This is a genomic window from Curtobacterium sp. MCLR17_055 (genome assembly GCF_003234305.1).
GTDB classification, from domain to species: Bacteria; Actinomycetota; Actinomycetes; order Actinomycetales; family Microbacteriaceae; genus Curtobacterium; species Curtobacterium flaccumfaciens.
Window position 1 is genome coordinate 1 of record NZ_QKSX01000012.1, and the last position, 115,343, is coordinate 115,343.

Here is a 115,343-nt window from a genome sequence, read left to right on the forward strand (position 1 = left end):
GACGGTGACTGCGCCGCCGCACACCTCCCGCCACGACCGAAGGACAACCCCGCATGAGCATGACCCCGGAGCAGGCCACCTGGTTCGCCGACGTCGCAGGCCGCATCGTGACCAACGTCGAGCAAGTGCTCCTCGGGAAGACGTTCGTGATCCGCCTCGCGGTCACGGCGATGCTCAGCGAGGGGCACCTGCTCCTCGAGGACGTCCCCGGAACGGGCAAGACGAGCCTCGCCCGGGCGATGGCGCAGAGCGTGCAGGGCACCACGAACCGCATCCAGTTCACCCCCGACCTGCTGCCGGGCGACATCACCGGCATCAGCGTCTACGACCAGCGGACGCAGGAGTTCGACTTCCACCGCGGGCCGGTCTTCGCGAACATCGTGCTCGCCGACGAGATCAACCGTGCGAGCCCGAAGACGCAGTCCGCGCTGCTCGAAGCGATGGAGGAGTCCGCGATCACGGTCGACGGCGTCAACCACCGTCTCGCCGCGCCGTTCATGGTCATCGCGACCCAGAACCCGATCGAGCAGGCTGGCACGTACCGTCTGCCCGAGGCGCAGCTCGACCGTTTCCTCATGAAGACGTCCATCGGCTACCCCGACCACGCCGCGACGGTGAAGATCCTCGAGACCTCGTCGGCTCCGTCGGCGTCGGTCCCACTGGCGAGCGTCGTGCCCGCCGCGACCATCACCGAGATGGCCGCCCTGGCGCGCACCGTGCACGTCGACGCGGTGATCGCCGACTACGTCGCGCGCTTGGTGGACGCGACCCGCTCGGCGAGCGAGGTCCGGCTCGGCGTCAGCGTCCGTGGGGCGATGGGCCTGATCCGTGCCTCCCGTGTCCTCGCGGCGCTGAGCGGTCGCCACTACGTCACGCCGGACGACGTGAAGGCACTGGCCGTCCCGGTCCTCGCGCACCGCCTGGTGCTCGACGCCGAGGCCGAGTTCGACGGCGTCAGCGCACCGAGCGTCATCGCGCAGCTCCTGGTGGAGACCCCGCCGCCCGCCGACCGAGTCACGACGTGACGGACCGCCGGCCCGTCTCCACGCGCTCGCGCCGTCCGTCCTCGACGCGGTCGCGTCGTGGCACGACGGCGTACGAGCGCACGGGAACGGTCACCGGCATGACCAACGTCCGGACGCGCATCGTCGGTGACCGCGAGGGCGTCGCAGCGGATGCGGTCATCGGGATCGTCCGGCTCTGGGCAACGGCCTGGAGGCTCGTCCTGCGTCTCTGGGGCGAGGTCTCGTCCGTCGTCACCGGGCTCGGGTGGACGGTCGCCGCCCTGACGCTCGTCGCGTTCGTGACCGGCTACCGGTTCGGCCTGCGGGAGATCGTCGTCGTCGGGTTCGCCGGCGCCGTGCTCGCGGTGGTCGCCGCGGTGGCGTTGATCGGCCGGTCGCGGCTGGCGATCCGGATGCGGCTGCCGCAGCACCGTGTGGCGGTCGGCGACGACGCCGGCGTGATCATCACGGCTGAGAACCCCACACGCCTGCCGTCGGTGCCGACCACCGTCGAGGTGCCGGTCGGATCCGGCCTGGTCGACGTCGCGATCCCGGCCATCGGGCCGCACGGCACCTTCGAGCGGGAGGTCCCCGTCCCGACGCTCCGCCGCGGGGTGCTCGACGTCGGTCCCGTGACGGGCGTCCGCGCCGACCCGGTGGGACTCGTCCGCCGCGAACTCGTCTGGACCGCACGCGAGCAGGTCATCGTGCACCCGCGCACCATCGCGATCCCGTCGACGAGCACCGGCCTGGTGCGCGACCTCGAGGGGCAGGCGACGACGGACCTGTCGCCCGCGGACATCGCCTTCCACGCCATCCGCGAGTACATGCCCGGCGACGATCCGCGCACCATCCACTGGAAGTCGACCGCCAAGTCCGGCGCGCTCATGGTCCGGCAGTTCGAGGACACCCGTCGCTCGCACCTCGTCGTCGCGCTCGGCATCGCCCGCGGTGAGTTCGCCGACGACGAGGAGTTCGAGCTCGCGGTCAGCGCGGCCGCGTCCCTCGGCGCGCGGGCGATCCGCGACGGCCGTGAGGTCTCGGTCGTGGTGTCGCAGCGCACGCCCGAGTTCGCGAAGCGTGCCGTGTACGCCGTGCGGACGCTCCCCACCGTCACGCCGACGCGCCTGCTCGACGACTTCGCCTCGGTCGGCCTCGCCGACGCGTGCCTGCCGATCGCCGAGGTCTCCCGGATCGTCGGGAGCGACACCGAGGGCATCTCGGTCGCGTTCCTCGTGGTGGGGTCGACCGTCGGCCTGCCCGCGCTCCGACTCGCCGCCACGCGGTTCCCCGTCGGGGTGGAGGTCGTCGCGGTGATCTGCGAGCCCGAGGCCCAGCCGCGGTTCCTGCGCGTCGCGGGTCTGACGGTGATGACCATCGGCTACCTGGACGACCTCCGGCACGCCCTGCACCGATCGGCGTCGGCAGCATGAGCGCCGCACCCGTGACCACCCCGGCTCCGGCACAGGACCGGGCGAGGCGCTCGACCCGGCGTTCCGACCGTCGCGACGCACGGCGGCTCGTGCCGTTCCGGCTCGCCGGCGGCACGCTGGCGGTCTGGCTGTTGCTGGCCGTCGCGAGCACGTCCTGGTGGCCGGTGTACCGGGACGGCGCGATGATCACCGCCGCGGTGACCGCGATCGTCATCGGGACGGTCGTCGCGCTCCTCGGCACCCTGTTCCGGCTCCCGACGGCCGTCGTGGCGATCGCGACCGTCGCCGCCTTCACGCTCACGGGCGTCCCCGCCGCCGTGCCGAGTCAGGCCAACGGCCTGCTGCCCACCGGACGCGGCCTCCTCGACCTCTTCGCCGGCGTCGCCCTCGGCTGGAAGCAGCTGGTGACCATCAGCCTGCCGGTGGGCTCCTACGAGGCACTCCTCGTGCCCTACTTCGTGACGCTGCTCGTGGCGGCGGTGACCGCCGTGAGCGTGGCGACCCGCGCCTCCAGGCAGGAACTCGCGAGCATCCCGGCACTGGTGCTCTTCTCGGTGGGGGTCGTCGTCGGGCCGAGCCGGCTCGACACGTCGATCGTGACGGCGGTCGTCCTTGTCGGCCTCGCCCTCGTCTGGGCGTTGACCGTGCGGCACGCGCGTCGCGCCGTCGCGGTGGCGACCACCATCGGTGCACGCGTGCCGGTCGCGCGGTCGATCGTCCGCCCCGCCCTCGTGGGAACCGGCACCATCGTGGCCGCGGCGGTCGTCGCGACCGGACTCGGCCTGGTGGCACCTCCGTCGGGTGAGCGCACCGTCGCACGCACCGACGTCGTGAAGCCGTTCGACCCACGCGACTACGTCAGTCCGCTCAGCGGGTTCCGCGCCTACGAGGAGTCCACCGCCTCGGACGCGACCCAGCTCCGGGTGACCGGCCTGCCCGAGGGCGGGTTCGTGCGCATCGCGACGCTCGACACCTACGACGGCGTCGTCTACCGCGTCGGCGGGGCCGACGGTTCGGCCGGCTCGGGCACCTTCGAACGTGTGCCGACCGCGGTCGACGTCCGTGGCGTCCGGGGCACCACGGTCGACGTCGGTGTGACGGTCGACGGGTACCGCGGGGTGTGGCTGCCGACGGTCGGTGACCTGGAGCGCGTGGAGTTCACCGGGCAGGACGCCGACGACGAGCGCGGCGCCTTCTTCTACAACGGATCGACCGGTACCGGCGCCGTGGTCGGCGGAGTCGGGGACGGCACGTCCTACGACCTGACGGCGGTGCTGCCCGACCAGCCGACGGAACGCCAGCTGGCCACCGCGCGCCCGGGGAGCGCCGTCGTGCCCACCGCACGGGACGTCCCCGACGCCGTGCGCGACACCGTGGAGTCCACGACGAAGGACGTGTCGGCACCCGGTGCGAAGCTCCTCGCCGCGGTGCAGTCCCTGCAACGGAACGGGTACGTCAGCCACGGCGTCGGCGACGACCGGATGAGTCGGTCCGGTCACGGTGCCGACCGTGTCCAGGAGCTCCTCACCGCACCCCTGATGATCGGGGACCAGGAGCAGTACGCCGCGGCGGCTGCACTGATGGCGGACGAGATCGGGTTCCCGGCACGGGTCGTGATGGGCTTCACGGCCGGGGGAGACTCGGGCCGCGACGGCACCGCAGCGCGTGGCGGGACGACGACCTTCCGTGGGTCCGACGTCACGGCCCGCATCGAGGTGGACACCGCGCAGTGGGGATGGGTGATGCTCAACCCCAACCCCGAGGTGCGCGAGATCCCGAACGAGCAGCAGCAGACCCCGCAGCCGGTCACCCGACCGGAGACGGTGGTGCCACCGCCCCCGGCCGACCGACAGGACCAGGACCAGCAGACGCCCCCCGAGAGCGACCGGAACACGCCGCCGGTGCAGCCGCTCTGGCTCCAGATCCTGCTCGCGGTGCTGCCCTGGGCCCTCGGGACCCTCGGCGTGGTCGCGCTCGTCCTGCTGCCGTTCGCCGTGATCGTGCTGCTGAAGCGACTGCGGCGCCGCCGACGGCGGAACGCCACCACGCCCCGCGGCCGCATCGTCGGCGCCTGGGACGAGTACCGCGACGCACTGCTCGACCGCGGGCACGACGTGCGGCAGGCAGCAACCCGACGCGAAGCCGTGGTCGGTGCACCGGGCGACGGTGGCACCGGACTCGCCGCGCTGGCCGACCGTGCGGTGTTCGGTCCGAGTGACGCCGACCAGACCACCGCCGACCGCATGTGGGCGGCGACCGACGATGCGATCGGTTCGCTCCGGACAGGGCGGACCAAGCGGGAGCGGTTCCGCACCGCCGTCTCGCTCCGGTCCCTGCGGGGAACGGGACGCCGTCCGACGGCACGGTCCCGTCGGAGGACCGACCGCCAGGCTGCGTCGGGGCGCGGCGACTACGATGTCCAGAGGCCGGACGAGCGTCGTGGACGGCCGAGTGAGGACAGAGGCACCACGTGATCAGATGCGAACACTGCGGATCGATGCTCCCGGACGGAGCGATCTTCTGCGGTGAGTGCGGTCGCGCGGTCACCGCCGCCGCGAGCCGTCGCCCGGTCGCGCCGACCCCCGTCGAACAGGCACCGCCGCCACCGTTGCAGCAGCCCGACGCCCACGGCCGACGGTCCGACCCGGCTTCCGACGCCTGGTTGCCCGAAGCCACGCTCGATCCCGCCACGCGTGCGTGGCTCACCGGTGCCGACCGTCGCGGCACCGAACCGCTGGCACCCGTGCCGGTGCAGCGTCCTGATGACTTCGCGCCGCGCCAGGCCCCCTCCCATGTGCACGGTGCCGGCTCCGGGCTCGAGGACTGGTCGGGTGCGCCGGGCGAGTCCGAGCCTCCCCTCGACCCCGACGCGTACCCGTCCGAACCCCTCGATGCGGACGACCCCGAGCGCACGCGGATCGCCCCGGCTCCCGGTCGCCCCGAGACGCCCGAGGACCCGATCCGCGATGCTCCGTCGTCGGTGTCGGACCAGGCGGTGCGACAGCCCGTCGAGTCCCAGCCCGTCGAGTCCCAGCCCGTCGAGCCGCCGCCCGCTGCCGAGCCCTCCGTTCCGGTGTGGGCGCCGCCCGCTGCCACCGCACCCCCGGCGGCACCCGCCGGTCCGTCCTGGTGGGTCGGTCGCGGTACCCCGGCTGCCGCGGCGCCGGCCGATCCGGTCGTCCCGCCGATGCCGGGAGCACCCGCCGAACCTGCTGGCGAGCAGGACGCTGCGGCTCCTGCGCCCGACGAACGCGGCGCACAGGAACCCCATAACGCACAGGATGCACAGGAACCCCGGGACGCACAGGGTGCCCGGGACGCCTCCGAGCCGGAGCCCGACGAAACGATCGTGGCGGCGTCGGAGACCAGCGCCACCGACGACCAGCCGCCCGTCGTGTCGCCCCCGCAGCCCGGGGACACCGCCGTGGTCGAGCCGCTGATCGACCGTCGACCGCCCCGTCCGGCCCCGCTCGTCACCCCGGGCATGCACGAGACGACCATCTGCCACGTCTGCGGCAACCGTCTCGAACCGGACGACATCTTCTGCGGCGAGTGCGGAGCCGTCCGTCCGGCGGTCACCGCGGCCTTCACCGGCCCGGTCATGCCGCTGCCGATGACCCGACCCGATTGGGCAGCAGAGGAGTCCGACAGCACGCAGGCCCCCGACGCGGGCAACGCTGCGGACGAGCCGGACGAGCCCGACGCGGGTTCCGCCGAGCCCGCGGCTTCGAACGAGTCCGACGAGCGCGCTGCAGGCGACGAGCCGGACGACGAGATCCCGGTGGACGACCAGTCCCTCCGCGCCGAGGTCGAGCAGTCCGATGCCGGCCGACGTCCCCGCGGGGCGCACGCTGCCCCGGTGACCGAGCCCGATCCGCCGACCGAGGCGTCCGCCGTGCCGCGCACGCCGATCCCGCCGGTGCCCGGTTCCGCCACCGTCCCCTCCTCGGCACCGTCCGCCGACACCGCGGGCGTGCCCTCCGCTGCACCGCTGCCCCCGATCCCGGGAGCGACCGGACCCGCGCTGCCGCTCCCGCCCGTCGACCGGTCGGAGTCGCCCGCAGCGGCCGGCGCGCTCGACGACCTCGACGAGGACGTCGACGAGACCCGCATCGTCGCGAAGACCCCGACCCGGGCACCGTTCGTGCTGCACTTCAGCACGGGTGAGCGGCTCGGCGTCCACGGCACGGGCCTGCTCGGCCGGCTGCCGCGACCGCAGCCGGGGGAGCGCTACGACGACCTGCTGACCGTGCACGACCCGGGCAAGTCCGTGTCGAAGACGCACCTCGAGCTCGGCCGCGACGGCGACGACCTGTGGGTCTCCGACCGGTTCTCCGGCAACGGCACGGTCGTCCGGCACATCGACGGATCGATCCGCCGCTGCGAGCCCGGTCGCCGGTACCGCGTCGAGCGTGGTGCCCGCGTCGACATCGGTGAGCAGTTCTTCCTGGTGCAGTAGGCGACTTCTCCACAGATCGGGTCCCGGGCCAGCGCTGAGCTGTTCGTTCCTGGTGCGATGGGGTCATGTCCCGGTTCACCGCACGTTGCGTGATCGTGGGGGCCGCGGTCGCGCTCGTCGTGGCCGGGGTCCTCGCGCCCATCAGCGGCGCGGGGCAGGGCGTCCTGCTCGGCGCGGGTGCGTGCTGCGCCCTGGTCGACGTGGTGCTGCACCGTTCAGCCTCGCCGGACCCGGACCCGGACCCGGACCCGGACCCGGTCGCGGTCGTCGCGCCGCCCGGGCCCGACCAGCCTGCCGAGTCCGAATCGCTCGGTGCGCCGGAAACACTGACGGGCACCGTTCCCGAGGACGGCGACGGCACACCGGCACTCGTCCTCGGTCACGGTCCGGGCGGCCGCGTGCTCCGGGTCGACGCCGCGTCCCACGTCGTGGTCGTCGGTGCCGGAGCACTCGCCGTCGCGGTGTTCCGCGGGCTCGCCGAGCAGCTCCGAGCCGCTGCCGTCCACACCGAAGAGGACCTGCGCTGGGCCGCTGCTCCCGAGGTCCTCGACACTGTGGCGACCGGCAGCGCCGATCCAGCTTCGAGCGCCCGCTCAGCGAGCACCCGGGCAGCGAGCACCCTGTCAGTGCACGCCCTGCCGTCGGGGACCTCGGTCGCGGTGCGGATGGGTGCCGACGGCCGACCGCACGGCTCCGTGGTGCTCGTGGCCGGACTCGGATCGGCGCCTCGTCAGCAGGACGTCACCGTCGAGGTCTCACGGTACGGCTGCTCCGTCCGTCGACCCGACGACCACGCGGTCGTCCGGGTGTCCCCGGCGCTGCCGGTCCTCGTCCCCGACCCGGTGAGCGCCGATCGATGACCAGCTCCGGTCGATGACCAGCCCCGAGCGATGACCAGCGCCGCCGCTTGATCAGCGCCCACGCTTGACCAGCGCCGAGCAACGATCAGCGCAACCCGGCGCCGACCCGCACCGCGCCGACGGGCACGCCACCGCCGAGCACCCGCTCACCGGTCACCTCGAGCACCTCGGCCACCCCGTCCGACGCCACGAGCCCGTTCCGCTCGAGCAGCGCCAGGGCCGCCAGGGTGCCGGCCCGCTGCGAGCCGTCGAGCACCTTCACGGCCACGGCCGCACCTCCGGGCAACCCCATGACCATGACGCCCTCGGCACCGAGCTTCGCCAGCACCTGCAGTCGCTCGATGGTGACCGTGTTCGCGCGTCCGACGCCGTCGATCGCCCACGCGTGCGCCAGGACCGCGTCGGTCAGCGCAGCGGAGTCGTCGTCGGCCCGTGCCACCACACCGGCGAACCCGCGTGCCAACCCCGTCAGGGTGAGCGGGAACACGGGGGCGCCGCAGCCGTCCGTACCGACCAGGTCGACGGTCTCGTGCGTGTACTCCTCGACGACGGAACGCACCCGCTGCTGCAGCGGGTGCTCGATGTCGAGGTACGTGGCCTCGTCCCACCCGTTCACCCGGCAGGCCGCGAGCATGCCGGCGTGCTTGCCGGAGCAGTTCATCGCCAGGCGGCGGGGGCCGTCCATCGTGCGGGCGGTCCCGCGGTCGAAGGGCATGTCGGGCGGACAGCCGAGGTCGGATTCGACGTGGTCGAAGGACTCGAGCATGTGCAGGGCGAGCGCCTGGTGCGCCGCGGTGCCGGCGTGACTCGCGGTGGTGAGGACGAGTTCCTCGTCGGAGAACAGCGCACCGGAACGTCGGACGGCCAGGGCCTGGAACGGCTTCATGGTGGAACGCGGGTAGATGCTCGCGGTCACGTCGCCCACGGAGTCGATCACCGTGCCGCTCGCGTCGACGACGACGCCGGCGCCGACGTGTCGGCTCTCGTCGAACCCTGAGCGTTCGAGCACCGCCAGCTCGACGGAACCGTCGGCGGTGAGAGGATGGCGATCACTGCGGACTTCGGGGCTCACCGTCATGCCGCCATGCTAGCCAAGGCGAAGGGGCGCACCCGTGCACGACCACTCCTACGAGGTCTCCGTCAGCTGGACCGGCGACCGCGGGACCGGCACCTCGGGGTACCGCGACTACGGACGCGAACACGTGGTCTCCGCGACCGGCAAGCCCGACGTCCCCGGCTCCGCCGACCCGACGTTCCGCGGGGACCGTGACCGCTGGAACCCCGAGGAGATGGTGGTCGCGGCGCTGGCCCAGTGCCACATGCTCAGCTACCTGCACGTCGCGGTGACGAAGGGCTTCACCGTCGTCGACTACCAGGACACCGCGACCGCGTCGCTCCGCCTGAACCGCGACGGTTCGGGTGAACTGACCGAGGCGACCCTGCACCCGGTCGTCACGATCCTCGAGGCCGACCGGGTCGCGGACGCCGAAGCAGCACACGTCACCGCCAACGAGCTCTGCTTCATCGCGCGGTCCGTGGCGTTCCCGGTGCACCACGAGCCGCAGCTGGTCGTCCGACCTGCGTCACTGGCAGCGGACTCTTCGACAGGTGGGGCAGACTAGGTCCTCGTGAAGCGTCTCCGCCTGCTCCCGATCGCCATCGTCCCCGCCGTCGTGCTGGGACTCGCCGCCTGCTCCGGCTCCGGTTCGAACGGGTCCTCGGCCTCGCCGACCCCGTCGGCCAGTGCCACGGCCTCGGCGATCACCTCCTGCCCCGACCCGGGCAAGTCGTCCGATGCCGTCAAGGCGACCGGGTCGTTCGGTGGTCCGAAGGCCCCGACCGTGAAGTTCTCGTCCGGCCTGTCCGCGAAGACTCCGCAGGCCACCCGCCTCGTGAAGGGCAAGGGCGCGGCGCTCGACGAGGGCGACTACGCGCAGGTCTCCTACAGCGTGTACGAGGCATCGGACGCCAAGAAGCTCGGCACCGTCGGATTCGACGAGGGCAACCCGCAGGTGCTCTCCGTCGGCGGATCGGGCTTCGGTGCGCTCCTCGCCTGCTCGAAGGTGGGCGACCGCGTCGCCGCGGTCGGACAGTCCTCCGCACTCGGCTTCAACACCGGCGGTGAGATCGTCGTGGTCGCCGACGTCGTCGCGCAGACCCCGACCAAGGCGACCGGCACCCCGCAGGACCAGGACCCGGGCCTGCCCACGGTCAAGGACAAGGCCTCGGGCGAGCCGGAGATCACGGTCCCGGACGGCGTCAAGGCGCCCACGAAGACCACCGTCGAGGTGCTCAAGCAGGGCGACGGCACCGAGATCGCCGACGGCGACACCGCACTCGTGCAGTACAAGGGCGTCGTCTACGACACCGGCAAGGAGTTCGACTCCTCGTGGTCGAAGGGTGTCCCCACCACCTTCACCGTGTCGGAGAGCGCGCTCATCAAGGGCTTCGTCACCGGACTCGTCGGGCAGAAGGTCGGCTCGCAGGTCCTGATCGTCGCCACCCCGGAGGACGCCTACGGTGCGAACCCGCAGGAAGGCTCGGGCATCCCGAAGAACGCCACGCTCGTCTTCGTGGTCGACATCCTCGCCAAGGGCTGACCGTGACGGACGGTCGCCTCGGCAGCACCGGTCCGGACCGTCGGCGGATCGTCGTCCTCGGCAGCACCGGGTCGATCGGTACCCAGGCGCTCGACGTGGTCGCCCGCAACCCCGACCGGTTCGAGGTCGTCGGGCTCACCGCCGGCAGCAACCGCGACCTCGTCGCCGAACAGGCTGCCCGGTTCGGCGTCCGCGACACGGCGTTCGGCGCGGCCGACTCGGAGCAGCTCGTCCGGAGCGTCGAGGCCGACGTCGTCCTGAACGGCATCACCGGCTCGGTCGGCCTCGGCCCGACGCTCGCGGCGCTCGAGAGCGGTGCCACCCTCGCCCTCGCGAACAAGGAGAGCCTGATCGTCGGCGGCTCCCTCGTGCAGCAGGCCGCGGCGCCCGGGCAGATCGTGCCCGTGGACAGCGAGCACTCCGCCATCGCGCAGGCGCTGCGCTCCGGCGCCGACGCCGAGGTGCAGCGGCTCGTCCTGACGGCGAGTGGCGGTCCGTTCCGTGGGCGCACCCGCGAACAGCTCCGTGACGTCACCCCCGCCCAGGCACTGGCGCACCCGACCTGGGACATGGGTCTCGTCGTCACGACGAACTCCGCGACCCTGGTCAACAAGGGGCTCGAGGTCATCGAGGCCCACCTGCTCTTCGACGTGCCGTACGACCGCATCGACGTCACCGTGCACGCGCAGTCGATCGTGCACTCCATGGTCGAGTTCGTCGACGGCTCCACCATCGCCCAGGCGTCGCCGCCGGACATGCGTCTGCCGATCGCGCTCGGCCTGGCCTGGCCGGACCGGGTGCCCGGCGTCGGCGTGCCGCTCGACTGGACGACCGCGAGCACGTGGACGTTCGAGCCGCTCGACCAGGACGCCTTCGGCGCCGTCGCCCTCGCCAAGCGGGTGGGCGAGCTGGGCGGCACGTTCCCGGCCGTGTTCAACGCCGCGAACGAGCAGGCCGTCGCCGCGTTCCACGCGGGTGCGATCGGTTTCCTCGACATCGTCGACACGGTGGAGCGCGTCGTCGAGGAGCACACCGCGGGGGAGCCGTCACTCGACGGCGTGCTCGCCGCGGAGCAGTGGGCCCGCACCGCTGCGGACCGCGCGCTGACCCGCTGACGCGAGTCGCGCCTCCCGTCCGACGCGGAGGCGGCAGACCGCGGACGTGACGCACAGGCCTGGAGGCCCGGATCACCTCTCAGACGGCGCTCGGCTCCGTCATGGAATCAGTCCCGTACTCTTTCCCGGTGACCGTCGAATCCGTCCTGCTCTTCGTCCTCGGCGTGGTCGTCTTCATCATCGGCCTGCTGGTCTCGATCGGACTCCACGAGCTGGGGCACCTGTCCTTCGCGAAGCTCTTCAACGTCAAGGTGACGCAGTACTCGCTGGGCTTCGGCAAGGCGATGTGGTCGTTCAAGCGGGGTGAGACCGAGTACGGGATCCGCCCGATCCTGCTCGGTGGGTACATCTCGATGGTCGGCATGCTCAAGCCGCGCGCCTCGGGCCGTGCCAACGCGATCACGAACACCGGCATGTACGGCGCGTTCGTGCAGGACGCCCGCCAGGCCAGCGCCGAGCAGATCGCGGACTCCGGCGGGGACGACTCGCGCGCCTTCTACCGCCTGACGCCGTGGAAGCGGATCATCGTGATGGTCGCGGGCCCGGCCATGAACCTGGTGATCGGCATCGTGCTGTTCGGTGTGCTGCTGTGCGGGTTCGGGGCACCGACGACGACCTTCACGTCCAGCGTCGGGTGCGTGCTGCCGAACAGCCAGACGACCGAGTGCTCGCCCGGCGACGCGGTGTCCCCGGCGAAGCAGGCCGGCATCGAGTCCGGCGACGTCGTGCTCTCGGTGAACGGCGAGCAGGACCCCACGATCACCCGCGTCTCCGAGGTCTTCCAGGAGTCCGCCGGTGAGCAGGTCACCGTGGTCGTCGAGCGCGACGGTGCCCGCAAGACCCTCGAGATCACCCCGACGACCGCCACCCGCGACGTCTACGACGCCGAGGGCAAGGTCGTCAAGAACGACGACGGCACCACGAAGACCCAGCGCGTCGGCGTGGTCGGCGTCAGCATCGGGCAGTCCCTGGTGCGGCAGTCCCCGGCCGAGGTGTTGCCCGCGACCGGCGCCCAGATCGCGGCGTCGGCGCACCTGATCATCGACCTGCCGCAGCGCCTGGTCGCCGTGTGGAACGCCGCGTTCGGTGCCCAGGAGCGGTCGCAGGACAGCCCCGTGTCGGTGGTGGGCGTGGGCCGCGCGATCGGCGAGGTCTCGTCGATGAGCGGCGTCCCCGTCGTCGACAAGGCGTACACGATCCTCGGGCTGCTGGCCTCGCTCAACATCGGCCTGTTCGTGCTGAACATGGTGCCGCTGCTGCCGCTCGACGGCGGACACATCGCGGGTGCGCTCTGGGAAGCGATCAAGCGACGGTCGTTCAAGCTCGTCGGCAAGGCGGACCCGGGGCCCATCGACCTGGCGAAGACGATGCCGCTGACGATGGTCGTCGTGGTGCTGTTGGCGGGCATGAGCGCGCTGCTCATCTACGCCGACATCGTGCGGCCGGTGAACCTGTTCGGGTAGTCGCTCCGGCGCTACGCTCAGCGGATGACCACAGCCGCCCCGAACCCTCCCGAGGTTCGCACCGTCGAGCGCCAGGGCCTCGACGTCATCGCCGAGTCCGATCGGAAGGGCACCCCACGGGGACTGTTCTGGCCGTGGTTCGCCGCGAACATCTCCGTCCTCGGCATCGCCTACGGGGCATTCGTCATCGGGTTCGGCATCTCCTTCTGGCAGGCCACCGCCGTCTCGGTCGTCGGGGTGGTGTTCTCGTTCCTGCTGTGCGGCGTCGTCGCGATCGCCGGCAAGCGGGGGTCGGCGCCGACGATGGTGCTGAGTCGTGCGGCCTTCGGCGTGCGGGGCAACCGGGTGCCCTCGTTCCTCAGCTGGATCCTCACCGTCGGGTGGGAGACCTCGCTCGCCGCACTGGCGGTCCTGGCGACCTCCACGGTCTTCACCGAGCTCGGCTGGGACGGCGGGGTGCTGACGAAGGTCGTCGCGCTGGTCGTCGTCGCGGCGCTCGTGGTCGGGGCCGGCGTCGCGGGCTTCGACGTGATCATGCGCCTGCAGACCTGGATCACGGTCATCACGGGGGTGCTCACCGTCGTCTACATCGTGCTCGCGGTGCCCTCCATCGACTTCGCCGCGATCGCCGCGATGCCCTCCGGCAGCGGTCAGCAGGTCATCGGGGCCCTGGTCCTGGTGATGACCGGCTTCGGCCTCGGCTGGGTGAACGCTGCTGCCGACTACTCCCGGTACCTGCCGCGGGCCGCGTCCACCGGTGGGGTCGTCGGGTGGACGACCTTCGGCGGCGCGCTGGCCCCGGCGATCCTCGTGGTCTTCGGCGTCCTGCTCGCCGGCTCGTCGCCGGACCTGAACGCTGCCATCCAGGACGACCCGATCGGCGCGCTCACCACCATCCTGCCGATCTGGTTCCTCATCCCGTTCGCGATCGTGGCGATCCTCGGGCTCGTCGGGGGAGCGGTCCTCGACATCTACTCGTCGGGCCTCGCGCTGCTGAGCGTCGGCGTGAAGATCCCGCGGCCGGTCGCAGCCGGGGTCGACGGAGCGTTCATGGTCGCCGGCGCCGTGTACATCGCCTTCTTCGCGACCAGCTTCGCGAAGCCGTTCCAGGCGTTCCTGATCACCCTCGGCGTGCCGATCGCGGTGTGGGCCGGCATCTTCGTCGCGGACGTCCTGCTGCGCCGACGCGCCTACGCAGAGGCCGAGCTCGACGACCGCCGCGGCCGCTACGGTGACGTCCGGTGGGGCGCGATCGCGCTGGTCCTGGTCGGCACGGCCCTGGGCTGGGGACTCGTGACGCTCTCGTCGCCCGCGTGGTTGACGTGGCAGGGCTACCTGCTCGGCCCGTTCGGCCTCGGTGGCCGCGAGGGGCCGTGGGCCTACGCGAACCTCGGCGTCCTCGTCGCCCTGGTCGTCGGGTTCCTCGGCACGCTGCTGTTCGCTCGCGGCTCGATCCGCCGCCAGGAAGCACTCGCCACGCCGGACGACCTGCGATGAGCGCGGAGATCCCCGACGACGCCTGGCTCGTCGTCATCGACATGCAGCAGGTCTTCACCGGCGAGAACCCGTGGGCCGCCCCGCGGTACGACCACGCCGGCGCCGGCATCGAGCGGCTCCTCCCGCGGTTCACGGGCCGCACGGTCTTCACCCGCTTCGTGGCTCCGGCGGAGCCCGAGGGTGCGTGGGTGCCGTACTACCGCGACTGGCCCTTCGCACTGGTCCCGGACACCGACCCGCTGTACGCGCTCACCGAGCCGTTCGCGTCGGCCGCCGCGGACCGGAACGACCCCGTCGTGACGGAACCGACCTTCGGCAAGTGGGGGACGAGCCTCCAGGCCGTCGTCGGCGACCACCCGCACCTGGTGCTCACGGGGGTCTCGACCGACTGCTGCGTGCTGTCGACCGCGCTGGCGGCGGCCGACGCGGGTGCGACGGTGACCGTCGTGGCGGACGCCTGCGCCGGCGCGACCGACGAGGACCACGACCGCGCGCTCGCGGTGATGCGGCTCTACGCCCCGCTCATCACGGTCGTCGACTCGGTCAGGGAGCTCTGAACAGACGCACGGGGACCGGACCCGGCACGGTCAGACCGAGCGCGTAGAGTGCTCACGTGCCCGCAGTCAACCTCGGTATGCCCAAGTCCCCCGAAACCCTCGCTCCGCGTCGCAAGTCGCGGCAGATCCGGGTCGGCAAGGTGCTCGTGGGCGGCGACGCCCCGGTGTCCGTGCAGTCGATGACCACGACGCAGACCACCAACATCAACGCGACGCTGCAGCAGATCGCCGAACTCACGGCCTCGGGCTGCGACATCGTCCGGGTCGCCGTGCCTACGCAGGACGACGCCGACGCGCTGGCGATCATCGCGAAGAAGTCGCAGATCCCCGTGATCGCCGACATCCACTTCCAGCCGAAGTACGTCTTCCAGGCGATCGACGCCGGCTGCGCCGCCGTCCGCGTCAACCCGGGCAACATCCGCAAGTTCGACGACCAGGTCGGCGCGATCGCCAAGGCCGCCAAGGACGCCGGCGTCTCGCTCCGTATCGGCGTGAACGCGGGGTCGCTCGAGCCGAGCCTGCTGCAGAAGTACGGCAAGGCCACCCCCGAGGCGCTCGTCGAGTCCGCCGTGTGGGAAGCCTCCCTGTTCGAGGAGCACGACTTCCACGACTTCAAGATCTCGGTCAAGCACAACGACCCGATCGTGATGGTCAAGGCCTACCGGCAGCTCGCCGCCGCCGGCGACTGGCCGCTGCACCTCGGCGTGACCGAGGCCGGCCCGGAGTTCCAGGGCACGATCAAGAGCGCCACCGCGTTCGGCATCCTGCTGGCCGAGGGCATCGGCGACACCATCCGCGTGTCGCTCTCCGCCCCGCCCGCGCAAGAGGTCAAGGTCGGCCTGCAGATCCTGCAGTCGCTCAACCTGCGCGAGCGCAAGCTCGAGATCGTCTCCTGCCCGAGCTGCGGTCGCGCGCAGGTCGACGTCTACCAGCTCGCGAACGACGTCACCAAGGGGCTCGAGGGCATGACCGTCCCGCTCCGCGTCGCCGTCATGGGCTGCGTCGTGAACGGCCCGGGCGAGGCGCGCGAGGCCGACCTCGGCGTCGCTTCGGGCAACGGCAAGGGGCAGATCTTCGTCAAGGGCCAGGTCGTCAAGACCGTGCCCGAGGCCGAGATCGTCCAGACCCTCATCAACGAGGCGAACCGCATCGCGGACGAGATGGGTCCGGCCGCCGCCACCGGCACGCCCCAGGTGATCATGGCGCCGTAGGCGCGACCACCCTCCGACCGGAGGCCCGGTGCCAGCTGGCACCGGGCCTCCGGTCCGTCGTCGTGCGGTGCTGGTGCCGGCGCCAGCGCCGGTCGGCACGGTGCGTGCTTCGCGCTTCCGTGCGGGGTTGATCGCCCGGTGCGAGCCTGCAGGCGCGCACGCAGCGGCTGCCGCCGCACCGGCCGATGAACCTCGCACCGTGCGGCTCCGCTCCGCGTCGCCGGCGGCGCCCGCGACGCGCCTCCGACGCACCGCGGACCGGCCCGGAGGCCCGCTGCGGCTGCTCGACGCGCGTCCCCTCCGCACGGTGCGGACTTCGCGAGCGGCCGCCGGATTGACCGCCCCGTGCGAGGCTGCAGGCGCGCACGCAGCGGCTGCCGCCCCACGGGCCAGCGAACCTCGCACGGTGCGGCTCCGCTCCGCGTCGCCGGCGGCGCCCGCGACGCGGGCGACGCACCGCGGACCGGCTCGGAGGCCGGCCGCGGCTGCTCGACGCGCATCCCCTCCGCACGGTGCGGACTTCGTGAGCGGCCGCCGGGTTGATCGCCCGGTGCGAGCCTGCAGGCGCGCACGGAGCGGCTGCCGCCGCACGGGCCGGCGAACCGCGCACCGTGCCGAGCGGCGCCGCTCGCGCCCAGCGGCGGGCACACCGCAGCGAACCCGCACCGTCGGCCCGCCGCCACTAGGCTTGCCCCGTGGTCACACGGCTTTCGCATCTGTTCCTCCGTACGCTCCGCGACGACCCCTCCGACGCCGAGGTGACGAGCCACAAGCTGCTCGTCCGCGCCGGGTACGTCCGTCGCCAGTCCCCGGGGATCTTCGCCTGGCTGCCGCTCGGCCTCCGGGTGCGCGCCAAGATCGAGGCGATCATCCGTGACGAGATGGTCGCAGCCGGTGCGCAGGAGGTCCTGCTGCCCGCGCTCCTGCCCCGTGAGCCGTACGAGGCCACGAACCGCTGGACCGAGTACGGCGACGGCATGTTCCGCCTGCAGGACCGCAAGGGTTCCGACTACCTGCTCGCACCCACGCACGAGGAGATGTTCGCGCTCCTGGTGAAGGACCTGTACTCGTCCTACAAGGACCTGCCGGTCACGCTGTTCCAGATCCAGGACAAGTACCGCGACGAGGCCCGGCCCCGCGCCGGACTCCTGCGCGGCCGCGAGTTCACCATGAAGGACGCGTACTCGTTCGACCTCACCGACGAGGGCCTCGAGCGCAGCTACCAGGTCATGCGCGACGCGTACGAGAAGATCTTCGCCCGCCTCGGCCTCGACTACGTCATCGTCAAGGCCGACGCCGGCGCGATGGGCGGCTCCAAGTCCGAGGAGTTCCTGCACCCGATCGGCGTCGGCGAGGACACCTTCGTCCGCAGCGCCGGCGGCTACGCGGCCAACGTCGAGGCGTACGTCACCCCCGTCCCCGAGTCGCTGCCGATCGAGGGCCAGCCGGAGCCCGTGCTGCTGCCGGCGTCGGACACCCCGACGATCGACACGCTCGTCGCCCACGCCAACCAGGTCGCGCCGCGCGAGGGTGCACCGTGGACCGCGGCGGACACGCTGAAGAACGTCGTCCTGGCGCTCACCCACCTCGACGGCACGCGCGAGGTCGTGGTCGTCGGCCTGCCCGGTGACCGTGACGTCGACCTGAAGCGCGCCGAGGTGTCGTTCGCCCCGGCCGAGGTCGAGGCCGCCGGCGACGACGACTTCAAGAAGCACCGGGGCCTGGTGAAGGGCTACATCGGCCCGCAGGTCCTCGGCGCCGACAGCACCACCGGCCTCCGCTACTTCGTCGACCCGCGTGTGGTCGACGGCACGAGCTGGATCACCGGCGCCAACGAGCGCGGCGTGCACGTCTCGGGCCTCGTCGCCGGCCGTGACTTCGTGGCCGACGGAGTCGTCGAGGTCTCCGACGTCCGCGCGGGTGACCCGTCCCCGGACGGCTCGGGCCCGCTCGAGACCGCGCGCGGCATGGAGATCGGGCACGTCTTCCAGCTCGGTCGCAAGTACGCCGAGGCGCTCGGTCTCAAGGTGCAGGACGAGAACGGCAAGCTCGCGACGGTCACGATGGGCTCGTACGGCATCGGCGTGACCCGCATCCTCGCGATCCTGGCCGAGTCCCACAACGACGAGAAGGGCCTGGTCTGGCCGAAGAACGTCGCGCCGTTCGACGTGCACATCGTCGCCACCGGCCGTGACCAGGTCGCCTACGAGCTGGCGGCGTCCGTCGTCGCCGAGCTCGAGGGCGAGCGGTTCGACGTGCTGTACGACGACCGCCCCAAGGTCTCGCCCGGCGTGAAGCTCCGTGACGCCGAGCTGCTCGGCATGCCGATCGTCGTCGTCGCCGGCCGCGGCGCCGCCGAGGGCGTCGTCGAGCTGTGGGACCGCGCGACCGGCGACCGCCGCGACGTGCCGGTGGCCGACCTGCTCGACGCGGTCCGCGCGATCTAGACGCGACCCTTGATGGACAGGAGGCCCGTGGCGACGCCGCCACGGGCCTCCTGTCCGCCTCCTGGTTCTGGGGTACGCTTGTGGCCGACTTCTGCGCAGTTCCACCCCGCAGGAGCGACTCATCTGAATACGGAGGCACCTCGGTGAAGATCGATCTCGCAGTCCTGCGACTCATGGAGCGCGAGCGGGAGATCCCGTTCGACGAGCTCGTCCAGATCATCGAATCTGCCATCCTGACCGCCTACCAGAAGCACGCCGACGAGAACGGCGAGCCGGCCCACGCGCAGTCGCGTGTGGAGCTCGACCGCAAGTCCGGCGAGGTCAGCGTCTACGTCCCCGAGCTCGACGACGAGGGCACCGTCATCGGTGAAGCCGTCGACCAGCCGAGCGACTTCGGACGCATCGCGGCCTTCGCGGCGAAGCAGGTCATCAACCAGCGCCTGCGCGACATCGGCGACGACAAGATCCTCGGCGAGTTCCGCGGCAAGGAAGGCGACATCGTCGCGGGCGTGGTCCAGCAGGGCCCGAACCCGAAGATGGTGCACGTCGACCTCGGCACGATCGAGGCGATCCTGCCGCCCGAAGAGCAGGTGCCGGGGGAGTCGTACAAGCACGGCTCCCGCATCCGCGTCTACGTGACGAGCGTCGCCCGTGGCAACAAGGGCCCGCAGATCATCGTGTCGCGCACCCACCCGGGCCTCGTCCGGAAGCTCTTCGCACTCGAGGTCCCGGAGATCGCGTCCGGTGTCGTCGAGATCACCTCGCTCGCCCGCGAGGCCGGCCACCGCACGAAGATCGCCGTCAAGGCGAACGAGCCCGGCGTGAACGCGAAGGGTGCCTGCATCGGCGAGCTCGGCGCACGTGTCCGTGCGGTCACGAACGAGCTCGGTGCCGAGAAGATCGACATCGTCGACTACTCGTCCGACCTCGCATCGTTCGTCGCGAGCGCCCTGTCGCCGGCCAAGGTGACGAGCGCGTTCGTGCTCGATGCCTCGACGAAGGCCGTCCGCGCGCTCGTGCCGGACTACCAGCTGTCGCTCGCGATCGGCAAGGAGGGGCAGAACGCCCGCCTCGCCGCGAAGCTCACCGGTGCCCGCATCGACATCCAGCCGGACTCCATCCTGGACGGCGAGGACTAGGACGATTTCGCTCCCGGCGCGCCCTGCGAGGGCGCGCCGGATCGCGCACGTCCGAGGCAAGGAGTAGAGTGGTTCCCGTCAGAACGTGCATCGGCAGTCGTCGTCGCGCTTCCCGATCCTCCCTCCTCCGAGTCATCGCCCTGAGCGATGGCCGTGTCGTGGCGGATCCGAAGGCAGTCATGCCGGGCCGGGGAGCGTGGCTCACACCGACCGTCGATGCCTACGATCTGGCCGTCAAGCGCAGGGCTTTCCGCCGTGCGCTCCGGTTGGATCGCGATCCCGACACGTCCGCGGTGCTCGACCACATCGTCGGTCTCCCACAGGAACCGGCCGAGCGCCCGGACATGACAGAACAGGCTGAACGGCTTATGGACAACTGATGAGCGGCTCGAAATGAGACCCGTCATCCATTGAGTCCTGCCCCTTCACGGGGTGGGACCCGTGAAGGAGAACAGTGGCTAAACCACGCGTACACGAGATCGCAAGCGAACTCGGCGTCGACAGCAAGACCGCACTCGAGAAGCTCAAGGAGCTCGGCGAGTTCGTCCGGGGTGCCAGCTCGAGCATCGAGCCCCCCGTGGCACGGAAGCTCCGTGCCGCCCTCCAGGCAGACGGCGCCCCCGCGGCGAAGCCCGCCGCCTCGGCCTCCGCGCCGAGCGCACCCGCCAAGGCCAGCGCGCCGAAGTCGAGTGCACCCAAGCCCGGCGGTCCCCGTCCGGGTCCGGCTCGTCCGGCACCGGCTCCCGAGCCCGAGGCCCCGGCAGCACCCGCTGCCGACGTCCCCGCACCGGCCGCACCGAAGTCCGTCGCCCAGCGACAGGCCGAGGCCGAGGCCGCGCAGAAGGCCCGTGCCGAGAAGCAGGCCGCTGAGAAGCAGGCCGCCGAGCAGGCAGGCGGGTCGACCGACGCTGCTCCGAAGTCCGACGCCGTGAAGCCGGGCACCAGCCCGAAGGCTCCCGCGGCAGCCGGTCCGAAGCCGGGTGGCCCCAAGCCCGGTGCACGTCCGGGCAACAACCCGTACTCGTCGAACCAGGGCATGGGCTCGCGCCCGCCGCGCCCCGGCAACAACCCGTACTCGTCCAACCAGGGCATGGGCCAGCGCCCGGCCGCCGGCGCAGCCGGTGGCGGTGGCATCCCGCGTCCGCAGCCCCCGCGTCCGGGCACGCCCCGTCCGGGTGCTCCGCGTCCGGGTGGTCCCGGTCAGGGCAACCGTCCCAACGGCTTCGGGCAGCGCCCGGGCCAGGGTGGTGGCCGTGGCGGCCCCGGTGCCCGTCCGGGTGCCGGCGGCGGTGCCGGTGGCGGCTTCCCGCGTCCGGCCTTCAGCGGCCCGCGTCCCGCCGGTGGCGGTGGCCGTGGTCGTGGCCCCGGTGGTGGTACCGCCGGTGCGTTCGGTCGCGGTGGTGGCAAGAGCCGTGCCCGCAAGTCGAAGCGGACGAAGCGCGCCGAGTACGAGATGCGTCAGGCCCCGTCGCTCGGCGGTGTGCAGGTCCCTCGTGGCGACGGCAACACGGTCGTCCGACTCCGTCGTGGTGCGAGCATCTCGGACTTCGCGGACAAGATCGACGCCATGCCCGGCAACCTCGTGACGGTGCTGTTCCACCTCGGTGAGATGGCGACCGCGACCGAGTCCCTGGACGAGGCCACGTTCGAGGTCCTCGGTGACGAGCTGGGCTACAAGATCCAGATCGTCTCGCCCGAGGACGAGGACAAGGAGCTCCTCGAGGGCTTCGACATCGACCTCGACGCAGAACTCGAGGACGAAGACGACGACGTGCTGCAGCAGCGGCCGCCGGTGGTCACCGTCATGGGTCACGTCGACCACGGCAAGACCCGCCTCCTCGACGCGATCCGCAACTCGAAGGTCGTCGAGGGCGAGGCCGGTGGCATCACCCAGCACATCGGTGCGTACCAGATCGTCGCGCAGCACGAGGGCATCGACCGCCCGATCACCTTCATCGACACCCCGGGTCACGAGGCCTTCACGGCCATGCGTGCCCGTGGTGCCCAGGTGACGGACATCGCGATCCTCGTGGTCGCGGCGGACGACGGCATCATGCCCCAGACCATCGAGGCGTTGAACCACGCGCAGTCGGCCGGTGTGCCGATCGTCGTCGCGGTCAACAAGATCGACAAGGAAGGCGCGAACCCCGCCAAGGTCCGCCAGCAGCTCACCGAGTACAACCTGGTGGCCGAGGAGTACGGCGGCGACGTCATGTTCGTCGACGTGTCGGCGCGGCAGAACATCGGTATCCAGGAGCTCCTGGACGCCGTGCTGCTCACCGCGGACGCCGGTCTCGACCTGCGTGCGAACCCCGACAAGGACGCCCGTGGTGTCGCGATCGAGGCCCGGCTCGACAAGGGTCGCGGTGCAGTCGCCACGGTCCTCATCCAGTCCGGCACGCTCCACGTCGGTGACGCCATCGTGGCGGGCACGGCCTACGGTCGAGTCCGTGCGATGACGGACGAGAACGGGGTCGCGGTCAAGGCTGCGACGCCGAGCCGCCCGGTCCAGGTGCAGGGTCTGTCCTCGGTGCCCCGCGCCGGTGACACCTTCCTCGTCACGGAAGAGGACCGCACGGCGCGTCAGATCGCTGAGAAGCGTGAAGCCGCCGAGCGCAACGCCCTGCTGGCGAAGTCGCGCAAGCGCATCTCGCTCGAGGACTTCACCCGTGCGCTCGAAGAGGGCAAGGTCGAGTCGCTCAACCTCATCATCAAGGGTGACGTCTCCGGTGCCGTCGAGGCACTCGAGCAGTCGCTCCTGGACATCGAGGTCGACGACAGCGTCCAGCTCCGCATCCTGCACCGCGGTGTCGGTGCGATCACGGAGTCGGACATCGACCTCGCCACGATCGACAACGCCATCGTCATCGGCTTCAACGTCCGTCCGGACGTCAAGGCCCGTGAGCGTGCGGCGCGCGAAGGCATCGACGTGCGCTTCTACTCGGTCATCTACAACGCACTCGACGACATCGAGCAGTCCCTCAAGGGCATGCTCAAGCCCGAGTACGAAGAGGTCCAGTCGGGCGTCGCCGAGATCCGCGAGGTGTTCCGTTCCTCGAAGTTCGGCAACATCGCGGGTGTCATCGTCCGCTCCGGCACGATCACGCGCAACGCCAAGGCGCGCGTCATCCGCGAGGGTGTGGTGGTCGCCGATGGCCTGGCCATCGAGTCACTGCGTCGCTTCAAGGACGACGTGACCGAGGTCCGCACGGACTTCGAAGCCGGTATCGGTCTGGGCAAGTTCAACGACATCCAGATCGGCGACGAGGTCGAGACGACCGAACTCGTCGAGAAGCCGCGCGACTGATCGCGTGACTCCTCTGGGCCCCGGCCTCCCCACGTGGGAGGCCGGGGCCCGACCCCTTTCCCACGCAGGACCACCGGCGGGAAGCGTCCCGCCACTGCCTCAGGAGGCACCCAATGGCCGATCCGCAGCGCGCACGCAAGATGGCGGACCGCATCAAGGAAGTCGTCGCACGTCGACTCGACAAGGGTCTGCGGGACCCGCGACTCGGGTTCGTCACGATCACCGACGTCCGTGTGACCGGTGACCTGCAGCACGCGTCGATCTTCTACACCGTCTACGGCACCGATGAGGAGCGTGCGGACTCCGCCGCGGCGCTCAAGGCCGCGACCGGCATGCTCCGGTCCGAGGTCGGCAAGAACATCACCGCCCGGCTCACGCCGTCGCTCGAGTTCATCGCCGACGCCCTGCCCGAGACCTCGGCGCACATGGAGGACCTGCTCGTCCAGGCCCAGGTGCGCGACGAGCAGGTCCGCGCAGCCTCGGTCGGTGCGACGTACGCCGGGGACGCCGACCCGTACAAGCGCGACGAGGACGACGACGCCGACGACGACGCGGCCGAGACCGACGGTTCCGCCGAGCCGCGTTCCTAGACCCCGGGCAGCTGGTAGCCGCTCGCGTCGTCCCCGACGGCCAGTCCGTCACGCAGGAGCGACGCGAGCGCCCGGTCCCGCTGGTCGGCGTCCGGCCACACCGGTTCGATCTCGGACCGCGTGACCGGCACGTCGCTGGCGCGCAGCTCGGCCATGATCAGGCCGCGCACCTGGCGGTCACTGCCGGCGAACTTCCCCTGCCGCGGAGCCCTCGGCCCGTCGTGCTCCGGGTACCCGGCCGCACGCCACGCGCAGCGGTCCGCGATCGGGCACGCATCGCACGCGGGGGAGCGGGAAACGCACACGAGCGCGCCGAGCTCCATCACGGCGGCGTTCGTGGCAGCTGCGTCGTCGCGGTCCGCCGGCAGCACGGACTCCATGAGCGGGAGGTCCTGCTTCGCCTTCGCCGGCCCGGGTTCGCCCTGGCCGAGGACCGCACGTGCGAGCACGCGGCGCACGTTGACGTCCACGACCGGGTGCCGGTCGCCGTACGCGAAGACCGCGACGGCGCGGGCGGTGTAGTCGCCGATGCCCGGCAGAGCGAGCAGGGCGTCGACGTCGCGCGGCACGACGTTGCCGTGGTCGTTCGCGATGGCGGTCGCCGCCGCGTGCAGCGCGAGCGCGCGTCTCGGGTAGCCGAGCCGGTCCCAGGCTCGCACCGCCTCGGACGGGGGCGAGTCCGCGAGGTCGCGAGGCGTCGGCCACCGGGTGAGCCACGCCTCCAGTCGGGGGACCACGCGCGCGACCTGCGTCTGCTGCAGCATGATCTCGCTGACGAGCGTCCCCCACGCGGGGAAGCCGGGGCGGCGCCACGGCAGGTCCCGCGCCTGCTGCCGGAACCACGCGATCAGCGGGGTCGCGATGTCGGGCCGTTCCGGCGTGGCCGGCTCCTGTACACCGCGTCGCGCGGTCGGTTTGTCCACATCCGGTCTGGAGGCCCGACTCGCGTTCACCTCGACAGCCTACGGTGGACGCATGGCACGCTGGGCACCCGAAGAGACCGACACGATGGCTGCGATCGCCGCAGAGGCGATCGCGCAGGTCGGCACGAACCGCACCGTCATCGGCATCGACGGGCAGGACGGCACCGACCTCGAGCGGGTCGCGGCCGCGCTCGTCACCGGTTTCGAGCAGCACGGGATCTCCGCGATGGCGGCCGCCGCGCCGTCCGCCGACCAGGACACGCTCCGATCCGACCTGGTGACGCCCTTCCGCACGACCGGAGCCGGTGACGGTGTCCTGATCGTGCACGGGCGGGGCATCCTGGCCCCCGGGGTCCGTACCCTGTGGCGCTGGTCGCTGTGGGTCGAGCAGGAGTCCGGCCGACTCGAGCGTCGTGCCGACGTGAAGATCGCGGCCTCCGCGGTGCTCGACGTCACCGATCCGGAGCACCCCCGCCGCGAGTGGAACGACGCCTGCTGACCGGCGCTGGTAATCTCGCCTGGTGCTCGAAACCGCGCCGGACGGCATCCTCCTCGTCGACAAACCGCAGGGGATCTCCAGCCACCGGGTGGTCTCCATCGCCCGTCGTCGCCTCGGCCTGAAGAAGGTCGGCCACGCCGGCACCCTCGACCCCATGGCGACGGGGCTGCTGCTGCTCGGCATCGGGCCGTCCACCCGGTTGCTCACGCACCTGGTGGGCCTCGACAAGACCTACACGGCGACCATCCGGCTCGGTGTCTCCACGGACTCCGACGACGCCGACGGCACGCCGACCGCTGCTGTCGGTGTGGCCGCTGCCGACGTATCGGACGACGCCGTCGAGACCGCCGTCGCAGCACAGCGGGGCGTGATCGACCAGGTCCCGTCCACGGTCAGCGCGATCAAGGTCGACGGGCGCCGCGCCTACGACCTGGCGCGCAAGGGCGAGGCGGTGGAGCTCAAGTCCCGCACGGTGACCGTCTCGCAGTTCGACGTGACGACGCGGAACGAGCGGACCGTTGCCGTCGACGGCACCGACGTCGCCGTGGTGGACCTGGACGTCGTCGTGACCTGCTCGTCGGGCACCTACGTCCGTGCGCTCGCCCGTGACGTCGGCGCTGCCCTCGGCACCGGGGCGCACCTCGTCGCCCTCCGTCGGACCCGCGTCGGACCGTTCGAAGTGCAGGACGCCATCGACCTCGAGGACGACGCCGTCGACGTCCGCGCCGCGCTCGCGCGTCCGGCGGACATCGCCCGGCGACTCTTCTCGTCGGTGACGCTCGACGCAGCCTCGGCGAAGGACCTCACCGACGGCAAGCGTGTCGCGGCCGAGCACCCCGACTCGGACGGACCGGTGGCAGCGGTCACCGCGTCCGACGACCGGCTGGTCGGCCTCGTCTCCGTCCGCCGGGGGCTGCTCCGGGTCATCACGAACTTCCCGACGCCCGGTGCGTCGTCCTCCTCGCAGACCGGAGCCCGCGCGTGATCGAGTGGTACATGTGGGTGCAGCTGGTGCTCGCCGTCGTGGTGGGGCTCTTCGCGGTCGTCGTGGGGTTCATCGGCTGGAAGCCGAACGACTACACGGTCGGCGCGCTCGTGCTCATCGAGTTGCTGCTCCTTGCGCAGGGCGTCATCTCGATCGTGCTGCCGGCGACGGGCAGTCCGCCCGACGGCAACGCGCTCGAGTTCGGGGTGTACGCCGTTTCTGTGCTGCTCGTCCCGCCGGCCGCGGTCGTGTGGGCACTGATCGACCGCACGAAGTGGAGCACCGTGGTGCTCGGCGCCGGGGCTTTCACCGTCGCGGTGATGGTCTACCGGATGTACCAGATCTGGTTCGCGCTGAACTGACGCCGGAGGTCATGCGCGCAGCCGCGCGTCGGTAGAATCGGTGCAATGGCGACCAGATCCTCACTCGCGACCGGCATCGGCCGCGTCCTCATCGCCGTGTACGGCATCCTCGCGCTGGCGGCGACCGGACGCAGCGTCGTGCAGATCATCGAGAAGTTCTCGTTCGCACCGTTCGCCTACACGCTCAGTGCCATCGCTGCCGTCGTCTACATCGTCGCGATGATCGCCCTCATCGTGCCCGGCCGGTTCTGGTACCGGGTCGCCTGCGTCACGATCGTGTTCGAGATGACCGGCGTGCTCGTCATCGGCACCCTGTCGCTGTTCGACCGCCAGCTGTTCCCCGACGACACCATCTGGTCGTACTACGGCTTGGGCTACGCCTTCGCGCCGCTCGTGCTGCCGATCGCCGGGCTCTGGTGGCTCCGCAAGCACCACCGCACGGTCACCGAGCCGTCGGCACCGGCTGCGTCCTCGTCCACCGCCCCGGCGAGCGAGTAGGAGCCACCGTGCAGTTCTACGAGGACACCGCCGACGTGGCGGACGGGTTCGGCCCGAGCGCCGTCACCATCGGGAAGTTCGACGGCGTGCACGTCGGGCACCGAGCCGTCATCGCACACCTCGAGCGTGCCGCCCGCGAGCACGACCTCGTGGCCACCGTGGTCACGTTCGACCGCCACCCGCTCAACGTCATCGACCCGCCGCACGTCCCGCCGGCCCTGACGAGCACCGCGCAGCGCCGCGAACTGCTCGAGGACGCCGGGGTCGACGCCACCCTGCTGCTCCGGTTCGACCAGGAACTGCAGTCGAAGTCGCCCGAGGCGTTCGTGTCCGAGATCCTCGTCGACACCCTGCACGCCCGGCTCGTCTTCGTCGGCAGCGACTTCCGCTTCGGTGCGAAGGGCGCCGGTGACGTCGCGCTGCTGCGGACCCTGGGGGAGCAGCACGGCTTCACCGTCGAGCTCATCGACGACGTGGACCTCATCGACGACGTCCGACCCGACGGTGAGCGTCGGGTGTCCTCCACCTGGATCCGTGAGCTCCTGGGCCAGGGCCGCGTGGCCGAGGCCGCTCGACTCCTCGGGCGGGAGCACGCCGTGCGGAGCGTCGTCGTGCACGGCAACCAGCGCGGCCGTGCGATGGGCTACCCCACAGCGAACCTCGACCCGGCGTGCGAGGGCTTCGTCCCCGCCGACGGTGTCTACGCCGCCCGGGTGCTGCACGACGGCACCGTCTACCCGGCGGCGGTGTCGGTCGGCAACAACCCGACGTTCGAGGGTGTGCCCGCGAAGCAGATCGAGGCGCACCTGCTCGACGTCGACATCGACCTGTACGGCGATCGGATCTCCGTGCTCTTCGTGTCGTACGTGCGCGGCATGGTCAAGTTCTCGTCGATGGACGAGCTCGCCGCGCAGATGCGGCAGGACGACCTGGACATCCGGCTGCTGCTCGGACTGCCCGCGCCGGTCTGACCTGCCGAGCACGCTGAAGCGGCCACCGCGAACGACGCCCCCGTGACCATCATCGGTCACGGGGGCGTCGTTCGTGCTGCGGAGGCTCAGCCGCCCAGGGCGTCGAGCCAGATCTTGCGGGCGTCGAGGGCTTCCTGCGCGTCCTTGATCTTCCGGGCATCACCGGTGGCCTGCGCCGCGGCGAGCTCGGACTGGAGCTTGCCGATCGCGTCTTCCAGCTGGCTCGCGAGGCCGTTCTGACGGGCCTTGCGCTCCGGGTTCGATTCCTTCCAGTGCGCGTCCTCGAGCCCACGGACGTGGTCCTCGATGGCACGCAGGCGGTCCTCGACCCGACGGACGTCACCGCGGGGGACCTTGCCGATCTCGTCCCAGCGGCGCTGGATGCCGGTGAGGGTCTTGCGCGCGGCGACCCGGTCGGTCGCCTGCAGGAGCGGCTCGGCCTCGGTCAGCAGGGCCTGCTTCGCCTCGAGGTTGGCGGAGAACTCTTCGTTCTCGGCTGCGCTCTCGGCGTGGCGCTGCTCGAACAGGACGTCTCCGGCGGCCTTGAAGCGCGCCCAGAGTGCGTCGTCGTGCCGCTTGCCGGCACGCCCGGCGTTCTTCCAGTCGTCGAGGAGCTGGCGGTAGTCCGGGATCGCATCGGAGCCGCGGGGTGCGAGGGCCTCGGCCTGCGCCACGAGCTCCTGCTTGCGAGTCCGGGCGTCACGGTGCTGTGCGTCCAGCTCGGAGTAGAACGCACGACGGTGCTGGTCGACGGTGGACCGCGCTGCGCGGAACCGCTTCCAGAGGTCGTTGGCCTCGTTCTTGGGGATCCGCGGCCCGTCGTGCTGGTGCTGCTGCCAGCGCGCGAACACGTCGTCGAGCTGCGCCGTGATCTGCTTCCACTGCGCGCGTGCGGGGTCCACCGCGGCGAGTGCCTCGGCTTCCTCGACCAGGGCGGTGCGGTGCGCCAGGGCGTCCTGCAGCGCCTGCTGCGCCTGTTCCGCCTGCTCCTTGGTGAGCGAGCCGAGCTGCTCGGTGAGCGCGCCCACGCGGGTCTCAAGCGACTTGATGTCACCCACCACGCGGGCGTCGGCGACCAAGGCGGTCAGGTGCTCGACCGTCCGGGCGACGTCGTTCGCCGACGCACCGCGCTGGACGCGCTGCTCGGCGATCTTCACCTGCCCCTCGAGGTCGGCGTACTTCCGCGCGAAGTAGGCGAGGGCTTCTTCGGGGGTGGCGTCCGGGTACTCACCGACAGCACGTTCGGTCTCTTCGTACCGGACGTACACGGTCCCGTTCTCGTCGACCCGCCCCCAGGTCGTTGCTTCGTCAGATCCCACAGGTCTCGCCTCGATCGTGGTCGTGCATCGCCGACGTCACCGTCGGCACGGTCAGGTCGTCAGCCTATTGCACGGACGGGCTCCGCCGCCCGACCGGTGCGACGGGTTGTGGACTACTTCTGCTCCGCGATGGTCGCGTCGGTGATCTTCGTCGCCACCTTCGGCTCGCCGGTGCCGTCGCTGCCGGGCGACGCGATGCCCTTCGCGGCGATCTCCGACTCGAGCTCGGACAGCCCGCTCGTGACCTTGCCGACGACCGTGTAGCCGCCCGTCGAGCTGTCGAGCGTGGTGTCCCCGTAGACGATGAAGAACTGCGTCGACTGCGAGTACGGGGAGTCCGACCGTGCGATCGCGATCGTGCCCTTCTCGTAGACGCCGTCATCCGGCACGTTCTCGAGCGGGCCGTACTCGAAGCCGGCGTCGCCGGTGCCGTCGCCGTTCGCGGATCCGCACTGCAGGAACTTCAGGCCGTCGCTGTCGGCGAGCCGGTGGCAGGTCGTGCCGTTGTAGAACTGCTGACGGATCAACGAGATCTCGACGCTCGCGGCCTGCGGTGCCTTCGCACCGTCCAGCTCGATGCCGAGGTCGATGCTCTTGTTGAGCGTGAGGCTGCCGGTCCAGGTCGCACCCTTCGCGATCGACTTGCTCGGCACGTTGCCGGTGTTGCCGGCCGTGGCGCTGGCCGACGGCGTGGCCGTCGACGACGCAGAGGCGCTCGGGGCCGGGGCGTCCGACCCCCGCGATCCGGCGAAGGCGAGCTGCGACCCGGTGGCGAGGGCCGCGACGAGGACGAGGGCACCGGCACCGATCAGGTTGTCCCGCACGCGGCGGCGTCGCTGCCGCTCGTGGAGGCCCTGGCGGGCCTGGTAGAGGCGGAGGCGCTCGCGCGCCTCTCGGTTGTCACGCGCTGGGTTCTTCGGTGCCACGGTGCTGGTCTGCCCTCTCGTCGCAGTGTGCAACGAGCGTAGCCGAACGGTCACCACCACCACCTGGCGGGAGGCGCGGCCTGCGTCGGTGGACCGGCCTACGATTGCAGGATGGCAGCGGATCGTTCGGGAATGCACGCGCCCACCACGGGTGGTCGCGCCGGTCTCGCGCAGGGTTCCGTCCCGCTCGCCGTCCGGATGCGCCCCACCAGCCTCGACGAGGTCGCCGGTCAGCAGCACCTGCTCGGCCGGGGTTCGCCCCTGGTGCAGCTGGCCACCGGCACGCGTGAGAACCCCGGCGGGGTCTCCGTGATCCTGTGGGGCCCACCCGGTACCGGCAAGACCACGCTGGCGCAGGCCATCGCTCGGCAGTCCGGTCGCGAGTTCGTGGAGCTCTCCGCCGTGACCGCCGGCGTGAAGGACGTGCGCGAGGTCATGGAGAAGGCGCTGACCCACCGCGACCTGTACGGGTCGACCACGGTGCTGTTCCTCGACGAGATCCACCGGTTCAGCAAGGCCCAGCAGGACGCCCTGCTGCCCGGCGTCGAGAACGGGTGGGTGATCCTGATCGCGGCCACCACCGAGAACCCGTCGTTCTCGGTCATCTCGCCCCTGCTGTCCCGCTCGCTGCTCCTGACGCTCAAACCGCTCACCGATCCCGACCTCGGCATGCTCGTCGACCGCGCGGTGGAGGACCCCCGCGGGCTCGGCGGTGCCGTCGTCCTCGGTGACGAAGCCCGCAGTGCGATCATCCGCCTCGCGTCCGGCGACGCCCGACGTGCCCTGACCGCGCTCGAGGCCGCGGCGGCGTCGGCCACCGCCGCGCAGGACGAGGACGACGACACCGTGCCCGTCGTCGACGCCGACACCGTCGCGGCCGCGGTCGACCGGGCCCTGCTGCGCTACGACCGACAGGGCGACGAGCACTACGACGTCATCAGCGCCTTCATCAAGTCGGTGCGGGGGAGCGACGTCGACGCGGCCCTGCACTACCTCGCCCGGATGATCGAGGCCGGCGAGGACTCCCGGTTCATCGCGCGCAGGATCATCATCTCCGCGTCCGAGGACATCGGCATGGCCGATCCCCAGGCGCTCCCCATCGCGGTCGCCGCGGCCCAGGCCGTGCAGCTCATCGGGATGCCCGAGGGGCGGATCCCGCTGGCCGAGGCGGTCGTCTACCTGGCGACGGCGCCGAAGTCGAACGCCGCCTACAACGGCATCAACCAGGCGATGGCCGACGTCAAGGCGGGGCGCATGGGCACGGTGCCGATGCACCTGCGCGACGCGCACTACGCCGGGGCGAAGCGCCTCGGGCACGGCAAGGGGTACGTCTACTCCCACGACGCCGAGCACGGGGTCGCCGAGCAGCAGTACCTGCCGGACGCACTCGAGGGCACCGAGTACTACACGCCGACGGCCAACGGTTACGAGCGCGAGGTCGGGCCGCGGCTCGAACGACTCCGGAAGATCACACGCGGCCACTAGCGTCGGTGCTTCTGCGCTCGCCCCGATGCTGCTAGCATTGCCGGGCCTACGTCCTGGTCCTCGAGCACGGCTGCGTCGAGGACAGAGTGCCACTCCGGTGGTACGGGGGCAGAGGTTCGGACTGTAGCCGTCCGATCCCACAGGCTCATCCCTCTGGATCCCGTCGTCGGGGCCACCGGCACTCGCGTGCCCGGCCTCCGGTGAGTATTCAGTTCGAACAGAGAAAAGGACCCTGTGTCTACCAAGTCACGTACCCGCAGCAAGACCCGCCTGTCGCGCGCACTCGGCATCCCGCTGACGCCGAAGGCCGCCCGTTACCTCGAGAAGCGCCCCTACGGGCCCGGTGAGCACGGCCGTACGCGCCGTCGTGCGGACAGCGACTACGCCGTCCGCCTCCGTGAGAAGCAGCGTCTGCGCGCCCAGTACGGCATCCGCGAGAAGCAGCTCCGCATCGTCTTCGAAGAGGCCCGCAAGACGAAGGGCCTGACCGGTGAGAACCTGGTCGAGCTCCTCGAGCAGCGCCTCGACGCCCTCGTGGTCCGTGCCGGCTTCGCCCGCACCACCGCGCAGGCCCGTCAGCTGATCGTGCACCGCCACATCCTGGTCGACGGCAAGCTCGTCGACCGCCCCTCCTTCCGCGTCAAGGAGGGCCAGCTGATCCACGTCAAGGCGAAGTCCGAGTCGATGGAGCCCTTCCAGGTCGCCGCTGCCGGTGGCCACCAGGAAGTCCTCCCGAAGGTCCCGGGCTACCTCGAGGTCGAGATCGAGAAGCTCCAGGCCCGCCTCGTGCGTCGCCCGAAGCGCGCCGAGGTCCCCGTGACCTGTGAAGTGCAGCTCGTCGTCGAGTACTACGCAGCTCGCTGATCCACTGATCACACCCGAACGGCGGGTCGTCCTCTCGAGGGCGACCCGCCGTTCGGCGTTCCGGCACCGCCTCCGCTTCGCAACACGCCGTCGTCTCGGCGATGCGCCTCCGGGTGCGCGAGACGCCTCCGGTTTCGGCGGCGTCCTGCCGACACGACGGCGTCTTGTGTGGGCAGTGGACGTGAGCAGGGGCGGACGGGAGGCGCGGGGTGCGCCGTGCGCACGGCCTCCAGCCCGGCCCCTGGTCGGTCCGCAACACGCCGTCGTCTCATCGACGCGCCTCCGGGTGCGCGAGACGCCCCCGGTTTCGGCGGCGTCCTGCCGACACGACGGCGTCTTGCGGACGGGGACGCGCGGAAGTGCCCGGCGACTAAGCTTGTCCGGGCATGCACCGCCCGGGTGCACAGAGGGAGAGGCACCGTGAAGCAGCTGTTCTTCGTCGCCGTCGGCATCGTCATCGGGTTCGCCGTCGCACACCGGGTCGCCCAGACCTCCGGTGGCGCCCGGCTCTTCGCCGAGGTGAACGCCAAGACGAAGGCCTTCACGGGTGCCGTCGCGGACGGCTACCGGTCGCGCGAGGCCGAGCTCCGTACCGACGTCTGAGCGCTCCGACCGAGCAGCCTCGACCCTCCTCCACCCACGACCTGAACCCAGGAAGCACCATGCAGACCGCAGAGATCCGCCGCCGTTGGCTCCAGTACTTCGGTGACCGCGGCCACACCGTCGTCCCGTCCGCGTCCCTCGTCTCCGACGACCCGTCGCTCCTCTTCACGGTCGCCGGCATGGTGCCGTTCATCCCGTACCTGACCGGTCTCATCCCGGCGCCGTTCCCGCGGGCGACGAGCGTGCAGAAGTGCATCCGCACGAACGACATCGAAGAGGTCGGCAAGACCCCTCGCCACGGCACGTTCTTCCAGATGAACGGGAACTTCTCGTTCGGCGACTACTTCAAGGAGCAGGCGATCCAGTTCGCCTGGGAGTTCCTGACCAAGCCGGAGACCGACGGAGGACTCGGCTTCTCGCCCGACGACCTCTGGGTCACCGTCTATGAAGAGGACGACGAGGCGATCGGCTTCTGGAAGCAGCACTCGTCGCTGCCCGACGAGCGGATCCAGCGCCTCGGCAAGGACACCAACTACTGGTCGACCGGACAGCCCGGACCCGCGGGTCCCTGCTCGGAGATCTTCTTCGACCGTGGCCCCGAGTACGGCATCGACGGCGGCCCGGCGACGGACGACGACCGCTACGTGGAGATCTGGAACCTCGTCTTCATGCAGTACCAGATCGCCGACGTGCGGTCGAAGTACGACTTCGAGATCACCGGCGAGCTGCCGAACAAGAACATCGACACCGGCATGGGGCTCGAGCGCGTCGCCTTCATCAAGCAGGGCGTCGACAACATGTACGAGATCGACCAGGTGCGCCCGGTGCTCGACCGCGCAGCCGAGATCTCCGGCCGACGCTACGGCGCCGTGCACGAGGACGACGTGCGGATGCGCGTCATCGCCGACCACGTCCGTTCCTCGCTGATGCTCATCGCCGACGGCGTGAGCCCGTCGAACGAGGGCCGTGGGTACATCCTCCGTCGTCTGCTCCGTCGCACCGTCCGCGCGATGCGCCTGCTCGGTGTCGAGGCGCCCACGTTCCCCGAGCTCTTCCCGGCGTCCCGCGACGCCATGCGCGACGCCTACCCCGAGGTGGCGTCCGACTACGACCGGATCTCCCGCATCGCCTACGCGGAAGAAGAGACCTTCCTCCGCACCCTGGCGCAGGGCACGACCATCCTCGACGTGGCCGTCGAGCGTGCGAAGCAGGACGGCGCCCCGTCGATCGGCGGCGACACGGCATTCCTGCTGCACGACACCTTCGGGTTCCCCATCGACCTGACGATGGAGATGGCCGAGGAAGCCGGGGTCCACGTCGACCGCACGGCGTTCGAGACCCTGATGTCCGAGCAGCGTGCCCGGGCGAAGGCCGACGCGAAGAGCAAGAAGACCGCGATCGCCGACCTGAGCGTGTACAGCGCGTTCCGGGCCAAGGGCGAGACGACCTTCCTCGGCTACGACGCGCTCGAGGCCGAGACGCGCGTGCTCGGCATCATCGTCGGCGGTGTGAGCGTCGACCGTGCGGTCGCCGGTGACATCGCCGAGGTCATCCTCGGCGAGACCTCGCTGTACGCCGAGTCGGGCGGCCAGGACGCCGACCAGGGCTCGATCGTCGGCAACGGGTTCGACCTCGAGGTCCTCGACGTCCAGCGACCGGTCTCCGGACTGTGGAGCCACACCGTGCAGGTCCGCTCCGGCGAGGTCGGCGTCGGTGACGCCGCGAGCACCGTCGTCGACGCGGAGTACCGCCGCGGCGCGACCCAGGCACACTCCGCGACGCACCTGGTGAACGCGGCGCTCCGCGACATCCTCGGGCCGGAGGCGCTGCAGGCCGGTTCGTACAACAAGTCCGGCTACATGCGCCTCGACTTCTCGTGGTCGCAGCCGGTCTCGCTCGAGACGCGCTCCGAGATCGAGGAGGTCGTGAACACCGCGATCCGCACCGACCTCGAGGTCTCCACGCGCATCCTGCCCATCGACGAGGCGAAGGCCCTCGGGGCGCAGGCCCTGTTCGGTGAGAAGTACGGCGCAGAGGTCCGCATGGTCGACATCGGCGGCCCGTGGTCCCGCGAGCTCTGCGGTGGCACGCACGTCGCCTCGAGCGCGCAGATCGGGCTCGTCAACCTGGTGGGGGAGTCGAGCGTCGGTTCGACGAACCGCCGCGTCGAGGCACTGGTCGGGCTCGAGGGGTTCCGCGACCTCGCCGTCGAGCGCACGATCGTGTCGCAGCTCTCCAGCGCGCTCAAGGCTCCCCGTGCCGACCTGCCGGCCCGCGTGCAGAACCTGATGGAGGACCTCCGGTCCGCCCAGAAGAAGCTCGCCGAGTACGAGTCGGCGAACCTGCAGCAGCGCGTGCCCGCCATCGCCCGGAACGCCACCACCGTCGGTGCCACCACCGTGGTCGCCGAGACGGTCGACGGGCTGCAGTCCGGGGACGACCTGCGCTCGCTCGCCACCGGCGTCCGGGGCCAGCTCGGTGACGGCGCGGTCGTCGTCGTGCTCGGTGCCGTCGTGGGCGGCAAGCCGATCGTGATCGTCGCGACGAACGACGCCGCCCGTGCTGTGGGCGTGCAGGCGGGCCCCCTCGCGAAGGAGGCCGCCGGCGTGCTCGGTGGCGGTGGCGGCGGCAAGCCGGACCTGGCGCAGGGCGGCGGGACCGATGCAGCAGCGCTCCCCGCGGCGCTGCGTGCCGTGACCGCACGGCTCGCGGGCTGACCGTGGGCATCCGGTCCGGGCGGCGGCTCGGCGTGGACGTCGGACGCGCCCGGATCGGGGTCGCCGTGTGCGACCGCGACGGCCTGCTGGCGACGCCGGTCGAGACCGTCCGTCGCGACGACTCGAAGGACCTCCGGCGCATCCTGGAGCTCGCGGACGAGTACGACGTGCTCGAGGTCGTCGTCGGGCTGCCACTGTCGATGTCGGGTGGGGACACGGCCTCCACCGAGGACGCCCGCGTGTTCGCCGCCCGGATCGCGGCGCGTCGACAGGTGCGCCTGGTCGACGAACGACTGTCGACCGTGACCGCCCAGCGAGGGCTGCACCAGGCCGGCAAGAACACGAAGAAGTCCCGGGCCGTGATCGACCAAGCAGCCGCTGTTATCATTCTGCAACACGCGCTCGACCACGAGCGCAGTGCCGGTGCCCCTCCGGGCACCACGCTTCCCTGACAGGGCTGCCCGGTACCGCACATGGGTGCTCTCGTCGTCAGCTGTGAGGACGACGGTGCCCAGGTGGAGTTCCCGACCGAGAGACCGAGGACGTTGGCAGACGATCTGGACTGGAACGCGATCATCGCGCCCGGCAACGACGCCGAGCGGCGGAAGGCGACTTCCGACCGCACGACAGGCACCGATGACCGCGACGACGCTGGTCAGGTGACCCCACCGCCGGCGCCTCCGTTGTCCCGACGCGAAGCCCGCGCCCTCGAGGCCGAACGAGCCCGCGTCGCAGCGACCGACGAGCCCTCTGCCGCCGAACGGACCACCGAGGCTCCGCCAGCCCCACGCGACGAACGCCCTGCGTCCCCCGCCGACGCACCGATCGCCACCCGCCCCGAAGACCTGCACCCCGAGGTCGCCGCACTGCTGACCGGCGAGCTGCCGACCGAGTCCGCGGCGACCGCCGCGGCCGGCGGATCCGGAGCCGACGGGACGGACGACGGTGACGCGACCGGCGGCGGTGGTGCCGCGGGAGGCGGCGGACGCGGGGGACGAGGCGGCGGAGGACGCGTCTCCAGGCCGCCCCGCGAGCCACGGCCGAAGCGCCGGCGCGGACCGCTCGTCGCGGGGCTCGTCATCGTCGCGGTCGTGCTCGCTGCCGGCGTCGGGGCGTACACGTTCGCCGCACCCAAGATCCAGCAGCTCATCGCGGCGATCAGCGGCGCGCAGGAGCCCGACGACTACACGGGCAACGGCACCTCGAAGGTGACCATCACGATCAAGCAGGGCGACATCGGCGAGAACGTCGCCGCGACGCTGCAGCGCAGCGGCGTCGTCAAGGACTCGAAGGTGTTCTACAAGCTCCTGTTGGCATCGCCGGACGTGCAGTTCCAGCCCGGTTCGTACGCGCTGAAGAAGCAGATGAGCTCGAAGTCGGCGCTGGCGGCCCTGCAGGACAAGGACAACCGCGTCCAGGCGTCGATCATCATCCCGGAGGGCACGGCACTCGCCGACATCAAGGCCGGGATGGTCTCGAAGGCCGGCCTGACCGAGAAGCAGGTCGACGCGGCCGCGAAGGACCTGTCGGCCTACGACCTGCCGTCCGGCGTCACGACGCTCGAGGGCTGGCTCTTCCCCGCGACCTACCCGATCAACCCGGGCTGGACCGCCGAGCAGTACTTCAAGTCGATGGTCGACACCATGAAGGAGCACCTGTCCGCCGCCGGCGTCAAGGAGGCCGACCAGGAGCGCACCATCGTCTTCGCGTCGCTGGTGCAGAAGGAAGCCGGTCTCGCAGCCGACTACCCCAAGGTCGCCCGGGTGTTCCAGAACCGCCTCGACCAGGGCATGAAGCTGCAGTCCGACGCCACGGTCGCGTACGGCACGGGCAACACGCACACCGTGACGACCACGGACGCCGAACGTGCGGACGCCTCGAACGAGTACAACACCTACGTGCACGAGGGGCTCCCGCCCGCACCGATCTCGAACCCGGGTGACATCGCGATCAAGGCCGTGACGAACGAGGCCCCGGGCAAGTGGCTGTACTTCGTGACGGTCGACCTGGAGTCGGGCAAGACCGTCTTCTCGGACACCTACGACCAGCACCTGGTGGCGGTCGAGCAGTTCCAGGCGTGGCTCCGGGCGCACCCCGACTACCAGTAGGCGACGACGTCGCACGGACGATCGCTGTGGGAGGATTGCGGCATGCTTCGTTGGTTGACTGCTGGTGAGTCCCACGGACCCGAACTGATCGCCATGCTCGAGGGTCTGCCCGCGGGTGTCCCGGTGTCGTTCGAGTCCATCCGTGCCGATCTCGCGCGCCGCAAGCTCGGCTACGGCCGTGGCTCGCGGATGAAGTTCGAGCAGGACGAGCTGCACGTGTCGGGCGGTGTCCGGCACGGCTACTCGCTCGGCAGCCCGATCGCGATCCGCATCGGCAACACCGAGTGGCCGAAGTGGGTCGAGGTCATGAACCCCGAGCCGATCGAGTCCACCGAGATGTCCCGCGGGCGGAGCGCGCCGCTCACCCGACCGCGTCCGGGCCACGCTGACCTGGTCGGCATGCAGAAGTACGGCTTCGACGAGGCGCGCCCGATCCTGGAGCGTGCGAGTGCCCGCGAGACCGCCGCACGCGTGGCGCTCGGCGCCGTCGCGAAGTCGTTCCTGGCCGAACTCGGCATCCGCTCGGTGGCGCACACGCTGCAGGTCGGGACCGTCCGGGTCCCCGACGGCACGGACCTGCCGCTGCCCGACGACGTGGACCGCCTGGACGAGGACCAGCTGCGCTGCTTCGACGCCGAGACCTCGGCACGCATGGTCACCGAGGTCGAGGCCGCGAAGAAGGACGGCGACACCCTGGGCGGCGTCGTCGAGGTGCTGTTCTACGGCGTCCCGCCGGGCCTCGGCTCGCACGTGCACTGGGACCGCCGGCTCGATGCCCGCCTCGCAGCGGCGATCATGGGGATCCAGGCCATCAAGGGGGTCGAGGTCGGTGACGGCTTCGCGACCGCCGGTCGCCGGGGCTCCGCCGCGCACGACGAGCTGTACCGCGAGGACGGCGAGATCTACCGCACGAGCGACCGCGCCGGTGGGACCGAGGGCGGGATGTCCACGGGCACCGTGCTGCGCGTCCGCGCCGGGATGAAGCCGATCGCGACCATCCCGCACGCCCTGCACACGGTGGACGTCGTCTCCGGTGAGGACGCCTCGGCGCACCACCAGCGCTCGGACGTCTGCGCCGTGCCCGCTGCCGGTGTCGTCGCCGAAGCGATGGTGGCCCTGGTGCTCGCCGACGCGGTGCTCGAGAAGTTCGGCGGCGACAACGTCGTCGAGACGAAGCGCAACCTCGACGCCTACCTCGCGGCGATCCCGGAGACCCTGCGCACACGCCGGACCGAGCCGTCGGCGACGTCGACCGACCTGTGAGCACCGACGTCCGACGCGCCGACGCGCCCGTGGTCGTGATCGGCCCGATGGGCGCCGGCAAGTCGAGCGTCGGCAAGCGGGTGGCGAAGGCCCTCGGCGTCCCGTTCACGGACACCGACCGGGTCATCGTGCGCGAGCACGGGCCGATCCCCGGGATCTTCGCCGACCGCGGCGAGCCGGCGTTCCGCGCGCTCGAGGCCCAGGCGGTCCGGGCGGCGCTGGCCACCGGCGGCGTCATCGCCGTGGGCGGGGGAGCCGTCACCCACGCGGACACGCGGCAGGCCCTGAGCGGCGCACGCATCGTCCTGCTCACCGTGTCGCCCGAGGCCGTCGCCGACCGGATCGCCGGGTCCGACCGGCCCCTGCTGGCGAACGGCGGGATCGACGCCTGGCAGACGATCATGGACGAGCGGGCGGCCACCTACGCCGAACTCGCGCACGTCGTGGTCGACACGTCGCGCCGGCCGATGTCCCGCGTGGTCGACGAGGTCGTCACGTGGCTGCGCAGCGACGCCGGCACCACCGCCGCGCCCGGCAGCACGACCAGCAGCACCACCAGCACCGAAGGAGCACCGTGACCGAGTCGACCCTGCCCGCCGGGACCACCGAGATCCGGGTCGGCGGTGACGACGGCTACACGGTGGCCGTCGGCACGGACCTGCTCGGTGCCCTGCCCGCGATCCTGGGCCCGCGTGTCGCCAAGGTCCTCATCGTGCACTCGCCGACGCTCGGTGCCCGGGCGAACGAGCTCCGGGCGCTGCTGGTCGAGGCCGGGCTCGAAGCCCTGATCGCCGAGGTCCCCGACGCCGAGGGCGCCAAGCGCGTCGAGGTCGCGGCGTTCTGCTGGCAGATCATGGGGCAGGCCGACTTCACCCGCACCGACGCGGTGATCGGCCTCGGGGGCGGCGCCGTCACCGACCTGGCCGGCTTCGTCGCCGCGACCTGGCTGCGCGGTGTGCCGTACGTGGCCGTCCCGACCAGCGTGCTCGGCATGGTGGACGCCAGCGTCGGCGGCAAGACGGGCATCAACACGAACGAGGGCAAGAACCTGGTCGGCGCCTTCTACGCTCCCCGTGCCGTCGTCGTGGACCTCGACCTCGCCCGCACGCTGCCGCGCAACGAGATCCTGACCGGGTTCGCCGAGATCGTGAAGGCCGGGTTCATCGCCGTGCCCGAGATCCTGGACATCATCGAGGCCGATGTCGACCGGGTGACCGACCCGACGACGCCGGAGTTCCGCCGGGTCGTCGAGCTCGCCATCGCGCTCAAGGCCGAGGTCGTCTCGGACGACTTCACGGAGCAGGGCCGACGCGAGATCCTGAACTACGGGCACACCCTCGGGCACGCGATCGAGCACGCCGAGCGGTACCAGTGGCGCCACGGCGCAGCGGTGTCGGTCGGCATGGTGTTCGCCGCCGAGCTCGCCCGACTGACCGGCCACCTGGACGACGCCACGGTCGATCGGCACCGGGCGATCCTCGAGTCGCTCGACCTGCCGACCTCGTACGGCGTCGGGCGCTGGCAGGGGCTGCTCGCCACCATGCGTCGTGACAAGAAGGCCCGTGCCGGCATGCTGCGGTTCATCATCCTGGACGGCGTCGGCAAGCCCGTCGTGCTCGAGGGCCCCGAGGACCACCTGCTCTTCACCGCCTACCAGGAGGTCGGCGTCTAGCCACGCCGGTCAGCGCAGGACCCGTCGCATCCTGCGCCACCACCAGGTGACACGCGTCGAGACGGTGACCACGCCGGTGCGCTGGGATTCCCGCCATTCGTCGACGGTGGCGCCGTGGTCCCAGGCGAAGAGGACGTCGTCGTCCTCGTCGAGGTCGGGCGCGTCGGGGAGCGGTCGCAGGATCGACATCAGTCGGAGGCCCTTCGTTCGTCGTCGTCATGTGCCTGGTCGGCGCTGGCTCGCCTGCGGAGCGCTCGGCTCGCGAGTCGGCGATCGGCCTTCGACCACCACGGTACGGTCTCCAGGTCTCGGAGCACCGTTGTCGAAATGTCGTATGTGTTCATGTCCGGCCGCTGCGTGACGGCCCAGGTGAACCGATGCCAGGCGTGGTCACGATCGGACGTCCGTCGACTCTGGAACGCCCCGAACCAGCTGACGACGGCCGCGACGATCGCCGCTCCGGCGGCGATGCACGCCGCGATCAGTGCTGTCTCCACGGCACGAGTGTCTCGCTCCAGGACCGCGCCCCGCGCCGGGCCCGCGCCGACCTGTGGAAGCCGCACCGGGCCTCCAGGCTGTGGAGGAGGACGGGACGACGCGACGGACCGGGCCACCCGCACGCTGCGGACCCAGCACCGGGGAGCAGACTGGCGGGCGTGCCCACCCCACCCCGACTGAGCGACCTCTCCGGCCCGCGCGATGCCGACACCGGCACCCTGCGCTCCCGCGGTCGACGCTTCACCGAACTCCTCTCGATCGCCCGCCGCCACCACCTGGTGCCGTTCCGTCGTCTCGACTTCTCGCACGACCCGGCAACGTCGGACCTGCGTCGCGACCAGGCCGAGCACCTGCGCCGGGCCCTCGAGGAAGCCGGTGGCGGGTTCGTGAAGATGGGCCAGCTGCTCTCCACCCGCGACGACCTGCTGCCCGAGGAGTGGACCGAGGGACTCGCCCACCTGCAGCGGAACGTCACGGCGGCGCCGGCTGACGAGGTCCGTGCGCTCCTCGAGCAGGAGCTCGGCGCACCGGTCGACCAGGTCTTCGCGACCTTCGACCCGGTGCCCGTCGCAGCGGCGTCCATCGCGCAGGTGCACCGCGCCCGGCTGCCCGACGGCACCGCGGTCGCCGTGAAGGTGCAGCGGCCGGGGATCGACGCCGCGGTGCGCCGCGACGTCGACATCGCGCTGCGGGTCGTCCGGTTCATGGCCCGGTGGTCGACCGAGGCGCGGCAGGTCGGCGTGCAGGACATCGCCGGCCAGTACGCGGACGACCTGATCCGGCAGGTCGACTTCGTCTCCGAGCTCCGGAACCTCACCGCGCTGCGTGCGGCCCAGGCCCGCAGCGCGCGTCCGGACGAGGTCCGGTTCCCGGACCCCTACCCGGACCTGTCCGGCCGGCGTGTGCTCGTGATGGAGTTCCTGGAGGGCGACACGCTCAGCGCGATCCGCGCCGAGCGTTCCGAGCGCGACCTCGACGCGCCGATGCGCGCCATCCTCCGCGCCTTCCTGCGCCAGGTCGTCTTCGACGGCCTGTACCACGCGGACCTGCACCCGGGGAACGTCCTGGTGCTGCCCGACGGGCGGCCCGCGTTGATCGACTTCGGATCGGTCGGGAGGCTTGACCCGGGTCTCCGGGACACGGTCCAGGACCTGTTGGCCGCCTACCTGCAGGACGACACGTCGCGGATCGCCGATGCGGTCCTGCGGATGGCACCCGTGCGCGATGCGCACGACGAGCCCGACTTCCGTCGGGACATCGCCCGCTTCGTGGCGGACGAGCTCGGCCCGGGTGCGCGCATCGGCGTCGACACCGTGGACGACGCGGTCGAGGTCTTCGGGCGCTACCGGCTGAAGCCGCCGCCGGACTTCGTCGCCGCGGCACGCGCCCTGGCCATCTTCGAGGGGACGCTCCGCACGCTCGCACCGTCGTTCGACCTGCTCGAGGAGTCCCATGGACTCGCCCGGGAGCAGATCACCGACCAGCTCCGGCCGGGCAAGCTCCGCGACCTGGCGGCGAAGGAGCTGCTCGGCGTCGTGTCGGCCGCTCGTCGCCTGCCCCGCCGGGTGGACCGCATCGGCGAGGCGATCGAGACCGGCCGGTTCACGGTGAACATCCGGCTCTTCGCGGACAGCCGCGACCGGCAGCTCGTGTCCGGCATGATCCGGCGCATCCTGCTCGTGCTGCTCGGTGCGGGGGCGGGGATCCTGGCGATCGTCTACCTGTCGTTGCCGGCACGACCGACGGCGGCCCTGTCCACGGGGGTCGCGGGCGGGTTGCTCGGGGGAGCGGCGGTGGTGCTGCTCGGCTGGGCGGCGATCGACGCCTGGCTCGCTCGACGGCGACGCTGAGCCCGGGCCCGGGCCCGGCGCCCGGCGCCCGCCCGAGACCGGCGCGTCCGGCACGCACGCGCACCGCTCCGGCCGCCGGGCGGGCGTCCGCTACACTCGTCCGGGGCCGTCCGCGGCCCGAGGACACTTCACAACACGACCGAACGGGACACCGACGACTCATGGCCAGTACCACAGACATCAAGAACGGCGCCGTTCTCATCATCGACGGCCAGCTGTGGTCGGTCGTCGAGTTCCAGCACGTCAAGCCGGGCAAGGGCGGCGCGTTCGTCCGCACGAAGCTCAAGAACGTCGTCTCCGGCAAGGTCGTCGACCGCACGTTCAACGCCGGCGCGAAGATCGACACCGCCGTCGTCGACCGTCGTGACTACCAGTTCCTGTACGAGGACGGCGACTCCTACGTGTTCATGGACACCGACACGTACGACCAGATCCCGGTCTCCGCGACCGTGGTCGGCGACGCCAAGAACTACCTGCTCGAGTCCGCGATGGTCACCATCGCGATGAACGAGGGCAACCCGCTGTACGTCGAGCTCCCGACGTCAATCGTCACCGAGGTCGAGACCGAGCCCGGCCTGCAGGGCGACCGTTCCTCCGGCGGCACCAAGGACGCGACCATCATCGCGACCGGCCACCGCATCCAGGTCCCGCTTTACCTGGAGAGCGGCACCCTGGTGAAGATCGACACGCGCGACGGCAGCTTCCTCGGCCGCGTCAACTCCTAGGCGCTGACCGTATGAGTGCTCGTTCGAAGGCCCGCAAGCGCGCCCTCGACATGCTGTACGTCGCCGAGGTGCGCGAGCTGCCGATCGCGGACGTGCTCGCCACCGAGACGGTCCGGCACCTGGACCAGCCGGAGCGCGCCTCCAGCTGGGACTACGCCCGCCAGATCGTCACCGGTGTCGACGATGCCCGCCACGAGATCGACTCCGTCATCGTCGACCACGCCCAGGGCTGGTCGATCGCCCGGATGCCGGTCCTCGACCGCTGCATCCTGCGGATGGCCGTCTGGGAGCTCCGCTTCAACCCGGAGGTGCCCGACGCCGTCGCCATCGCCGAGGCGGTCGAGCTCGCGCAGTCGCTGTCCACCGAGGACTCCGCCGGCTTCGTCAACGGCGTCCTCGGGGCCGTCGCCGGCGGTCGTGCACCGTCCGGTCGGACGGTCGCAGGAGACCAGGAGTCCCGGTAGGGTTGACCACGTCAGCATCCTTTAATGCCGTCCAGTGAGGCGGGGAAGGGGGTCGACGTGGGAACCAGAACGGTCCTGCAACAGCCCGACATCACGCGTGCCCTGACACGCATCGCGCACGAGATCCTCGAAGCCAACCACGGGGGCTCGGACCTCGTGCTCCTCGGCATCCCGACCCGCGGCGCCGTCCTGGCGGAGCGCCTCGGCCGGATCCTGGCCGGCATCGAGCCGGAGTGGTCCTCGGCCGCCGGCGGCATCGGGACGGAGCGTGTCGGCACGCTCGACGTCACCATGCACCGCGACGACCTCGGTCACGGCATCGGCCGCGCGCCGCACCGGACGGTGATCCCCGCTGGCGGCATCGACGGCAAGGTCGTCGTGCTCGTCGACGACGTGCTGTACTCCGGTCGGACCGTCCGCGCCGCACTCGACGCGCTGCAGGGCATCGGCCGGCCGCGTGCCGTCCGGCTCGCCGTGCTCGTCGACCGTGGCCACCGCGAGCTGCCGATCCGCGCGGACCACGTGGGCAAGAACCTGCCGACCGCGTCCGACGAGCGGGTCACGCTGCACCTGGCCGAGACCGACGGCGACGACACCGTGTTCATCGAGCAGGGGGTGGCGTGATGCGGCACCTGCTCTCGACTGCCGACCTGTCCCGCGACCAGGCCGTCCACATCCTCGACGTCGCCGAGGAGATGGCCGAGGTCAACACGCGCGAGGTCCGGAAGCTCCCGGCGCTGCGCGGCAAGACCGTGGTGAACCTGTTCTTCGAGGACTCCACGCGCACGCGCATCTCGTTCGAGGCCGCCGCGAAGCGCCTGTCCGCCGACGTCCTGAACTTCGCCGCGAAGGGCTCGAGCGTCTCCAAGGGCGAATCCCTGAAGGACACCGTGCAGACCCTCGGCGCGATGGGCATCGACGGCATCGTCATGCGCCACGGGGCATCGGGCGCGCCGCGGGTACTCGCCGACGCCGACTGGATCGACGTGCCGGTGGTCAACGCCGGTGACGGCACCCACGAACACCCGACGCAGGCGCTGCTCGACGCCTTCACCATGCGCCGCCGCCTGCACGGTGCCGGCTCGCGCGGCCAGGGCCTCGACGGCGTGCGCGTCCTGATCATCGGCGACGTGCTGCACAGCCGGGTCGCCCGGTCGAACGCCTGGCTGCTCCGCACCCTCGGCGCGAGCGTGACCTTCGCCGCGCCGCCGACGCTGCTGCCCGCCACCCCGTCGCCGTTCGGCGCCGCGGTGCACCACGACCTCGACACGGCCCTCGCCGAGGACCCGGACGTCGTCATGACGCTCCGCATCCAGCAGGAGCGGATGAACGACGCCTTCTTCCCGAACCCGCGCGAGTACACGCGGCACTGGGGCCTGACGGCGGCGCGCTTCGGTCGGCTGTCCGAGCGCACGCTGATCATGCACCCCGGTCCGATGAACCGCGGGCTCGAGATCGCCGGCGTCGCCGCCGACGACCCCCGTTCGACCGTCGTCGAGCAGGTCGAGAACGGCGTCTCGGTCCGGATGGCCGTCCTCTACCTCGCCCTGACGGGCAGTGCCGGAACCGGCACCGACGCGAAGGAGTCCGCCGCATGACCGCTCACCTGATCCGTGGCGCGCAGCTGGTCGACGGCTCGCGTGCCGACATCCGTCTGGAGGCCGGGCGCATCACCGCGGTCGGGTCCGGTCTCGACACGGCCGGCGCCACCACCGTGGACGCGGACGGCCTCATCGCCCTGCCCGGCCTCGTGGACCTCCACACGCACCTGCGCGAGCCCGGTCACGAGGAGTCCGAGACGGTCCTCACCGGCTCGCGTGCCGCGGCCGCCGGTGGCTTCACCGCCGTGAACGCCATGGCCAACTCGAGCCCCGTTGCCGACACCGCCGGGGTCGTCGAGCAGGTCCAGGCCCTCGGCGACGACGCGGGCTACGTGACGGTCCGCCCGATCGGCGCCGTGTCACAGGGGCTGCAGGGCACGCACCTGTCCGAGATCGGCGCGATGGCGACCTCGCGTGCGAAGGTCCGGGTGTTCTCGGACGACGGCTCCTGCGTGGCCGACCCGCTGCTCATGCGCCGCGCACTCGAGTACATCAAGGGCTTCGGCGGGGTGCTCGCGCAGCACGCCCAGGAGCCCCGGCTGACCATCGGCGCGCAGATGAACGAGGGCCGGCTGTCCTCGGAGCTCGGCCTCGCCGGGTGGCCCGCCGTCGCGGAAGAGGCGATCATCGCCCGCGACGTCCTGCTCGCCGACCACGTCGGGGCACGCCTGCACGTCTGCCACGTCTCGACGGCCGGCAGTGTCGAGGTGATCCGGTGGGCGAAGTCCCGCGGCATCGACGTCACGGCCGAGGTCACCCCGCACCACCTGGTGCTCACCGAGGACCTCGTCGCCGGCCACGACGGTGCGCCCGGCTACGACGCCCGCTACAAGGTGAACCCGCCGCTCCGCGCCCGCGAGGACGTCGAGGCGCTCCGCGCGGCCCTGGCCGACGGCACCATCGACATCGTCGCGACCGACCACGCGCCGCACACCGCCGAGGCGAAGTGCTGCGAGTGGCCCGCTGCCGCGAACGGCATGGTCGGCCTCGAATCGGCGCTGAGCGTGGTGCAGTCCGCCGTGGTCGACGACGGCCGGCTGGACTGGGCCGACGTCGCCCGGGTGCTGTCCGAGGCGCCGGCGCGGATCGCCCAGGTCGAGGGGCACGGGCAGCGCATCGCCGAGGGAGCACCCGCCGAGATCACGCTCTACGACCCGTCGGCCAGCCGTGAGTTCGCGGTCACCGACCTCGCCGGGCAGTCGCAGAACTCGCCGTACCTCGGCATGACGCTGCCCGGCCGGGTCGTCGCGACCTTCCACCAGGGGTACGCGACGGTGCTCGACGGCCGGGTCGTCGACGCGGACACGATCGCGGCGCACGCCGCGGCGCTCCGGACAGGGGCGCGCGCATGAGCGGCGACGCGCAGCGCTGGCTTCTCGGCGCGGTGATCCTGCTCGCGGTCGCCGCCCTGTTCGTCGCGATGGCGCGCACCTGGCGGACGCGGACCAGGAAGCAGGCGGAAGCCGTGCCTCCAGTCCGGGTGCCGGCCGACCTGGCACCGGCGGTCGGGTCGTGGGACGGGTTCACCGTCGCGACGACCCGCGCCGACCAGCCGTTGGAACGCATCACCGCAGGCGGCCTCGGGTTCCGCGGCCGCGGCGGGGTGACGGTCCACGCGACCGGCGTGGTGATGCGCCTCGCCGGTACCGACGACCGCTGGATCGCGCGCGACGCGGTCCGCGGCGCCGACCGCTCCACGTGGGCCATCGACCGAGTGGTCGAACCCGGGGGACTGGTCCGTCTGCGATGGACGGCGACCGGCGCCGCAGGTGCGACGGACCTGGACACCTACTTCCGGTTCCCGGAGGGCGACGCAGCCGCGCTGCACGCCCTGCAGGGACTGACCGAGACCGGGCCGCAGGCGACTGCGGCCGATGCTCCGCGAACCGCGGGCGAAGGGAAGAAAGCATGACACGCGAACGGGCCGTCCTGGTCCTCGAAGACGGCACCCGGTACGACGGCTGGGCCTACGGCGCCCGTGGGCGCACGCTCGGCGAGGTGGTCTTCGCGACCGGCATGACCGGCTACCAGGAGACGCTGACCGACCCCTCCTACGCCGGACAGATCGTGGTGCAGACCGCGCCGCACATCGGCAACACCGGGGTGAACGACGAGGACCCCGAGTCCCGTCGCATCTGGGTGGCCGGGTACGTGGTGCGCGACCCCAGCCGCGTGGTGTCGAACCACCGCGCGAACGCCACGCTCGACGACCACCTGGTGCGCGACGGCATCGTCGGCATCTCCGGCATCGACACCCGCGCACTCACGCGCCGCATCCGTGACGCCGGCGCCATGAAGGGCGGCGTCTTCAGCGGTGCGGACGCGGCGCTGTCGGCCGAGTCGCAGCTGGACGCGGTCGTGTCGCAGGCGACGATGGCCGGCGCGAGCTTCTCGGCGGTCGTGTCCACCCCGGAGACCTACGTCGTCCCCGCCGTCGGCGAGCAGATCGGCACCCTGGCCGTGCTCGACCTCGGCGTGAAGGCCTCGACCACCCGGTACCTCGCGGCCCGCGGCTTCGAGGTGCACGTCGTGCCGCAGGACATCTCCGCCGCGGAGCTGGAAGCCCTCGCACCGGACGCCCTGTTCTACTCGAACGGCCCCGGCGACCCCGCCGCGTCGGACGCACAGGTGGAGCTGCTGCAGGACAGCCTGCGCACCGGCCGCCCGTTCTTCGGCATCTGCTTCGGCAACCAGCTGCTCGGCCGTGCGCTCGGCTTCGGCACCTACAAGCTGCCCTTCGGTCACCGCGGCATCAACCAGCCGGTGCTCGACACGACCACGGGCAAGGTCGAGATCACGAGCCAGAACCACGGCTTCGCGGTCGACGCGCCCCTCGGCGAGGTCCTCGAGTCCCCGGCCGGGTTCGGTCGGGTCGAGGTCTCGCACTACTCGCTGAACGACAACGTGGTCGAGGGCCTCCGCGCGCTCGACGTGCCGGCGTTCAGCGTGCAGTACCACCCCGAGGCCGCCGCCGGACCGCACGACAGCATGTACCTCTTCGACCGGTTCGCGGACATGGTGCGCGAGCGTCGCGACGGGGAGCCGCTCGACGCGGCCACCGCCGACGCCACGACCCCCGCAGCAGACATCACCAAGGAAGCGAACTGATGCCCAAGCGCGCAGACATCAACTCCGTCCTCGTCATCGGCTCCGGCCCGATCGTCATCGGTCAGGCCGCCGAGTTCGACTACTCCGGCACCCAGGCGTGCCGCGTCCTCCGGGCCGAGGGCGTCCGGGTCATCCTGGTCAACCCGAACCCGGCGACGATCATGACCGACCCCGACTTCGCCGACGCGACCTACATCGAGCCGATCACGAACGCGTCGCTCGAGGAGATCATCCGCATCGAGAAGCCGGACGCCGTCCTGCCGACCCTCGGCGGCCAGACGGCCCTGAACGCGGCCATCGCGCTCGACGAGGCCGGCATCCTCGCGAAGCACGGCGTCGAGCTCATCGGCGCCAAGGTCGAGGCGATCCAGCGCGGCGAGGACCGCCAGCTCTTCAAGGAGCTCGTGCTCGAGTCCGGTGCCGACGTCGCCCGCAGCCACATCGCGCACACGCTCGAAGAAGCGAAGGAGTTCGCGAAGGACCTCGGGTACCCGCTGGTCGTCCGCCCGTCCTTCACCATGGGCGGCCTCGGCTCGGGCTTCGCCTACAACGAGGCCGAACTCGTCCGCTTCGTCGGCGACGGGCTGCAGTCCAGCCCGACGACCGAGGTCCTGCTCGAGGAGTCCATCCTCGGCTGGAAGGAGTACGAGCTCGAGCTGATGCGCGACAACTACGACAACACCGTCGTCATCTGCTCCATCGAGAACGTCGACCCGGTCGGTGTCCACACCGGTGACTCGATCACGGTCGCCCCCGCGCTGACCCTGACCGACCGCGAGTACCAGAACATGCGGAACATCGGCATCGACATCATCCGTCGCGTCGGCGTCGACACCGGTGGCTGCAACATCCAGTTCGCCGTCGACCCGTCGAACGGCCGCGTCATCGTCATCGAGATGAACCCCCGCGTGTCCCGCTCGTCCGCCCTCGCGTCGAAGGCCACGGGCTTCCCGATCGCCAAGATCGCCGCGAAGCTCGCCATCGGCTACCGGCTCGACGAGATCGAGAACGACATCACGAAGGTCACCCCGGCGAGCTTCGAGCCGACCCTCGACTACGTGGTCGTGAAGACCCCGCGGTTCGCGTTCGAGAAGTTCCCGGCCGCCGACGCCACCCTCACCACGACGATGAAGAGCGTCGGCGAGGCGATGGCCATCGGCCGGAACTACGCCACGGCACTGCAGAAGTCGCTGCGCTCGCTCGAGAAGCGCGGGTCGAGCTTCCACTGGGACACCCCGGCGGCCGAGCTCGACAAGGACGCCCTGCTGGCGAAGTCGTCGATCCCGACCGACGGCCGCATCGTCACGGTCCAGCAGGCGCTGGTCGCGGGCGCCACCGCGGACGAGGTCTTCGAGGCCACCAAGATCGACCCCTGGTTCATCGACCAGATCGTGCTCATCAACGAGGTCGCGGACGAGGTCCGGGCCGCCGACACCCTCGACGCGGACACGATGCGCTGGGCGAAGGAGCACGGCTTCAGCGACACCCAGATCGCGAGCCTGCGCAGCACGGACGCGGCACCGGTCTCCGAGCAGCAGGTCCGTGACGAGCGGCACGCCCAGGGCATCCGACCGGTCTTCAAGACCGTCGACACCTGCGCCGGCGAGTTCCCCGCCCTGACGCCGTACCACTACTCGTCGTACGACACCGAGACCGAGATCACACCGAGCGACCGCAAGAAGGTCGTCATCCTCGGTTCCGGCCCGAACCGCATCGGGCAGGGCGTCGAGTTCGACTACTCGTGCGTGCACGCGTCCTTCGCGCTGAGCGCCGCCGGGCTCGAGACGATCATGATCAACTGCAACCCCGAGACCGTGTCGACCGACTACGACACCTCGGACCGCCTGTACTTCGAGCCGCTGACCGCCGAGGACGTCCTCGAGGTCATCGAGGCCGAGGCCGCGTCCGGCGAACTCGTCGGCGTCGTCGTGCAGCTCGGTGGTCAGACCGCCCTCGGCCTGGCGAAGCCGCTCGAGGCCGCGGGCATCCCGATCCTCGGTACCAGCCCCACCGCGATCGACTCGGCCGAGGAGCGCGGCCAGTTCTCCGCCATCCTCGACGCCGCCGGCCTGCTCGCACCGCGGAACGGCACCGCCCACGACCTGGCGAGCGCGACCACGGTGGCCGAGGAGATCGGGTACCCCGTCCTCGTCCGCCCGTCGTTCGTGCTGGGCGGCCGCGGCATGGAGATCCTCTACGACTCCCCGTCGCTCGCGGACTACTTCGACCGGATGGCCGACCAGGCGATCATCGGCCCGGAGCTCCCGCTGCTGGTCGACCGGTTCCTGGACGACGCCGTGGAGATCGACGTCGACGCGCTCTTCGACGGCGAGCGGCTCTACATCGGCGGCATCATGGAGCACCTCGAAGAGGCCGGCATCCACTCCGGCGACTCGGCCTGCACCCTGCCCCCGGTCGGCCTTGGCCGCGCGGAGATCCAGGGCGTCGTCGACGCGACCGAGAAGATCGCCCGCGGCATCGGCGTGCAGGGCCTGCTCAACGTCCAGTTCGCCATCGGCGCCGGCGTGCTCTACGTCCTCGAGGCGAACCCGCGCGCCAGCCGCACCGTGCCCTTCGTCTCGAAGGCGCTCGGCATCCCGCTGGCCAAGGCCGCGTCCCGCATCATGACCGGCACCACGGTCGCCGAGCTCGTCGCCGAGGGCATGCTGCCCGAGCGTGACGGGGCGTTCGTCCCCGCACAGTCGCCGGTCGCCGTGAAGGAGGCCGTGCTGCCCTTCCGTCGCTTCCGCACCCGTGAAGGCCAGGTCGTCGACTCGGTGCTCAGCCCCGAGATGCGCTCCACCGGCGAGGTCATGGGCATCGACCGCGACTTCCCGCGGGCGTTCCTCAAGTCGCAGGACGCCGCGTACGGCGGCCTGCCGACCAGCGGCACGGTCTTCGTGAGCGTCGCCGACACCGACAAGCGCGCGATCGTGCTGCCGGTGCACCGCCTGCAGCAGCTCGGCTTCACGATCATCGCGACCGAGGGCACGGCGGAGATCCTCCGCCGCAACGGCATCGAGGTCGGGATCGTCGGCAAGTACAGCCAGGGCGGCGAGAGCGTCGTCGACCTGCTCGCCAGGGGCGAGGTCGACATCGTCATCAACACGCCGTCGGGTGCCGCCGGTCGTGCGGACGGGTACGAGATCCGCGCGGCCACGGTCGCGGCGGACAAGCCGCTGTTCACGACGATCGCGCAGATCGGGGCGGCCGTCGCGGCGATCGAGACGATCGGTTCGCCGCTCAACGTCCGCAGCCTGCAGGACTACGCGCTCGAGCGCGCGACCTGGTGACGGCTGCCAGCATGGCAACGACCCGGTCGGGAGGCCCGGCCTCCTTCGGCGACCGCCTCGCGTCCGCCATGGGGGAGCGTTCACCGCTCTGCGTCGGGATCGACCCCCACGCCGCCACCCTGGCGGCGTGGGGGCTCGCCCGCGACGAGCAGGGCCTGACGGCGTTCGGCGCCACCCTGGTCGACGCGGCCGCCGGCCGCGCGGCGATCGTGAAGCCGCAGGTCGCCTTCTTCGAGGCGGCGGGGGTCGTGGGCTACCGTGCGCTCGACGCGACGATCCGCCGGGCACGCGATGCGGGCCTCCTGGTCGTCGCCGACGTGAAGCGGGGCGACATCGGGACCACCGGTGACGACTACGCGCTGGCGTGGCTGGACCGCGACGGGCCGTTCGCGGCCGACGCGATGACGGTGTCGCCGTACCTCGGGTACGGCTCGCTCCGGGGCACGATCGACGTCGCGCGCCGGAACGGTGCCGGCGTCTTCGTGCTCGCGGCGACGAGCAACCCCGAGGCGCGGGTGCTGCAGACCGCGGTGCTCGCGGAAGGACCGCGTACCGGCCGGACGGTCGCGGCCGGTATCGTCTTGGACGTGGCAGACGACAACCGGTCCGTGGGCGATCAGGCCCTCGGCGACGTCGGGCTCGTGCTCGGCGCGACCCTTCACCTCGACGACTTCGGCATCGACGCGGACGCGATCGGCACCGCGCCGGTCCTCGCACCGGGCTTCGGTGCCCAGGGCGCCCGCATCGAGGACCTCCGTGCGCTGTACGGCGCGCGTGCCGAGCAGGTGCTCGTGAGCGAGTCGCGCGGCCTGCTGACCGACGGTCCGGACGGCGTCGCGGCGCTCGTCACCGACCGCGCCGACCGCATCCGCACGGCACTGGCGGCGGCAGCGTGACCGACGAGCACGAGGGCCTGCCCGCCCACCGCACCCCGCCAGAGGTCGACCGCGTCGCCGCGGCGAAGGCCGCGGTGGCCGCGCGACGCGCCCGGGCCGCGGTGAAGGCCGCGATCGCGTCGGGGGAGCGCTCGGCACTCGACGTCGCCCGTGCCGCGTGGGACGACTCGTTGGTCGAGACGACGTCGGCGGAACGCTCGCTGCGGGTCCGTGACCTGCTCGTCAGCCTGCCGGGCATCGGCCCCGCGCGCGCCGAGGCGATCATGGGGACCCTGCGGATCGCCCCCTCGAAGCGCCTCGGTGGCCTGGGGACCCGGCAGCGGACCGCCCTGGCGGACTGGCTCGCCGCCCGCGGGCGCAAGCGTGGTGCCTCGAAGCTCGTCGTGCTCGCCGGACCCACCGCGGTCGGCAAGGGCACGGTCAGCGCGCACATCCGACAGCACTACCCGGACGTCAACCTCAGCGTCTCCGCCACCACCCGGAAGCCGCGCCCCGGCGAGGTCGACGGCGTGCACTACTACTTCGTGGACGACGACGAGTTCGACCGCATGATCCGCGACCGCGAGCTGCTCGAGTGGGCGACCGTCCACAACTCGTACCGCTACGGCACCCCGCGCCCGCCGATCGACCGCGCGCTCGACGCCGGCGAGAAGGTCATGCTCGAGATCGACCTGCAGGGGGCCCGGCAGGTCCGCGACGCCATGCCCGAGGCGGTGCTCGTGTTCCTGCTGCCCCCGACGTGGGAGGAACTGGTGCGCCGGCTGATCGGCCGCGGGACCGAATCCGCGGAGGAACAGGCGCGTCGTCTCGAGACCGCGAAGGTCGAGCTGGCCGCGCAGGACGAGTTCGACGTGCGGATCGTGAACTCCGATGTCGGCACCGCGGCACGTGAGGTCGTAGACTTGTTCTCTGCGCCCTGACGGGTGCACTGACTTCGAGGAGACACCATGGCCAACCCCCAGGGCATCATCGACCCGCCCATCGACGACCTGCTCAGCAAGGTCGAGTCGAAGTACGCGCTCGTCATCTTCGCGTCGAAGCGCGCCCGCCAGATCAACGACTACTACGCCGACCTGCACGAGGGCTCGCTCTTCGACAACGTCGGACCGCTCGTCGACTCGACGATCGACGACAAGCCGCTGTCCGTCGCGCTCCACGAGATCAACGAGGACAAGCTCACCGTCACCAAGCAGCAGCAGCCCACCGACTGATCCCGGTGACTGCAGCTGCTCTCCGCCTCTTCACGTCCGAGTCGGTGACCGAGGGGCACCCCGACAAGATCTGCGACCAGATCTCGGACAGCATCCTCGACGCACTGCTGACGGTCGACCCGAACGCGCGCGTCGCCGTCGAGACGATGGTGACCACCGGGCTCGTGCACGTCGCCGGCGAGGTCACGACCTCCGGCTACGTCGAGATCCCCAAGCTCGTCCGTGACGTCATCACCGGCATCGGCTACAACTCGTCGGACGTCTCGTTCGACGGTGCCACCTGCGGTGTCGAGGTCTCGATCGGCGCGCAGTCGCCCGACATCGCGCAGGGTGTGGACGAGTCGCTCGACTCCCGCACCGGTGCGGTCGACCCGCTCGACCGTCAGGGCGCCGGCGACCAGGGCATCATGTTCGGCTTCGCGACGAACGAGACCCCCGAGTACATGCCGGTCGCGATCTGGCTGGCGCACCGGCTGGCCGAGCGCCTGGCCGCGGTCCGGAAGTCGGGCGAGCTGTCGTTCCTGCGTCCGGACGGCAAGACCCAGGTCACCATCGGGTACGACGGTGTCGTGCCGAAGACCGTCGAGACCGTCGTGCTCTCCACGCAGCACTCGCCGAGCGTCACGCTCGACGAGCTCACCGCGGCGATCACCGAGCACGTGATCCGTCCGGTCCTCGACCTGGTCGACCTCGACTCGTCGCACGTCGACGTCATCGTGAACCCGACCGGTCGCTTCGAGATCGGTGGCCCCCAGGGTGACGCCGGGCTCACCGGCCGCAAGGTGATCGTCGACACCTACGGCGGGGCCTCCCGTCATGGTGGCGGCGCGTTCAGCGGCAAGGACCCGTCGAAGGTCGACCGTTCGGCGGCGTACGCGCTGCGCTGGGTCGCCAAGAACGCGGTCGCCGCGGGGCTCGCCGACCGGCTCGAGGTGCAGGTCGCGTACGCGATCGGCCGTGCGAAGCCCGTCGGGCTGTACGTCGAGACCTTCGGCACCGGACACGTCGACGACGCCACGATCGAGGCCGCCATCCGCCAGGTCTTCGACCTGCGTCCGGCCGCGATCATCCGCGACCTCGACCTGCTCCGACCGATCTACGCGCAGACCGCGACCTACGGCCACTTCGGCCGCGAGCTCCCCGGGTTCACGTGGGAGCAGCTCGACCGTGTCGAGGAACTCCGCGTCGCCGCAGGACTCGTCGCCGCGACCGTCTGAAGCACCGCGTGACCACCGTCGCGCGCGTCGTCCTCGACTCGCCGCTCCCGCAGTTGGACCGTCTGTTCGACTACCGGGTGCCGGCCGAGCTCGAGGACGACTGCGTCGCGGGGGTCCGCGTCAAGGTGCCGCTGCGCACCGGGGCCCGGATGTCCGACGGCTACGTGGTCGAGATCGTCACCGAGGGCGAGTACCCGGGTGAGTTGAGCCAGATCGAGGCCGTCCTGTCCCCGGTGCCCGTGCTCGCGCCGGAGATCTGGACCCTCGCGCGTGCCGTCGCCGACCGCGCCGCGGGCGTCGCCTCGGACGTGCTACGCCTCGCCGTGCCGCCGCGGCAGGTGCGCGCCGAGAAGGCCTGGCTCGCCCGGGACACCGCCTGGTCGCCGCCGCCGGTGACCGCCCCGCCCGTCACCGGCTACGCCGACGGCGTCCTGGAGGCCGTGGTGACGGAGCACGGGCGCGCCGCGGTCGCCGCCGTGCCCCAGCCCGTGGCGGTGGGTGACGCGGACGCACCGGTCTGGGTCCCGGGATGGGCCGCGACACTCGCCCAGGCCGCCGCACACACGGTGGCGGCCGAGCAGTCTGCGGTGATCGCCGTGCCGGACTTCCGCGACGTCATCGACCTCGAGCGCGCCCTGCTCGCCGTGCTGCCGCCGGAACGGGTGGTGCGGTTCGACGCCAAGCAGACGAACGGGCAGCGCGCGAAGGCCCTGCTGCAGGCCCGCACGCACCCGGTGGTCGCGATCGGCAACCGTACGGCGATGTACGCGCCGGCGACGGAGCTCGGCCTGATCGCGATGTGGGACGACGGCGACGCCTCATTCATCGAGCAGCGGGCCCCCTACGTGCACACGCGTGACGTGGCCCTGGTGCGGGCCGCCCAGTCCGGGGCCGCGCTGCTGTTCGTCTCACACGCGCGCAGCACCGACGTGCAACGGCTGGTGGAGCTGCACTGGCTGCAGGACGTCGTGCCCTACCGCGTCAAGACGCCGAAGGTCATCCCCACCGTGCAGCAGACCGGGGCCGAGGGGTTCGCCGCACAGGCCCGCATCCCGAGCTCCGCCTGGCGTGCAGCGCGCGAGGCCAGCCAGCACGGTGCCGTCCTGGTGCAGGTCGCGAGCCCGGGCTTCGGTACGGGGCTGGTCTGCGCCGAGTGCGGCGAACGCGCGCACTGCCGGGTCTGCGGCGGGCCGCTCGGCAGCCCGCACCGCGGCGCCACGCCCCAGTGCCGGTTCTGCGGTGCCCTGGCCGTCGGGTTCCGCTGCCCGACGTGCGGCAACGGCACCGTGAAGCCGGTCGGCCAGGGGGCCCAGCGCACCGCGGAGGAGCTCGGGCGGGCGTTCCCCGGCACCCGGATCATCGTCGCGGACGGATCCCGTCCGCTCGACGAGGTTCCCGCCAAGCCATCGGTCGTCGTCGCCACCCGTGGGGCCGAGCCGTCGGTGCCGGGCGGGTACGCCTGCGTGCTGCTGCTCGACGGCGAGAAGATGCTCGCCCGCGAAGGGCTGCGGGTGCAGGAGGACGTGCTGCGCTTCTGGACGAACGCCGCCGCGAAGTCGGCCCCCGGTGCCGAGGTGTACCTGGTCGGGATCGGTGGGCGGCTGGCCTCGGCGATGGCCCTGTGGCGACTCGACGGACCCGCGCACGACGAGCTGACGGACCGCCGCGAACTCCACTTCCCGCCGGCGGTGCGGGTGGCGACGATGACCGGTACCGACGAAGCCGTCACCGCGGCGGTCGAAGCGCTCGGCGACGCCGTCGTCGGTCCGGTGCTCGGCCCGGTCCCGGTCGAGGACGACGCCCTGCCGGGCACGGTCCGGGCGATCGTGCGGTTCCCGTACGCGCACGGGGCTGAGGTCGCCGCCACGCTCAAGGCCGAGGTCATCCGGCGCTCGTCGACCCGGCGGGTGCTCAAGGGCGGCAACCGACGACGGGCCGCTCCGACGCTGCGGGTGCGGTTGGACGACGCGGAGCCGTTCTCCGAGGTCTGACCGCGCCCGGGTCCGTGTGGGCCCGGGCGCTCCACGACGCAGAACGACACCGCCGACGTCGTGCGACGTCGGCGGTGTCGTTCGGGGTCTGCCGCCGTGCGGCGACCGGCTGGTTCTGGGCCGGTCAGGCGTTGGCGGGCCGACGACGCTCGCGCGGCAGCACGACGCCGAGGGCGACCATGCCGATGGCGAGCACGAGGTGCAGCCAGTTGTCGGCGTTGTTCAGCGGGACGAAGTTCGCACCCGAGCTGTGGCCGGCGGTGAACAGGCCGTAGATCCACAGCACGAAGTAGACGATCCCGCCGATCACCAGGTACATCCGCGAACCGGAGGCACGGTTGGCGGCGAGCAGTCCGACGACGCCGAACAGCAGGTGCACGATGTTGTGCAGCACGGACACCTGGAAGATGCCGAGCAGCATGCCCATCGACTCGTGTCCGGCCCCGGCCAGGTCGCCGGTCGTGATGCCGGGGACGAACCCGGCGATCCCGACGAGCAGGAACACGATGCCGACCACGAGGGCGGCCTTCTGGACGGACGAACCGGCGTAGCGGTTGGTGGCGGTGGTGACGTCGCTCATGGTGTCTCCTGATCTCAGCGCGGTTGCGCGGGGTTGGTGGGCACGCCGTGGGACGGCGGGTTGATCGTCGGACCGGCGGTGGCCGGCGTGACGTCCGCTGGTGCCGAGGCCCCCGCAGACGTCTCGGGGAGGTGCTCCGGCACGGAACCGGTCGGCTCCGCACCGCCGTCCAGGGCCTCGATCCGGTGACGGATCCGCTCCAGCACCGGCAACCGTGCGCCGTGGGCGTGCTCGTGGTCGAGCAGCACCTCGAGCTGCTCGCGGTCGAGAGCCGTCAGGTGCTCCGTCAGGTTGCCGAGCGGGACGTGGTCGAAGTCCGGGATGGGCAGGTCTCGGTCGGTCATGGTGCTCCTTCCGTCGATACCGCCAGAACCTACGCAGCCCACGCTCTGCTGGTGCACAGGCAGTGCCGAGCACCGCGTGCTCCGGACAGGCGGTCGGGGTCGGGTGGGCCCGTCGGCGTGGGAGGATCGAACCCATGCGTCTCGTCGTCGCCGGCAGCCCCGCTGCGGCCGTCCCCACCCTCCGCCGTCTGGCGGCGTCCGACCACGAGATCGTCGCGGTGCTCACGCGGCCGGCCACCCCGCAGGGCCGCAAGCGTGTCCTCACCCCGACCCCGGTGGCCGTCGTCGCCGCGGAGCTCGGACTGCCGGTCATCGAGGCCTCGCGCGTCGACGACGCCGTCACCGCCCGGATCGCGGACCTCGACGTCGACCTCGGCGTGATCGTGGCCTACGGTGCACTGCTCCGCCGCCCGGCGCTCGACGCCCCGAGGCACGGCTGGATCAACCTGCACTTCTCCGACCTGCCGGCGTACCGCGGTGCGGCTCCCGTGCAGCGTGCGGTGATGGCCGGCGACACCCGGACCGCCGCCACCGTCTTCCAGCTGGTCGAGTCGCTGGACGCCGGCCCGGTCTACGCCGCGCGGCCCTTCGAGATCGACCCCGAGGCGACCTCGGGTGAGGTCCTCGCGGCGATGGCCGAGGTCGGCGCCGACGTGGTGGCGGACGTCGTGGACGCCATCGCCGCCGGCACCGCCGTCGCGACCGAGCAGTCCGGCGAGCCCACGGTCGCCCCGAAGCTCACGATCGACGACGGCCGCACCGACTTCGCCGCGCCCGCCACCGTCGTGCACGCGCGGCTGCGCGGGGTCACGCCCGAGCCCGGCGCGTACGCCCACCTGGGTGAGACCCGCGTGAAGCTGCTCCGCAGCACGATCGAGCCTGGAGGCACGCAGGACCCCGCCCCGTCGCTCGCGCCCGGTGCGCTCGCACTCCACGGCGGCCGGCTGCTGGTCGGGACCGCCGACACCCCGCTGGTGCTGCTCGAGGTGCAGCCGGCGGGCAAGAAGGCGATGGACGCCGCCGCCTGGGCCCGTGGCCTCGGCGAACTGGACGGGAAGGTCCTCGCATGAGCCCCCAGACGAAGCCCCAGGGTGCCCGCCGCGGCCCGCGTCCGGCGAGTGCCCGCCGCGTGGCGTTCGACGTGCTCCGCGCCGTGCAGGTCGACGATGCCTACGCGAACCTGCTGCTGCCGACGCGCATCCGCCGCGCCGGGCTCACCGCCCGCGACGCCGGGTTCGCGACCGAGCTCACCTACGGGTCGATCCGGATGCTCGGCCGCTACGACGTGATCATCGCGCTGGCATCCGGTCGCCGGGCCGAGAACATCGAGGCGGACGTCCTCGACGTGATGCGTCTCGGTGCGCACCAGCTGCTCGCCATGCGCACGCCGACGCACGCCGCCGTCGACGCCACGGTCGAACTCGCCCGCGAGGTCGGTGCCCGCCGCGCCACCGGGTTCGTGAACGCCGTGATGCGCAAGATCGCCGCCCGCACCGACCAGGAGTGGGACGCCCTGATCACCGAGGGCCGCGCCGGGGACTCCCTGCTCGCCACCCGCTGGTCGCACCCGGTCTGGGTCGTCTCGGCGCTCCGCGACGCCCTGGCCGCCGAACGCTCCCGTGACGAGCTCGCCGCCCTGCTCGCCGCCGACAACGCCGCCCCCCGGGTGCAGCTCGCGGCCCTGCCCGGACTCGCCACCGACGAGGACATCGCCACGGCGACCGCCCGCACCGCCCGGGACGACGACACCGACGCCGCGTTCGCCGACGCGACCGGTGCGGACGACGTGCCCGCGGCCCTGGTGCCCGTCGACGACGAACCGGAGGCCGACGGCGCGACGGGCACCGTGCCTCCCGTCCGGGCCGACGAGCCCGTCGTGCAGGCGGATGCCGCACCGGTGTCGCCCGTCGGCATCCGCGGCATCAGCGGCGACCCGGCGCGCGTGCCGGGCGTCGCCGCCGGACGCCTGCGCGTGCAGGACGAGGGTTCGCAGCTCGCCGCGCTGGCGCTGAGCCGCTCGTCGGACGTGCGCGCGGGGGAGCGGTGGCTCGACATGTGTGCCGGGCCCGGCGGCAAGGCCGCACTGCTCGCCGCCGAGGCGCAGCAGGGCGGGGCGACCCTGGTCGCCAACGAACTCGTGCCCGCCCGCGCCGGCCTCGTGCGGAACGCGCTCGGTGTGTTCGGCGACCACGTGCGGGTCGTCGAGGGTGATGCCCGTCGGTACGGACGCGACGGCACCGGGATGACCTTCGACCGCATCCTGCTCGACGCCCCGTGCACCGGGCTCGGCGCGCTGCGTCGCCGACCGGAGGCACGCTGGCGGAAGCTCCCCGAGGACGTCGAGGAGCTCGCTGCCCTGCAGACCGAACTGCTCGACGCCGCCGTCCGGGTGCTCGCACCGGGCGGGACCCTGGCGTACGTGACGTGCTCGCCGCACCTGGCCGAGACCCGCGGGCAGGTCGACGCGCTGATGGGGCGGCACGGGGACCGGCTCGAGCAGCTCGACACCGCCGCGATCGTCCGGGGTGTCGCCGCACGCGACCCCGAGATCGCGGACGGCGCCACGGCGCAGCTGTGGCCGCACCGCATCGGGACGGACGCGATGTTCATCGCGCTGTTCCGTCGCGTCGACTGAGGAGGTTGCCCCACTGGAACGCTTCTGATATGTTGGTTCCACAAGACCGGTTCCGCCTGCGAAAGCAGGTCCAGGGCCGGTCCTCTTCGTGTGGGGGTGCGTTGAGCGAGGTCAAGGCGTTCCGGTCGACCAGACAACAGGTCGCGTTGCTCGAGGCCCGCGGGATGGATGTCGGGGACCACGATGTCGCGGTCGAACTGCTGCGGCGGGTCAGCTACTACCGCCTCAGCGGGTACTGGTACTCGTTCCGTCAGCTGCGGTCCGGGCGCCGGAGCGACGACTTCGCGGCGGGCACGCGCCTGGCTGACGTGGTCTCCCTGTCCGACTTCGACGCCCGCCTCCGGACCACGGTCTTCGACGCGATCGCGCCGATCGAACTCGCCGTCCGAGCCGCACTCGGCCATGAACTGGGGCGGCTCGATCCGTGTGCCCACCTGGAACCGGCGCTGCTCGGCGTGCTCGCCCGGTCGGGTGACCAGTACGCCGACTGGCGCCGTCGCCACGACCGTGAGGTCGGGCGGTCCCGAGAGGACTTCGTGGAGCACCACCGGCTCGCGTACGGCGGGACCCTGCCCGTGTGGGCCGCCGTCGAGCTCATGGACTGGGGGAGTCTGAGCCGGCTCTTCGGGTTCGCACCGCCGATGGTGCAGACCGAGGTCGCCGGAGCGTTCGGGCTGAGGCCGCCGCAGTTCTCCTCGTGGCTCCGTGCGCTGAACGTCGTCCGCAACGCCTGTGCCCACCACGGGCGGTTGTTCAACCGGGTGTACCCGAAACGCCCCCGCCTGCCGCGCGGAGGGACGCACGACGGACTCGACCTCGCCGCCCACGCGATGAACCGGACCTACGGCCAGCTGACGCTGGTGCAGTACCTCCGGCAAGCCAGCGGCATCGGGCCGTCCCGGCTGCTCGCCGGAGCGATGGCTGCCTACCCGCCGATCGCGCTGGTCCCCTTCGAGCAGACGGGGGCGCCAGCGGACTGGAACGCGACGTCGCTGTGGCGATGACCGCGGGCCTCCAGTGGCACGCCGGTAGGCTTGCCCGGTGACGATCCGCATCTCGCCGAGCATCCTGTCCGCCGACTTCGCGAACCTCGAGCGCGAACTCCAGCGCATCGAGACCGCTGACCTGGTGCACGTCGACGTGATGGACAACCACTTCGTCCCGAACCTGACGCTCGGGCTGCCGATCGTGCAGCGCCTGCAGCAGGTGTCGCCGGTGCCGCTCGACGTGCACCTGATGATCACCGACGCCGACCGCAACGCGCCGAAGTACGCCGAGACGGGTGCGTCGAGCGTCACGTTCCACTTCGAGGCAGCCGACGACCCGGTGGCGACCGCCGCGGCGATCCGGTCGAACGGTGCCCGCGCCGCCGTCGCCGTGAAGCCCGGCACCCCGATCACGCAGGTGCTGCACCACCTCGACGCCTACGACATGATCCTGCTCATGACCGTCGAGCCCGGGTTCGGCGGCCAGTCCTTCATGCCGTCCGTGATGCCGAAGCTCGCCGACGCCCGCGCCGCCGTCGATGCCTCCGGGCTCGACGTGTGGCTCGAGGTGGACGGCGGGATCGCCGTCGACACCGTGCCCGAGGCCGTCCGGAGCGGTGCCGACACGCTGGTCGCGGGCTCCGCGGTGTACGGCGGCGAACCCGCCGCGCGCATCGCCGACCTGCGCGAGGCCGCCGCTCGGGCGCGCTCGTGACCGGGGGAGCGCCGGACGGTACCGGCGTCACCGGGGCGACCACTGCCTCCCGTCCGGACGGTGCGTCGGAAGCGTCAGCGGAGACCGGTAGCCTGGACCCCGTGAAGACGTTCGACGACCTGTTCCAGGAGCTCACCGAGAAGGCGCGCACGCGCCCCGAGGGCTCCGGCACCGTCGCCGAACTGGACGCCGGCGTGCACCAGATCGGCAAGAAGATCGTGGAAGAAGCCGCCGAGGTCTGGATGGCGGCCGAGTACGAGGGCGACGAGCGGACCTCGGAGGAGATCTCCCAGCTGATCTACCACCTCCAGGTCCTCATGGTCGCCAAGGGGCTCACCCCGGCGGACGTCTGGCGACATCTGTAGGAAGCGCCGCCCGGCGCACCGACGACCGCCGACGACCCCACAGAAAGCAGACCCACTGATGCTCCGCATCGCCGTGCCCAACAAGGGCTCCCTGTCCGAGACCGCGTCCGACATGCTGCGGGAGGCCGGGTACGCCGGCCGCCGCGACCCGAAGGCGCTGCACCTGCTCGACGAGCGCAACGGCGTCGAGTTCTTCTTCCTCCGCCCGCGGGACATCGCCACGTACGTGGGGTCCGGCGCACTCGACGTCGGCATCACCGGCCGCGACCTGCTGCTCGACTCCGGGTCCGAGGCGCACGAGGTCGACGCGCTCGGCTTCGCCGACTCCACCTTCCGGTTCGCCGGCACGCCCGGTCGGTTCGGCTCGCTGCAGGACCTCGACGGCGTCCGGGTCGCCACGAGCTACCCCGGCCTGGTCGGGGCCTTCCTCGCCGAGCACGGCGTCAGCTCCACGCTCGTGAAGCTCGACGGCGCGGTCGAGAGCGCCGTCCGGCTCGGGGTCGCCGACGCCGTGGCCGACGTCGTATCGACGGGCAGCACGCTCCGGCAGGCGGGCCTCGAGATCTTCGGCCCGGTGATCCTCGAGTCGACCGCGGTGCTCGTCTCCACCGACGAGACCATCCCCGGCATCGACGTGCTCCGCCGACGCCTGCAGGGCGTGCTCGTCGCCCGTGGCTACGTGATGCTCGACTACGACGTCCCCACGGCCCTGCTCGAGCAGGCGACCGCGGTGGCGTCCGGCATCGAGTCGCCCACCGTGTCGCCGCTGCACGACCGCGACTGGGCCGCGGTCCGCGTGATGATCCCGCGCGACGACGCGAACCTCATCATGGACGCGCTCTACGACCTCGGCGCCCGGGCGATCCTCGTCAGCCCGATCCACGCCGCACGCCTGTGACCGCCGGTGGCGTGTCGGTCCGGGTCATCCCGTGCCTCGACGTCAAGGGCGGCCGCGTCGTCAAGGGCGTGAACTTCCTCGACCTGCAGGACGCCGGTGACCCCGTCGAACTCGCGGCTCGGTACTACGAGCAGGGTGCCGACGAGCTGACCTTCCTCGACGTCGGCGCCACGGTCGAGAACCGGGCGACGATGTACGACACCGTGACCCGGACGGCCGAGCAGGTCTTCATCCCGCTCACCGTCGGCGGCGGGGTGCGCAGTGTGGACGACGTCTCGCGGCTGCAGCAGTGCGGCGCGGACAAGATCGGCGTGAACAGCGCAGCGATCGCCCGGCACGAGCTCATCGGCGAGATCGCCGACCGGTTCGGTGCCCAGGCCGTCGTGCTGTCGCTCGACGTCAAGCGCTCCGACCGGATGCCCTCGGGCTTCGTGGTCACCACCCACGGCGGGCGGACCGAGTCCGACCTCGACGCCATCGCGTGGGCACGCGAGGCCGTCGAGCGGGGCGCGGGGGAGCTGCTCGTCAACTCCATCGACGCCGACGGCACGAAGAACGGGTTCGACCTCGAACTCGTGGCCGCGGTGCGCGCCGTCTCGTCGGTCCCGGTGATCGCCTCGGGAGGCGCGGGTCGCGTCGAGCACTTCGCCCCGGCCGTCGACGCGGGTGCGGATGCAGTCCTCGCCGCCAGCGTATTCCACCGTGGCGAGATGACCGTGGGGGACGTCAAGGCCGCGCTCCGCGCGACCGGTCACGCCGTCCGCTGATCCGCCGCCGTAGGCTAGGAGCCTCATGACCGACAGCACCAGCACCGACACCGAGGCGGTCCTCGACCGCGCACACTTCGGTGCGGACGGCCTGCTCCCCGCCATCGTGCAGGAGGAATCGTCGAAGGACGTCCTCATGCTCGGCTACATGGACCGGGAAGCCCTCCGCCGCACCCTCACCGAAGGCCGTGTGACCTTCTGGTCGCGGTCGCGGAACGAGTACTGGCGGAAGGGCGACACGTCGGGACACGCGCAGTACGTCCGCGGTGCTGCGCTGGACTGCGACGACGACACGCTCCTCGTCACGGTGCAGCAGGTCGGGGCGGCGTGCCACACCGGTGCGCACCGGTGCTTCGACGTCGACCCGCTCGCGCCCGTGACCATGTCCGCCCCGGCGGACACGGCCGTGGAGCCGACCCGATGACCACCGCGACGATCTCCGAGGCCCCGCACACGACCTCCCGACCGGAGTTCGACGGCCTGCTCGGCGACCACCGCGTCCTGCCGGTCGTCCGTGCGCTGTACGGCGACAGCGAGACGCCGGTCGGCGTCTACCGCAAGCTCGCCGACGGCCGCCCCGGGTCCTTCCTGCTCGAGTCCGCCGGTCAGGGTGGCCTGTGGTCGCGCTGGTCGTTCGTCGGCGTGCGGAGCTTCGGCGTCCTGACCCAGGAGGGCGACCGCGCGGCCTGGATCGACACCGGCATCGACGCCGAGCGCGCCGTCGGGTCGCTCGACGGTGCCCCGCTCGAGGTCCTCGCACGGTTGCACGAGCGCTGGGCGACGCCCCGCGTGCCCGGCTCGCCGCCGCTCGTCGGCGGGACCGTCGGCTTCATCGGGTGGGAGGCCGTGCGCCAGCTCGAGCACCTGCCGAACGTGCCGCCGGCCGACTTCGACGTGCCCGGACAGGCGCTGTCGTTCGTCTCCGAGCTCGCCGCGCTCGACCACCGCACCGGTCTCGTGCTGCTGGTCGCGAGCGTGCTGAACGACGGCACCGACGACGCGGACACCCTCTGGACGGACGCGCAGCAGCGACTCGACCGCATGCAGGGCGACCTGGTGCAGCCGAGCATCGCGACCGTGGCCGAGGCCTTCGAGATCGCCGAGCCGACCCCCACCCACCGCACGAGCCCGGCCGACTACATGGCGGCCGTCGAGCGCTCGAAGGGCTTCATCCGCGACGGTGACGTGTTCCAGGTCGTCATCTCGCAGCGGTTCGACCACGAGGTCACGGCGGACCCGCTCGACGTCTACCGGGTGCTCCGGACGCTGAACCCGAGTCCGTACATGTACTTCCTCGCCCTCGCGGACACCGCCGACGAGCGGTTCTGGATCGTCGGCGCATCGCCGGAGGCGCTGGTCAAGGTGCAGGGCGACCGCGCCATCACGCACCCGATCGCCGGGTCCCGCCCGCGCGGTGCCACCCCGGAAGCGGACGTCCACCTCGGCGAGGACCTGCTCGGCGACCCGAAGGAGCGCGCCGAGCACCTGATGCTCGTCGACCTCGCACGCAACGACCTGCAGAAGGTGTGCGAGCCCGGCACCGTCAGCGTCACCGAGTTCATGACCGTCGAGCGGTTCAGCCACATCATGCACCTGGTGTCGAGCGTCGAGGGGCGGGTGCGCCCCGACGCCTCGGCGATCGACGTGTTCCGCGCGACGTTCCCGGCCGGCACGCTCTCGGGCGCGCCGAAGCCGCGTGCGCTCGAGATCATCGACGAGCTCGAACCGGCGAAGCGCGGTGCGTACGCCGGTGTCGTCGGGTACTTCGACTTCGCGGGTGACGCCGACCTGGCGATCGCGATCCGCACCGCCCTGATCAAGGACGGCGTGGCCCGCGTGCAGGCCGGGGCCGGACTCGTGGCGGACTCCGACCCGGAGACCGAGCACGTCGAGGCGGTCAACAAGGCCGCGGCTCCGCTGCGTGCCGTCGCCACGGCGAACCGGATGCGCGAGGTCCGCTCGTGAAGCGTTCTCGTCCGATCGTCGTCGTCGCCGGGCTCCTGGTCGCCGGCGTCATCATGCTCGCCTGGACCCAGACCTGGTTCACCGTCCGCCTGCACGCGGGTGCCGCCGTCACCTCGACGGTCTCGGCCGACGGGGCGGCGGTCGTGCCGCAGTACACCGCGTTGGCGATCGCGAGCCTCGCGCTCTTCCTGGCGATGACCATCGCCGGACGGGTGCTGCGCATCGTGCTCGCCGCCGTCGAGATCCTGCTCGGCCTCGGCGTGGTCGTCAGCGGCATCACCGCCCTCGGCGACCCGATCGCCGCCGCACGCGGTGCCGTCGGCGAGGTCGCCGGGGTCAGTGACCTCGGTGCCGTCCGCGGTGTCGTGTCGAGCGTCTCCGTGAGCCCGTGGCCCGCCGTCGGGATCGTGGGTGGCGTGCTCGCCGTGCTGCTCGGCGTGGTCGTCATCGTGGTCCAGCGCGCCTGGCCCGGCCCGAGCCGGAAGTACGGTGCCGCCACCGCCGGAGCCGCCGCAGCAGCACGTGCAGCAGCTCCCGTCCAGCGCGACGCGGTCGTCGACTGGGACGACCTGAGCGCGGGTGTGGACCCGACCACCGCCGACGGCGCGGGCGCGGGGGCGCCGAGTGACGACACGGTAGGATCGACAGGGCGTCGCTCGACCGACGACGCCGGAGCAGAACGAGGAGCACCGTGAGCAACACTGAGCCCGCAGAACTCGGCGAAGGCCACTCGCCGGCCGCCTGGACCGCCGTCGTGATCATGCTGATCGGATTCGCGGCAGGCACGCTGTTCTTCTGGTTCGACCAGCCGTGGGGCGTCTGGGCCTCCGCTGGCGTCGTCCTCATCGGCCTCATCGTCGGTGGCGTGATGAAGAAGGCCGGCTACGGCGTCGACGGTCCGAAGTTCGTCCCCAAGCACCACGGCGAGTAGGGGTCTCCCGATGCCGAACGTGCTCGAGACCCTCGTCGCGGGCGCGCTCGAGGACGCCGCCGCCCGTCGTGTCGACCGTCCGTACTCGGACGTCGAACGCGACCTCGACCGGGTGGCGTCGCCGCTCGACGCCCTCGCGTTCCTCAGCCCGGGTGACCGGGTGAAGATCATCGCCGAGGTCAAGCGCGCCAGCCCGTCCCGCGGGTCGATGGCCGCGATCGCCGACCCGGCCGCCCTCGCCGCCGACTACGAGCGTGGCGGGGCCTCGACGATCAGCGTCCTGACCGAGGGCCGCAAGTTCCTCGGCAGCCTCGCCGACCTCGAAGCCGTGAAGGCCCGCGTCGGGGTGCCCGTGCTGCGCAAGGACTTCATCGCCGACCCGTACCAGGTGATCGAGGCCCGGGCGTCCGGTGCCGACGTCGTGCTGCTCATCGTGGCGGCGCTCGAGCAGGCCCGTCTTGTTGAGCTGCACACCCTGGCCGAAGAACTCGGCATGCGCGTGCTGGTCGAGGCGCACTCCGGTGACGAGGTCACGCGTGGCCTCGACGCCGGTGCCCGCATCCTCGGCGTCAACGCGCGGGACCTCACCGACTTCTCGCTCGACCGCGACCTGTTCGGGTCGCTCGCTGACCGCATCCCCTCCGGGGTCGTGCGGGTCGCCGAGTCCGCGGTCTCCGGTCCGGCCGACGTCGCCCACTACCGGGCGGCCGGCGCCGACGTCGTGCTGGTCGGCGAAGCGCTCGTGACGGGGGACGACCCCGCCGCGACCCTGGCGTCGTTCGTCGACGCCGCCGACCGGGCCTGACCGGCCCACCAGGCCGCCGAGCCGCGGCCTGGTCCGCTCCATGCATCGAGGCCGCCGACCGCGGCCGCACGTTCCACCCGTCCGACGCGGCCGACCAGCCGCGTCGGACTCGTCCCGGGAGACACATCGTGACCTCACTCCGCGACCTGCACGGCCCCTACTTCGGTGACTTCGGCGGACGCTTCGTCCCCGAGTCCCTCGTCCTCGCGCTCGACGAGCTCGAGGCCGCCTTCCGCCAGGCCTGGGCGGACCCGGCGTTCCGTGCGGAGCTCGACGAGCTGCAGCGCGACTACACCGGGCGCCCCTCGATCATCACCGAGGTGCCGCGCTTCGCGAAGCACGCCGGTGGCGCCCGGGTCATCCTGAAGCGCGAGGACCTGAACCACACCGGGTCCCACAAGATCAACAACGTCCTCGGCCAGGCACTCGTCGCCCGTCGGCTCGGCAAGACCCGCCTGATCGCGGAGACCGGTGCCGGCCAGCACGGCGTCGCGACGGCGACCGCCGCAGCCCTGTTCGGCATGGAGTGCGTCGTCTACATGGGCGCCGTGGACACCGAGCGACAGGCCCTCAACGTGGCCCGGATGCGCCTGCTCGGTGCCGAGGTGATCCCGGTCGAGACCGGTTCGCGCACCCTGAAGGACGCCATCAACGACGCCCTGCGCGACTGGGTCGCCAACGTCGAGTCGACGCACTACCTGCTCGGCACGGTCGCCGGTCCGCACCCGTTCCCCGAGATGGTGCGCGAGTTCCACAAGGTCATCGGCGAGGAAGCACGCCAGCAGGTCCTCGACCGCGTCGGTCGCCTGCCGGACGCCGTCGCAGCGTGCGTCGGCGGCGGCTCGAACGCGATGGGCATCTTCGAGGCGTTCCTCGACGACGAGTCCGTCGCACTGCACGGCTTCGAGGCCGGCGGCGACGGCGTCGAGACCGGTCGGCACGCGGCGAGCATCACGCTCGGTCGCGAGGGCGTCCTGCAGGGCGCGAAGTCGTACCTGATGCAGGACGAGGACGGCCAGACGATCGAGAGCCACAGCATCTCCGCCGGACTCGACTACCCGAGCGTCGGACCAGAGCACGCGTACCTGGCGTCGATCGGCCGCGCGAAGTACCAGCCGATCACCGACACCGAAGCCATGGAGGCGTTCCGCCTGCTGAGCCAGACCGAGGGCATCATCCCGGCGATCGAGTCGTCCCACGCCCTCGCCGGTGCGATGAAGCTCGGCAAGGAGCTCGGGCCCGAGGGCGTCGTGCTCGTGAACCTGTCCGGCCGCGGTGACAAGGACGTCGCGTCCGCCAGTCGCTACTTCGGCATCCTCGACGAGAACGCGGTGCAGCTGTGACCACGAACAAGACCGTCGCCCAGACGATCGACGCCGCCAACGCCGAGCGCGCCGGAGCCGTCGTCGGCTACCTGCCCGCCGGGTACCCGAACCTGCAGACCAGCGTCGACGCCGCCGTCGCCCTCGCCGAGAACGGCGTGGACGTCATCGAGTTCGGTCTGCCGTACTCCGACCCCGTGATGGACGGCCCCGTGATCCAGCGGGCAGCCGAGGAGAGCCTGGCGAACGGCTTCCGGGTCGCACAGGTCTTCGACGCCGTGCAGCAGATCACCGAGCGGGCCGACGTGCCGGTCCTCGTCATGACCTACTGGAACCCGGTGCTGCGCTACGGCGTGGACCGCTTCGCCGACGACCTCGTCGCCGCCGGTGCAGCCGGCCTCATCACGCCCGACCTCATCCCCGACGAGGCCTCCGCGTGGACCGAGGCCTCGGAGCGGACCGGGCTCGACCGGGTCTTCCTCGCCGCACCGTCCTCGTCGGACGAGCGCATGCGCCAGGCGGTCGAGGCCAGCCGTGGGTTCGTGTACGCCGTCTCGACGATGGGTGTGACCGGTGCCCGGGTCGGCGTCGACGTCGCCGCCCGCACGGTGGTGTCGCGTCTGCGCGACGCCGGGGTCGAGCGCACCTGCGTCGGTCTCGGGATCTCGACGGCCGAGCAGGTCGGTGAGGTCCTCGAGTACGCCGACGGTGCCATCGTCGGGTCCGCGTTCGTCCGTGCGCTGGCCGACCTCGGTGTGCAGGGTGTGGCCGACCGTGCCGCCGACCTCGCCACCGGCGCCCGCCGCCGCTAGTCCAGTTCCTGTCCGGCCCGCGAGCCGCGCTACAGTGAGCGAGGCCGACGCCACGTCGACCGCGCCCCGTCAGTTCCGAAAGGCGACAGCACCTCCATGCCCCTCCTGAGCATCCCGAGCCCGAGCACCGCCTGGCAGTACTTCGACCTGACCGCCTGGCTGCGCGACGCGTTCGGCTGGTCGCTGCCCCTCGACTTCCGCATCCACGCGTACGCGATCTGCATCCTGATCGGGATCGTGGCCGCGGTCGTCCTGGCGAACCGACGACTCAACGCCCGTGGCGTCGAGCGCTGGATCATCATCGACATCGCGATCTGGGCCGTGCCCGCCGGCATCATCGGCGGTCGTCTCTTCCACGTGTTCACCCACGTGTCCGACTACTTCGGCCCCGGCATCGACCCACTGTCCTTCCTGTACATCTGGGAGGGCGGGCTCGCCATCTTCGGGGCGCTCATCCTCGGGTCGGTCGGTGCGTGGATCGGCTGCCGTCAGGTGGGCCTGCGGTTCACGTCGTTCATCGACGCGGTCGTGCCGGGCGTCCTGCTCGCACAGGCCTTCGGTCGCCTGGGCAACTACTTCAACCAGGAGCTCTTCGGCATGCCGACGAGCCTGCCCTGGGGCCTCGAGATCGACTCGAGCAACGCCGCGTTCCCGAAGGGCCTGCCCGAGGGCACGCTGTTCCACCCGACGTTCCTGTACGAGATCATCTGGAACGTCCTCGGTGTGGTCGTCATCCTCTTCCTGGCGCGCAAGTTCACCCTGCAGTGGGGCAAGGTCCTCGGCCTGTACCTGATCTGGTACGGCGCCGGGCGCTCGGTGCTCGAGTCCATCCGCGTCGACACGAGCGAGACCTTCTTCGGCGTCCGTACCAACGTGTGGGTGGCCCTCGCCGCGGTCGTGATCGGCATCCTGATCTTCGTGGTGCAGAGCCGTCGCCACACCGGCAAGGAGCCGAGCCCGTACCTGCCGGGTCGCGGGCCCCGTCCGACCTCCGTTGTAGACTCCGAGGACACCTTCTCGGAGCACGATGACGACGCAGCAGACGGCGTCACGAGCGACGAACCGGTCACGACCACTCGCTGATCCCGTGGGGGAGCACCCGCTCCCGACGACCACCGGTCACGTGCAGCACCACCAGCAGCAGCAGCAGCACCAGACGGTCTCCGCCACAAGCGGGGCCCAGCAACCTCGCCGGCCGGCAGGGCAACTCACTGACGGCGGGCACGGGCACCAGTCCCGCCCGCTCGGGCGGAACGCACCACCGGGCCACCGCTGTCCCTGTTCCACTTCCTCGTGAGGACGGTTCCCCATGGCGCTCCAGCCAACCCAGCCCTCGGCACCGACGAGCCTCGTGCCGCCGCACCGCCGCTTCTCCGCGATCCCGGACGCCACGGGCATGTACGACCCGGCGAACGAGAAGGACGCCTGCGGTCTCGCGATGGTCGCGACCCTGCGCGGCACGCCCGGGCACGACATCGTCGACGCGGCCCTCGGTGCGCTCCGGAACCTCGAGCACCGCGGTGCCGTGGGGTCCGACGCTGGCACCGGTGACGGCGCGGGCATCCTGTGCCAGGTGCCCGACGAGTTCCTGCGGGCCGTCGTGCCGTTCGAGCTGCCGGCAGCGGGGGAGTACGCCGTCGGCACCGCCTACCTGCCCCTGGACGACGACGCCCGCCACGCGGTGAAGGGCGCCGTCGAGCGACTCGCCCGCGAAGAGGGCCTGAAGGTCCTCGGGTGGCGCGAGGTCCCGGTGCGTCCGGAGGTCCTCGGCACGCTCGCCCGTGCCGCGATGCCGGCGTTCGAGCAGCTCTTCGTCGCCTCCATCCGGCACGACGTGCACGGTGCCTCGTGGAGCGGCATCGCGCTGGACCGTCAGGCCTTCCGCCTCCGCAAGCGCGCCGAGCACGACAACGACCTGTACTTCATGTCGCTGTCGAGCCGCACCATGGTCTACAAGGGCATGGTCACGACGCTCCAGCTCGAGCCGTTCTACCCGGACCTCAGCGACGAGCGCTTCGCGTCGAAGCTCGCGATCGTGCACTCGCGCTACTCCACCAACACGTTCCCGTCATGGCCGCTCGCGCAGCCGTTCCGGACGATCGCCCACAACGGTGAGATCAACACCGTGCGCGGCAACCGGAACTGGATGCGCGCCCGCCAGTCGCAGCTCGAGAGCGAACTGCTCGGCGACATGGCCCCGCTGCTGCCCATCGTGAGCCCGGGGGCGAGCGACTCGGCCTCGTTCGACGAGGTCCTCGAGCTGCTGACCCTGACCGGCCGGACCCTGCCGCACGCCGTGTCGATGATGGTGCCCGAGGCGTGGGAGAACCAGGTCGGCATGGACCCGGACCTCCGCGCGTTCTACGAGTACCACTCGATGCTCATGGAGCCGTGGGACGGCCCCGCCGCGATCACCTTCACCGACGGCTCACTCGTCGGCGCCACCCTCGACCGCAACGGCCTGCGCCCCGGACGCTTCCTGGTCACCGACGACGGCCTCATCGTGATGGGCTCCGAGACCGGGGTCATCGACGTGCCGGCCGCCAAGGTCGTGCGCAAGGGTCGCCTGCGTCCGGGCCGGATGTTCCTGGTGGACACCGAGGCCGGCCGCATCATCGAGGACGACGAGGTCAAGCGCGAGCTCGCCGCCGCCGGTCCCTGGGGCGACTGGCTCGAAGCCGGCCGCATCAACCTCAACGACCTGCCGGAGCGCGAGCACATCGTGCACACCCCGGCCTCGGTCACCCGTCGGCAGCGCGCGTTCGGGTACACCGAGGAAGAAGTCCGCATCCTGCTGCGCCCGATGGCGGCAGCGGGTGCCGAACCCCTCGGGGCGATGGGATCGGACACCCCGATCGCCGTGCTGTCGGAGCGTCCACGCCTGCTCTTCGACTACTTCACGCAGCAGTTCGCGCAGGTGACCAACCCGCCGCTCGACTCGATCCGCGAGCAGGTCATCACGTCGATGGGGATGGGACTCGGTCCGGAGCGCAACCTGCTCTCCGCCGGTCCCGAGCACGCGAAGCAGATCACGCTCGACTTCCCGGTGATCGACAACGACCAGCTCGCCAAGGTCCAGCACTTCGAGACCGAGTCGGGTCGCCACCTGACCGTCACGATCAAGGGCCTGTACCGCGTCGACGCCGGCAAGAAGGCGATGCAGAAGCGCATCGCCGCCGTGTGCGACGAGGTCGACGCCGCGATCGAGTCCGGCAAGCAGTTCATCGTGCTGTCCGACCGCGACGGCAACTCCGAGCAGGCACCGGTGCCGAGCCTCCTGCTCCTCGCCGCGGTCCACCACCACCTGATCCGCACCGAGCAGCGCATGAAGGTCGGGCTGATCGTCGAGGCCGGCGACGTGCGCGAGGTCCACCACGTGGCGACCCTCATCGGGTACGGCGCCTCGGCGATCAACCCGTACCTGGCGATGGAGACCTGCGAGAACCTGGTCCGCGCCGGCATGATCCCCGGGATCACCCCGGAGCAGGCCGTCAAGAACGTCATCAAGGCGCTCGGCAAGGGCGTGCTGAAGATCATGTCGAAGATGGGCATCTCCACGGTGTCCAGCTACGCCGGTGCGCAGGCGTTCGAGGCCGTCGGGCTCAGCCAGGAGTTCGTCGACAAGTACTTCACGGGCACCTCGTCGATCCTGGGTGGCGTCGACATCGACGTCATCGCCAAGGAGAACGCCGAGCGGCACGCCCAGGCGTACCCGCAGGACGGCGCGGTGCTCTCGCACGAGCGACTGCAGATCGGTGGCGAGTACCAGTGGCGCCGTCAGGGCCCGCCGCACCTGTTCAACCCGGACACGGTGTTCCGCCTGCAGCACGCCACCCGTGCCCGCCGCTACGACATCTTCCGCGAGTACTCGAGCGCCGTGGACGACCAGTCCGAACAGCTCATGACGCTCCGCGGGCTGTTCCGGTTCAAGCAGGGCGCTCGGAAGCCCATCGCGCTCGACGAGGTCGAGTCGATCGAGTCGATCGTCAAGCGGTTCAACACCGGTGCGATGTCCTACGGGTCCATCTCGAAGGAGGCCCACGAGACGCTCGCCATCGCGATGAACCGACTCGGTGGCCGGTCGAACACGGGTGAGGGCGGCGAGGACGTCGACCGCCTGCTCGACCCCGAGCGCCGCAGCGCGATCAAGCAGGTCGCCTCCGGCCGGTTCGGCGTGACGAGCATGTACCTCACGCACGCCACCGACATCCAGCTCAAGATGGCGCAGGGCGCGAAGCCCGGCGAGGGCGGTCAGCTGCCCCCGGCCAAGGTCTACCCGTGGGTGGCCCGCACCCGGCACGCCACCGCGGGCGTCGGCCTCATCTCGCCGCCGCCGCACCACGACATCTACTCCATCGAGGACCTCAAGCAGCTGATCTTCGACGTCAAGCGCGCCAACCCGGCCGCCCGCGTCCACGTGAAGCTCGTGAGCCAGTCCGGCATCGGTGCGGTCGCGGCCGGCGTGACGAAGGCCCTGGCCGACGTCGTGCTCGTGTCCGGCCACGACGGCGGCACCGGCGCGAGCCCGCTCAACTCGCTCAAGCACGCCGGCACCCCGTGGGAGATCGGCCTGGCCGAGACCCAGCAGACGCTCATGCTGAACGGCATGCGTGACCGCGTCGTCGTGCAGGTGGACGGGCAGATGAAGACCGGACGCGACGTGGTCGTGGCCGCGTTGCTCGGGGCCGAGGAGTACGGCTTCGCGACCGCCCCGCTCGTGGTCGAGGGCTGCATCCTGATGCGCGTCTGCCACCTGGACACCTGCCCGGTCGGCGTCGCCACGCAGAACCCCGAGCTCCGCAAGCGGTTCTCCGGCAAGCCCGAGTTCGTCGTGAACTTCTTCGAGTTCATCGCGCAAGAGGTCCGCGAGCTCCTCGCCGAGCTCGGCTTCCGCAGCCTCGACGAGGCGATCGGGCAGACCGACGCGCTCGACGTCGACCGTGCCGTCGAGCACTGGAAGGCCTCGGGGCTCGACCTCGCGCCGGTGCTCAAGGGACCGCACTTCGACGACGCCGAACCGCGCCGCCACCACCGCGAGCAGGACCACGAGCTGGACCAGCACTTCGACGTGCAGCTCATCCAGCAGACCGCGGACGTGCTCGATCACGGCGGTTCGATCGCGCTCGACCTGCCCATCCGCAACACCGAGCGCGCCGTCGGCACCATGCTCGGCCACCAGGTGACCCTGCGGCACGGCGAGCACGGCCTGCCGAACGGCTCGATCGACGTGACGCTGCGCGGTTCCGCCGGGCAGTCGCTCGGTGCGTTCCTGCCGGCAGGCATCACGCTGCGGCTCATCGGCGACAGCAACGACTACGTCGGCAAGGGGCTCTCCGGCGGCCAGATCGTCGTCCGTCCCGACGCCGGCTCGGGCTTCGACCCGGCCGAGAACGTCATCGCCGGCAACGTCATCGGGTACGGCGCCACCCAGGGCAGCATGTTCATCCGCGGCATCGTGGGCGAGCGGTTCCTGGTGCGGAACTCCGGTGCCACGGCCGTCGTCGAGGGCGTGGGCGACCACGCGCTCGAGTACATGACGGGCGGGCTCGCGCTCATCCTCGGCGAGACCGGCCGGAACCTCGGTGCCGGCATGTCCGGTGGAACGGCGTACGTCCGAGGCCTGCGCCAGGAACACGTCAACACCGACGCCCTGGCGTCCGGCGAACTCCGGCTCGAGGCGCTCGACAGCGCCGACGTCGAGATCGTCACCGACCTGCTCACCCGGCACGCCGACGAGACGGGGTCGACGCTCGCGTCCGACCTGCTGGCGTCCGGAGACCTGAGCGACTTCGTCAAGGTGCTGCCGCGCGACTACGCGGCGGTGCTCGAGACGCGCAGACAGGCCGTCGACGAGGGGCTCGACCCCGACGGTGACATCGTTTGGAACAGGATCATGGAGGTGACCGGTGGCTGAGCGTCACGCACGTCCGGAACAGGCAGTGCCCGACACGACCTCGGAGGTGACCGGTGGCTGACCCCAAGGGATTCCTGAAGGTCCAGGAACGCGAACTCCCGCCCCGGCGACCCGTGCCCGTGCGGCTCATGGACTGGAAAGAGGTCTACGAGCAGCAGGAGTCCGGTGTCCTGAAGCGCCAGGCCGGCCGCTGCATGGACTGCGGCGTGCCGTTCTGCCACCAGGGCTGCCCGCTCGGCAACCTGATCCCGGAGTGGAACGACCTGACCTGGCGCGGTGAGGGCCGCCAGGCGATCGAGCGCCTGCACGAGACGAACAACTTCCCGGAGTTCACGGGTCGGCTCTGCCCGGCACCGTGCGAGTCGTCGTGCGTGCTCGGCATCAACCAGCCCCCGGTGACGATCAAGCAGGTCGAGGTCTCGATCATCGACCAGGCGTTCCAGAACGGCTGGGTCACCCCGCACCCGCCGGAGCGCCTGACGGGCAAGACCGTCGCCGTCGTGGGCTCCGGCCCCGCCGGGCTCGCCGCCGCGCAGCAGCTCACGCGTGCCGGCCACACGGTCGCCGTCTACGAGCGGGACGACCGCATCGGCGGCCTGCTCCGCTACGGCATCCCGGACTTCAAGATGGAGAAGCGCCAGATCGACGCGCGCCTCGCCCAGATGCAGGCCGAGGGCACCCGGTTCCGTGCCGGGGTCGAGATCGGCAAGGACATCACCTGGGACGACCTGAAGTCGCGCTACGACGCGGTCGTCGTCGCCACCGGTGCGACGGTGCCGCGCGACCTGCCGATCCCGGGGCGCGACCTCGAGGGCGTGCACTTCGCCATGGACTACCTGGTCCAGCAGAACAAGGCGAACGCGGGCACGACGGTCGACAACCAGATCACGGCAGAGGGCAAGCACGTCGTCGTCATCGGCGGCGGCGACACCGGTGCGGACTGCATCGGGACCGCTCACCGCCAGGGTGCGCTGAGCGTGACGAACCTGGCGATCGGCAAGCAGCCGCCGCTCGAGCGTCCGTCCGACCAGCCGTGGCCGATGTTCCCGACCGTGTTCGAGATCACGAGCGCCCACGAAGAGGGCGGCGAGCGGCACTTCCTCGCCTCGACCGTCGAGTTCCTGTCGAACGACGCCGGCGAGGTCCGCGCACTCCGGGTCGCGGAGACCGAGTACCTCGACGGCCGGCGGGTCCCGAAGGCGGGCAGCGAGCGGGAGATCCCGGCCGACCTGGTCCTCATCGCGATGGGCTTCACCGGCCCCGAGTCGGACACGATCGAGCCCCAGCTCGGTCTGCCGACCACGGTCTCCGGGTCGCTCGACCGCCGTGCCGACTACGCGACCAACGAGGCCGGCGTGTTCGTCGCCGGCGACGCGGGTCGCGGGCAGTCGCTCATCGTGTGGGCGATCGCCGAGGGCCGTGCCGCGGCCGCCCAGGTCGACGAGTACCTCGAGGGTTCCACGATCCTGCCGGCACCGGTCAAGGCGACCGACCGGGCGATCTCCGTCTGATGTCGGACGATCACGGAATGTCGGACGCGCACCAGATGTCGGACCGCCGCCAGACGGCGGACCGTCTCCACCAGATGCTCACGCTCCCGTGAGCGTGAGGCCACCAGCACTCGGTAGGGTGCTGGTGGCCTCGCTTCGTTCCGCGCGGCCCCACAGCGCGGAAACCCAAGCTCCATCCACCACCACGAAGGAATCCATTGAGACGCGCAAAGATCGTTTCGACGCTCGGACCGGCAACGTCGGACTACGAGACCGTCAAGGAGATCATCGAAGCGGGCGTCGACGTCGCCCGCCTCAACCTCAGCCACGGTGACTACAGCGTCCACGAGGCCAACTACGTCAACGTCCGTCGTGCCGCCGAAGAACTCGGCAAGCCCGTCGCGATCCTCGTCGACCTGCAGGGTCCGAAGATCCGTCTGGCACGCTTCGCCGACGGCCCGCACGACCTCGCGGTCGGTGACATCTTCACCATCACGACCGAGGACGTCCCCGGCTCGAAGGAGATCTGCGGCACGACGTTCAAGGGCCTGCCGCAGGACGTCAAGCCCGGCGACCCGCTGCTCATCGACGACGGCCGTGTCCGCCTCCGTGTCCTCGACACCGACGGCGTTCGGGTCCGCACCGAGGTCGTCGTCCCCGGCACGGTGTCCAACAACAAGGGCATCAACCTGCCCGGCGTCGCCGTCAACGTCCCCGCGCTGAGCGAGAAGGACGAAGCCGACCTGCGCTGGGCGATCCGCCAGGGCGCCGACCTCATCGCGCTGTCGTTCGTGCGCAACGCGAGCGACGTCGTGCGTGCCCACGAGATCATGGACGAAGAGGGCAAGCGCCTGCCGGTCATCGCCAAGGTCGAGAAGCCCCAGGCCGTCGACGCGCTCGAGGAGATCATCGACGCCTTCGACAGCATCATGGTCGCCCGCGGTGACCTCGGCGTCGAGCTCCCGCTCGAGGCCGTCCCGATCGTGCAGAAGCGCGCCGTCGAGCTGTCCCGCCGCATGGCCAAGCCGGTCATCGTCGCGACGCAGATGCTCGAGTCGATGATCTCGTCGCCGATCCCCACCCGCGCCGAGACCTCCGACGTCGCGAACGCCGTCCTCGACGGTGCCGACGCGGTCATGCTGTCCGGTGAGACGAGCGTCGGTGAGTACCCGGTGCAGACCGTCCGCACCATGGCCCGCATCGTCGAGTCCACCGAGGACCACGGTCTCGAGCGCATCGCCCCGCTCGGCACCAAGCCGCGCACCCTCGGCGGTGCGATCACCCTCGCCGCCGTCGAGATCGCCGAGTTCACCGAGGCGTCGTACCTCTGCGTCTTCACCGAGTCCGGCGACTCGGCCCGCCGCATGTCGCGCCTGCGCCACGGTCTGCCGATCATCGCCTTCACCCCGAACGAGGCCACGCGCCGCCGGATGGCCCTCACCTGGGGTGTCCGTTCGTTCCTGGTGGAGCGGAAGACCCACACCGACGAGCTCTTCTCGCAGGTGGACGACGTCCTCCTCGAGAACGGCCTGGCCGCCCCCGGCGACCGCGTCATCGTGACGGCCGGGTCCCCTCCCGGCATCGAGGGCTCGACGAACGACCTGCGCGTGCACCGGGTGGGCGACGCCCACGCCGAGGCCGCCCCGGCCTACGTCCGGGACTGATCCGAGGGATCCGTCGCCACCAGGGCGCGGACTGGAGGCCCGGCGCGAGCAGCGCCGACCGCTTCCGGTCCGCGCCCTGCCGCGTCTCCACGGCCCTGGTGGTGACCGGACGTCGGCCGCAGGCGGCAGGATGGTCGCTGTGAGCCTCCGATCCGACACACCGGCGCCGCGCGCCGACGTCCGCCGCTGGCGTCGCTACCTGGCCGACGAACGTGCCGAGGCGGCCGTGTACCGCAACCTCGCTGCCCGCCGTTCCGGCGAGGAGCGCGAGATCCTCGCCGCGCTGGCCGAGGCCGAGGGACGGCACGCCGACCACTGGCTCGACCTGCTCGGCGACGACGTCGGACGGCCCCAGCGGGGGAGCCTGCGCACCCGGGTGCTCGCCGTGCTGGCCAAGCGGTTCGGGTCGGTCTTCGTCCTCGCGCTCATGCAGCGCGCCGAGGACCGCTCGCCGTACGCCGACGACTCGGACGCGACCGCGCGGATGGCCGCCGACGAGCGGATCCACGGCGAGGTCGTGCGCGGGCTCGCGAACCGGGGCCGGATGCGGCTGTCCGGCACGTTCCGGGCGGCGGTGTTCGGCGCGAACGACGGTCTGGTGTCCAACCTGGCGCTCATCATCGGCATCAGTGCCTCGGGGGCCGACCGGCACTTCGTGCTGCTGAGCGGCATCGCCGGCCTGCTCGCCGGCGCGTTGTCGATGGGGGCGGGGGAGTACGTCTCCGTCCGGTCGCAACGCGAACTGCTCGAGGCGTCCGCGCCGCACCCCGCGGCCGGCAAGGCGGTGTCGGACCTCGACGTCGACGCGAACGAGCTCGCGCTGGTCTACCGCGCGCGCGGGATGTCCGAGGCCGAGGCGACCGAGCACGCCGCGCAGGTGCTGTCCGGCATCGGCGAGCGGCGGCCGGCGACCGGTTCGACCGCGGTCACGGACGACCACGAGGCGGTCGGTACCGGGCTGAGCGCCGCGGTGTCGAGCTTCTGCTTCTTCGCCTCGGGCGCGATCATCCCGGTGCTGCCGTTCCTGTTCGGCATGCAGGGGTGGCCGGCGATCGCGGTGGCCGGCGGGCTGGTGGGCATCGCCCTGCTCGGCACCGGCGCCGTCGTCGGCGTGCTCAGCGGCGCCTCGCCCACCAAGCGCGCGTTCCGGCAGCTCGCGATCGGCTTCGGCGCGGCGGTCGTCACCTACGTGCTCGGGTTGCTGTTCGGGACCGGCTCCGCGTGACCTTGGTATTCATATACGAGATGTGAGATGCTGTTGGGATGGCATCCGATCGTCTTCCCCGGCTCGACCTCGCCCACGTGGACGGACTCCGGGGGATCCTCGCGATCCTCGTCGTCCTGGCGCACACCGCTCGGTTCACCGGGGTGGCCGGAGCGCTCGAGGAATCGATGCCCGTCGTCTGGCGCCTGCTCGACGCCGGCGACGTACGGGTCCCCGCCTTCGTCGCGATCTCCGGGTTCACGCTCATGATCGCGGTGGCTGGACGGCGGGACCTCGCCCTCGGCAGCAGCTACGTGGTGTTCGCGCAGCGGCGCATCCGACGGCTCGTGCCGCCCTACCTCGCCGCGCTGCTGGTCTCGCTCGCACTCATCGCGTTCGTGCCGGTGATGGGGGTCCCGCACGGCACGCTCTGGGACGACAAGCTCCCCGTGACTTTGCAGAGCATCGTGGCGCACGTCTTCCTGGTGCACAACTTCTCGCCGGACTGGATCACGACCATCAACGGGACGCTGTGGAGCCTGCCGATCGAGATGCAGCTCATGCTCCTGATGCCGGTGCTCCTGGTCGTCTGGCGACGCGTGCCGCCGCTCGTCCTCGTCGCACTGCTGTTCGTGTTGGCCGCGGTCTCCGTCCGGACCGGGGTCGGCGCGTGGTCGGCGCCCCACTTCCTGGGCATCTTCGCCCTGGGCATGTACGGCGCGTCCCTGGTCGTCGGCCCCGAGGATGAGCTGCGCCGCCGACGTCCCCGCCTCGCGCGGGCGCTCCTGCGTCACCAGCGCTCGACGCTGGTCGTCGCCACCATGGTGCTGGTCGCGGCGTACGGCCTGGTCGTCGTGGCGCCCGGCGCCGTGTCCGGGGTCACGGTGGGTGTCGTGGTCGGCGTCGGATCGACCCTGCTCCTGATGGTCCTCGCCGAGGGGCAGCGGACGGGGCGCGCCGGGACGCACCGCGCGCGTGGGGTGCTCGGCGGCCGGCGCCTGGTCCAGTTCGGCCTGGTGTCGTACAGCGTGTACCTGGTGCACAGCCCCTTGCTCGCGCTCGGGAACCTGCTCCTCCTGCCGCTCGACCTGCCGACCCCGGTGCAGTTCGCGCTGATGCTGTTCGGTGTCGCCCCCGTCGCCGTCGCGCTCTGCGTGCTGTTCGCCGTGGTGGTAGAGCGTCCGTTCATGAACTCGCACCAACGCGCGCTGCTCGAGGGCGCCTTCGGCCGCCGCCGCCGCCGCGACGGCGGTCAGCGTCGGACGGCGGCGCGCGGGGGGAGCAGCAGCAGCGCAGCGGCGCCGACGACGATGAGCGCGATGCCGGCGAACACCATGAAGACCGCGAGCGCGAGCCCCGGGGCGACGAGCACGGCCACGCCGCCGAGGATCGACAGCACCCCGCTCACGAGCGTCGGCACGCGCGACGATCCCGGGTGCCCGACGAACCCACCGACGATCGACACGATCCCCTCGATCACGAACCCGACACCGGCGAGCACCGCGTAGACGACGAGCGGGATCGCCGGGTCGAGCAGGGTCACGAGCCCCGCGACCGCGACCAGGCCGCCGACGATGCCGGACGTCCACCGCCACACCGGCCGGGTGCCGTGCCCACGCACCGCGGCGAAGACGCGGAGCGCTCCGGCCACGACGAGGTACACGCCGAACAACAGCGCCACGAGCACGAGCGACGGGCGGGGCCAGACGATGGCCACGATGCCCAGTGCGATGGCGACGACGGCGGTGACGACGACGAACACCCGGAACGTCCTGACGGCACGAGAATCCACGAGCGCTCCTCCCTGATCGCCAGCGCTGGTGTCCAGCACGCTACCCGTCGGAGCCGCGGGCCGTGCAACGACCTGCAACCCCCGCGGTCGTACGGTGCGGAGCAGGCGCGCGACCCGTGCGCCCCGACAGCGTCGTCGAAAGGGCACCACCATGACCATCGCACCCTCGCCCACCAGCTACGCCGCACCTGGCGAGCCCGGCTCCCTGGTCGAGTACCGATCCCGGTACGACCACTTCATCGGCGGGGAGTACGTGCCGTCCGCCAGCGGGCAGTACTTCGAGAACCCCACCCCCGTCACGGGCAAGGTGTTCACCGAGGTGGCCCGCGGTGACTCCACGGACGTCGACCGGGCCGTCGCCGCCGGATGGAAGGCGTTCCCGGCCTGGGGACGGACGAGCGCGGCCGAACGTGCCGTCATCCTCAACAAGATCGCGGACCGCATGGAGGAGCACCTCGAGATGCTCGCCGTCGCCGAGACGTGGGAGAACGGCAAGCCGATCCGCGAGACCCTCGGCGCCGACATCCCGCTCGCGATCGACCACTTCCGGTACTTCGCCGGGGCGATCCGCGCACAGGAGGGCTCCGCCGGCGAGATCGACCACGACACCGTGGCCTACCACTTCCACGAGCCGCTCGGCGTGGTCGGGCAGATCATCCCCTGGAACTTCCCGATCCTGATGGCGGTGTGGAAGCTCGCACCGGCCCTCGCCGCCGGCAACTGCGTCGTGCTGAAGCCCGCCGAGCAGACCCCGGCGTCCATCCACGTGCTCGTCGAGCTCATCCGCGACCTGCTGCCCGCCGGGGTGCTCAACGTGGTCAACGGCTTCGGTATCGAGGTCGGCGCACCGCTCGCGCAGCACCCGGACATCCGGAAGATCGCCTTCACGGGGGAGACCACGACCGGGCGGCTGATCATGCAGTACGCCTCGCAGAGCCTCATCCCGGTGACGCTCGAGCTCGGCGGCAAGAGCCCGAACGTGTTCTTCCCCGACGTGGCGGCCGAGAAGGACTCCTTCTACGACAAGGCGCTCGAGGGCTTCACGTTCTTCAACCTCAACCAGGGCGAGGTCTGCACGTGTCCGTCCCGGGCACTCGTGGCGGAGGAGATCTACGACGGGTTCGTCGCCGACGGCCTGGAGCGCGTCCGTGCCGTCAAGCAGGGACACCCGCTCGACCTGTCGACGATGATCGGCGCCCAGGCGTCCAACGACCAGCTCGAGAAGATCCTGAGCTACATCGACATCGGCAAGCAGGAGGGTGCGAAGCTCCTGACCGGTGGCGAGCGCGCCGACCTGGGCGGCGAACTCTCCGGTGGCTACTACGTCACGCCGACGGTGTTCGAGGGCGACAACTCGATGCGGATCTTCCAGGAGGAGATCTTCGGGCCCGTGCTCGCGCTGACGTCCTTCAGCGGCTACGACGACGCGATCGCCACGGCCAACGACACCCTGTACGGGCTCGGCGCCGGGGTGTGGAGCCGGGACGTCACGACCCTGTACCGCGCCGGACGGGACATCCAGGCCGGGCGCGTGTGGTCGAACACGTACCACCAGTACCCGGCGGGTGCGGCCTTCGGCGGCTACAAGCAGTCCGGCATCGGGCGCGAGAACCACAAGATGATGCTCGACCACTACCAGCAGACGAAGAACCTGCTCGTCTCGTACGCCGATGGACCGATGGGCTTCTTCTGATGCCCGACACCGCACGCGTCGCGGTGACGCCGGCGGCGGGGGAGCTCCTGCACACCCTCACCGCCCGGCACGGCCCGCTGATGTTCCACCAGTCCGGCGGCTGCTGCGACGGCTCGAGTCCGATGTGCTACCCCGTCGGCATGTTCCGGACCGGTCCGGGGGACGTCCTGCTCGGCGCGTTGCAGGTGGACGGCCTCGAGCCGGTCGAGGTCTACATGTCGGTGTCGCAGTTCGAGTACTGGAAGTACACGCACCTGACGATCGACGTCGTCGACGGTCGGGGCGGCGGGTTCTCGGTCGAGGTCCCCGAGGGCAAACGGTTCCTCACCCGGTCGCGGTTGTTCGACGAGGTCGAGCTCGCCGATCTCGGCCTGGTCCCGCGGGTGGCCCGGACGTAGGCTGACCGCACGCGTCGCGACGGAGCGGCGGGTGGGGTCGATCGGAGGACGCATGCGCGCACCCGGTCGGCTCCGCCCGCTCGTCGCCGCATCGTGGCAGCGGTCCGCCCGGGTCGACCCCGACGCCACCCCGGTCCTCGCCCTCGGCGACGACGAACTCGACGCCGTCCGGCACGACGGCCCCCTCGCCACCCTGCTGCCGGTGGTCCGCCGGCTGCTGCTCGACGACTCCCGCTCGGCCGGGTGCGTCGTCGCCGTCGCGGACGCCGCGGGCCGTCTCGTCTGGGTCGACGGCGCCCGCTCCACGCGTCGCGCCGCCGAGGACATGGGCTTCGTCCCCGGGGCCGACTGGTCGGAGGACCGCGTCGGCACCAGCGCGCCCGGCACGGCACTGCGCCTCGACCGTCCGGTGCAGATCCGCTCCGACGAGCACTACGCGAACGCCGTCAAACCGTTCTCGTGCACGGCGGTCCCGGTGCACGACGCGAGCGGTGCGACCGTCGGCGTGCTCGACCTGACGGGCGACGACCGCGCCGTCGAGCGGCACACGCTGTCGCTGCTCGCCGCCACGGTCGCCGCAGCCGAGGCCCAACTCGCCCTGGCTGCGGTCCGCCCCCGGGCACGGACACCCCGCGTACCGTCGGCCGAGCTGACCGTGCTCGGGACCGACACCGCCGTGCTCCGGATCGCCGACCGCCGGGTCGAGCTGTCCGCGCGGCACTCGGAACTGCTCGTCGTGCTCGCCGCGCACCCCGCCGGCCTCGCAGCGACCGACCTCGCCGCCGCCGTCTACGGCGACCCGGGCGCGGTCGTCACCCTGCGCGCCGAGGTCGTCCGGCTGCGCCGGGTCCTCGCGCAGCACGCGCCGGACGTGGCCGTGACGTCGCGGCCGTACCGGGTGACCGGGGTCCGGACCGACGTCGACGGCGTGCTGTCCGCGCTCGAACGCGGGGCGCGCCTCCAGGCCGTCGACCGGTACGCCGGACCGGTCCTGCCGGGCTCCGCCGCACCCGGCGTCGACGCGGTCCGTGACCTGGTGCGGCTGCGGTTCCGCGAGTCGGTCGTCGCCGACGGCGGCGTCGACGCCCTGCTCGCGTGGGCGCGCACCCCGGACGGTGCGACCGACGCGCTCGTGCTGCGCGCGCTGCTCGCGGTGCTGCCGCGGCGGTCGCCGCGACGGGCCGGTCTCGTGGCGGCGATCGAGGCGCTCGAGGGCTCCTGAGACGGTCGACGACGGGCCGGGAGGCGCGGGTCGGGCTGGTAGTGTTGGCCTCCTCGCGAGTGTGGTGGAATCGGCAGACACGGGGCACTCAAAATGCTCTGCCTCACGGCGTGCGGGTTCAAGTCCCGCCACTCGTACCAAGCATCGATCTGCGACTGATCGATCTGCGTGGTCTGGGATACGGCACTTCCGTCGTCTAGTAGGCTTTCGTCCGTGAGTGACACAGAAGCAACAGCACCAGCACCCCGTCGCGTCGTCGTCGCCGAGGACGAGTCGCTCATCCGCCTCGACATCGTGGAGATCCTCCGCGACAACGGGTTCGACGTGGTCGGTGAAGCCGGTGACGGTGAGACCGCCGTCCAGCTCGCGACCGACCTCCGCCCCGACCTCGTCGTGATGGACGTCAAGATGCCCCAGCTCGACGGCATCTCCGCAGCCGAGAAGCTGTCCAAGAACCACATCGCGCCCGTCGTCCTGCTGACGGCGTTCAGCCAGAAGGACCTCGTCGAGCGTGCGACCGAGGCCGGTGCGCTCGCCTACGTGGTCAAGCCCTTCACCCCGAACGACCTGCTCCCCGCGATCGAGATCGCCCTCTCGCGGTACCAGCAGATCATCACGCTCGAGGCCGAGGTCGCCGACCTCGTCGAGCGCTTCGAGACCCGCAAGCTCGTCGACCGCGCCAAGGGCCTGCTGAACGAAAAGATGGGCCTCACCGAGCCCGAGGCGTTCCGCTGGATCCAGAAGGCCTCGATGGACCGCCGCCTGACCATGCACGACGTCGCCAAGGCGATCATCGAGCAGCTCAGCGCCAAGAAGTAGTCCAGCGCACCACCGTCGCTCACGGAACGCCGTCGGACCCCCTGGGGTCGGCGGCGTTCCTGCGTCCGGGGGCGGGGCGTGTGCCGCGACCACCTGGCAGGCTGGAGCCATGGACGACGTGGTGATCCGGGCCTCCCGGCCTGACGACATGCCGGCGGTGGCGGACCTGCGGTGGCGGTGGAGCGTCGACGAGGACGGCCGCTCACCGGTGCAGACGCCGGGGGAGTACCGCAGGGCGATGACGGACTTCGCCGCCCGTCACCGGGAGTCGCACCGGTGCGTGGTCGCCGAGCGGGACGGCGTGGTGCTCGGCATGGCGTGGCTGGCGGTCCACCCGCGCCCGCCGGCGCCGCACGTCGACGGTGACCGGTTCGCCGCCGAGCTGCAGACGGTCTACGTGCACCCGGAGCTGCGTGGTTCCGGCGTCGCCGGACGCCTCGTGACGGCGCTGCTCGAGCTCGCCGACGAGCTCGGCGTGGAGCGGACGTCGGTGCACTCGAGCGTGGACGGCGAACGGCTCTACCGGCGGCTTGGGTTCGGCGACGCCCGCCTGCTGCTGCAGCGGCCGCCGGAGGACTGAGTCGTCGGTCCGTCGCTCCGTCGCTCCGTCGGTCAGCGTCGCTCGCGGATCATGTTCGTGATCCGCACGGTGGAGCAGCGACGACCCTGGTCGTCGGTCAGGACGATCTCGTGGGTGGTGAGCGTGCCGCCCAGGTGGATGGCGGTGCACGTGCCCGTGACGATGCCGCTCGTGGCGCTGCGGGAGTGCGAGGCGCTGAGCTCGATGCCGACGGCGTAGCGGCCGGGCCCGGCGTGCACGTTCGCGGCCATCGAACCGAGGCTCTCCGCGAGGACGACGTAGGCACCGCCGTGCAGCAGGCCGACCGGCTGGCGGTTGCCCTCGACGGGGATCGAACCGACCGCCCGCTCGGCCGAGAGCTCGGTGATGACCATGCCCATCTTCTCGGCCAGCTCGCCCATGCCGCGTTCGTCGATGCGGGGATCGATCGTGGTCGATGTGGTGTCGTCGGTCACGGTCTGCGTCGACCTTCCGTGTCAGCGGGCGTCGGTAGGCTGTCCGGGTGTCGGACTCCGCAAAGCCTACCCTCATGGTCATCGACGGCCACTCGCTCGCCTTCCGGGCCTTCTACGCGCTGCCGGTCGACAGCTTCGTGAACCGCGAGGGGCAGCACACCAACGCGATCCACGGCTTCATCTCGATGCTGCTGATGCTCCTGCAGCGCGAGAAGCCCACCCACCTGGCGGTGGCGTTCGACATCTCCCGGTTCTCGTTCCGAACGCGTGAGTACGCCGAGTACAAGGGCACCCGCTCCGAGACCCCGGCCGAGTTCAAGGGCCAGATCCCGCTCCTGCAGCAGGCGCTCGAGGCGATGGGCATCACCACCGTCACGAAAGAGGACTACGAGGCCGACGACATCCTCGCGACCCTCTCCAAGCAGGGCGCCGACCAGGGCTTCAAGGTCTACGTGGTCTCCGGTGACCGCGACTCGATCCAGCTCGTCAACGACGACGTCACGCTGCTCTACCCGTCCGTCCGCGGTGTCTCCGAACTCACCCGCTACGACCGCGACAAGGTCTACGAGCGCTACGGCATCGAGCCCCACCAGTACCCGGACATCGCCGCACTCGTCGGCGAGACCAGCGACAACCTGATCGGCATCGACAAGGTCGGCGAGAAGACCGCGGTCAAGTGGGTCACTCAGTACGGGTCGCTCGACGGCGTCCTCGAGCACGCCGACGAGATCAAGGGCGTCGTCGGCAACAACCTGCGCGAGCAGCAGGACCGGGCGATCCGGAACCGCCGGCTCAACCGCCTGGTCACCGACGTCGAGCTGCCCGTCGGTCCCGCCGACGTCGCACTCCGCCCGGTCGACGAGACCGCGGTGCGCGAGCTCTTCGCCAAGCTGCAGTTCCGCACGCTGCTCGACCGCGTCTTCAAGGTGGCCGGGTCGGGCGACCCCGCCGAGCCCGCGGCCGAGGGCACCATCGATGACGGCGCGCCGACGCCGCCGCCCGTCAAGACCCTGATCGACGAAGAGCTCGGCTACTGGCTCGAGCGCCGCAACGCGACCGAGGCGGCGAACGGCTACGGCGTCGCGGTCGAGGTCATCGACGGACGCCTCAGCGCCATCGGCATCGCGACCCACGACGACGCCGTGCTGGTACCGGGCGGCAGCGGCGCGCAGGACTACGAGCAGCTCTCGGCCTGGTTCGCCTCCGACGCCCCGAAGCACTTCCACGACGCCAAGGCCGCCATCAAGGCGCTCGGCACCGCCGGCTTCGTCGTGAACGGCATCGCCGGCGACGCACGCATCATGGGGTGGCTCGCGCAGCCCGGCAAGCAGGGACAGCCACTGTCCGACCTCGTCTACCAGGAGCTCGGCGAAGAACTGCCGACGGCTGACCCCAACCAGCTGGTCCCCGAGACCGACCCGGTCAACGTCGGGGTGCACGCGTGGTTCGTGCTCCGCGTCACCACGGCCCTGCGCGCCCGGATCGACGCGTCCTCGCTGCAGGTCCTCGACGACATCGAGCTGCCGCTCGTGTCGGTGCTGGCCGGCATGGAGACCATCGGCGTCGGCATCGACCGCCCGGTGCTCACCGGCCTGTCGAAGGAACTCGGGGAGCGCGCCGCCGAACTCGCGCAGCAGGCCTTCGCCGAGATCGGGCACGAGGTCAACCTCGGATCGCCGAAGCAGCTGCAGGAAGTCCTGTTCACCGAGCTCGCGATGCCGAAGACCCGCAAGACCAAGACCGGGTTCTCGACCGACGCCGCGAGCCTGGCCGACCTGCAGGAACAGCACCCGCACCCGTTCCTCGGGCTCCTGCTGCAGCACCGCGACGCCACGAAGCTCCGGCAGATCGTCGACACGCTCGACGCCGCCGTGGTCGACGGGCGTATCCACACCCGCTACGAGCAGACCGGTACGAGCACCGGCCGGGTCTCGTCGACCGACCCGAACCTGCAGAACATCCCGGTGAAGACGGCCGTCGGTCGCCGGATCCGGTCGGCGTTCGCGGTGGCCGAGCCGTACACGACGCTCGTCACCGCCGACTACTCGCAGATCGAGATGCGGATCATGGCGCACCTCTCCGGCGACCCGGGGCTCATCCAGGCCTTCAACGAGGGCGAGGACCTGCACCGCTTCGTCGGCGCCCGGGTGTTCGGCGTCGACCCGTCCGAGGTCTCCAACGAGATGCGCACCAAGGTCAAGGCGATGTCCTACGGCCTGGCCTACGGGCTGAGCGCCTTCGGTCTGTCGAAGCAGCTGCGCATCGAGCAGTCCGAGGCCCGCACCCTGATGACCGAGTACTTCGCTCGCTTCGGCGCTGTGCGCGACTACCTGCGCAACGTCGTCGAGCAGGCGCGCGAGGACGGCTACACCGAGACGATCTTCGGTCGCCGTCGCCCGTTCCCCGACCTGAAGAGCCCGAACCGGGTCCTGCGCGAGAACGCCGAACGCGCCGCGCTGAACGCCCCGATCCAGGGGTCGGCCGCCGACATCATCAAGATCGCGATGCTCGGGGTCGCCGATGACCTGCGCGACGGCGAGCTGCAGTCGCACCTGCTGCTCCAGGTGCACGACGAGCTCATCCTCGAGGTCGCGCCCGGGGAGCAGGAGCGTGTCGAGGAGATCCTCCGCACCCGGATGGGCAGCGCCGCCGAGCTGAGCGTCCCGCTCGACGTCTCGGTCGGCGTGGGGCCGAACTGGGAGAGCGCCGCCCACTGACCCGGGCGGCTCGGGGGTCCTGCCGACCCGCGGGTCGGTAGGGTCGGGGCATGAGCGAAGAGCGTCCTGTCCGCCAGCCGTCCGCCGTCGACCGCGTCGCCGAGGACTGGGTCACCACCCTCGTCGACCTCGACCCGACGACCGCCACGTACATCGGCGTCCCGGGGCGCACGGGGGAGTACGGCGACACCTCGCCCGCCGGCGCCGCCGCGATGGCCGAGGCCGCGCGCGGTGCGAAGCGTGCGCTCGACGCCGCTCCCGCCGTCGACTCGGTGGACCTGGTGACGAAGGCCGACCTCGGCGCCGAGCTGGACCTGGTGCAGGAGTCGTACGAGCGCAAGCTGCACCTCCGCGACCTCAACGTCATCGCGAGCCCGGCGCAGTCGGTGCGGGAGATCATCGACCTGATGCCGACCGCGACCGAGGGCGACTGGCAGGACATCGCGAGTCGGCTGCAGGCGCTGCCGGATGCGCTCGAGGGCATCCGCGAGACCCTGCTCGAGGGCACGCGTGAAGGCGTCACCCCGGCGAAGCGCCAGGTCGCGCTCATCGCCGAGCAGGCGGCGCGCACCGGCGCCGACGGCGGGATGTTCCGTCAGCTGGCCGACTCCGCCGCGTTCGAGGGCGACGTCCCCGTGCCGGAGACGCTCCGAGCAGACCTGCACCGCGGTGCCGAGGTCGCCGCGGCGGCCTACCGCTCGTTCGGACAGTTCCTGGAGCACGAGCTGCTGCCGCTCGCCACCCCCGTCGACGCCGTCGGTCGCGAAGCATACGAGCTGCACTCGCGCCGGTTCCTCGGCGCGGTCGTCGACCTCGACGAGACGTACGAGTGGGGCCTCGAGGAACTCGCGCGCATGCGGGACGAGCAGGAGCGCATCGCCGACCGCATCGAGTCCGGTGCGAGCGTCGCCCGGGCGATCGAGGTGCTCGACACCGACCCGTCCCGGATCCTGCACGGCACCGACGCGCTGCAGCGGTGGATGCAGGAGACGAGTGACGCGTCGATCGCCGCGATGGCCGGGACCTACTTCGACATCCCGGACCCGATCCGTCGCCTCGAGTGCCGGATCGCCCCCACGCAGGAGGGCGGCATCTACTACAGCGGCCCCTCCGACGACTTCTCCCGTGCCGGCCGCATGTGGTGGTCCGTCCCCGAGGGCGTCACCGAGTTCGGCACCTGGCGCGAGAAGACGACGGTCTACCACGAGGGTGTCCCCGGACACCACCTGCAGATCAGCCAGGGCGTCTACAACCGCGGCGAACTGAACACGTGGCGCCGGCAGCTGTCCGGGTCCTCCGGGCACGTCGAGGGCTGGGCGCTGTACGCCGAACGGCTGATGGAGCAGCTCGGGTTCCTCGACGACGACGGCGACCGCCTCGGCATGCTCGACGGGCAGCGGATGCGGGCGGACCGCGTCGTGCTCGACATCGGCGTGCACCTGCAGAAGACGAACCCCGACGGCGGCGGCTGGACGTGGGAGTACGCGCTCGACTTCATGGGGCAGAACGTGAACATGGACCCCGCGTTCGTCCGGTTCGAGGTCGCCCGGTACTTCGGGTGGCCGGGGCAGGCCCCCTCGTACAAGGTGGGTCAGCGCGTCTGGGAGTCCATCCGCGACGAGGTCGCCGCCCGCGAGGGAGCCGACTTCGACCTGAAGGCGTTCCACCACCGTGCGCTCTCGCTCGGCAGCATCGGCCTCGACACCCTGCGGACCGCCCTGGTCGGGTGACGCGCCGTCGACACGCCCGGTTGTGGGGCCTCCGCCGGTGCGGTTAGACTTGTGCGGCGCAATCCGCGCCACTCAATCAATCGCCACGGCGGTGCACCACGGGGGCCGAGTCCCCGCACGCCATGGCCCGACTCATGTCCGTTCGGAGCAATCTCTACATGACAACCACTACGACCAAGGCTCCTAAGCAGGTCGCCATCAACGACATCGGTTCGGCTGATGACTTCCTGGCCGAGGTCGAGAAGACCCTGAAGTTCTTCAACGACGGTGATCTCATCTCCGGCACCGTCGTGAAGATCGACCGCGACGAGGTCCTCCTCGACGTCGGTTACAAGACCGAGGGCGTCATCCCCTCGCGCGAGCTCTCGATCAAGCACGACGTCGACCCCAACGAGGTCGTCGAGGTCGGCGACGAGGTCGAGGCCCTGGTTCTCCAGAAGGAGGACAAGGAAGGCCGCCTCATCCTGTCGAAGAAGCGCGCGCAGTACGAGCGTGCGTGGGGCGACGTCGAGAAGATCAAGGAGTCCGACGGCGTCGTGACCGGGACGGTCATCGAGGTCGTCAAGGGCGGTCTCATCGTCGACATCGGCCTCCGTGGCTTCCTCCCCGCCTCGCTCATCGAGCTCCGTCGTGTCCGCGACCTGACGCCGTACCTCGGCCAGGAGATCGAGGCCAAGATCCTCGAGCTCGACAAGAACCGCAACAACGTGGTCCTGTCGCGCCGTGCACTCCTCGAGCAGACGCAGTCCGAGTCCCGGACGACGTTCCTCAACAACCTCCACAAGGGCCAGGTCCGCAAGGGCATCGTGTCCTCGATCGTCAACTTCGGTGCGTTCGTGGACCTCGGCGGCGTCGACGGTCTCGTCCACGTCTCCGAGCTCAGCTGGAAGCACATCGAGCACGCCAGCGAGGTCGTCGAGGTCGGTCAGGAAGTCACCGTCGAGATCCTCGAGGTCGACCTGGACCGCGAGCGCGTGTCGCTCTCGCTCAAGGCGACGCAGGAGGACCCGTGGCAGGTCTTCGCCCGCACCCACGCGATCGGTCAGATCGCACCGGGCAAGGTCACGAAGCTCGTCCCGTTCGGTGCCTTCGTCCGCGTTGCCGACGGCATCGAGGGCCTCGTGCACATCTCGGAGCTCTCGAACAAGCACGTCGAGCTCGCCGAGCAGGTCGTCTCGGTCAACGACGAGGTCTTCGTCAAGATCATCGACATCGACCTCGACCGTCGCCGCATCTCGCTCAGCCTCAAGCAGGCGAACGAGGGCGTCGACCCGGAGAGCGACGAGTTCGACCCGGCGCTCTACGGCATGCCGACCGAGTACGACGACAAGGGTGACTACAAGTACCCCGAGGGCTTCGACCCGGAGACCAACGAGTGGCTCGAGGGCTACGACACGCAGCGCACCGAGTGGGAGGGCCAGTACGCGGCCGCCCAGGGGCGTTGGGAAGCCCACAAGGCGCAGGTCGCGAAGACCATCGCCGACGAGGCGCAGGGTGGCTTCGACCTCCCGGCCACGGCTTCCTCGTCGTCGTCGACCTCGTCGTTCGCCGGCGAGACGGGTGGCGCAAGCCCCCTGGCCGACGACGCGTCGCTCGCTGCACTCCGCGAGAAGCTCAGCTCGACCAACAACTGATCGAGCGGTTCGTCCCGACCGGAAGCCCGGCACCCCTGACAGGGTGCCGGGCTTCCGGCGTTTCCGGGCATCGGGGTCGTTACCCTGTTGCCGTGCACATCATCGGACTCACGGGCGGCATCGCCGCGGGCAAGTCGACCGTCTCCCGGCGCTGGGCCGAGCACGGGGCCGTCGTCGTCGACGCTGACCGACTGGCTCGGGACGCCGTGGCACCGGGCAGCCCGGGCCTGGCACAGGTCGCCGAGCGGTTCGGTCCGTCGGTGATCGCCGTCGACGGTTCGCTCGACCGGCCGGCGCTCGGGTCGATCGTGTTCGCGGACCCCGCGGCGCGGAAGGACCTCGAAGCGATCACGCACCCCGAGGTCTGGCGGCTCGCGCAGCAGGCGTTCGACGCCGCCGAGGCCACCGACCCCGACGCCGTGGTGGTCTACGACGTGCCGTTGCTCGCTGAGGCCCGCGGCTCGCGTCCGCTCCGGTTCGACGCCGTCGTGGTGGTCGACGCCCCCGCGGCGCAGCGCATCGGACGGCTCGTCGAGCACCGCGGCATGCCCCGTGACGAGGCCGAGCGCCGCGTCGCCGCCCAGGCGAGCGATGCCGACCGTCTCGCCCTCGCCGACCACGTCGTCGACGCCACCGGGACGCTCGAGCAGACGATCCGCTCCGCTGACGAGGTGTGGGCGCGGATCACTCCATGAGCCACCGCCTGCTGCTCGTCCTCGCCGCGATCGTCCTCGTGGCGATCGGGGGCGCGTCGCTCGTCGCCGCGAACGTCCTCGGTGCCCAGCGAGTGGCGGACAACGGCCGCGTCGCGGTGCACGAACGGCCGTCGGGTGACGAACACGGGCCAGTGGGGGAGTTCCACCGGTTCCGGCTCGGAACGGTGAACGGTGAGCGGCTCACCCCGAACCGGGACGACTTCGCCGCACGCACCTCGGCTGACGGGCCGCTCCTGCTGTTCCTGCCGGCGACGCGATCCCGTCCCGCGGAGTACCAGCGGTTCCTCGGGGCCGCCCTGGCCGACGGGTACCACGTGCTCGGCCTCGACTACTGGAACCTCGGCCGCACCCTGTCCGGCACGTGTGAGGCGAACGCACGCTGTTACGGCATGGTGCAGCGGAACCGCTTCGACGGCACGCGGCCCTCGGCGTTCAGCGCGGTCAGTCCGGCCGGGTCGATCGTCTCGCGCTTCCGGGACGCCGTCGCGTACCTCGACGACCACGACCCCGACGGCGGCTGGGGGCGGTTCGTCCAGGGCGACGACCGCATCGTCTGGAACGACATCGTCGTGGCCGGGCACTCGCAGGGTGGCGGAGAGGCGGCGTACATCGCCCACATCCGCAGTGTCCACGGCGCGCTGATGTTCTCGTCGCCCGTGGAGTCCCGCGGGCCGGCGCACGCAGCGTGGATGGACCGCCCGGGCCGGACACCGGTGGACCGGATGTACGCCATCGACGACGTCCGTGACACGTTCGGCCCCCGCATCACCGGTTCGTGGGACGTCCTGGGGTTGAGCGGTGTGTCCGGGCCGTTCGAGACGGACACCGCACCGCCACTCGCCGGAGCGGACCCGCACGCGATCCTCACCGACCTCGGCGGCGACGGCAAGGCGCACTCCCTGATCATCAAGGACTCGACGCCCCTCACCCGTGACGGCGTCCCCCGGATGCTCCCGCTGTGGCAGTGGATGCTGCACCGGTTCTCCACAGATCCCGCTGTTCCCTCTGACCGCTCATAGCGTCGCGCAATAGCCTTCCTGCGTGCAGCCCGTTCGTGATGAACCCGACCTGCGCTCGCTCATCCGGGCCCGTGCGGCCGACGGGGGCGTGCGCCACTTCCTCGAGGACGCCCGCTCCGAGCGCGTCCTCACCTACCGCGCGCTCGACGACGCGGTGACCGCCTGGTCGCGGACCTTCGACGCGATCGGCATCGCCCCGTCGGGTGCCGTCCTGGTCGACGTGGGTGACCCGCTCGCGTTCGCGGTCGTGCACCTGAGCGCCGTCGCCTCCGGTCGCCGGGCGATCCCCGTCGACACCGGCCAGCCGGCCACCGAGCCCGGCCGTCTCGCCGACCTCATCGGCGGAGCGTCCATCGTCGTGTCGGACCGCGCGGTGGACGCGACCGTCCCCGGGGCACCGGCGAGCGGGATCGACCCGGCCACGTTCCTCCCGACCGCCGTCCGTGACGGCGACCTGCCCGCCCACAGCCCGCACGCGCCGGGCCAGGGGTCCGTCGTGCTGTTCACCTCCGGTTCGACCGGCACGCCGAAGGGCGTCGAGCTGCCCGAGACGCAGCTGCTGTTCGTCGCCCGGGCCGTCGCACGGCACAACCGGCTCGTGCCGGACGACCGCGGGTTCAACTCCTTGCCGCTGTTCCACGTCAACGCCGAGGTGGTCGGACTGCTCGCGACGCTCGTCGCCGGCGCGACCCTCGTGCTCGACCGGCGCTTCCGTCGTACCGGGTTCTGGGACCTGCTCGCGGAACGACGGATCACCTGGCTGAACGCCGTCCCGGCCGTCCTGGCCGTGCTGGCGAAGACCGGGCCGCTCGGGTTCCCGCCGGGCCTGCGGTTCGTGCGCAGCGCGTCGGCGCCGCTGCCGGATCCGGTGCGCGCCGCCCTCGGTGACGTGCCGCTCGTCGTGAGCTGGGGCATGACCGAAGGCGCCTCGCAGATCACGGCGACGCCGCTCGACGAACCGGCCCGGCCCGGTACCGTCGGGGTGCCGGTCGGCTCCGAGGTGCAGGTCCGCGGCGAGGACGGCTCGGTGCTGCCCGCCGGCGAGATCGGTGCGCTGTGGGTGCGGGGCGAGGGGATCGTCCGGGGCTACCTGGGTGGCCGCGCGTCCGAGCGGTTCGACGCCGAAGGCTGGCTCCACACCGGTGACGTCGGGTCCGTCAGCACCGACGGCTGGGTGTCCCTGGCCGGACGCTCCGACGACGTCATCAACCGCGGTGGCGAGAAGGTCTACCCGTCCGAGGTCGAGGACGTCCTGCTCGGCGACCCCCGCGTGCTCGAGGCGGTCGTCGTCGGCCGCCCCGACGACGTGCTCGGTGCCGTCCCGATCGCCTACGTGATCCCGCAGCCCGACGAACCCGTCGACCACGCAGCCCTCGTGGCCGATCTCGTTGCCCGGGCCGAGGCACACCTGACCCGGTTCCGCCGACCGGTCGAGGTCATCGTCGTGCCCGACCTGCCGCGTGCGCCCACCGGCAAGGTGCAGCGCGCGAAGGTCCGGACCATGGCCCGACCCTCGTGAACGGACCATCACGCGTGTCCCCGGCATCGACCGGCGACGAGCCGGGGGTGCAGACGCCGACGCGGACGGCCGAGGGCAAGCCCCGGCACCTGTACGAGGTCGACGTGCTCCGCATCCTCACGTTCGCGTGCGTGATCGGGGTGCACACCACGAGCCACACCGCCGCCACCGACGACGTCGGGCTGAACGCGCTGCTCGCCCTGCTGCACTTCACCCGGCTGGTCTTCTTCTCGCTGACCGCGTTCGTGCTCGTGTACAGCTACACCTTGCGCCCGAGGCCGATGGCGCAGTTCTGGCCGAAGCGGTTCCTGCTCGTGGGCGTGCCGTACCTGGCGTGGTCGTTCGTCTACGTCGCGGCGGCGTGGCTGCTGAGTCCCACCCGCCGTGGTGACGTCCCGGACCTGGTGCGCACCGCGGCCGAGGGCATCGTCACCGGCACCTCGTGGTACCACCTGTACTTCCTGCTCGTGACGATGCAGGTGTACCTGCTCCTGCCGGTGATCGTCTGGCTGGTGCGCCGGACCCGTGGGCACCACGTGACCGTGCTGGTCGTGGCGTTCCTGGTCCAGCTGGTGGTGTTCGCCGGGTACAAGTACTTCCCGGCGAGCGACGCGTGGATGCAGGGGTACCAGAAGCAGTTCTTCTTCTCGTACGTCTTCTTCATCGTCTCGGGGGCGATCGCCGCCGACCACGCGGATGCGTTCCTGCGGTTCATCCGGGTCCACCGCCGTTCGGTCCTGTGGGCGTTCGCCGGCGTCGGTGGGCTCACCCTCGGTGTGTGGGCGCTGCAGGTGGGCCTCGGGCAGTCCCTCTACGCCGCAGGGACACCGTTGCAGCCGGTCCAGGTGGTCTGGAGCACCGCGGTGTTCGTCGGGTTCCTGGCGATCGGCGCCGCCTGGGCGGACCGACGGCGCCCCGGGAGCCGGACGGCCCGGTTCGTCGACTACGCGTCCGATCGCTCGTTCGGCATCTTCCTGAGCCACCCGTTCGTCATCTGGCTCCTGCTCTACGGCGACAGCTGGCTCGAGGCCGTCGTGCCGCGACCCTGGCTCACGCTCGTCACCTACCTGCTCGTGCTGGTGCTGTCCGTCGCGGTGACCGAGCTGTTCCGGTGGACGCCGCTCAGCGTGCCGCTGACCGGGCGGCCGTCGTTGTCCTCTCAGGCGTCGCGAGCGGCGCGGGCGCGTCGGTCCGCCGGCGCGGGGGTGCCGCAGCGGTCGCCGGAACCGGTGGAGCCGGACGACGCCCTCGTCGGCGAGACCGACGACGTCGGGCGGCGCGCCGCGCGCTGAGCGCTCGCCCGCACGCTCGCACCAGCCGTGCGGGGCGGTGGACACGTGGCGCGGCGGCCGGGAGGCACGTGGCGGGCCCGACCCGCGCCTCCCGGCCGTCGCGTGCGGACCACCAGGGCCGTCGCACGTTCCGCGCACCGGCTGCCGGCCGTCAAGCCGAGCGCTGCTCGGCCTTCGGGGTGCCGATCTCGAGCACGCCGTCGGTGGAGGTCAGCCGCTGGGGCTTCATGAACCACGCGACGACGGCCGCGGCTCCGAGCAGGACGCAGGAGAGCGCGAAGGGCACCTGCCAGCCGGAGGCGTCGATGAGCAGACCGAACACGATGGGCGAGACGACACCGGCGATGCCGAACCCGGTGTTCATGAAGCCCGAGGCCGTGCCGGACCACTGCGGCGCCACGTCCATCGGGATCGCCCAGAGGTTGGCGTTGCAGAGCTCGAGGAAGAAGAACGACAGGGCCAGGGAGATCGTCGCGACGAGCAGCCCCTGCCCGATCACGAGCGGGATGAGGCAGAGGAGCGAGCCGCCGAGCCCGATCACCAGGATGGTCCGGCGGGCGTTCCGGGTGTTCCCGCCGCGGTGGATGATGCGGTCGCTGAGCATCCCGCCGACGGTGTCCCCGACGACACCGGCCAGCAGGATGAGGGTGGTGAACAGGGCGAAGTCGCCGATCTCCAGGCCGTAGGTGGAGCTGAGGAACGTCGGGAGCCAGGTGAGGAACACCCAGAGGGTCCAGCCGTACCCGAAGTCGACGAAGGTGACCGGCAGGATCTGCTTCGCCAGCTGCCGCCACGGCACCGGGGGACGGGTCGCGCGGGTCTCGACCGGCGGGAGCTCGGCGAGCTCGACCTGCGTGATGCCCTTCGCGGACTCGGGCTTGTCGCGGAACCAGACGAACCAGACGACGGCCCACGCCAGGGACAGCACCGCAGTGGCGAAGAACGCCCAGCGCCAGCTGCCCGTCGCCCCGATCACCCACGCGACGATGAGCGGGGCCAGCGCGTTGCCGAGCCGTGCCGCGGAGTGCACCACGCCCTGGGCGAAGCCGTTCCGGTCGCGGGGGATCCACCGGCTCATCGCCTGCGTGGCGGTCGGGAACGCGGCGGCCTCGCTCAGCCCGAGCAGGGCCCGCGCGGCGAAGAGGGTCCAGAAGCCGACCGCGAACCCGGTCCAGAGCGTCGCGACGCCCCAGATCACCGTGATGACGAAGAGCGCCCGGCGCGGGCCGAACTTCTCGCTGATCGTGCCGCCGAACACCTGCAGCAGGGCGTACGGCAACGAGAACGCGGAGACGATGAGACCGGCGGTCGCCTCGTTGAACCCGAACTCCTCGGTGATGTGCGGCAGCGCCGTCGAGATGTTCGTCCGGTCGATGTACGAGATCGCGTACATGCAGCAGAGCAGGACGAGCACGCGTCCGCGGATGCGTCCGCGGAACGGGGTGCCCTTGATCGGTGCGGCCGGGGTCGCCGTGGTCATGAGGCCTCTTCGGGGGAGTGGGAAGGAGTCGGGTGACTGAACGGATCGGACGGTATGCCCGTTGACCATCAGTCGACTTGGAGCCTGCTTGCAGCGGACAGTACGCCGAGGGCGAGCAGCGGTCCTCGGTGTCAGGGGTGCCGACTACCGTTGTCCCCATGGGTGTTGCGATCGAACCGACCCGAGCGGTGCGTCCGTTCGAGGTCATCAGCGAGTACTCGCCGAGTGGCGACCAGCCCGCGGCCATCGCGGAACTCGCCGGGCGGATCAACGCCGGTGAGACCGACGTCGTGCTGCTGGGTGCGACCGGTACCGGCAAGTCGGCGACGACCGCGTGGCTCATCGAGCAGGTGCAGCGGCCGACACTCGTGCTCGCGCACAACAAGACGCTCGCGGCCCAGCTCGCCAACGAGTTCCGCAGCCTGATGCCGAACAACGCGGTCGAGTACTTCGTCTCGTACTACGACTACTACCAGCCCGAGGCGTACGTCCCGCAGACGGACACCTTCATCGAGAAGGACTCCTCCGTCAACGCCGAGGTCGAACGACTCCGGCACTCCACGACGAACTCGCTGCTCAGCCGTCGCGACACCGTGGTGGTGTCCACCGTCTCCTGCATCTACGGTCTCGGCACCCCTGAGCAGTACATGAACGCATCGGTCGCGCTCCACGTGGGCCAGACGATCTCCCGCGACCAGCTCGTGCGCAAGTTCGTCGCCATGCAGTACCAGCGCAACGACGTCGACTTCGCCCGGGGCACGTTCCGGGTGCGCGGCGACACCATCGAGATCATCCCGATGTACGAAGAGCACGCGATCCGCATCGAGATGTTCGGTGACGAGATCGAAGCGCTCTCCTCGCTGCACCCGCTCACCGGCAACGTCATCGACGACCTGCCCGCCGTGTCGATCTTCCCGGCCTCGCACTACGTCGCGGACACCGACGTGATGCACCGCGCGATCGCCTCCATCAAGGAAGAACTCGCGGAACGGCTCGCCGAGCTCGAGGGCCAGGGCAAGCTGCTCGAGGCCCAGCGCCTCCGGATGCGCACCACGTTCGACATCGAGATGATGGAGCAGATCGGGTTCTGCTCGGGCATCGAGAACTACTCGCGGCACATGGACGGCCGTGGTCCGGGCGAGGCCCCGCACTGCCTCATCGACTACTTCCCCGACGACTTCCTGATCGTCATCGACGAGTCGCACGTCACCGTGCCGCAGATCGGCGCGATGTACGAGGGTGACGCCTCGCGCAAGCGCACCCTCGTCGAGCACGGGTTTCGCCTGCCGAGCGCGATGGACAACCGCCCGCTGAAGTGGGAGGAGTTCCTCGACCGCGTCGGGCAGAAGGTCTACCTGTCGGCCACCCCGGGGCGCTACGAGCTCGGGGTCACCGACAGCGTGGTCGAGCAGATCATCCGCCCGACCGGCCTGATCGACCCCGAGATCGTGGTCAAGCCGAGCGACGGCCAGATCGACGACCTGCTCGAGGAGATCAAGCAGCGGGTCGAGAAGGACGAACGCGTCCTCGTCACCACGCTGACCAAGCGCATGGCCGAGGAACTCACCGACTTCCTCGGGAACGCCGGTGTCCGCGTCCGCTACCTGCACTCCGACGTCGACACCCTGAAGCGCGTCGAGCTGCTGACCGAGCTTCGGCAGGGCGTCTACGACGTGCTCGTCGGCATCAACCTGCTGCGCGAGGGGCTCGACCTGCCCGAGGTGTCGCTCGTCGCGATCCTCGACGCGGACAAGGAAGGCTTCCTCCGTTCGTCGACGTCGCTCATCCAGACGATCGGTCGCGCTGCCCGCAACGTGTCGGGCCAGGTGCTCATGTACGCCGACAAGATGACCGACTCGATGAAGACCGCGATCGAGGAGACCGATCGCCGTCGTGAGAAGCAGGTCGCCTACAACCTGGAGCGCGGCATCGACCCCCAGCCGCTGCGCAAGAAGATCGCGGACATCACCGAGGTCCTGCAGCGTGAGAACGACGACACGAAGGCGCTCCTGCAGGGTCGCCCCGGCACCGACGGCCGTCGGTCGCCCACGCCGAACCTCAAGCGCGGCGGCATCGCGGGCGAGGGTGCGACGCAGCTCGGTGCCACCATCGCCGACCTGAACGACCAGATGCTGCAGGCTGCGGCGGAGCTGAAGTTCGAGCTCGCGGCGCGACTGCGCGACGAGGTGCAGGACCTGAAGAAGGCCCTGCGCCAGATGGAGTCGGCCGGACATGTCAGCTGACGGCGCCCGCACGGTCGTCGTCACCGGTGCGAGCGCCGGGCTCGGGTACCACGCCGCCGAGCAGCTCGCCGCGGCGGGGCACCGTGTGGTGCTGGCGACGCGCGACCGCGGCCGGGCGGACGCCGCCGAGCGCAGCATCCGTCGGCACGTCGACGGGGCCTCGCTCGCCCACGTCCACCTCGACCTCGCCGACCTCGACTCGGTCAGTGCCGCTGCCGACGAACTCGCCGCGCTGGAACCCGACGGCGTCGACGCGGTCGTGAACAACGCCGGGGTCGTCGGGGCGTCGACGCGGGGGAGCACGGCACAGGGCACCGAACTGCAGATCGGTACGAACCACCTCGGGCACTTCGCGTGGACCGCCCGGGTCCTGCCCCTGCTCGAACGACGAGCCGGCCGGGTCGTGCACCTCGGGTCGATCGCCCATCGATTCGCCCAGCTCGACGCGCCCGATCCGCTCGGCGTCGGTCGGTACTCGAGCCACCGCCAGTACGCCAGGAGCAAGCTCGCCGTGATGCTGTTCGGCTTCGAGCTCGCCGAGCGACTGGCCGACTCGGGATCGTCCGTGTCGAGCATCGTCGCACACCCCGGCCTGTCGCTCGACCGCCTGTCGCCGGCACGCCCGGACGTCAGCCCGGTACGGCCCGAACCCGAGTGGATCCGCCCGGCGCAGCGCCTCGTCGCCCAGGGCAAGGACGTCGGCGCCCAGCCCCTCGTGCACGCGGCCGTCGGTGCGGACGTGCACTCGGGGGAGTACTGGGGCCCGGCGGGCTGGATGCAGCTCCGGGGCCCGGCCACGGTGGTCGCGGCCGAACCTCGGGCGCACGACCGCACCGTCGCAGCGCAGCTCTGGGCGGCGAGTGAGCGTGCATCCGGCGTCACGTTCGCTCTCGACGCACTCGTCTGACCCTCCATCCCGGCCGAATGTCGGTGCCGCTTCGTAGAATCGACGACGATGACCATCACCTCTGACCCCGGTACCTCGACGTCGGGCCGGAACGCCTTCGGCGAGCCCGCTGACCTCCACCTCCCCGGCGGGACCGCTCCGCACAGCACCTCCACGCTCAGCGTGCGGGGCGCGCGCGTGCACAACCTCCGTGACGTCGACCTCGAGATCCCGCGCGACTCGCTCGTCGTGTTCACCGGCCTGTCCGGCTCGGGCAAGTCCTCGCTGGCGTTCGACACGATCTTCGCCGAGGGGCAGCGCCGCTACGTCGAGTCGCTGTCCGCCTACGCGCGCCAGTTCCTCGGCCAGGTCGACCGCCCCGACGTCGACTTCATCGAGGGGCTCTCGCCGGCGGTGTCGATCGACCAGAAGTCGACCAACCGCAACCCGCGGTCGACGGTCGGCACGATCACCGAGGTCTACGACTACATGCGTCTGCTCTGGGCGCGCATCGGGGTCCCGCACTGCCCGACGTGTGGCGAGGTGATCAGCAAGCAGACCGTGCAGCAGATCGCCGACCAGCTCATGCAGTTCGAGACCGGCACCCGCTTCCAGGTCCTCGCACCCGTGATCTCGAAGAAGAAGGGCGAGTTCGTCGACCTCTTCCAGGAGCTCGCGGCGTCCGGCTACGCCCGCGCGATCGTGGACGGGGAGCGCATCCAGCTCAGCGACCCGCCCAAGCTCAAGAAGCAGGTCAAGCACGACATCTCGGTCATCGTCGACCGCCTGGTGGCGAGCGACGACATCCTCGGACGTCTCACCGACTCGCTCGAGACCGCCCTGCGCCTGACCGACGGCACCGTCGGCATCGACCTGGTGGACCACGAGGGTCCCGGAGCGGTCCGGAACTACTCCGAGAACCTCTCGTGCCCGAACAACCACCCGCTCGCACTCACCGAGATCGAGCCGCGCACGTTCTCGTTCAACGCGCCGTTCGGTGCGTGCCCCGAGTGCTCCGGACTCGGCACCCGCATGTCGGTCGACCCCGACCTGGTGCTCGGCGACCCCGAGGCCTCGTTGCGTGACGGCGTCCTGCTGCCCTGGACCGGGACGAGCGGGCTGTACTCCTACTTCGACAAGCTGCTCGGTGGCCTCGGCAAGGAGCTCGGCTTCTCGCTCGACACCCCGTGGAACCAGCTCGACCCCGCGGTGCAGGCGTCGATCCTGACCGGCAAGGACTTCCAGGTGTCGGTCTCCTGGCGCAACCGCTTCGGCCGCGAGATGCGGTACACGAGCGGGTTCGAAGGCGTCATGCCCTACATCGAGCGCAAGTTCGCCGAGGCCGAGTCGGACTCGCAGCGGCAGCGCTTCCAGGGGTACCTGCGCGAAGTCCCGTGCCCGGTGTGCGAGGGAACCCGCCTCAAGCCCGAGGTGCTCGCGGTGACGGTCAACGACCGCAGCATCGCGGACGTCACCGACATGTCGCTCGACAACGCGTACTCGTTCATGGACGAGCTGACGCTGACCGACCGTGAAGCGCACATCGCCGCCGCGGTCCTCCGCGAGATCCGCGCACGCCTCGAGTTCCTGCTCGAGGTGGGCCTGAACTACCTCACACTGGCACGTGGTGCCGGTGGGCTCTCCGGCGGCGAGGCGCAGCGCATCCGCCTGGCGACGCAGATCGGCTCCGGGCTGACGGGCGTGCTCTACGTGCTCGACGAGCCGAGCATCGGCCTGCACCAGCGCGACAACCGTCGACTCATCGACACCCTGGTCAAGCTCAAGGACCTCGGCAACACGCTCATCGTCGTCGAACACGACGAGGACACGATCCGCACGGCCGACTGGGTCGTCGACATCGGCCCCGGTGCCGGTGTGAACGGCGGCAACGTCGTGCACTCCGGTTCGTACGAGGGCATCATCGAGAACCGCGAGTCGATCACCGGTGACTACCTCGCCGGCCGACGCGCGATCGAGGTGCCGGCCGAGCGTCGCAAGGTCAACCTGAAGCGGGCCATCACCGTGCAGGGCGCCCGGGCGAACAACCTCAAGTCGATCGACGCGGACTTCCCCCTCGGTGTGTTCACCGCGGTGACGGGCGTCAGCGGCTCCGGCAAGTCGACGCTGGTGAACGACATCCTGTACAAGGTGCTCGCCAACCAGCTCAACGGCGCCCGGCACATCGCGGGCAAGCACACCCGGGTGAAGGGCCTCGACCAGCTCGACAAGGTCGTGCACGTCGACCAGGCACCGATCGGCCGCACGCCGCGCTCGAACCCGGCGACCTACACGGGCGTGTTCGACCGCATCCGCCAGCTGTTCGCCGAGACGCAAGAGGCCAAGACCCGCGGCTACCAGCCCGGCCGCTTCAGCTTCAACGTCAAGGGCGGCCGCTGCGAGAACTGCGCGGGCGACGGCACGATCAAGATCGAGATGAACTTCCTGCCCGACGTCTACGTCGCGTGCGAGGTCTGCGGTGGTGCGCGCTACAACCGCGAGACGCTCCAGGTGCACTACAAGGGCAAGAACATCTCCGAGGTCCTCGACATGCCGATCAGCGAGGCGGCCGAGTTCTTCGAGCCGATCTCGGCGATCCACCGCTACATGGCGACCCTGGTCGACGTGGGCCTCGGCTACGTGCGTCTCGGCCAGAGCGCGACCACGCTCTCCGGCGGCGAGGCGCAGCGCGTCAAGCTCGCCACCGAGCTGCAGCGTCGCTCGAACGGCCGCACGGTCTACGTGCTCGACGAGCCGACGACCGGTCTGCACTTCGAGGACGTCCGCAAGCTGCTCCTCGTGCTGCAGAGCCTGGTCGACAAGGGCAACACCGTCATCACGATCGAGCACAACCTCGACGTCATCAAGTCCGCCGACTGGCTGATCGACATGGGTCCTGAGGGCGGTTCCGGTGGCGGCACGGTCCTGGCGACGGGCACCCCGGAGCACGTGGCGACCGTGCCGGAGAGCCACACCGGTGTCTTCCTGCGCGAGATCTTCGACGCCCAGGACGCCCGGGTCGGCAAGCAACAGGCCGTCGGCGCAAGGCAGGCCACCCAGAAGCAGCAGGGCGGCAAGCAGCAGGGCGCGACCAAGCAGGCGAGCAAGCAGAAGGCGGGTGCTCGGTAGGTGGCGGACACCGTCCCGTGGCGTCCGAAGGCGGGAGAGATCCCGACCGACCCGGGTGTCTACCGATGGCGTGACGAAGCCGGTCGGGTGCTCTACGTCGGCAAGGCGAAGAACCTCCGCGCCCGGCTGAGCAACTACTTCGCGCCGCTGCCGACGCTGCACGAGCGCACGCGGCGCATGGTTCTCACGGCACGCAGTGTCGAGTGGACGACGGTTGGCTCCGAGATCGAGGCGCTCCAGCTGGAGTACACCTGGATCAAGGAGTTCGACCCGCCGTTCAACGTCAAGTTCCGCGACGACAAGTCGTACCCGTACATGGCGGTCACCCTGGGTGACGAAGCGCCGCGGGTGATGGTGACACGCAACCGCAAGATCAAGGGCGCGAAGTACTTCGGTCCGTACCCGAAGATCTGGGCGGTGCACGACACCATCGACCTGATGATCAAGGTCTTCCCGATCCGCACGTGCTCGGACTCGTCGTACAAGAAGGCGATGCAGACGGGCCGTCCGTGTTTCCCGGGGCAGATCGGCAAGTGCGGTGGCCCGTGCTCGCAGAAGGTCACGATCGAGGAGCACCGCGCGCTCGTCGAGGAGTTCGTGCGCTTCATGAACTCCTACGACCGCCGGGTCATCACCGAACTCCGGCAGCGCATGGGGGCCTCGGCCGACGCGATGCAGTACGAGCAGGCCGCGAAGTACCGCGACCAGGTCGAGGCGCTCGAGGCCGTGCTCGAGAAGTCCGCCGTGGTGCTCCGCGACTCGGTCGACCTCGACCTGTTCGGCATCGCGGAGGACGAGCTCGCCGCGGCCGTGCAGCTGTTCTCCGTCCGTGGTGGCCGCATCCGCGGTGTCCGCGGCTGGGTGGTCGACAAGGAGCTCGACATCGCCACGGGTGACCTCGTCGAGCAGATCGTGCAGGGCGTCTACGTCACCGACGAGCCTCCGCGCGAGGTCGTCGTCCCCGAGCTGCCGGAGGACGCCGACGCGCTGCAGGAGTGGCTCAGCAAGCGTCGGAACGGGCGCGGCACGAAGCTCAGCACGGCACAGCGCGGCGATCGCGCCGGGCTCGCCCGGACGGCCGCGCAGAACGCCGGGCAGGCGCTCATGCTCTACAAGACCAAGCGTTCGGCCGACTACACCACCCGGGCCGCAGCACTGGCCGACATCCAGGACGCCCTCGGCATGACCGAGGCGCCGCTCCGCATGGAGTGCTACGACATCTCGCACCTGCAGGGCACGAACGTCGTCGCGTCGATGGTGGTGTTCGAGGACGGCCTGCCGCGCAAGGACCAGTACCGCCGGTACTCGATCGCCGAGACCACCGACGACACCGACAGCATCTACCAGGTGCTCTCGCGGCGCCTGGCGCGGCTGGACGAGGACGCCGAGCTGCCGGACGTCCCCGACGTCACGACCGACGAGGTCGTCGAGGGGTCGAAGCCGACGAAGCGGTTCGCGTACCGACCGCAGCTGCTCATCGTCGACGGCGGCCAGCCCCAGGTGCAGGCCGCGAAGCGCGCGATGGACGAAGCCGGCGTGCACGACATCGCCCTGGTCGGCATCGCCAAGCGGCTCGAGGAGCTCTGGCTCCCCGACGACGACTTCCCGGTCATCCTGCCCCGCAACTCCGAGGCGCTCTTCCTCATCCAGCGCATCCGCGACGAGGCGCACCGGTTCGCGATCACCCACCAGCGCAGCAAGCGGAAGCGCGACGTCCGGTCGCGGCTGTCCGAGATCCCCGGTCTCGGCCCGAGCCGCGTCAACGCCCTGCTGAAGCACTTCGGCTCGGTCGCCCGGCTGCGTGAAGCCACGGCCGAGGAGATCGGCGAGGTGAACGGCATCGGTCCGGCGACCGCTGCCGCGGTGGTCTCGAAGCTGGCCCAGACGCCGACGAGCGCGCCGGCGACGAGCGCGTCCAGCGCCCCCGAACCGGACGCCGACGCGATCGCGGACACCGTGACCGAGAACGCAGCCACCCAGCAGACCGCTACCCACCCGGGAGGCCCGGTGCGGGTCCCCGAGGTGACCAGCGACGGTCCGCAGCGACCGTCGTGACGAACCCCGCGCCTCCCGGCCGCCACCGGGCGGTAGCCTGGTCCGGCAGCCGAGACCTCCCCGGGCGACGCGCCCGGGCCGCCACGACGGAGCCCACTCCCAGATGACCGACAGCGCCACCGCGACCACGCACGCGTCGCAGCACGACATCCTCATCGTCACCGGCATGTCCGGGGCCGGGCGGTCCACCGTCGGCAAGGCCCTCGAAGACCTGGGCTGGTACGTCGTCGACAACCTGCCCACGCAGATGCTGGCCCCGCTGACCGAACTGGCCGACCGCGCGGGGGAGAAGATCCCGAAGATCGCCACGGTGGTCGACGTCCGCGGCGGGCGGTTCTTCACCGACCCCGAGCACGCGGTCGAGCAGGTCCGCTCGAGCACCTCCGCGCGGGTCCGGGTGCTGTTCCTCGAAGCCACCGACGCCGTGCTGGTCCGGCGCTTCGAGCAGGTCCGTCGACCCCACCCGCTCCAGGGCGAGGACACCCTGCTCGACGGCATCGCCCGCGAACGGGCGCGTCTCGCCGGCCTGCGCGAGGCGTCCGACGTGGTGATCGACACCTCCGACCTCAACATCCACCAGCTCGCGAACACCGTGATCGAACACTTCGCCGATGAGCACTTCGTGGGTGTACAGGTCACGCTGATGAGCTTCGGCTTCAAGTACGGTCTGCCCGCCGACGCCGACATGGTGGCCGACGTGCGGTTCCTCCCGAATCCCTACTGGGTCCCGGAACTGCGGCCCCACACCGGGCTGGACCAGCCGGTCTCGGACTACGTGCTGGCCCAGGCCGGTGCCCGTCCGTTCGTCGATCGCTACGCCTCCGTCCTCGAGCCGGTGTTCGAGGGGTACCAGCGCGAGAACAAAAGACACGCTACGATCGCCATCGGCTGTACCGGCGGGAAGCACCGCTCGGTCGCCATCGTCGCCGAGTTGGCGAACCTCCTCCGCGGGATGCCTGGCGTCGCCGTGCGTGTGAAGAACCGAGATCTCGGCCGGGAGTGACCGTCCCTCCGGCCGCTCCCACGCCCGTGCCGCCGGATCTGCGGGAACCACTGAACGAACGTTAGGAATGATGCTGTGCCGTTGACTGCCGAGGTCAAGGACGAACTGGCCAGGGTCGCCGTGAACCGCAACACGGTCCGCGCCGCCGAACTGGCCACGATCCTCCGGTTCGCTGGTGGTCTGCACGTCATCTCGGGCCGCATCGCGGTCGAGGTCGAGCTCGACACCCGGATCATCGTGCACCGGGTCCGCAAGGACCTCGCCGAGCTGTACGGCGTGCGCAGCGAGGCGTCGGTGGGCTCGTCCGCGTCCGCCCGCCGCGGGACCCGCTACCTGGTCCGCGTGCTCGAGGCGGGGGAGACCCTGGCCCGCCAGACCGGCCTGATGGACGCCCGTCGTCGTCCCGTCCGCGGGCTGCCGAACCGCCTCACCACGGGCAACCGTGAGGACCTCGCCGCCATCTGGCGCGGCGCCTTCCTCGCCTCCGGCACCCTGACCGACCCGGGTCGGGCCGCAGCGCTCGAGGTCACCTGCCCCGGCAACGAGGCCGCGATGGCCCTCGTCGGTGCCGCGTCGCGTCTCGGGGTCGCCGCGAAGGGCCGCGAGGTCCGCGGGGTGCACCGCGTCGTCATCCGCGACGGTGAGGCCATCGGTCAGATGCTGACCGTCATGGGTGCAGCGCGCACCACCGCCGACTGGGAGGAGATGCGCCAGCGTCGCGAGGTCCGCGCGACCGCGAACCGCCTGGTCAACTTCGACGACGCGAACCTCCGCCGTTCCGCGCAGGCCGCCGTGGCCGCCTGCGCCCGGGTCGAGCGTGCGCTCGAGATCCTCGGCGACGAGGTCCCCGACCACCTGCAGTACGCCGGCACGCTGCGCCTGCAGCACCGCGACGCGTCGCTCGACGAGCTCGGCCAGCACGCGGACCCGCCCATGACCAAGGACGCCATCGCCGGCCGCATCCGGCGCCTGCTGGCGATGGCCGACAAGCGGGCCTCCGACCTCGGCATCCCGGGCACCGAAGCGAGCGTTCCCGAGGAGCTCGAAGGGGCCTGAGAGGGGTCTGTCGACCCTGCGGACGGGAGGCGCGGTGCCAGCTGGCACCGCGCCTCCCGTCCGTTTCCCGGCCCGTTCTCGGACCCATTCCCGGCCCGGTCGGCGACCGTCCGGACGGACCGTCATCCCGCTCGGGCACGCAGTGTCCGACTGCTAGGGTCGTTACGGCGACGTTACGGGGCGTATCGTCCACCACACGCGGGCCCGCCAGGGTGCGCGACTCCCGAAAGCAGCGCCCCCTGGGCGCTCCACACTCACCAGGAGATCCATTGACCGTCAAGATCGGTATCAACGGCTTCGGCCGCATCGGCCGTAACTTCTTCCGGGCCGCCCTCGCGAAGGGCTCCGACCTCGAGATCGTGGCGGTGAACGACCTCACCGACAACGCGTCGCTCGCCAACCTGCTGAAGTTCGACTCCATCACGGGCCGGCTCGGTGTCTCCGTCGAGCTCGACGGCGACAACATCGTCGTCGACGGCAAGGCCATCAAGGTCCTCGCCGAGCGCGACCCCGCCAACCTCCCCTGGGGCGAGCTGGGTGTCGACATCGTCATCGAGTCGACCGGGTTCTTCACCAAGGCCGCCGATGCGCAGAAGCACATCGACGCCGGCGCCAAGAAGGTCATCATCTCCGCCCCGGCCTCGGGTGACGACGTCACCATCGTGCTCGGCGTGAACGAGGACCAGTACGACGCGGCGAACCACCACATCATCTCGAACGCGTCCTGCACCACGAACAGCCTCGCGCCGCTCGCCAAGGTGTTCCACGACAAGTTCGGCATCGAGCGTGGCCTGATGACGACGGTGCACGCCTACACCGCCGACCAGAACCTGCAGGACGGCCCGCACAAGGACCCCCGTCGTGCCCGCGCCGCCGCGCTGAACATCGTCCCGACCTCGACCGGTGCCGCCAAGGCCATCGGCCAGGTCATGCCGGAGCTCGCCGGCAAGCTCGACGGCTTCGCGCTGCGCGTCCCGGTCCCCACCGGCTCGATCACCGACCTCACCCTCGAGACCAAGTCCGAGGTCACCGTCGACGAGATCAACGCCGCCTACAAGGAGGCCGCAGAAGGCCCCCTCAAGGGCATTCTGCTCTACAGCGAGGACCCGCTGGTGTCGACCGACATCACCACGGACCCGCACTCCTCGATCTACGACTCCGGCCTGACCAAGGTCATCGGCGGCCTCGTGAAGATCACCTCGTGGTACGACAACGAGTGGGGCTACTCGAACCGCCTCGTCGACCTCACCGAGTACGTCGGCGAGCGTCTGTAACACATGGCCCTCCGCACCCTCGAGGACCTCGGCGACCTCGCCGGCAAGCGCGTCGTCGTCCGCTGTGACCTGAACGTCCCGCTCAAGGACGGCACGATCACGGACGACGGCCGCGTCCGCGCGTCGCTGACCACGCTGAACACCCTCGTCAACGCCGGCGCACGCGTCATCGTGATCTCGCACCTGGGACGCCCCGACGGGGAGCCCAAGCCCGAGTTCTCGCTCGCACCGGTGGCCCAGCGGCTCTCCGAGCTGCTCGGCAAAGAGGTCACGTTCGTCGGCGAGACCGTCGGTGACGAAGCGACCGCCGCGGCCGAGGCCCTCGAGGACGGCGACGTCCTGCTGCTCGAGAACCTCCGCTTCAACCCGCAGGAGACCTCGAAGGACGCCGCCGAGCGCGGTGCCTTCGCGGACCGCATCGCCGCCCTCGGTGACGCCTTCGTCTCCGACGGCTTCGGTGTCGTGCACCGCAAGCAGGCCTCGGTCTACGAGCTCGCGTCCGCACTGCCCAGTGCAGCCGGTTCGCTGATCGAGACCGAGCTGCGCGTGCTCGAGCGTCTGACCAAGGACCCGGAGCGGCCGTACACGGTCGTGCTCGGCGGGTCGAAGGTCAGCGACAAGCTCGGTGTCATCGACCACATCCTGCCGAAGGTCGACACCCTCTGCATCGGTGGCGGCATGCTCTTCACGTTCCTCGCGGCCCAGGGCCACGGGGTCGCGAAGTCGCTGCTCGAGGCGGACCAGCTCGACGTCGTCCGCGAGTACCTCTCGCGGGCGAAGGAGCTCGGTGTCACCATCGACCTGCCGACCGACGTCGTGGTGGCCTCCGGTTTCGCGGCCGACGCCGACCACGAGACCGTGGCGGCCGACGCCATCGAGTCCTCGTCGTTCGGTACGGACGGCATCGGCCTCGACATCGGCCCGGAGACCGCTGCGCGGTTCGCCTCGGCCGTCTCGGGTTCGAAGACCGTGTTCTGGAACGGCCCGATGGGCGTGTTCGAGTTCCCGGCCTTCGCCGCCGGCACGAAGACCGTCGCGCAGGCGCTGACCGAGGTCGACGGCCTCGGTGTCGTCGGTGGTGGCGACTCCGCTGCCGCCGTGCGGTCGCTCGGATTCTCGGACGACCAGTTCGGCCACATCTCGACCGGTGGCGGTGCGAGCCTCGAGTTCCTCGAGGGCAAGTCGCTGCCCGGTCTCGAAGCACTGGGGTGGACCGCATGACTCGCACGCCACTGATCGCCGGCAACTGGAAGATGAATCTCGATCATCTCCAGGCCATCGCCACCGTGCAGAAGCTCGCGTGGACGCTCAAGGACGCCCGGCACGACTTCGACGACGTCGAGGTCGCGGTGTTCCCGCCGTTCACCGACCTGCGGAGCGTGCAGACGCTCATCTCGGCCGACAAGCTGCCGATCCACTTCGGTGCGCAGGACCTGTCGCAGTTCGACTCCGGTGCCTACACCGGTGACGTCTCCGGCGCGTTCCTCGCAGCGCTCGACGCCCAGTACGTCATCGTCGGCCACTCCGAGCGGCGCACGCTGCACGGTGAGACCGACGAGGTCGTCGCGGCGAAGACCGCGGCGGCCGTCAAGCACGGCCTCGTCCCCGTGGTGTGCGTCGGTGAGACCGGCGAGCAGCGCGAGGAGCGCGGCGCCGGTGTCGTGCCGGTCGAGCAGCTCCGCGTCGTGCTCGACGCGATCAAGCCCGCCGACATCGTCGTGGCGTACGAGCCCGTCTGGGCCATCGGCTCCGGACAGGCCGCCACGGCCGAACAGGCGCAGGACGAGTGCGCGACGATCCGTCGTGGGATCGCCGCAGCCTGGGGCGACCAGGCTGCTGCCGACACCCGCGTGCTCTACGGCGGCTCGGTCAAGTCGGGCAACATCGCGGGGTTCCTCCGCGAGCCCGACATCGACGGCGCCCTCGTCGGTGGCGCTTCGCTCGACGTGCAGGAGTTCGCGGCCATCGCCCGGTTCCGTCAGCACGTCGGGCTGTAGTCCACAGGCGTCGTCGCGGGCAGTCGTCCGCACCACTCCCGTCCAGGTACCGGCCGTGCTCCGCGCGGCCGGTACACTGGTACGGCTGACTGACACGAAAGGTACGTCGTGGCGATACTCTCCGTCGTGCTGCAGGTCCTGCTCGCAATCACGAGCCTCCTGCTCACGCTCCTCATCCTGCTGCACAAGGGCCGCGGTGGTGGCCTCTCCGACATGTTCGGCGGTGGGGTCACGAGCAACCTCGGTGCGTCCGGCGTGGCCGAGCGCAACCTCAACCGCATCACGGTGATCCTCGGTCTGGTCTGGATCGTCTCCATCATCGTGCTCGGTCTCATCAACAAGTTCACGGCGGGGGTCTGATCCATGGCAAGCGGAGGCAGTGCAATCCGAGGGTCTCGCGTCGGCGCGGGACCGATGGGCGAACAGGACCGCGGGGTCCAGGCAGAGCGCGTGGCGATCTCGTACTGGGACGCCCTCGGCAACGAGGTCGTGCGGTACTTCGCCGCGAACCTGCCCGATGAAGAGATCCCCGAGACGGTGGACTCGCCGTCGAGCGGTCTGCCGGCTGGGCGCGACAAGGAGAACCCTCCCGTGGTCTCCAAGACGGAGCCCTACAAGACCCACCTCGCGTACGTGAAGGAACGCCGCACCGAGGAAGAGGCAGCGCAGCTCCTCGAGGACGCGCTCCAGCAGCTCCGAGAGCGTCGCGGCACCGCGGCGAAGAAGAGCTAGCGCACACACGCTGACGAAGGCCCCTGCACCGATGGTGCGGGGGCCTTCGTGCGTCCGGTGCACGGGCGGCTCGGTCGCCGAGAGGTCACGACACGCCGCGTGTGGTGCACGGTGGTGGCGCGAACTGTCGGTTGCAGGCGCCGCAACCGACAGTTCGTGACCACTCGGCGTCGAGCCGGCGGGCAGTCGCGGCCGTTCGGCGCCGGGGTGACGCGTCCGGGTGCCGCGCGGAGTGCCGGTTCGCCGAGGGGTCAGGACACGCCGCGTGCGGTGCGCGCTGGTGTCGCGAACTGTCGCCTGCGGCGCCCGCGGCCGACAGTTCGTGACCACTCGGCGTCGTTCCGGCGGGGTGTCACGACCACTCGGCGTCGCTCGGCGCCGAGGTGCCGCGCGGAGTGGCGGTTCGCCGAGTGGTCACGACACGCCGCGTCCGGTGCGTCGTGGTGGCACGTTCTGTCGCTTGCGGCGCCCGCGGCCGACAGTTCGTGACCACTCGACTCAGGCGCTCGGGCGCGGCGCGCAGTGGGCGCGACCACAGACGGACGGGAGGCCCGGTGCCAGCTGGCACCGGGCCTCCCGTCCGTCAGGAACGTGCGTCTAGTACGTCGACGCGATCAGGTTCTCGGGGACGTCGCGCGCGGCGTCCTGGTCCACGAAGAAGACGGTGCGCTTGCGACCCTGTACGCCACCGACGGGGACGTCCTCGATCGACGCACCCGCGAGGGCCAGCCCGAGGACCGAAGCCTTCTCGGCACCGGAGAGGATCACCCAGACGCG

99 protein-coding genes, 1 tRNA gene and 1 pseudogene (1 of these 101 running past the window's edge) are annotated in these 115,343 nt (G+C 71.1%); 89 read left to right on the forward strand and 12 right to left on the reverse strand.

Annotation, left to right across the window (positions count from 1 at the left end):
• Positions 1–53: 53 nt before the first annotated feature.
• From DEJ09_RS11550 to DEJ09_RS11570, 5 genes are all read left to right on the forward strand, one after another.
• Positions 54–1,025, forward strand: a complete 972-nt coding sequence (locus DEJ09_RS11550) for a MoxR family ATPase (RefSeq protein ID WP_027465773.1) — start codon at positions 54–56, stop codon at positions 1,023–1,025.
• Between the two features lie 98 nt (positions 1,026–1,123).
• Positions 1,124–2,437, forward strand: a complete 1,314-nt coding sequence (locus DEJ09_RS11555; RefSeq protein ID WP_071404615.1) for a DUF58 domain-containing protein — start codon at positions 1,124–1,126, stop codon at positions 2,435–2,437.
• On the forward strand, positions 2,434–4,911 hold the full coding sequence (locus DEJ09_RS11560) for a DUF3488 domain-containing protein (RefSeq protein ID WP_111088734.1): 2,478 nt from the start codon (positions 2,434–2,436) through the stop codon (positions 4,909–4,911). The genes DEJ09_RS11555 and DEJ09_RS11560 overlap by 4 nt, the downstream gene beginning before the upstream one ends.
• Positions 4,908–6,896, forward strand: coding sequence for a zinc-ribbon domain-containing protein (locus tag DEJ09_RS11565; RefSeq protein ID WP_111088735.1), 1,989 nt, complete (start codon positions 4,908–4,910; stop codon positions 6,894–6,896). Before DEJ09_RS11560 ends, DEJ09_RS11565 begins: the two co-directional genes overlap by 4 nt.
• A gap of 65 nt (positions 6,897–6,961) precedes the next feature.
• The gene (locus DEJ09_RS11570; protein ID WP_111088736.1) at positions 6,962–7,756 is read left to right on the forward strand and encodes a hypothetical protein; all 795 of its coding nucleotides are present in this window, start codon (positions 6,962–6,964) and stop codon (positions 7,754–7,756) included.
• Positions 7,757–7,841: 85 nt separating this feature from the next.
• On the opposite strand, the gene DEJ09_RS11575 is transcribed toward DEJ09_RS11570, so the two are convergent.
• A complete protein-coding gene (locus DEJ09_RS11575) occupies positions 7,842–8,834 on the reverse strand; it encodes an asparaginase (protein ID WP_111088737.1) in 993 nt (330 codons plus the stop codon).
• Between the two features lie 34 nt (positions 8,835–8,868).
• On the opposite strand from DEJ09_RS11575, the gene DEJ09_RS11580 reads away from it, so the two are divergent.
• The 12 genes from DEJ09_RS11580 to rbfA all read left to right on the forward strand — a co-directional run bounded on the left by DEJ09_RS11580 (position 8,869) and on the right by rbfA (position 23,682).
• Positions 8,869–9,378: an OsmC family protein gene (locus tag DEJ09_RS11580; protein ID WP_111088738.1), complete on the forward strand. Its 510-nt coding sequence runs from the start codon at positions 8,869–8,871 to the stop codon at positions 9,376–9,378.
• A gap of 6 nt (positions 9,379–9,384) precedes the next feature.
• Positions 9,385–10,356, forward strand: coding sequence for an FKBP-type peptidyl-prolyl cis-trans isomerase (locus DEJ09_RS11585; RefSeq protein WP_111088739.1), 972 nt, complete (start codon positions 9,385–9,387; stop codon positions 10,354–10,356).
• Positions 10,357–10,358: 2 nt separating this feature from the next.
• Positions 10,359–11,471, forward strand: coding sequence for a 1-deoxy-D-xylulose-5-phosphate reductoisomerase (gene dxr, locus DEJ09_RS11590; protein WP_111029241.1), 1,113 nt, complete (start codon positions 10,359–10,361; stop codon positions 11,469–11,471).
• Positions 11,472–11,599: 128 nt separating this feature from the next.
• Positions 11,600–12,934: an RIP metalloprotease gene (locus tag DEJ09_RS11595; protein ID WP_173034034.1), complete on the forward strand. Its 1,335-nt coding sequence runs from the start codon at positions 11,600–11,602 to the stop codon at positions 12,932–12,934.
• Between the two features lie 24 nt (positions 12,935–12,958).
• Entirely contained in the window at positions 12,959–14,431 is a 1,473-nt protein-coding gene (locus DEJ09_RS11600; protein WP_111029243.1) for a cytosine permease, read from the forward strand.
• Positions 14,428–14,988, forward strand: coding sequence for a cysteine hydrolase family protein (locus DEJ09_RS11605; protein WP_111029244.1), 561 nt, complete (start codon positions 14,428–14,430; stop codon positions 14,986–14,988). The genes DEJ09_RS11600 and DEJ09_RS11605 overlap by 4 nt, the downstream gene beginning before the upstream one ends.
• 56 nt (positions 14,989–15,044) lie before the next feature.
• Entirely contained in the window at positions 15,045–16,199 is a 1,155-nt protein-coding gene (ispG, locus tag DEJ09_RS11610; RefSeq protein WP_171907786.1) for a flavodoxin-dependent (E)-4-hydroxy-3-methylbut-2-enyl-diphosphate synthase, read from the forward strand.
• A gap of 695 nt (positions 16,200–16,894) precedes the next feature.
• Positions 16,895–18,646: a proline--tRNA ligase gene (locus tag DEJ09_RS11615; protein WP_111088740.1), complete on the forward strand. Its 1,752-nt coding sequence runs from the start codon at positions 16,895–16,897 to the stop codon at positions 18,644–18,646.
• Between the two features lie 143 nt (positions 18,647–18,789).
• Positions 18,790–19,785 (forward strand): transcription termination factor NusA, encoded by a 996-nt coding sequence (gene nusA / locus DEJ09_RS11620; RefSeq protein WP_071414715.1) that lies wholly within the window; start codon positions 18,790–18,792, stop codon positions 19,783–19,785.
• A gap of 68 nt (positions 19,786–19,853) precedes the next feature.
• Positions 19,854–20,165, forward strand: a complete 312-nt coding sequence (locus tag DEJ09_RS11625; RefSeq protein WP_111088741.1) for a YlxR family protein — start codon at positions 19,854–19,856, stop codon at positions 20,163–20,165.
• Between the two features lie 74 nt (positions 20,166–20,239).
• A complete protein-coding gene (infB, locus tag DEJ09_RS11630) occupies positions 20,240–23,092 on the forward strand; it encodes a translation initiation factor IF-2 (RefSeq protein ID WP_110864590.1) in 2,853 nt (950 codons plus the stop codon).
• Positions 23,093–23,205: 113 nt separating this feature from the next.
• Entirely contained in the window at positions 23,206–23,682 is a 477-nt protein-coding gene (rbfA, locus tag DEJ09_RS11635) for a 30S ribosome-binding factor RbfA (RefSeq protein ID WP_110864589.1), read from the forward strand.
• On the opposite strand, the gene DEJ09_RS11640 is transcribed toward rbfA, so the two are convergent.
• The gene (locus DEJ09_RS11640; RefSeq protein ID WP_375537958.1) at positions 23,679–24,605 is read right to left on the reverse strand and encodes an A/G-specific adenine glycosylase; all 927 of its coding nucleotides are present in this window, start codon (positions 24,603–24,605) and stop codon (positions 23,679–23,681) included. The genes rbfA and DEJ09_RS11640 overlap by 4 nt on opposite strands.
• A 52-nt stretch (positions 24,606–24,657) precedes the next feature.
• Here DEJ09_RS11640 and DEJ09_RS11645 point away from each other — a divergent pair, with 52 nt between their 5' ends.
• The 5 genes from DEJ09_RS11645 to DEJ09_RS11665 are packed head-to-tail and all read left to right on the forward strand — an operon-like array spanning position 24,658 to position 27,920.
• A complete protein-coding gene (locus DEJ09_RS11645; RefSeq protein WP_111023071.1) occupies positions 24,658–25,104 on the forward strand; it encodes a hypothetical protein in 447 nt (148 codons plus the stop codon).
• Between the two features lie 22 nt (positions 25,105–25,126).
• On the forward strand, positions 25,127–26,089 hold the full coding sequence (truB, locus tag DEJ09_RS11650) for a tRNA pseudouridine(55) synthase TruB (RefSeq protein ID WP_111088742.1): 963 nt from the start codon (positions 25,127–25,129) through the stop codon (positions 26,087–26,089).
• Positions 26,086–26,451 (forward strand): hypothetical protein, encoded by a 366-nt coding sequence (locus DEJ09_RS11655; protein WP_071403707.1) that lies wholly within the window; start codon positions 26,086–26,088, stop codon positions 26,449–26,451. The genes truB and DEJ09_RS11655 overlap by 4 nt, the downstream gene beginning before the upstream one ends.
• 45 nt (positions 26,452–26,496) lie before the next feature.
• Positions 26,497–26,949 (forward strand): hypothetical protein, encoded by a 453-nt coding sequence (locus DEJ09_RS11660; RefSeq protein ID WP_111088743.1) that lies wholly within the window; start codon positions 26,497–26,499, stop codon positions 26,947–26,949.
• 8 nt (positions 26,950–26,957) lie between these two features.
• Complete coding sequence (locus DEJ09_RS11665) at positions 26,958–27,920, forward strand: bifunctional riboflavin kinase/FAD synthetase (protein ID WP_111053969.1); 963 nt, start codon at positions 26,958–26,960, stop codon at positions 27,918–27,920.
• A gap of 86 nt (positions 27,921–28,006) precedes the next feature.
• Here DEJ09_RS11665 and DEJ09_RS11670 read toward each other — a convergent pair whose 3' ends face one another.
• Entirely contained in the window at positions 28,007–29,239 is a 1,233-nt protein-coding gene (locus tag DEJ09_RS11670; RefSeq protein WP_173034022.1) for a DUF349 domain-containing protein, read from the reverse strand.
• A 113-nt stretch (positions 29,240–29,352) separates the two neighbouring features.
• Positions 29,353–30,165, reverse strand: coding sequence for a peptidylprolyl isomerase (locus tag DEJ09_RS11675; RefSeq protein ID WP_111088744.1), 813 nt, complete (start codon positions 30,163–30,165; stop codon positions 29,353–29,355).
• 132 nt (positions 30,166–30,297) lie between these two features.
• Between DEJ09_RS11675 and DEJ09_RS11680 the strand changes: the two genes are divergently transcribed.
• The 9 genes from DEJ09_RS11680 to aroB all read left to right on the forward strand — a co-directional run bounded on the left by DEJ09_RS11680 (position 30,298) and on the right by aroB (position 40,877).
• Positions 30,298–31,650, forward strand: coding sequence for a replication-associated recombination protein A (locus tag DEJ09_RS11680; RefSeq protein WP_084740335.1), 1,353 nt, complete (start codon positions 30,298–30,300; stop codon positions 31,648–31,650).
• Between the two features lie 234 nt (positions 31,651–31,884).
• A complete protein-coding gene (gene rpsD, locus DEJ09_RS11685; protein WP_017887166.1) occupies positions 31,885–32,514 on the forward strand; it encodes a 30S ribosomal protein S4 in 630 nt (209 codons plus the stop codon).
• A 420-nt stretch (positions 32,515–32,934) separates the two neighbouring features.
• Entirely contained in the window at positions 32,935–33,117 is a 183-nt protein-coding gene (locus tag DEJ09_RS11690) for a hypothetical protein (protein ID WP_027465751.1), read from the forward strand.
• Between the two features lie 59 nt (positions 33,118–33,176).
• Complete coding sequence (alaS, locus tag DEJ09_RS11695; protein ID WP_111088745.1) at positions 33,177–35,834, forward strand: alanine--tRNA ligase; 2,658 nt, start codon at positions 33,177–33,179, stop codon at positions 35,832–35,834.
• A gap of 8 nt (positions 35,835–35,842) precedes the next feature.
• Positions 35,843–36,286, forward strand: a complete 444-nt coding sequence (gene ruvX, locus DEJ09_RS11700; protein WP_181433358.1) for a Holliday junction resolvase RuvX — start codon at positions 35,843–35,845, stop codon at positions 36,284–36,286.
• Between the two features lie 93 nt (positions 36,287–36,379).
• Positions 36,380–37,942: an endolytic transglycosylase MltG gene (gene mltG, locus DEJ09_RS11705; protein ID WP_146245715.1), complete on the forward strand. Its 1,563-nt coding sequence runs from the start codon at positions 36,380–36,382 to the stop codon at positions 37,940–37,942.
• A gap of 42 nt (positions 37,943–37,984) precedes the next feature.
• Positions 37,985–39,205 (forward strand): chorismate synthase, encoded by a 1,221-nt coding sequence (gene aroC, locus DEJ09_RS11710; protein ID WP_110858979.1) that lies wholly within the window; start codon positions 37,985–37,987, stop codon positions 39,203–39,205.
• Complete coding sequence (locus DEJ09_RS11715; RefSeq protein WP_111039074.1) at positions 39,202–39,783, forward strand: shikimate kinase; 582 nt, start codon at positions 39,202–39,204, stop codon at positions 39,781–39,783. The genes aroC and DEJ09_RS11715 overlap by 4 nt, the downstream gene beginning before the upstream one ends.
• On the forward strand, positions 39,780–40,877 hold the full coding sequence (gene aroB, locus DEJ09_RS11720) for a 3-dehydroquinate synthase (protein WP_111023065.1): 1,098 nt from the start codon (positions 39,780–39,782) through the stop codon (positions 40,875–40,877). Before DEJ09_RS11715 ends, aroB begins: the two co-directional genes overlap by 4 nt.
• Before the next feature lie 9 nt (positions 40,878–40,886).
• Here the strand turns inward: aroB and DEJ09_RS11725 are convergent, their stop codons facing one another.
• Positions 40,887–41,066, reverse strand: coding sequence for a hypothetical protein (locus DEJ09_RS11725; RefSeq protein ID WP_110864577.1), 180 nt, complete (start codon positions 41,064–41,066; stop codon positions 40,887–40,889).
• Entirely contained in the window at positions 41,066–41,374 is a 309-nt protein-coding gene (locus DEJ09_RS18165; RefSeq protein ID WP_181433349.1) for a hypothetical protein, read from the reverse strand. Before DEJ09_RS18165 ends, DEJ09_RS11725 begins: the two co-directional genes overlap by 1 nt.
• A 159-nt stretch (positions 41,375–41,533) precedes the next feature.
• Here DEJ09_RS18165 and DEJ09_RS11730 point away from each other — a divergent pair, with 159 nt between their 5' ends.
• From DEJ09_RS11730 to DEJ09_RS11795, 14 genes are all read left to right on the forward strand, one after another.
• Positions 41,534–43,225 carry an AarF/ABC1/UbiB kinase family protein gene (locus tag DEJ09_RS11730; RefSeq protein ID WP_181433350.1) on the forward strand — a complete coding sequence of 564 codons (1,692 nt, stop codon included), beginning with the start codon at positions 41,534–41,536 and terminating at the stop codon, positions 43,223–43,225.
• 161 nt (positions 43,226–43,386) lie between these two features.
• Positions 43,387–43,950 carry an elongation factor P gene (gene efp, locus DEJ09_RS11735; protein WP_017887175.1) on the forward strand — a complete coding sequence of 188 codons (564 nt, stop codon included), beginning with the start codon at positions 43,387–43,389 and terminating at the stop codon, positions 43,948–43,950.
• Between the two features lie 11 nt (positions 43,951–43,961).
• On the forward strand, positions 43,962–44,414 hold the full coding sequence (nusB, locus tag DEJ09_RS11740; RefSeq protein WP_027465744.1) for a transcription antitermination factor NusB: 453 nt from the start codon (positions 43,962–43,964) through the stop codon (positions 44,412–44,414).
• Positions 44,415–44,438: 24 nt separating this feature from the next.
• Complete coding sequence (pyrR, locus tag DEJ09_RS11745) at positions 44,439–45,038, forward strand: bifunctional pyr operon transcriptional regulator/uracil phosphoribosyltransferase PyrR (protein ID WP_017887177.1); 600 nt, start codon at positions 44,439–44,441, stop codon at positions 45,036–45,038.
• A complete protein-coding gene (locus DEJ09_RS11750) occupies positions 45,038–46,012 on the forward strand; it encodes an aspartate carbamoyltransferase catalytic subunit (protein WP_071403715.1) in 975 nt (324 codons plus the stop codon). Before pyrR ends, DEJ09_RS11750 begins: the two co-directional genes overlap by 1 nt.
• A complete protein-coding gene (locus DEJ09_RS11755) occupies positions 46,009–47,367 on the forward strand; it encodes a dihydroorotase (RefSeq protein WP_111088749.1) in 1,359 nt (452 codons plus the stop codon). The genes DEJ09_RS11750 and DEJ09_RS11755 overlap by 4 nt, the downstream gene beginning before the upstream one ends.
• Positions 47,364–47,927, forward strand: coding sequence for a hypothetical protein (locus DEJ09_RS11760; protein WP_051596738.1), 564 nt, complete (start codon positions 47,364–47,366; stop codon positions 47,925–47,927). The genes DEJ09_RS11755 and DEJ09_RS11760 overlap by 4 nt, the downstream gene beginning before the upstream one ends.
• The gene (gene carA, locus DEJ09_RS11765) at positions 47,924–49,123 is read left to right on the forward strand and encodes a glutamine-hydrolyzing carbamoyl-phosphate synthase small subunit (RefSeq protein ID WP_071403717.1); all 1,200 of its coding nucleotides are present in this window, start codon (positions 47,924–47,926) and stop codon (positions 49,121–49,123) included. The genes DEJ09_RS11760 and carA overlap by 4 nt, the downstream gene beginning before the upstream one ends.
• Positions 49,123–52,416 carry a carbamoyl-phosphate synthase large subunit gene (carB, locus tag DEJ09_RS11770; RefSeq protein WP_111088750.1) on the forward strand — a complete coding sequence of 1,098 codons (3,294 nt, stop codon included), beginning with the start codon at positions 49,123–49,125 and terminating at the stop codon, positions 52,414–52,416. The genes carA and carB overlap by 1 nt, the downstream gene beginning before the upstream one ends.
• 11 nt (positions 52,417–52,427) lie before the next feature.
• Positions 52,428–53,312 carry an orotidine-5'-phosphate decarboxylase gene (gene pyrF / locus DEJ09_RS11775; RefSeq protein ID WP_111088780.1) on the forward strand — a complete coding sequence of 295 codons (885 nt, stop codon included), beginning with the start codon at positions 52,428–52,430 and terminating at the stop codon, positions 53,310–53,312.
• Positions 53,309–54,232, forward strand: coding sequence for a guanylate kinase (gene gmk / locus DEJ09_RS11780; protein WP_239001435.1), 924 nt, complete (start codon positions 53,309–53,311; stop codon positions 54,230–54,232). The genes pyrF and gmk overlap by 4 nt, the downstream gene beginning before the upstream one ends.
• 27 nt (positions 54,233–54,259) lie before the next feature.
• Positions 54,260–54,523 carry a DNA-directed RNA polymerase subunit omega gene (rpoZ, locus tag DEJ09_RS11785; protein ID WP_017887186.1) on the forward strand — a complete coding sequence of 88 codons (264 nt, stop codon included), beginning with the start codon at positions 54,260–54,262 and terminating at the stop codon, positions 54,521–54,523.
• A gap of 5 nt (positions 54,524–54,528) precedes the next feature.
• Positions 54,529–55,740, forward strand: coding sequence for a methionine adenosyltransferase (metK, locus tag DEJ09_RS11790; RefSeq protein ID WP_111088751.1), 1,212 nt, complete (start codon positions 54,529–54,531; stop codon positions 55,738–55,740).
• Positions 55,741–55,748: 8 nt separating this feature from the next.
• A complete protein-coding gene (locus DEJ09_RS11795) occupies positions 55,749–57,731 on the forward strand; it encodes a primosomal protein N' (RefSeq protein WP_111088752.1) in 1,983 nt (660 codons plus the stop codon).
• 124 nt (positions 57,732–57,855) lie between these two features.
• Here DEJ09_RS11795 and DEJ09_RS11800 read toward each other — a convergent pair whose 3' ends face one another.
• Together DEJ09_RS11800 and DEJ09_RS11805 are read right to left on the reverse strand one after the other, a co-directional pair.
• Positions 57,856–58,311 carry a DUF4383 domain-containing protein gene (locus DEJ09_RS11800; protein ID WP_071403720.1) on the reverse strand — a complete coding sequence of 152 codons (456 nt, stop codon included), beginning with the start codon at positions 58,309–58,311 and terminating at the stop codon, positions 57,856–57,858.
• A 14-nt stretch (positions 58,312–58,325) separates the two neighbouring features.
• Positions 58,326–58,655, reverse strand: a complete 330-nt coding sequence (locus DEJ09_RS11805; RefSeq protein ID WP_111046409.1) for a hypothetical protein — start codon at positions 58,653–58,655, stop codon at positions 58,326–58,328.
• 134 nt (positions 58,656–58,789) lie between these two features.
• On the opposite strand from DEJ09_RS11805, the gene fmt reads away from it, so the two are divergent.
• The 20 genes and pseudogenes from fmt to DEJ09_RS11905 form a co-directional block, all read left to right on the forward strand.
• Positions 58,790–59,725, forward strand: a complete 936-nt coding sequence (gene fmt / locus DEJ09_RS11810; protein ID WP_111088753.1) for a methionyl-tRNA formyltransferase — start codon at positions 58,790–58,792, stop codon at positions 59,723–59,725.
• Positions 59,722–61,290: an RsmB/NOP family class I SAM-dependent RNA methyltransferase gene (locus tag DEJ09_RS11815; RefSeq protein ID WP_258373883.1), complete on the forward strand. Its 1,569-nt coding sequence runs from the start codon at positions 59,722–59,724 to the stop codon at positions 61,288–61,290. Before fmt ends, DEJ09_RS11815 begins: the two co-directional genes overlap by 4 nt.
• A 101-nt stretch (positions 61,291–61,391) precedes the next feature.
• Positions 61,392–62,294, forward strand: coding sequence for an Abi family protein (locus tag DEJ09_RS11820; RefSeq protein WP_258367001.1), 903 nt, complete (start codon positions 61,392–61,394; stop codon positions 62,292–62,294).
• Between the two features lie 37 nt (positions 62,295–62,331).
• Positions 62,332–62,991, forward strand: coding sequence for a ribulose-phosphate 3-epimerase (gene rpe, locus DEJ09_RS11825; protein ID WP_110864565.1), 660 nt, complete (start codon positions 62,332–62,334; stop codon positions 62,989–62,991).
• A gap of 101 nt (positions 62,992–63,092) precedes the next feature.
• Entirely contained in the window at positions 63,093–63,356 is a 264-nt protein-coding gene (locus tag DEJ09_RS11830; protein ID WP_027465728.1) for a phosphoribosyl-ATP diphosphatase, read from the forward strand.
• Positions 63,357–63,414: 58 nt separating this feature from the next.
• On the forward strand, positions 63,415–64,254 hold the full coding sequence (gene hisG / locus DEJ09_RS11835; protein WP_071403725.1) for an ATP phosphoribosyltransferase: 840 nt from the start codon (positions 63,415–63,417) through the stop codon (positions 64,252–64,254).
• Positions 64,255–64,265: 11 nt separating this feature from the next.
• Positions 64,266–65,021, forward strand: a complete 756-nt coding sequence (gene hisF, locus DEJ09_RS11840; RefSeq protein WP_232536485.1) for an imidazole glycerol phosphate synthase subunit HisF — start codon at positions 64,266–64,268, stop codon at positions 65,019–65,021.
• 25 nt (positions 65,022–65,046) lie between these two features.
• Positions 65,047–65,445: a phosphoribosyl-AMP cyclohydrolase gene (hisI, locus tag DEJ09_RS11845; protein WP_110864563.1), complete on the forward strand. Its 399-nt coding sequence runs from the start codon at positions 65,047–65,049 to the stop codon at positions 65,443–65,445.
• Positions 65,442–66,986, forward strand: coding sequence for an anthranilate synthase component I (locus DEJ09_RS11850; protein WP_111088755.1), 1,545 nt, complete (start codon positions 65,442–65,444; stop codon positions 66,984–66,986). Before hisI ends, DEJ09_RS11850 begins: the two co-directional genes overlap by 4 nt.
• A complete protein-coding gene (locus DEJ09_RS11855; RefSeq protein WP_111088756.1) occupies positions 66,983–67,681 on the forward strand; it encodes a Trp biosynthesis-associated membrane protein in 699 nt (232 codons plus the stop codon). The genes DEJ09_RS11850 and DEJ09_RS11855 overlap by 4 nt, the downstream gene beginning before the upstream one ends.
• Positions 67,678–67,917: an HGxxPAAW family protein gene (locus tag DEJ09_RS18170; protein ID WP_017887200.1), complete on the forward strand. Its 240-nt coding sequence runs from the start codon at positions 67,678–67,680 to the stop codon at positions 67,915–67,917. Before DEJ09_RS11855 ends, DEJ09_RS18170 begins: the two co-directional genes overlap by 4 nt.
• 19 nt (positions 67,918–67,936) lie before the next feature.
• Positions 67,937–68,722, forward strand: coding sequence for an indole-3-glycerol phosphate synthase TrpC (trpC, locus tag DEJ09_RS11865; RefSeq protein WP_111088782.1), 786 nt, complete (start codon positions 67,937–67,939; stop codon positions 68,720–68,722).
• A 128-nt stretch (positions 68,723–68,850) separates the two neighbouring features.
• Positions 68,851–70,065, forward strand: a complete 1,215-nt coding sequence (gene trpB / locus DEJ09_RS11870; protein ID WP_071244754.1) for a tryptophan synthase subunit beta — start codon at positions 68,851–68,853, stop codon at positions 70,063–70,065.
• The gene (gene trpA / locus DEJ09_RS11875; protein ID WP_071403730.1) at positions 70,062–70,856 is read left to right on the forward strand and encodes a tryptophan synthase subunit alpha; all 795 of its coding nucleotides are present in this window, start codon (positions 70,062–70,064) and stop codon (positions 70,854–70,856) included. Before trpB ends, trpA begins: the two co-directional genes overlap by 4 nt.
• 96 nt (positions 70,857–70,952) lie before the next feature.
• Entirely contained in the window at positions 70,953–71,939 is a 987-nt protein-coding gene (gene lgt, locus DEJ09_RS11880; RefSeq protein ID WP_071244753.1) for a prolipoprotein diacylglyceryl transferase, read from the forward strand.
• Positions 71,940–72,165: 226 nt separating this feature from the next.
• The gene (gltB, locus tag DEJ09_RS11885) at positions 72,166–76,770 is read left to right on the forward strand and encodes a glutamate synthase large subunit (protein ID WP_375537959.1); all 4,605 of its coding nucleotides are present in this window, start codon (positions 72,166–72,168) and stop codon (positions 76,768–76,770) included.
• A gap of 53 nt (positions 76,771–76,823) precedes the next feature.
• Positions 76,824–78,281 carry a glutamate synthase subunit beta gene (locus tag DEJ09_RS11890; RefSeq protein WP_111088757.1) on the forward strand — a complete coding sequence of 486 codons (1,458 nt, stop codon included), beginning with the start codon at positions 76,824–76,826 and terminating at the stop codon, positions 78,279–78,281.
• A 197-nt stretch (positions 78,282–78,478) separates the two neighbouring features.
• Complete coding sequence (gene pyk, locus DEJ09_RS11895; protein ID WP_017887208.1) at positions 78,479–79,924, forward strand: pyruvate kinase; 1,446 nt, start codon at positions 78,479–78,481, stop codon at positions 79,922–79,924.
• A gap of 130 nt (positions 79,925–80,054) precedes the next feature.
• On the forward strand, positions 80,055–81,149 hold the full coding sequence (locus DEJ09_RS11900; RefSeq protein ID WP_111088758.1) for a VIT1/CCC1 transporter family protein: 1,095 nt from the start codon (positions 80,055–80,057) through the stop codon (positions 81,147–81,149).
• A 38-nt stretch (positions 81,150–81,187) separates the two neighbouring features.
• Positions 81,188–82,279: pseudogene (locus tag DEJ09_RS11905) on the forward strand (acyltransferase family protein); the annotation flags it as partial.
• A 101-nt stretch (positions 82,280–82,380) separates the two neighbouring features.
• On the opposite strand, the gene DEJ09_RS18410 reads toward DEJ09_RS11905, so the two are convergent.
• Entirely contained in the window at positions 82,381–82,920 is a 540-nt protein-coding gene (locus DEJ09_RS18410) for an HdeD family acid-resistance protein (RefSeq protein WP_244993120.1), read from the reverse strand.
• A gap of 151 nt (positions 82,921–83,071) precedes the next feature.
• Here DEJ09_RS18410 and DEJ09_RS11915 point away from each other — a divergent pair, with 151 nt between their 5' ends.
• The 6 genes from DEJ09_RS11915 to DEJ09_RS11940 all read left to right on the forward strand — a co-directional run bounded on the left by DEJ09_RS11915 (position 83,072) and on the right by DEJ09_RS11940 (position 87,632).
• Positions 83,072–84,613 carry an aldehyde dehydrogenase family protein gene (locus tag DEJ09_RS11915; protein WP_111088760.1) on the forward strand — a complete coding sequence of 514 codons (1,542 nt, stop codon included), beginning with the start codon at positions 83,072–83,074 and terminating at the stop codon, positions 84,611–84,613.
• Complete coding sequence (locus DEJ09_RS11920) at positions 84,613–85,011, forward strand: DUF779 domain-containing protein (protein WP_111088761.1); 399 nt, start codon at positions 84,613–84,615, stop codon at positions 85,009–85,011. Before DEJ09_RS11915 ends, DEJ09_RS11920 begins: the two co-directional genes overlap by 1 nt.
• A 52-nt stretch (positions 85,012–85,063) precedes the next feature.
• The gene (locus DEJ09_RS11925; RefSeq protein ID WP_146245717.1) at positions 85,064–86,233 is read left to right on the forward strand and encodes a helix-turn-helix domain-containing protein; all 1,170 of its coding nucleotides are present in this window, start codon (positions 85,064–85,066) and stop codon (positions 86,231–86,233) included.
• 55 nt (positions 86,234–86,288) lie between these two features.
• A tRNA-Leu gene (locus DEJ09_RS11930) sits at positions 86,289–86,373 on the forward strand.
• Positions 86,374–86,446: 73 nt separating this feature from the next.
• Positions 86,447–87,052, forward strand: coding sequence for an ANTAR domain-containing response regulator (locus DEJ09_RS11935; protein ID WP_017887240.1), 606 nt, complete (start codon positions 86,447–86,449; stop codon positions 87,050–87,052).
• Between the two features lie 109 nt (positions 87,053–87,161).
• Positions 87,162–87,632, forward strand: coding sequence for a GNAT family N-acetyltransferase (locus DEJ09_RS11940; RefSeq protein ID WP_111039091.1), 471 nt, complete (start codon positions 87,162–87,164; stop codon positions 87,630–87,632).
• 32 nt (positions 87,633–87,664) lie between these two features.
• On the opposite strand, the gene DEJ09_RS11945 is transcribed toward DEJ09_RS11940, so the two are convergent.
• Positions 87,665–88,033, reverse strand: coding sequence for a PaaI family thioesterase (locus DEJ09_RS11945; protein ID WP_051596794.1), 369 nt, complete (start codon positions 88,031–88,033; stop codon positions 87,665–87,667).
• 128 nt (positions 88,034–88,161) lie between these two features.
• Between DEJ09_RS11945 and polA the strand changes: the two genes are divergently transcribed.
• The 7 genes from polA (at position 88,162) to DEJ09_RS11980 (ending at position 98,714) form a co-directional block, all read left to right on the forward strand.
• Positions 88,162–90,804, forward strand: coding sequence for a DNA polymerase I (polA, locus tag DEJ09_RS11950; RefSeq protein ID WP_258373884.1), 2,643 nt, complete (start codon positions 88,162–88,164; stop codon positions 90,802–90,804).
• A gap of 50 nt (positions 90,805–90,854) precedes the next feature.
• Positions 90,855–92,534, forward strand: a complete 1,680-nt coding sequence (locus DEJ09_RS11955) for a DUF885 domain-containing protein (protein ID WP_111088764.1) — start codon at positions 90,855–90,857, stop codon at positions 92,532–92,534.
• A 158-nt stretch (positions 92,535–92,692) separates the two neighbouring features.
• On the forward strand, positions 92,693–94,168 hold the full coding sequence (gene rpsA, locus DEJ09_RS11960; protein WP_071403741.1) for a 30S ribosomal protein S1: 1,476 nt from the start codon (positions 92,693–92,695) through the stop codon (positions 94,166–94,168).
• A 92-nt stretch (positions 94,169–94,260) separates the two neighbouring features.
• Positions 94,261–94,863: a dephospho-CoA kinase gene (gene coaE, locus DEJ09_RS11965; RefSeq protein ID WP_111088765.1), complete on the forward strand. Its 603-nt coding sequence runs from the start codon at positions 94,261–94,263 to the stop codon at positions 94,861–94,863.
• Entirely contained in the window at positions 94,860–95,903 is a 1,044-nt protein-coding gene (locus tag DEJ09_RS11970) for a hypothetical protein (RefSeq protein WP_111088766.1), read from the forward strand. The genes coaE and DEJ09_RS11970 overlap by 4 nt, the downstream gene beginning before the upstream one ends.
• A gap of 22 nt (positions 95,904–95,925) precedes the next feature.
• Entirely contained in the window at positions 95,926–97,422 is a 1,497-nt protein-coding gene (locus DEJ09_RS11975; RefSeq protein WP_111088767.1) for an AMP-binding protein, read from the forward strand.
• Between the two features lie 47 nt (positions 97,423–97,469).
• Positions 97,470–98,714, forward strand: coding sequence for an acyltransferase (locus DEJ09_RS11980; RefSeq protein ID WP_181433352.1), 1,245 nt, complete (start codon positions 97,470–97,472; stop codon positions 98,712–98,714).
• A gap of 151 nt (positions 98,715–98,865) precedes the next feature.
• On the opposite strand, the gene DEJ09_RS11985 is transcribed toward DEJ09_RS11980, so the two are convergent.
• Positions 98,866–100,194, reverse strand: a complete 1,329-nt coding sequence (locus DEJ09_RS11985; protein WP_111088769.1) for an MFS transporter — start codon at positions 100,192–100,194, stop codon at positions 98,866–98,868.
• 170 nt (positions 100,195–100,364) lie between these two features.
• On the opposite strand from DEJ09_RS11985, the gene uvrB reads away from it, so the two are divergent.
• From uvrB to DEJ09_RS12040, 11 genes are all read left to right on the forward strand, one after another.
• Positions 100,365–102,437 (forward strand): excinuclease ABC subunit UvrB, encoded by a 2,073-nt coding sequence (gene uvrB, locus DEJ09_RS11990; RefSeq protein WP_111088784.1) that lies wholly within the window; start codon positions 100,365–100,367, stop codon positions 102,435–102,437.
• A complete protein-coding gene (locus tag DEJ09_RS11995) occupies positions 102,427–103,344 on the forward strand; it encodes an SDR family NAD(P)-dependent oxidoreductase (RefSeq protein WP_111088770.1) in 918 nt (305 codons plus the stop codon). Before uvrB ends, DEJ09_RS11995 begins: the two co-directional genes overlap by 11 nt.
• Positions 103,345–103,392: 48 nt before the next feature.
• On the forward strand, positions 103,393–106,449 hold the full coding sequence (uvrA, locus tag DEJ09_RS12000; RefSeq protein WP_258373885.1) for an excinuclease ABC subunit UvrA: 3,057 nt from the start codon (positions 103,393–103,395) through the stop codon (positions 106,447–106,449).
• On the forward strand, positions 106,450–108,504 hold the full coding sequence (gene uvrC / locus DEJ09_RS12005; protein ID WP_111088771.1) for an excinuclease ABC subunit UvrC: 2,055 nt from the start codon (positions 106,450–106,452) through the stop codon (positions 108,502–108,504).
• Positions 108,505–108,607: 103 nt separating this feature from the next.
• The gene (gene rapZ / locus DEJ09_RS12010; protein WP_027465691.1) at positions 108,608–109,507 is read left to right on the forward strand and encodes an RNase adapter RapZ; all 900 of its coding nucleotides are present in this window, start codon (positions 108,608–108,610) and stop codon (positions 109,505–109,507) included.
• 75 nt (positions 109,508–109,582) lie between these two features.
• Positions 109,583–110,563, forward strand: a complete 981-nt coding sequence (gene whiA, locus DEJ09_RS12015; RefSeq protein WP_027465690.1) for a DNA-binding protein WhiA — start codon at positions 109,583–109,585, stop codon at positions 110,561–110,563.
• A gap of 269 nt (positions 110,564–110,832) precedes the next feature.
• The gene (gene gap, locus DEJ09_RS12020; protein ID WP_017887253.1) at positions 110,833–111,837 is read left to right on the forward strand and encodes a type I glyceraldehyde-3-phosphate dehydrogenase; all 1,005 of its coding nucleotides are present in this window, start codon (positions 110,833–110,835) and stop codon (positions 111,835–111,837) included.
• A gap of 3 nt (positions 111,838–111,840) precedes the next feature.
• On the forward strand, positions 111,841–113,058 hold the full coding sequence (locus tag DEJ09_RS12025) for a phosphoglycerate kinase (RefSeq protein WP_111088772.1): 1,218 nt from the start codon (positions 111,841–111,843) through the stop codon (positions 113,056–113,058).
• The gene (gene tpiA, locus DEJ09_RS12030) at positions 113,055–113,834 is read left to right on the forward strand and encodes a triose-phosphate isomerase (RefSeq protein WP_111088786.1); all 780 of its coding nucleotides are present in this window, start codon (positions 113,055–113,057) and stop codon (positions 113,832–113,834) included. Before DEJ09_RS12025 ends, tpiA begins: the two co-directional genes overlap by 4 nt.
• A gap of 108 nt (positions 113,835–113,942) precedes the next feature.
• Positions 113,943–114,194 carry a preprotein translocase subunit SecG gene (gene secG / locus DEJ09_RS12035; RefSeq protein ID WP_017887256.1) on the forward strand — a complete coding sequence of 84 codons (252 nt, stop codon included), beginning with the start codon at positions 113,943–113,945 and terminating at the stop codon, positions 114,192–114,194.
• A gap of 3 nt (positions 114,195–114,197) precedes the next feature.
• The gene (locus tag DEJ09_RS12040) at positions 114,198–114,566 is read left to right on the forward strand and encodes an RNA polymerase-binding protein RbpA (RefSeq protein ID WP_110862753.1); all 369 of its coding nucleotides are present in this window, start codon (positions 114,198–114,200) and stop codon (positions 114,564–114,566) included.
• Between the two features lie 597 nt (positions 114,567–115,163).
• Here DEJ09_RS12040 and pgl read toward each other — a convergent pair.
• Positions 115,164–115,343: the final stretch of a 6-phosphogluconolactonase gene (pgl, locus tag DEJ09_RS12045; RefSeq protein ID WP_110864544.1), read on the reverse strand. It continues 591 nt past the right edge of the window; only the last 180 of its 771 coding nucleotides appear in the window; its start codon lies off the right edge, out of view — the gene reads right to left on this strand; its stop codon occupies positions 115,164–115,166.

Coding starts and splice junctions, on each gene's coding strand:
- DEJ09_RS11550 (WP_027465773.1), top strand. CDS start 54: ATGAGCATGACCCCGGAGCAGGCCACCTGGTTCGCCGACGTCGCAGGC.
- DEJ09_RS11555 (WP_071404615.1), top strand. CDS start 1,124: ATGACCAACGTCCGGACGCGCATCGTCGGTGACCGCGAGGGCGTCGCA.
- DEJ09_RS11560 (WP_111088734.1), top strand. CDS start 2,434: ATGAGCGCCGCACCCGTGACCACCCCGGCTCCGGCACAGGACCGGGCG.
- DEJ09_RS11570 (WP_111088736.1), top strand. CDS start 6,962: ATGTCCCGGTTCACCGCACGTTGCGTGATCGTGGGGGCCGCGGTCGCG.
- DEJ09_RS11575 (WP_111088737.1), bottom strand. CDS start 8,834: ATGACGGTGAGCCCCGAAGTCCGCAGTGATCGCCATCCTCTCACCGCC.
- DEJ09_RS11600 (WP_111029243.1), top strand. CDS start 12,959: ATGACCACAGCCGCCCCGAACCCTCCCGAGGTTCGCACCGTCGAGCGC.
- DEJ09_RS11605 (WP_111029244.1), top strand. CDS start 14,428: ATGAGCGCGGAGATCCCCGACGACGCCTGGCTCGTCGTCATCGACATG.
- rbfA (WP_110864589.1), top strand. CDS start 23,206: ATGGCCGATCCGCAGCGCGCACGCAAGATGGCGGACCGCATCAAGGAA.
- DEJ09_RS11645 (WP_111023071.1), top strand. CDS start 24,658: ATGGCACGCTGGGCACCCGAAGAGACCGACACGATGGCTGCGATCGCC.
- DEJ09_RS11660 (WP_111088743.1), top strand. CDS start 26,497: ATGGCGACCAGATCCTCACTCGCGACCGGCATCGGCCGCGTCCTCATC.
- DEJ09_RS11680 (WP_084740335.1), top strand. CDS start 30,298: ATGCACGCGCCCACCACGGGTGGTCGCGCCGGTCTCGCGCAGGGTTCC.
- alaS (WP_111088745.1), top strand. CDS start 33,177: ATGCAGACCGCAGAGATCCGCCGCCGTTGGCTCCAGTACTTCGGTGAC.
- aroC (WP_110858979.1), top strand. CDS start 37,985: ATGCTTCGTTGGTTGACTGCTGGTGAGTCCCACGGACCCGAACTGATC.
- DEJ09_RS11725 (WP_110864577.1), bottom strand. CDS start 41,066: ATGTCGATCCTGCGACCGCTCCCCGACGCGCCCGACCTCGACGAGGAC.
- efp (WP_017887175.1), top strand. CDS start 43,387: ATGGCCAGTACCACAGACATCAAGAACGGCGCCGTTCTCATCATCGAC.
- nusB (WP_027465744.1), top strand. CDS start 43,962: ATGAGTGCTCGTTCGAAGGCCCGCAAGCGCGCCCTCGACATGCTGTAC.
- pyrR (WP_017887177.1), top strand. CDS start 44,439: ATGCCGTCCAGTGAGGCGGGGAAGGGGGTCGACGTGGGAACCAGAACG.
- DEJ09_RS11750 (WP_071403715.1), top strand. CDS start 45,038: ATGCGGCACCTGCTCTCGACTGCCGACCTGTCCCGCGACCAGGCCGTC.
- DEJ09_RS11755 (WP_111088749.1), top strand. CDS start 46,009: ATGACCGCTCACCTGATCCGTGGCGCGCAGCTGGTCGACGGCTCGCGT.
- DEJ09_RS11760 (WP_051596738.1), top strand. CDS start 47,364: ATGAGCGGCGACGCGCAGCGCTGGCTTCTCGGCGCGGTGATCCTGCTC.
- carA (WP_071403717.1), top strand. CDS start 47,924: ATGACACGCGAACGGGCCGTCCTGGTCCTCGAAGACGGCACCCGGTAC.
- carB (WP_111088750.1), top strand. CDS start 49,123: ATGCCCAAGCGCGCAGACATCAACTCCGTCCTCGTCATCGGCTCCGGC.
- pyrF (WP_111088780.1), top strand. CDS start 52,428: ATGGCAACGACCCGGTCGGGAGGCCCGGCCTCCTTCGGCGACCGCCTC.
- rpoZ (WP_017887186.1), top strand. CDS start 54,260: ATGGCCAACCCCCAGGGCATCATCGACCCGCCCATCGACGACCTGCTC.
- DEJ09_RS11800 (WP_071403720.1), bottom strand. CDS start 58,311: ATGAGCGACGTCACCACCGCCACCAACCGCTACGCCGGTTCGTCCGTC.
- DEJ09_RS11805 (WP_111046409.1), bottom strand. CDS start 58,655: ATGACCGACCGAGACCTGCCCATCCCGGACTTCGACCACGTCCCGCTC.
- fmt (WP_111088753.1), top strand. CDS start 58,790: ATGCGTCTCGTCGTCGCCGGCAGCCCCGCTGCGGCCGTCCCCACCCTC.
- DEJ09_RS11815 (WP_258373883.1), top strand. CDS start 59,722: ATGAGCCCCCAGACGAAGCCCCAGGGTGCCCGCCGCGGCCCGCGTCCG.
- hisG (WP_071403725.1), top strand. CDS start 63,415: ATGCTCCGCATCGCCGTGCCCAACAAGGGCTCCCTGTCCGAGACCGCG.
- hisI (WP_110864563.1), top strand. CDS start 65,047: ATGACCGACAGCACCAGCACCGACACCGAGGCGGTCCTCGACCGCGCA.
- DEJ09_RS11850 (WP_111088755.1), top strand. CDS start 65,442: ATGACCACCGCGACGATCTCCGAGGCCCCGCACACGACCTCCCGACCG.
- lgt (WP_071244753.1), top strand. CDS start 70,953: ATGCCCCTCCTGAGCATCCCGAGCCCGAGCACCGCCTGGCAGTACTTC.
- gltB (WP_375537959.1), top strand. CDS start 72,166: ATGGCGCTCCAGCCAACCCAGCCCTCGGCACCGACGAGCCTCGTGCCG.
- DEJ09_RS11900 (WP_111088758.1), top strand. CDS start 80,055: ATGGTCGCTGTGAGCCTCCGATCCGACACACCGGCGCCGCGCGCCGAC.
- DEJ09_RS11915 (WP_111088760.1), top strand. CDS start 83,072: ATGACCATCGCACCCTCGCCCACCAGCTACGCCGCACCTGGCGAGCCC.
- DEJ09_RS11920 (WP_111088761.1), top strand. CDS start 84,613: ATGCCCGACACCGCACGCGTCGCGGTGACGCCGGCGGCGGGGGAGCTC.
- DEJ09_RS11925 (WP_146245717.1), top strand. CDS start 85,064: ATGCGCGCACCCGGTCGGCTCCGCCCGCTCGTCGCCGCATCGTGGCAG.
- DEJ09_RS11940 (WP_111039091.1), top strand. CDS start 87,162: ATGGACGACGTGGTGATCCGGGCCTCCCGGCCTGACGACATGCCGGCG.
- DEJ09_RS11945 (WP_051596794.1), bottom strand. CDS start 88,033: ATGGGCGAGCTGGCCGAGAAGATGGGCATGGTCATCACCGAGCTCTCG.
- polA (WP_258373884.1), top strand. CDS start 88,162: ATGGTCATCGACGGCCACTCGCTCGCCTTCCGGGCCTTCTACGCGCTG.
- DEJ09_RS11955 (WP_111088764.1), top strand. CDS start 90,855: ATGAGCGAAGAGCGTCCTGTCCGCCAGCCGTCCGCCGTCGACCGCGTC.
- rpsA (WP_071403741.1), top strand. CDS start 92,693: ATGACAACCACTACGACCAAGGCTCCTAAGCAGGTCGCCATCAACGAC.
- DEJ09_RS11970 (WP_111088766.1), top strand. CDS start 94,860: ATGAGCCACCGCCTGCTGCTCGTCCTCGCCGCGATCGTCCTCGTGGCG.
- DEJ09_RS11985 (WP_111088769.1), bottom strand. CDS start 100,194: ATGACCACGGCGACCCCGGCCGCACCGATCAAGGGCACCCCGTTCCGC.
- DEJ09_RS11995 (WP_111088770.1), top strand. CDS start 102,427: ATGTCAGCTGACGGCGCCCGCACGGTCGTCGTCACCGGTGCGAGCGCC.
- uvrA (WP_258373885.1), top strand. CDS start 103,393: ATGACCATCACCTCTGACCCCGGTACCTCGACGTCGGGCCGGAACGCC.
- rapZ (WP_027465691.1), top strand. CDS start 108,608: ATGACCGACAGCGCCACCGCGACCACGCACGCGTCGCAGCACGACATC.
- DEJ09_RS12025 (WP_111088772.1), top strand. CDS start 111,841: ATGGCCCTCCGCACCCTCGAGGACCTCGGCGACCTCGCCGGCAAGCGC.
- tpiA (WP_111088786.1), top strand. CDS start 113,055: ATGACTCGCACGCCACTGATCGCCGGCAACTGGAAGATGAATCTCGAT.
- DEJ09_RS12040 (WP_110862753.1), top strand. CDS start 114,198: ATGGCAAGCGGAGGCAGTGCAATCCGAGGGTCTCGCGTCGGCGCGGGA.